This window comes from Roseobacter sp. EG26, from assembly GCF_049830555.1.
In the GTDB taxonomy this organism is placed as follows: Bacteria; Pseudomonadota; Alphaproteobacteria; order Rhodobacterales; family Rhodobacteraceae; genus Roseobacter.
In genome coordinates, this window is the sequence record NZ_JBNBLH010000011.1 from 1 (window position 1) to 115343 (window position 115343).

90 protein-coding genes, 5 pseudogenes and 1 riboswitch (1 of these 96 running past the window's edge) are annotated in these 115343 nt (G+C 56.0%); of the genes and pseudogenes, 43 read left to right on the forward strand and 52 right to left on the reverse strand.

Annotated elements, in window-relative coordinates; translation table 11 throughout:
- From ACOTTU_RS19970 to ACOTTU_RS19985, 4 genes and pseudogenes are all read right to left on the reverse strand, one after another.
- Positions 1-763, reverse strand: a pseudogene (locus ACOTTU_RS19970) (IS3 family transposase); the annotation flags it as partial.
- A gap of 376 nt (positions 764-1139) precedes the next feature.
- On the reverse strand, positions 1140-2477 hold the full coding sequence (locus ACOTTU_RS19975) for a hypothetical protein (RefSeq protein WP_425660503.1): 1338 nt from the start codon (positions 2475-2477) through the stop codon (positions 1140-1142).
- A 194-nt stretch (positions 2478-2671) separates the two neighbouring features.
- A complete protein-coding gene (locus ACOTTU_RS19980; RefSeq protein WP_425660505.1) occupies positions 2672-3049 on the reverse strand; it encodes a tyrosine-type recombinase/integrase in 378 nt (125 codons plus the stop codon).
- Entirely contained in the window at positions 2959-3738 is a 780-nt protein-coding gene (locus tag ACOTTU_RS19985) for a hypothetical protein (RefSeq protein WP_425660684.1), read from the reverse strand. Before ACOTTU_RS19985 ends, ACOTTU_RS19980 begins: the two co-directional genes overlap by 91 nt.
- Between ACOTTU_RS19985 and ACOTTU_RS19990 the strand changes: the two genes are divergently transcribed.
- Positions 3679-3942: an H-NS family nucleoid-associated regulatory protein gene (locus ACOTTU_RS19990; RefSeq protein ID WP_425660678.1), complete on the forward strand. Its 264-nt coding sequence runs from the start codon at positions 3679-3681 to the stop codon at positions 3940-3942. The two genes, ACOTTU_RS19985 and ACOTTU_RS19990, sit on opposite strands and share 60 nt — an antisense overlap.
- A gap of 103 nt (positions 3943-4045) precedes the next feature.
- On the opposite strand, the pseudogene ACOTTU_RS19995 reads toward ACOTTU_RS19990, so the two are convergent.
- Positions 4046-4285, reverse strand: a pseudogene (locus ACOTTU_RS19995) (transposase); the annotation flags it as partial.
- A gap of 386 nt (positions 4286-4671) precedes the next feature.
- Here ACOTTU_RS19995 and ACOTTU_RS20000 point away from each other — a divergent pair.
- From ACOTTU_RS20000 to ACOTTU_RS20015, 4 genes and pseudogenes are all read left to right on the forward strand, one after another.
- Positions 4672-4833, forward strand: a complete 162-nt coding sequence (locus ACOTTU_RS20000; protein WP_425660507.1) for a hypothetical protein — start codon at positions 4672-4674, stop codon at positions 4831-4833.
- A gap of 481 nt (positions 4834-5314) precedes the next feature.
- Positions 5315-5976 (forward strand): annotated as a pseudogene (locus ACOTTU_RS20005) (transposase); the annotation flags it as partial.
- A gap of 270 nt (positions 5977-6246) precedes the next feature.
- On the forward strand, positions 6247-6432 hold the full coding sequence (locus ACOTTU_RS20010; RefSeq protein ID WP_425655737.1) for a hypothetical protein: 186 nt from the start codon (positions 6247-6249) through the stop codon (positions 6430-6432).
- 56 nt (positions 6433-6488) lie between these two features.
- Positions 6489-6692 carry a hypothetical protein gene (locus ACOTTU_RS20015; protein ID WP_425660509.1) on the forward strand — a complete coding sequence of 68 codons (204 nt, stop codon included), beginning with the start codon at positions 6489-6491 and terminating at the stop codon, positions 6690-6692.
- Between the two features lie 1594 nt (positions 6693-8286).
- Here the strand turns inward: ACOTTU_RS20015 and ACOTTU_RS20020 are convergent.
- The 5 genes from ACOTTU_RS20020 to ACOTTU_RS20040 form a co-directional block, all read right to left on the reverse strand.
- On the reverse strand, positions 8287-8973 hold the full coding sequence (locus tag ACOTTU_RS20020; RefSeq protein ID WP_425660511.1) for a hypothetical protein: 687 nt from the start codon (positions 8971-8973) through the stop codon (positions 8287-8289).
- Positions 8974-9035: 62 nt separating this feature from the next.
- Complete coding sequence (locus tag ACOTTU_RS20025) at positions 9036-9233, reverse strand: helix-turn-helix transcriptional regulator (RefSeq protein WP_425660513.1); 198 nt, start codon at positions 9231-9233, stop codon at positions 9036-9038.
- A 387-nt stretch (positions 9234-9620) separates the two neighbouring features.
- Complete coding sequence (locus tag ACOTTU_RS20030; RefSeq protein ID WP_425660515.1) at positions 9621-10235, reverse strand: hypothetical protein; 615 nt, start codon at positions 10233-10235, stop codon at positions 9621-9623.
- 280 nt (positions 10236-10515) lie between these two features.
- Positions 10516-11091, reverse strand: coding sequence for a hypothetical protein (locus ACOTTU_RS20035; RefSeq protein ID WP_425660517.1), 576 nt, complete (start codon positions 11089-11091; stop codon positions 10516-10518).
- Positions 11092-11643: 552 nt separating this feature from the next.
- Positions 11644-12549, reverse strand: coding sequence for a LysR family transcriptional regulator (locus tag ACOTTU_RS20040; RefSeq protein WP_425660519.1), 906 nt, complete (start codon positions 12547-12549; stop codon positions 11644-11646).
- 113 nt (positions 12550-12662) lie between these two features.
- Here ACOTTU_RS20040 and ACOTTU_RS20045 point away from each other — a divergent pair, with 113 nt between their 5' ends.
- The 5 genes and pseudogenes from ACOTTU_RS20045 to ACOTTU_RS20065 all read left to right on the forward strand — a co-directional run.
- Positions 12663-13439, forward strand: a complete 777-nt coding sequence (locus ACOTTU_RS20045; protein WP_425660521.1) for a CmcJ/NvfI family oxidoreductase — start codon at positions 12663-12665, stop codon at positions 13437-13439.
- 10 nt (positions 13440-13449) lie between these two features.
- Entirely contained in the window at positions 13450-14427 is a 978-nt protein-coding gene (locus ACOTTU_RS20050) for an LLM class oxidoreductase (RefSeq protein WP_425660523.1), read from the forward strand.
- A gap of 1 nt (position 14428) precedes the next feature.
- On the forward strand, positions 14429-15217 hold the full coding sequence (locus ACOTTU_RS20055) for an SDR family NAD(P)-dependent oxidoreductase (RefSeq protein ID WP_425660525.1): 789 nt from the start codon (positions 14429-14431) through the stop codon (positions 15215-15217).
- Between the two features lie 68 nt (positions 15218-15285).
- Positions 15286-16131 carry an enoyl-CoA hydratase/isomerase family protein gene (locus ACOTTU_RS20060; protein ID WP_425660527.1) on the forward strand — a complete coding sequence of 282 codons (846 nt, stop codon included), beginning with the start codon at positions 15286-15288 and terminating at the stop codon, positions 16129-16131.
- Positions 16132-17263: 1132 nt separating this feature from the next.
- A pseudogene (locus ACOTTU_RS20065) lies at positions 17264-18254 on the forward strand (IS3 family transposase); the annotation flags it as partial.
- Between the two features lie 477 nt (positions 18255-18731).
- Here the strand turns inward: ACOTTU_RS20065 and ACOTTU_RS20070 are convergent.
- From ACOTTU_RS20070 to ACOTTU_RS20080, 3 genes are all read right to left on the reverse strand, one after another.
- A complete protein-coding gene (locus ACOTTU_RS20070) occupies positions 18732-19346 on the reverse strand; it encodes a hypothetical protein (RefSeq protein ID WP_425660515.1) in 615 nt (204 codons plus the stop codon).
- Between the two features lie 280 nt (positions 19347-19626).
- A complete protein-coding gene (locus ACOTTU_RS20075; protein ID WP_425660517.1) occupies positions 19627-20202 on the reverse strand; it encodes a hypothetical protein in 576 nt (191 codons plus the stop codon).
- 717 nt (positions 20203-20919) lie between these two features.
- Entirely contained in the window at positions 20920-22848 is a 1929-nt protein-coding gene (locus ACOTTU_RS20080; RefSeq protein ID WP_425660529.1) for a PhoX family protein, read from the reverse strand.
- A 471-nt stretch (positions 22849-23319) separates the two neighbouring features.
- Between ACOTTU_RS20080 and ACOTTU_RS20085 the strand changes: the two genes are divergently transcribed.
- The 3 genes from ACOTTU_RS20085 to ACOTTU_RS20095 all read left to right on the forward strand — a co-directional run bounded on the left by ACOTTU_RS20085 (position 23320) and on the right by ACOTTU_RS20095 (position 28291).
- Positions 23320-25179, forward strand: coding sequence for an EAL domain-containing protein (locus ACOTTU_RS20085; protein WP_425660531.1), 1860 nt, complete (start codon positions 23320-23322; stop codon positions 25177-25179).
- Between the two features lie 1123 nt (positions 25180-26302).
- Entirely contained in the window at positions 26303-27091 is a 789-nt protein-coding gene (locus ACOTTU_RS20090) for a hypothetical protein (protein ID WP_425660533.1), read from the forward strand.
- A gap of 114 nt (positions 27092-27205) precedes the next feature.
- Entirely contained in the window at positions 27206-28291 is a 1086-nt protein-coding gene (locus tag ACOTTU_RS20095; RefSeq protein ID WP_425660680.1) for an MFS transporter, read from the forward strand.
- A 428-nt stretch (positions 28292-28719) separates the two neighbouring features.
- On the opposite strand, the gene ACOTTU_RS20100 is transcribed toward ACOTTU_RS20095, so the two are convergent.
- The 11 genes from ACOTTU_RS20100 to ACOTTU_RS20150 all read right to left on the reverse strand — a co-directional run bounded on the left by ACOTTU_RS20100 (position 28720) and on the right by ACOTTU_RS20150 (position 39654).
- Positions 28720-29874, reverse strand: coding sequence for an ABC transporter ATP-binding protein (locus tag ACOTTU_RS20100; RefSeq protein WP_425660535.1), 1155 nt, complete (start codon positions 29872-29874; stop codon positions 28720-28722).
- Between the two features lie 13 nt (positions 29875-29887).
- On the reverse strand, positions 29888-30727 hold the full coding sequence (locus ACOTTU_RS20105; RefSeq protein WP_425660537.1) for a carbohydrate ABC transporter permease: 840 nt from the start codon (positions 30725-30727) through the stop codon (positions 29888-29890).
- 9 nt (positions 30728-30736) lie between these two features.
- The gene (locus ACOTTU_RS20110; protein ID WP_298920006.1) at positions 30737-31645 is read right to left on the reverse strand and encodes a carbohydrate ABC transporter permease; all 909 of its coding nucleotides are present in this window, start codon (positions 31643-31645) and stop codon (positions 30737-30739) included.
- 23 nt (positions 31646-31668) lie between these two features.
- On the reverse strand, positions 31669-32928 hold the full coding sequence (locus tag ACOTTU_RS20115) for an ABC transporter substrate-binding protein (protein WP_425660539.1): 1260 nt from the start codon (positions 32926-32928) through the stop codon (positions 31669-31671).
- 45 nt (positions 32929-32973) lie between these two features.
- Positions 32974-34125 (reverse strand): PLP-dependent transferase, encoded by a 1152-nt coding sequence (locus tag ACOTTU_RS20120; RefSeq protein WP_425660541.1) that lies wholly within the window; start codon positions 34123-34125, stop codon positions 32974-32976.
- Entirely contained in the window at positions 34118-34873 is a 756-nt protein-coding gene (locus tag ACOTTU_RS20125; protein ID WP_425660543.1) for a FadR/GntR family transcriptional regulator, read from the reverse strand. The genes ACOTTU_RS20120 and ACOTTU_RS20125 overlap by 8 nt, the downstream gene beginning before the upstream one ends.
- A gap of 213 nt (positions 34874-35086) precedes the next feature.
- Positions 35087-36571, reverse strand: a complete 1485-nt coding sequence (locus tag ACOTTU_RS20130; RefSeq protein ID WP_425660545.1) for an inorganic phosphate transporter — start codon at positions 36569-36571, stop codon at positions 35087-35089.
- A gap of 87 nt (positions 36572-36658) precedes the next feature.
- Positions 36659-37132, reverse strand: a complete 474-nt coding sequence (locus ACOTTU_RS20135) for an NUDIX hydrolase (protein ID WP_425660547.1) — start codon at positions 37130-37132, stop codon at positions 36659-36661.
- 110 nt (positions 37133-37242) lie between these two features.
- The gene (locus ACOTTU_RS20140; protein ID WP_425660549.1) at positions 37243-38145 is read right to left on the reverse strand and encodes a ribokinase; all 903 of its coding nucleotides are present in this window, start codon (positions 38143-38145) and stop codon (positions 37243-37245) included.
- Positions 38146-38147: 2 nt separating this feature from the next.
- Positions 38148-38594, reverse strand: coding sequence for an RbsD/FucU family protein (locus ACOTTU_RS20145; protein WP_298920021.1), 447 nt, complete (start codon positions 38592-38594; stop codon positions 38148-38150).
- Positions 38595-38619: 25 nt separating this feature from the next.
- On the reverse strand, positions 38620-39654 hold the full coding sequence (locus tag ACOTTU_RS20150) for an ABC transporter ATP-binding protein (protein WP_425660552.1): 1035 nt from the start codon (positions 39652-39654) through the stop codon (positions 38620-38622).
- Between the two features lie 215 nt (positions 39655-39869).
- Here ACOTTU_RS20150 and ACOTTU_RS20155 point away from each other — a divergent pair, with 215 nt between their 5' ends.
- The 4 genes from ACOTTU_RS20155 to ACOTTU_RS20170 all read left to right on the forward strand — a co-directional run bounded on the left by ACOTTU_RS20155 (position 39870) and on the right by ACOTTU_RS20170 (position 44046).
- A complete protein-coding gene (locus tag ACOTTU_RS20155) occupies positions 39870-41498 on the forward strand; it encodes an extracellular solute-binding protein (protein WP_425660554.1) in 1629 nt (542 codons plus the stop codon).
- 124 nt (positions 41499-41622) lie between these two features.
- Positions 41623-42726 (forward strand): carbohydrate ABC transporter permease, encoded by a 1104-nt coding sequence (locus ACOTTU_RS20160; RefSeq protein WP_425660556.1) that lies wholly within the window; start codon positions 41623-41625, stop codon positions 42724-42726.
- A complete protein-coding gene (locus tag ACOTTU_RS20165; RefSeq protein ID WP_425660558.1) occupies positions 42723-43637 on the forward strand; it encodes a carbohydrate ABC transporter permease in 915 nt (304 codons plus the stop codon). The genes ACOTTU_RS20160 and ACOTTU_RS20165 overlap by 4 nt, the downstream gene beginning before the upstream one ends.
- 10 nt (positions 43638-43647) lie before the next feature.
- Positions 43648-44046 (forward strand): hypothetical protein, encoded by a 399-nt coding sequence (locus ACOTTU_RS20170; RefSeq protein ID WP_298920033.1) that lies wholly within the window; start codon positions 43648-43650, stop codon positions 44044-44046.
- Here ACOTTU_RS20170 and ACOTTU_RS20175 read toward each other — a convergent pair.
- The 3 genes from ACOTTU_RS20175 to ACOTTU_RS20185 are packed head-to-tail and all read right to left on the reverse strand — an operon-like array spanning position 44036 to position 47417.
- Positions 44036-45526 (reverse strand): FGGY-family carbohydrate kinase, encoded by a 1491-nt coding sequence (locus ACOTTU_RS20175; RefSeq protein WP_425660561.1) that lies wholly within the window; start codon positions 45524-45526, stop codon positions 44036-44038. The two genes, ACOTTU_RS20170 and ACOTTU_RS20175, sit on opposite strands and share 11 nt — an antisense overlap.
- Positions 45526-46620 carry a M42 family metallopeptidase gene (locus ACOTTU_RS20180; RefSeq protein ID WP_425660563.1) on the reverse strand — a complete coding sequence of 365 codons (1095 nt, stop codon included), beginning with the start codon at positions 46618-46620 and terminating at the stop codon, positions 45526-45528. The genes ACOTTU_RS20175 and ACOTTU_RS20180 overlap by 1 nt, the downstream gene beginning before the upstream one ends.
- Positions 46617-47417 (reverse strand): BtpA/SgcQ family protein, encoded by an 801-nt coding sequence (locus tag ACOTTU_RS20185; RefSeq protein ID WP_425660565.1) that lies wholly within the window; start codon positions 47415-47417, stop codon positions 46617-46619. The genes ACOTTU_RS20180 and ACOTTU_RS20185 overlap by 4 nt, the downstream gene beginning before the upstream one ends.
- A 123-nt stretch (positions 47418-47540) precedes the next feature.
- On the opposite strand from ACOTTU_RS20185, the gene ACOTTU_RS20190 reads away from it, so the two are divergent.
- Positions 47541-48383 (forward strand): amidohydrolase family protein, encoded by an 843-nt coding sequence (locus tag ACOTTU_RS20190; RefSeq protein ID WP_425660567.1) that lies wholly within the window; start codon positions 47541-47543, stop codon positions 48381-48383.
- Here ACOTTU_RS20190 and ACOTTU_RS20195 read toward each other — a convergent pair.
- Positions 48368-49213, reverse strand: coding sequence for a PfkB family carbohydrate kinase (locus tag ACOTTU_RS20195; RefSeq protein WP_425660569.1), 846 nt, complete (start codon positions 49211-49213; stop codon positions 48368-48370). The two genes, ACOTTU_RS20190 and ACOTTU_RS20195, sit on opposite strands and share 16 nt — an antisense overlap.
- Positions 49210-50196, reverse strand: a complete 987-nt coding sequence (locus ACOTTU_RS20200; RefSeq protein ID WP_425660571.1) for a sugar phosphate isomerase/epimerase family protein — start codon at positions 50194-50196, stop codon at positions 49210-49212. Before ACOTTU_RS20200 ends, ACOTTU_RS20195 begins: the two co-directional genes overlap by 4 nt.
- 163 nt (positions 50197-50359) lie before the next feature.
- Here ACOTTU_RS20200 and ACOTTU_RS20205 point away from each other — a divergent pair, with 163 nt between their 5' ends.
- Positions 50360-50737 carry a YbaN family protein gene (locus tag ACOTTU_RS20205; RefSeq protein ID WP_425660573.1) on the forward strand — a complete coding sequence of 126 codons (378 nt, stop codon included), beginning with the start codon at positions 50360-50362 and terminating at the stop codon, positions 50735-50737.
- Positions 50738-50756: 19 nt separating this feature from the next.
- On the opposite strand, the gene ACOTTU_RS20210 is transcribed toward ACOTTU_RS20205, so the two are convergent.
- Complete coding sequence (locus ACOTTU_RS20210; RefSeq protein ID WP_425660575.1) at positions 50757-51746, reverse strand: AraC family transcriptional regulator; 990 nt, start codon at positions 51744-51746, stop codon at positions 50757-50759.
- A gap of 91 nt (positions 51747-51837) precedes the next feature.
- On the opposite strand from ACOTTU_RS20210, the gene ACOTTU_RS20215 reads away from it, so the two are divergent.
- The 8 genes and pseudogenes from ACOTTU_RS20215 to ACOTTU_RS20250 all read left to right on the forward strand — a co-directional run bounded on the left by ACOTTU_RS20215 (position 51838) and on the right by ACOTTU_RS20250 (position 58502).
- The gene (locus tag ACOTTU_RS20215) at positions 51838-52623 is read left to right on the forward strand and encodes a cysteine hydrolase (RefSeq protein WP_425660577.1); all 786 of its coding nucleotides are present in this window, start codon (positions 51838-51840) and stop codon (positions 52621-52623) included.
- Positions 52624-52832: 209 nt separating this feature from the next.
- The gene (locus ACOTTU_RS20220) at positions 52833-53453 is read left to right on the forward strand and encodes a glutathione S-transferase (protein ID WP_425660579.1); all 621 of its coding nucleotides are present in this window, start codon (positions 52833-52835) and stop codon (positions 53451-53453) included.
- Between the two features lie 33 nt (positions 53454-53486).
- The gene (locus tag ACOTTU_RS20225; protein ID WP_425660581.1) at positions 53487-54155 is read left to right on the forward strand and encodes a cupin domain-containing protein; all 669 of its coding nucleotides are present in this window, start codon (positions 53487-53489) and stop codon (positions 54153-54155) included.
- Positions 54133-55251 carry a flavin monoamine oxidase family protein gene (locus tag ACOTTU_RS20230; protein ID WP_425660583.1) on the forward strand — a complete coding sequence of 373 codons (1119 nt, stop codon included), beginning with the start codon at positions 54133-54135 and terminating at the stop codon, positions 55249-55251. Before ACOTTU_RS20225 ends, ACOTTU_RS20230 begins: the two co-directional genes overlap by 23 nt.
- 3 nt (positions 55252-55254) lie before the next feature.
- Entirely contained in the window at positions 55255-55836 is a 582-nt protein-coding gene (locus tag ACOTTU_RS20235) for a TetR/AcrR family transcriptional regulator (protein ID WP_425660585.1), read from the forward strand.
- A 262-nt stretch (positions 55837-56098) separates the two neighbouring features.
- Complete coding sequence (locus tag ACOTTU_RS20240; protein WP_425660587.1) at positions 56099-56719, forward strand: GNAT family N-acetyltransferase; 621 nt, start codon at positions 56099-56101, stop codon at positions 56717-56719.
- A gap of 88 nt (positions 56720-56807) precedes the next feature.
- Positions 56808-57125: pseudogene (locus ACOTTU_RS20245) on the forward strand (adenylyl cyclase); the annotation flags it as partial.
- Between the two features lie 642 nt (positions 57126-57767).
- On the forward strand, positions 57768-58502 hold the full coding sequence (locus ACOTTU_RS20250; RefSeq protein ID WP_425660682.1) for a tetratricopeptide repeat protein: 735 nt from the start codon (positions 57768-57770) through the stop codon (positions 58500-58502).
- 15 nt (positions 58503-58517) lie between these two features.
- Here the strand turns inward: ACOTTU_RS20250 and ACOTTU_RS20255 are convergent, their stop codons facing one another.
- The 4 genes from ACOTTU_RS20255 to ACOTTU_RS20270 all read right to left on the reverse strand — a co-directional run bounded on the left by ACOTTU_RS20255 (position 58518) and on the right by ACOTTU_RS20270 (position 62402).
- Positions 58518-58997 (reverse strand): hypothetical protein, encoded by a 480-nt coding sequence (locus ACOTTU_RS20255; protein ID WP_298920065.1) that lies wholly within the window; start codon positions 58995-58997, stop codon positions 58518-58520.
- Between the two features lie 75 nt (positions 58998-59072).
- Complete coding sequence (locus ACOTTU_RS20260; RefSeq protein WP_425660589.1) at positions 59073-60329, reverse strand: hypothetical protein; 1257 nt, start codon at positions 60327-60329, stop codon at positions 59073-59075.
- Between the two features lie 79 nt (positions 60330-60408).
- Positions 60409-61152: a TfuA-like protein gene (locus ACOTTU_RS20265; protein WP_425660591.1), complete on the reverse strand. Its 744-nt coding sequence runs from the start codon at positions 61150-61152 to the stop codon at positions 60409-60411.
- Positions 61153-61175: 23 nt separating this feature from the next.
- Entirely contained in the window at positions 61176-62402 is a 1227-nt protein-coding gene (locus tag ACOTTU_RS20270; RefSeq protein ID WP_425660593.1) for a YcaO-like family protein, read from the reverse strand.
- A gap of 176 nt (positions 62403-62578) precedes the next feature.
- Positions 62579-62666, forward strand: a riboswitch (glycine riboswitch).
- Between the two features lie 124 nt (positions 62667-62790).
- On the opposite strand from ACOTTU_RS20270, the gene ACOTTU_RS20275 reads away from it, so the two are divergent.
- Positions 62791-64044 (forward strand): D-amino acid dehydrogenase, encoded by a 1254-nt coding sequence (locus tag ACOTTU_RS20275; protein WP_425660595.1) that lies wholly within the window; start codon positions 62791-62793, stop codon positions 64042-64044.
- A gap of 51 nt (positions 64045-64095) precedes the next feature.
- Here the strand turns inward: ACOTTU_RS20275 and ACOTTU_RS20280 are convergent, their stop codons facing one another.
- A complete protein-coding gene (locus ACOTTU_RS20280; RefSeq protein ID WP_425660597.1) occupies positions 64096-65634 on the reverse strand; it encodes an ankyrin repeat domain-containing protein in 1539 nt (512 codons plus the stop codon).
- 332 nt (positions 65635-65966) lie between these two features.
- Here ACOTTU_RS20280 and ACOTTU_RS20285 point away from each other — a divergent pair, with 332 nt between their 5' ends.
- The 6 genes from ACOTTU_RS20285 (at position 65967) to phnE (ACOTTU_RS20310) (ending at position 71175) form a co-directional block, all read left to right on the forward strand.
- Positions 65967-66806 carry an isocitrate lyase/PEP mutase family protein gene (locus ACOTTU_RS20285; RefSeq protein WP_425660599.1) on the forward strand — a complete coding sequence of 280 codons (840 nt, stop codon included), beginning with the start codon at positions 65967-65969 and terminating at the stop codon, positions 66804-66806.
- Positions 66807-66952: 146 nt separating this feature from the next.
- Positions 66953-67609 carry a phosphoglycolate phosphatase gene (gene gph / locus ACOTTU_RS20290; protein WP_425660601.1) on the forward strand — a complete coding sequence of 219 codons (657 nt, stop codon included), beginning with the start codon at positions 66953-66955 and terminating at the stop codon, positions 67607-67609.
- Between the two features lie 93 nt (positions 67610-67702).
- Positions 67703-68677 (forward strand): phosphate/phosphite/phosphonate ABC transporter substrate-binding protein, encoded by a 975-nt coding sequence (phnD, locus tag ACOTTU_RS20295; RefSeq protein ID WP_425660603.1) that lies wholly within the window; start codon positions 67703-67705, stop codon positions 68675-68677.
- A 73-nt stretch (positions 68678-68750) separates the two neighbouring features.
- Positions 68751-69542 (forward strand): phosphonate ABC transporter ATP-binding protein, encoded by a 792-nt coding sequence (gene phnC / locus ACOTTU_RS20300; RefSeq protein WP_298920105.1) that lies wholly within the window; start codon positions 68751-68753, stop codon positions 69540-69542.
- A complete protein-coding gene (gene phnE, locus ACOTTU_RS20305) occupies positions 69539-70360 on the forward strand; it encodes a phosphonate ABC transporter, permease protein PhnE (protein ID WP_425660606.1) in 822 nt (273 codons plus the stop codon). The genes phnC and phnE (ACOTTU_RS20305) overlap by 4 nt, the downstream gene beginning before the upstream one ends.
- On the forward strand, positions 70360-71175 hold the full coding sequence (gene phnE, locus ACOTTU_RS20310; RefSeq protein WP_425660608.1) for a phosphonate ABC transporter, permease protein PhnE: 816 nt from the start codon (positions 70360-70362) through the stop codon (positions 71173-71175). Before phnE (ACOTTU_RS20305) ends, phnE (ACOTTU_RS20310) begins: the two co-directional genes overlap by 1 nt.
- Positions 71176-71288: 113 nt before the next feature.
- On the opposite strand, the gene ACOTTU_RS20315 is transcribed toward phnE (ACOTTU_RS20310), so the two are convergent.
- From ACOTTU_RS20315 to ACOTTU_RS20330, 4 genes are all read right to left on the reverse strand, one after another.
- Positions 71289-72971, reverse strand: coding sequence for a flotillin family protein (locus ACOTTU_RS20315; RefSeq protein WP_425660610.1), 1683 nt, complete (start codon positions 72969-72971; stop codon positions 71289-71291).
- Between the two features lie 44 nt (positions 72972-73015).
- Positions 73016-73675 (reverse strand): YqiJ family protein, encoded by a 660-nt coding sequence (locus tag ACOTTU_RS20320; RefSeq protein WP_425660612.1) that lies wholly within the window; start codon positions 73673-73675, stop codon positions 73016-73018.
- 313 nt (positions 73676-73988) lie between these two features.
- Entirely contained in the window at positions 73989-75086 is a 1098-nt protein-coding gene (locus ACOTTU_RS20325) for a mandelate racemase/muconate lactonizing enzyme family protein (protein ID WP_425660614.1), read from the reverse strand.
- Positions 75087-75329: 243 nt separating this feature from the next.
- Positions 75330-76025 (reverse strand): DUF899 domain-containing protein, encoded by a 696-nt coding sequence (locus ACOTTU_RS20330; protein WP_298920116.1) that lies wholly within the window; start codon positions 76023-76025, stop codon positions 75330-75332.
- A 123-nt stretch (positions 76026-76148) separates the two neighbouring features.
- Between ACOTTU_RS20330 and ACOTTU_RS20335 the strand changes: the two genes are divergently transcribed.
- Together ACOTTU_RS20335 and ACOTTU_RS20340 are read left to right on the forward strand one after the other, a co-directional pair.
- Positions 76149-76472 carry an ArsR/SmtB family transcription factor gene (locus ACOTTU_RS20335; protein WP_425660617.1) on the forward strand — a complete coding sequence of 108 codons (324 nt, stop codon included), beginning with the start codon at positions 76149-76151 and terminating at the stop codon, positions 76470-76472.
- Complete coding sequence (locus tag ACOTTU_RS20340) at positions 76465-76959, forward strand: SRPBCC family protein (protein WP_425660619.1); 495 nt, start codon at positions 76465-76467, stop codon at positions 76957-76959. Before ACOTTU_RS20335 ends, ACOTTU_RS20340 begins: the two co-directional genes overlap by 8 nt.
- Before the next feature lie 14 nt (positions 76960-76973).
- Here ACOTTU_RS20340 and ACOTTU_RS20345 read toward each other — a convergent pair whose 3' ends face one another.
- From ACOTTU_RS20345 to ACOTTU_RS20355, 3 genes are read right to left on the reverse strand one after another with little or no spacing between them, the layout of a single operon-like run.
- Positions 76974-78299, reverse strand: coding sequence for an HlyD family type I secretion periplasmic adaptor subunit (locus tag ACOTTU_RS20345; RefSeq protein ID WP_425660621.1), 1326 nt, complete (start codon positions 78297-78299; stop codon positions 76974-76976).
- Position 78300: 1 nt separating this feature from the next.
- A complete protein-coding gene (locus ACOTTU_RS20350) occupies positions 78301-80397 on the reverse strand; it encodes a peptidase domain-containing ABC transporter (protein ID WP_425660623.1) in 2097 nt (698 codons plus the stop codon).
- Positions 80394-82106, reverse strand: a complete 1713-nt coding sequence (locus ACOTTU_RS20355) for an ABC transporter transmembrane domain-containing protein (RefSeq protein WP_425660625.1) — start codon at positions 82104-82106, stop codon at positions 80394-80396. Before ACOTTU_RS20355 ends, ACOTTU_RS20350 begins: the two co-directional genes overlap by 4 nt.
- A gap of 181 nt (positions 82107-82287) precedes the next feature.
- Between ACOTTU_RS20355 and ACOTTU_RS20360 the strand changes: the two genes are divergently transcribed.
- On the forward strand, positions 82288-85161 hold the full coding sequence (locus ACOTTU_RS20360; RefSeq protein ID WP_425660627.1) for a PA14 domain-containing protein: 2874 nt from the start codon (positions 82288-82290) through the stop codon (positions 85159-85161).
- Positions 85162-85194: 33 nt separating this feature from the next.
- On the opposite strand, the gene ACOTTU_RS20365 is transcribed toward ACOTTU_RS20360, so the two are convergent.
- Complete coding sequence (locus ACOTTU_RS20365) at positions 85195-85647, reverse strand: Lrp/AsnC family transcriptional regulator (protein WP_425660629.1); 453 nt, start codon at positions 85645-85647, stop codon at positions 85195-85197.
- A gap of 117 nt (positions 85648-85764) precedes the next feature.
- On the opposite strand from ACOTTU_RS20365, the gene doeA reads away from it, so the two are divergent.
- The 3 genes from doeA to ACOTTU_RS20380 are packed head-to-tail and all read left to right on the forward strand — an operon-like array spanning position 85765 to position 89339.
- Entirely contained in the window at positions 85765-86940 is a 1176-nt protein-coding gene (gene doeA, locus ACOTTU_RS20370) for an ectoine hydrolase DoeA (protein ID WP_425660631.1), read from the forward strand.
- Between the two features lie 2 nt (positions 86941-86942).
- Positions 86943-87938, forward strand: coding sequence for a N(2)-acetyl-L-2,4-diaminobutanoate deacetylase DoeB (gene doeB, locus ACOTTU_RS20375; RefSeq protein WP_425660633.1), 996 nt, complete (start codon positions 86943-86945; stop codon positions 87936-87938).
- Positions 87939-87968: 30 nt separating this feature from the next.
- Positions 87969-89339, forward strand: a complete 1371-nt coding sequence (locus ACOTTU_RS20380) for an aspartate aminotransferase family protein (RefSeq protein WP_425660635.1) — start codon at positions 87969-87971, stop codon at positions 89337-89339.
- A gap of 90 nt (positions 89340-89429) precedes the next feature.
- Here ACOTTU_RS20380 and ACOTTU_RS20385 read toward each other — a convergent pair whose 3' ends face one another.
- On the reverse strand, positions 89430-90524 hold the full coding sequence (locus tag ACOTTU_RS20385; RefSeq protein ID WP_425660637.1) for an alcohol dehydrogenase family protein: 1095 nt from the start codon (positions 90522-90524) through the stop codon (positions 89430-89432).
- A gap of 290 nt (positions 90525-90814) precedes the next feature.
- Between ACOTTU_RS20385 and ACOTTU_RS20390 the strand changes: the two genes are divergently transcribed.
- Entirely contained in the window at positions 90815-91195 is a 381-nt protein-coding gene (locus ACOTTU_RS20390; protein ID WP_298920143.1) for a carboxymuconolactone decarboxylase family protein, read from the forward strand.
- Between the two features lie 171 nt (positions 91196-91366).
- Here ACOTTU_RS20390 and ACOTTU_RS20395 read toward each other — a convergent pair whose 3' ends face one another.
- The 3 genes from ACOTTU_RS20395 to ACOTTU_RS20405 all read right to left on the reverse strand — a co-directional run bounded on the left by ACOTTU_RS20395 (position 91367) and on the right by ACOTTU_RS20405 (position 93875).
- On the reverse strand, positions 91367-91990 hold the full coding sequence (locus ACOTTU_RS20395; protein ID WP_425660640.1) for a 3-oxoacid CoA-transferase subunit B: 624 nt from the start codon (positions 91988-91990) through the stop codon (positions 91367-91369).
- Positions 91990-92694 (reverse strand): CoA transferase subunit A, encoded by a 705-nt coding sequence (locus ACOTTU_RS20400; protein WP_425660642.1) that lies wholly within the window; start codon positions 92692-92694, stop codon positions 91990-91992. Before ACOTTU_RS20400 ends, ACOTTU_RS20395 begins: the two co-directional genes overlap by 1 nt.
- A 248-nt stretch (positions 92695-92942) precedes the next feature.
- Positions 92943-93875: a VOC family protein gene (locus ACOTTU_RS20405; protein ID WP_425660644.1), complete on the reverse strand. Its 933-nt coding sequence runs from the start codon at positions 93873-93875 to the stop codon at positions 92943-92945.
- A gap of 373 nt (positions 93876-94248) precedes the next feature.
- On the opposite strand from ACOTTU_RS20405, the gene ACOTTU_RS20410 reads away from it, so the two are divergent.
- Positions 94249-95397: a 2Fe-2S iron-sulfur cluster-binding protein gene (locus tag ACOTTU_RS20410; RefSeq protein WP_425660646.1), complete on the forward strand. Its 1149-nt coding sequence runs from the start codon at positions 94249-94251 to the stop codon at positions 95395-95397.
- Positions 95394-97655, forward strand: coding sequence for a mechanosensitive ion channel domain-containing protein (locus ACOTTU_RS20415; protein WP_425660648.1), 2262 nt, complete (start codon positions 95394-95396; stop codon positions 97653-97655). The genes ACOTTU_RS20410 and ACOTTU_RS20415 overlap by 4 nt, the downstream gene beginning before the upstream one ends.
- Here ACOTTU_RS20415 and ACOTTU_RS20420 read toward each other — a convergent pair.
- The 5 genes in view from ACOTTU_RS20420 to ACOTTU_RS20440 are tightly spaced (at most 9 nt apart) and all read right to left on the reverse strand, a layout consistent with a single transcriptional unit that may run on beyond the window.
- Complete coding sequence (locus tag ACOTTU_RS20420) at positions 97652-100999, reverse strand: WD40/YVTN/BNR-like repeat-containing protein (RefSeq protein ID WP_425660650.1); 3348 nt, start codon at positions 100997-100999, stop codon at positions 97652-97654. The genes ACOTTU_RS20415 and ACOTTU_RS20420 overlap by 4 nt on opposite strands.
- The gene (locus ACOTTU_RS20425; RefSeq protein ID WP_425660652.1) at positions 100999-104793 is read right to left on the reverse strand and encodes a hypothetical protein; all 3795 of its coding nucleotides are present in this window, start codon (positions 104791-104793) and stop codon (positions 100999-101001) included. The genes ACOTTU_RS20420 and ACOTTU_RS20425 overlap by 1 nt, the downstream gene beginning before the upstream one ends.
- A 2-nt stretch (positions 104794-104795) precedes the next feature.
- Complete coding sequence (locus ACOTTU_RS20430; protein ID WP_425660654.1) at positions 104796-105800, reverse strand: hypothetical protein; 1005 nt, start codon at positions 105798-105800, stop codon at positions 104796-104798.
- Positions 105801-105802: 2 nt separating this feature from the next.
- Positions 105803-107920 carry a hypothetical protein gene (locus ACOTTU_RS20435; RefSeq protein WP_425660656.1) on the reverse strand — a complete coding sequence of 706 codons (2118 nt, stop codon included), beginning with the start codon at positions 107918-107920 and terminating at the stop codon, positions 105803-105805.
- Between the two features lie 9 nt (positions 107921-107929).
- Positions 107930-115343, reverse strand: the 3' portion of a protein-coding gene (locus ACOTTU_RS20440) for a DUF6603 domain-containing protein (RefSeq protein ID WP_425660658.1). 2426 nt of this gene lie beyond the right edge of the window; 7414 of the gene's 9840 nt are visible here — the last part of the coding sequence; its start codon lies beyond the right edge, outside the window — the gene reads right to left on this strand; its stop codon occupies positions 107930-107932.

Consider the following 115343-nt stretch of genomic DNA (forward strand, 5'->3'; position numbering starts at 1 on the left):
AGAGTTCGGACAACGCGCTCTGACGGCAGTGAGAAGTCGACCTCAATGGCCAATCCCTCCCGATTGAAGTCATCCAGCACGTTCAACGTTCGGAACGACCGGCCATCCGCCAACTGATCGGCCATGAAGTCCATCGACCAAACCTCGTTCGGGGCTTCAGGCACGGCCAGTGGTTCCGGTTTCTCGCGCTGCAACCGTTTCCGCGGTTTGATCCGCATGTTCAGCTCCAGCTCGCGATAGATGCGGTAGACGCGCTTGTGGTTCCAGCCAAAGCCTTTGACGTTGCGCAGATGCAGAAAGCACAGGCCGAAGCCCCAGCTCTTCTTGGCGTTCGTCAGCGCAATAAGCCAATCAGCGATCAACTCATTCTCATCGCTGAGCTTGGGCTGATATCTATAACAGGTCTCGCTGATCGAGAACGCCCGGCAAGCTAGAGCGATGCTGGCGGATCGGTAACGCACCGCCCATTCGGCCATCTCTTTGCGCTGAGATGGCCTCACCACTTTTTTCCAAGCGCTTCCTTGAGCAAATCGTTCTGCATGCTCTTCTCGGCATACATCTTCTTTAGCCGTTTGTTCTCTTCGTCGAGCTCTTTCATCCGCGCCATCAGGCTGGCGTCCATGCCACCGTATTTGGAGCGCCATTTGTAGAAGCTCGCGCTGCTCATACCATGCTCGCGGCACAGATCAGAGACAGGCACACCATTCTCGGCCTGCTTCAGGATCGCCATGATCTGCGCATCGCTGTATTTCGATTTCTTCATCAGAATCTCCTCTTTCATCATTTGAGAAAATTCTACTTCAGCACACCCCTAAATTTCGGGAGGATTACCGATAGACGAGGGGATGGCCTTTCGGGTGCCCGGTTGCGTCTCGAAGACCTGGATCATGAGCGACTTCGAAAGAGGAAAAAGACTCTCAACACCATCATCGGCCTCCTCTGCACAGCAATTGAGACGTCTTGGGAATGGTTCCCATACAGGAAAACCCCGCAAAAGCGGGGCTTTGAGTATTGCTGTTGATGTAATAGTTAAGTAACTAAGCCTTGGTATTGAATCTCAAGCCAGATAGCTGGCATGGGAAAATGCGATACTGAGACACGACTTTCAAAGTTGGCTGAAGTGGAAAACCTCTTGGCTGCTAAGCAGCGTACTCGGATGCTGTATTTAGATTCGATGCGGCTTCCAATATTCCTGCGACGGCCTCTTCTATTCGAGCGATGACACTCGAAAGCTCTTTTTCAGCAACCAGCAGTTGGCTTACTATCTCATCAAGGCTCGTTGAGTCTCCATTGAGCTTGGATTGCTCAATCTTGCACATAATTCGCGTCAGTTCCAATCCTGCCAGCGCGCGCTTAAAATTCTTGCATAAATGTGACAGCTTTTCGGCTCTGGTGCTTGTGCTTGATACAGAGTTTTTTGCCTGCTCTTGATACCGGGCTTTCAGCGCGCCAAGAGAACGTGTGTCGTTTGAACGCCGCTGGTGATCGATTGGTGACTCTGAAAGGAACTGATGTACAACTTCTTCGATAAGAGTTGCGGTCCCGGCAACAAATAGTGATTCCTGAATTGGTCCAGCCCCCATTTGTGCGGCCGATTGGAATTCTTTGACTTGGTTCTCTAGCTGTTGCGTCAAGGTTCGGTGGTTGTTTGAGATCACGCCTATCGGTCCATCGCGACCCTCAAACTTACTAGCCTGTAGACTCATGTTATAGGGAATCTGCTTTGTGCGTTCAAAAAGTTCGGTCACAATTTGTGCGTCATCAGCGACCGCCTTCACAGCGGTCTGAATGATAGATAGTGAATCAAGCGCGGCAATACTTCCACGATCTAAGCCTTGGGATCGAGCCGCCATTTCCTCGACCAAAGCTTCGGTCATGAAACCTTGGTAGTCCTTGCCATCGAGCTCTGCTGTAGCCGCCAGCAACGCTTTTTCACTCTCTTCAACAGAGCGCTCTCCGTTGTCTTCAGCACTGCGCAGTTGCGTGTACAGCGCCTTTACCTTCTCAAGTCTTTCAGATGTAGGCTTCAAGCGAACAGAGAGAAAACCGTCTTCCGTTGGAATAACAACGGCATAAACCCAGTAGCATTTTTTATCTTTCGCCTGATTGACGACATAAGCACCAACTGGCTCACCTGACTGAATACCTGTCCACAACAAGCGAAACACGGCGCGGGGCATAAGTGGGTGACGAACAACCTTGTGGGGCGCACCAATCAACTCGTCCCATTCCATAAACGATACGTGACGAAAAACCTCGTTCGCGGAAAGGATAACTCCCCGTTTGTCTGTACGTGAGAAAAATAGATCTTTAAGTTGAAATCGGTCAGTTTCTACCGCACTCAATAATGACTTAGACAAAACAAAATCTCCAAAATTCGACGCGCGTTCGCTGTTTTCTCGCAAAGGAGCGTCAATGCAGACTTCATCAACGAGAGAGCGAAGGCTAAAGTTATCGAAGAGGCGCACTGGTGACATTGATCTGGATCAAAAAACTGTCTGAAAACTCCCCGCAGCACACCAAAAGCGCTGGGAGGATTCTTGATGTGACTGTCAATGCTCTTGAGGCGCTCTGATTGTGGCGGTATTACAAGTGGACTCGAAGGTCGGCAACGCGGGCGCAGCTGCAGCATCAATGCAAGGGGTCGGATGTCGGCAGCAAAGGGCCGTACCTATCTCAGTTCATCCTCTCGCGCGCGTGACAAATCCACTATCTTACCCGATGCCTTGCTCCTGTTCTTTTTCGGCCAGAGCCAATGGGGCTCCGTCTTGCTTTGTAATGTGTCTCGCAGGCGTTGCAACCTTCCATCATTCCTTGCTTTCTGAATTAGCGCAAATCGACGTGAGATTTCGGTTTCAAGACCATGGCAACAAAGATGGCCATAGTTTCGACTGGCAGTATCGGTGTTGGGATGGCCGAGCTGTTTGGCTATCATGGCTAGCGACGTTCCCGCCTGTACTAGTTGACTTGCACAAGTGTGCCGCAGGCCATGAAACACAAAGCTTTGGGGTAGTCCGGCCCGTCGCACGGCTTTCTTGAACAGATGCATGTGGCAGCCGGATCACGACCGTCGGATGACATTCTGAATACCAGGTCCTCATCATCCAATGTTTCGACTTGGTCCAAAAAGAACGTCATGCCTTCGTTCGGCAATACTACATAGTGTCGGCGATGGCTCTTTATGGGTTCTACGTAGATGCCAAAGACGTGGCCTCCCACATCTCGCGCTCTGAGGCGCGCGAGCTCTGATACCCGACATCCTGAATAGAGTGCGCCTTGGACCAACAACGCTAGGTCGGGGCGGCAGAAGGTGATCAAACGCTTGGCTTGTGCACGGGTCAAAAAGAACTGCCGCGGCGTGTCAGCACGCGGGTCGCGCCGAAGACGCCGCCAAAATAGCTCACTCGCGACATCACCGTTTTGCTTCAGTCGTTTTGCCGTCAGCGTCGATTGCTCACCGCGCAGATAGCGGTGCCGTCGACATAGCGGGAACTGTGTTACTCGTGGAAATTTGCGCACAAATGTAGGTTGAGACGTTGGGGAGTTTCTTCCCGTCGCAGTCTGTGATTTATGAAGGTCGAAAACTTGAGGACAACAACGATGAAATTCGATCTCAAAACCCTGACGCGGAAGCAGCTCGAGAAACTCCGTTCCGATGTTGACACCGCCCTTGAAAAAATGACCGAAAGAGACCGAAAGGCAGCGCTTGTCGCAGTTGAGAAAGCGGCGAAGGCTCATGGCTTCACCCTCGCGGAGATCGCAGCGGATGCAAAGCCCTCCAAAGCCAAGCGTAAGGTTTCAACGAAAGCCAAGGTGGCGTCCGCCCCGAAATACGCCAACCCTGATGACAAATCTCAGACTTGGAGCGGTAGAGGACGCCAGCCGGAATGGTTCAAGACGGCGCTCGCATCAGGGAAAAAAGCCGATCAACTGTTGATCTGAGGATCACGGCCCAGACCAACCATTGATCCAAAGCCCTGTTGCTAGGGCGCGGCTTCACCATATCGGTCATTCGTGCATCGCGTAGTATTTTTGATAGGCGAGTGCCCAGCGTCAGATCAAATACGGCTCTTCTTAACCGCTCGTTCTCTTTCTGAAGACGCTTCAGTTCTTTCAATTGGTCCGTGCCCATTCCGCCGTACTTCTTCTTCCAGCGGTAGAATGTCTGTTCAGTCACGCCAATCTGGCGAACCGCATCCAGACGCGGCATGCCTTGCCCCGTCAGAACCTCAACCTGCCGTAACTTCGTGACAATCTCCTCGGGCTTTGGTCGCTTGTTTGCCATGGTATTCCTCCGTTTTCATAAACATAGCGGAGGACCACTTCAGGGGGGATCAACGCCCCGCCACACGATTGCCTGACAAACGGCAAGGCTATGTGCGAGCGTATAGCGAAGCTGAAGTGCATGCTTTGGCGTGATAGGTCAAGCGGACGGTTCCACCCGCAATGGTCTTGTTTTTTCCGGTGGCTTCTGCCTCATATAGCGATTTATCCGCCTCCCCAAGAAGTTCGGCAAATGAAGGACTAAAACGCCCCAATCGAGCTGCAACGCCAACACTTAAAAGTCGCTAATTTGTGTGAAGCGCTACATCAGGCAACAATGCGCTCGAATCGAACATTGACGATGTTTGATAGCAACGTAATTTTATCCTGAAACAATAGGAGAAACCAATGAACGAACTTGTTGAGGTGAAGCTATCTGCTAGGCAATGGCGCGATGTGCTCCGGGTACTCAAGTCCAACCTGAGGTGGAAAAATCTGAGGGAAGAGGAAACCGTTGGATCTGCAGTTTCCATGATTGAAAGATACATCGAAGTCGCCGCTGAGAGATGACAATCAGAATGGACGAAGTACAGCCCTGATCGGTGGCAAGGCAGCCTTAGTTGCCGTAGCAGCGGTTCACCGCCATCATCAACCGCATCTTAGGAATGTCGGTTGATCCACTCATCAGCCACATCGCCCAAAGTCCGGAAGGGTTTGCTGGGATGCACGCGGATCGGAGGATGTGAGGCAGGCATGACGCCAAATAGAACATAAATAGAACGCCTGAAAAGTAAGGAGACGCAGTTAGTAAGCCGTTCGTCGCATTATCTATTTGTTTACCCTGTTCTCTGATATTCCTTTATAGGCAGTCTGGACCAATAAGTTCCCACCTACGTCTATCTCACCCCCCTGAGACGAGGTTCAGACTGTCTACGAAACCCGCTATTCTCTCTCTTTGTAGTAGTTGTCTGACGTCAGCGCTTATGGGTCTAATTAGGGCAATTTGATAAGAGAGTGTTCTTGGCTCATCGTAACCATTGAGGAGTGGACGATGAGAAAGACAACGAAAAGCCCTGGCGAGACGATCGTCAAAGATATCAAGCGGGCGATGCGCAAACAGTATTCCTCTGAGGAGAAGATCAGGATCGTGTTGGACGGCCTGCGCGGGGAAGACAGTATCGCTGGGCTGTGTCGCCGGGAAGGCATATCGCAGAGCCTCTATTACAAATGGTCGAAAGACTTCATGGAAGCTGGGAAGAAGCGGTTGGCTGGTGATACAGCGCGGGCTGCGAACGCTGATGAGCTCAAAGAGCTGCGTCGGGAAGCAAAAGACCTCAAGGAGGTCGTCTCGGAACAGACGCTTGAGCTGCGGCTTCTCAAAAAAAGCATGCTCGGGGATGGGGGCGACGACGCATGAGGTATCCCGCATCAGAGAAGCTGGAGATCATTCGGCTCGTGGAAGAAAGCCATTTGTCGGCTCGCCGGACACTGGCCAAGCTGGGCATCCCCCGCACCACGTTCTACCTCTGGTATGACCGATATCTGCAGCGCGGGGAGGCTGGCCTAGAGGATGAGCCTCCTAAGCCCAAGCATGTCTGGAACCGGGTTCCCATCGAAGTGAAACGCAAGGTTGTGGATCTCGCGCTGAATGAAACGGAGCTGTCGCCACGCGAGCTGGCTGTCACCTTCACCGATCAAGAACGCTATTTTGTAGTAAGCAGCTGGGCTTTAGCAATACAGCAGAGGCCATGCGGCAGGTGTTGAAGGAAATGACGCCGTACAGTCGGCAAGAGATGGTCAACGTCAAGTTTTCTACTAATTTACGTTGATTGAGCCTGCGTAAACTTATGGCACAACATCTAGCGCCAACAACGAGCAGATGCGCGAAATTTTGCCGATACCGGGAATGCAGTTTACCACTTGTTAACGTTGATTAGTCAAATCTGCCGTTGTCGCCCGGCTGTTAATAAAAGAGGAAAAAAGATGGCAGAAGCAGACCTTTTGAACATCATTGAAGTTGTCGCGCAGGACGCTGAGGCACTCGGGTTCCCGAAAACTGCCATGGCATTGTGGCGGATTGTCCAAGAGAATAATGGCCTGCAAAACGGCCGAATTTGCCCGCTGGGCAACACATCTGCAACACACAAATCAAGCACACTTTTAAATTGACTATTTGTTAATCAATGTCGAATCATGGTGTATTCTCATGAAACGAAAGGCGCGCCATGCAGAAGCAAAGTTGGTTGCTGGATCAGATCAAAGAAATTGAAAAGGCAGCAGAGGAGACGGGGCAGGAAAGCCTGACACTTGGACTTAAGCATGCACTTATTGTGTGTGCACAGGAGGCGGACGCTATCACTGAAGATCCAGCGGTCCGCAACTCCCATTCAACTCTGACAAGCGCGAAAAGTGGCACTCTTGCAAACTGAACTGGCAGCGAATGATAATAGACGCCCCTCACCTTGGAAGGTGTTCGCGTTGAGATTTGTCGTTTGTTTTGGTTGGGCGTTGACCGTTTTTCACATACTCAGGTTTGGCAGCCTAATTTGAAACTCATCTGGATTGTTTCATCGGTCGCAAAAACGGAGTAGCACAGACAAATTGTCGTCCGGCTTAGGCTGGCTGTGGTCATAGATATGTTCAAGACTGGAAGAAATTCAGGCCCCAGCTTGGGGAAGGTGGATGGATGGCCAGGGCCTAAGCTTTCATCTTTGGAGGCTAGAATGACGTGGTGAACAATTCGTTAACCGAACCGGGCAAATCCAGTCTATTTGGCGACGTCATGGACAGTTTCCTTTAGTGCAAGTTCTTCCTGGTCAGCTCGCGGCACCAAACCGATTGCCATAACCGGCACCAGCAAGATGCGCGAGCGAAAGCGCCGCCTTCGGTGAACCTCGCTACCGTTAGTCGGATCGCCGTCGATGGTACGTGGTTCAATTGGTTGGATGTGAGGTCATTTCCGGCTGAGCCGCCGCTGGCGCTGGTGAGTTCGAACTGAGTGATCTAGCCCTAAATTACCAATCAACAAAGGAGAAGAGGCGCGTTTTGATGCCTAGAATGATGTGCAGCGCAGCGTCAAATTTGGACAATATTTTACCATTGGGAAGAACGCTAGTTCGATTTTACCGGGAGAGGGTCAACTCTCACTGGCCTGCGACAACCATCCGTGCAAAGATGAGCAATCATGGCGATTTCAACCAGTACACGAATGCGGGCTTTGGTCACATAACAGATTATGCGGTTATTGCACTGCATGATGATTGAATGTCATTTCTTCGAGCTTCAACTACTGGAAGGGAAGCGCCCTCGATGTGATGGTGGTGGAGAGCGGTAGCTTGCCGCCTTTTGAGCGATGATATGGAGGCGGTTATGCCAAAGAGAGCGGCTTTGTGCGAGCTAGAGTTGACAGCTTCGTGGTTGATGGATCATGCTATCATGCGTGCGCGACAAGGTGAATGCCATCTATCTAATTCACTGCGCATCGCCGCCCACTACCTGAACAATGTCGATTTCCATCGTATGGAAAATTCAGAAGGCTTTAGACCCCAGCATGGGAGTGGAAGGGTGGATAACCAGGGCCTAAGCTTTCGTTCTTAATATATCTGCGAACTTGGTAAACAAATTGTTAACTGCGTGGAGCCGTTCGCAATTCGCCGCTCATCAATATAGTGGCAATGTTTTGGCTTTGATTTTGCATTGCGACACTGTCTCTCTCACGTAAAGCGTAGGGACACTGCGCTCTGCAAGTATCTGCCTAAGCTCTTCGAGCGACCTCAGCTAAGCGCCGGTGTGCCGATGAAATTCAGGGATATCTAAGAGTTTACAAATTCTGAGTTAGCTTCAGCTACCTATTCCTTCACCAGAGTAACAAACGACCTGAGAACTTCGCTACATTCGATAACAACAACCACAACCCAAACCCACAGTATTGGTGGGAGCAACAAGCTTTTCCTCAACGCGGTGCGAATTACCCGCGTGCAGTGGTGGCCTGGGAAGGACCCAATCCATCTCAGAACGACACCATCATGATCCGTCGATCTGAGCCTTGCTTGCCTTCAGGAGCCGCCCAACAGCCTGGGAAAACGTCAACTCATCTGCGATCACTTGCTTGTACGTATGTTCCACTTCTCCGGTTGATAGGTTTATGAGCTTTTCATAGCCAAGGCCTTCTCGTTCAAAAACCTTTGCTACCCGACGCTCAAAATCAGCCAGAGTCACCTGCTTGCCTGAATTGAGCGGTTCTCCTGCAATCCCGATTATGCCGCCTTCACCGCATTTCCCAGTTTCATCATTTTTCTTTATGTTTTCCTTTCTCTTTTTGGGTGCAGCCCGTTGCAGAGTCTGACGGCAGCGCATTGCAGGGATTTCTGCAACTGGCTTCATGGCGGTCCTTTGCCCCGCCCGCATCTTCAGTTCCATCGAACGCCTGTTGTTCCCGAGTTCTTCCACTGAATAGATCAGGAACTGATTGCGTGCGCGTTTTGAAACCCGATACCGTTTGATGGCACCTCTTTCCTCCAGTTCTTTGAATGCTCCCCGGATACTGCGCTCCGAATAACCCGTTTCTTCCATCAGACCGACAACCGACGGATCACAACGACCTGTCTCTGGGTTTTGGCGATGGAGCAACCTGCCCAACACCGCCATACCCACGCGGGTAAGGTGCGGTTGATGAAGCAACCAGTACTGAGAGACCAACCACTTTTGCATAAGGTCAAGCGGGCGCCGCGTTGTCGTTGCTTTAGCGGCAGCGTTGGTTTCCGCGGGCCGCATTATGTTACCTGCCCGGAGACGTTTTGCTCAATCCACGCTCTGATATCGGTGACCCGATACCGGACCAGACGTCCGATACGAACCAATTTGGGGCCTTCCCCGCGCGTTGCAGCCAATTCCAGAAAGCGTTTGGGAATGCCGAAGCGTTGCTCCACTTCTGAACGATCCAAAAGGCAGTCTGTTTCATTTGTGTTCATTTTGATACCTCGGGTTGCTGCTGGTCAGCTGAAGTATCTTTGAGTGTCGTCGAAATTAATATTACGGTGCTTGCGGATTTGCCCCCTGTTCATTCTAAATCCCCGATTTCGCTTATGGAAACTTTCAAATCAGTTTTCTTGTTGCCTGGTTCGGTTGCAATCTCCGGCCAGCGCTTTACCAAGTCTCTTGAACAACGTTCTCGCTCAGTTCGAAGTGTTCAATAGCGGCTGCTTTTAAGTTGACTACAGACGCAAAACGATCCTGCTCCCGAAAATACAGACACGCGTCTTTCATGGATTTGGCGGCATCTTCACGTCTTTTGTGGATGGGCCGCTGCGTTCCGAAAAGAGCGTTCAGCAGATCCAGCGTAAAACAGAATGAATGGCCTACGTTGCGCGCTTCAAACCTGACCCGTGCCGCTTGATTTGGGTGCAGAGAATGCGGCCTTCGAGGAGACCTCGTTTGATCCCAGCGAAAGTTCTTTGTTGTAGCTCTGTCAGGCGCGCGATAGAATTCTCCCATTCAGGACTGTCGCTCTGGTCTCGCGGTCGCCTGTTTTCCATGATCCGTTTCGCCAGGTATTTGACCACGACCTTGTCGGTTTGCGGGTTGTGTTTCCGGTACCGCGTCGGAACATTTTGCGCTGCTGCAACCAGCGAAAATCCATCCGGCGCAGTCAAATCCAGTTTTGTTTCCGCTCCCAAAAGCACCTTCGCTCCACTGGTCACCAAAGGAATCTCTTCTCGCTTCACCATGTTTTGCGACACGCCTGTCGGCGTCAGGGCGGAAGAAATTCTATCCAAATCTGCGCTGCGAGCAGCCCTTTCCCCAAAGCCCTCGACGTTTCCGGTACGTTCGATCAAAGCGTTTACAAATTCGACCGCAGGCATCCTTTGATTCCCGTGCAACCTTGCAGCGCCAGTAAACAACAACTCACTCGCTTCGTTGCTATCGACCTCTTCAATTTTCTCTTCGATCAGAGATTGCAGGCGAATGGTCACATCCCACACCTTTCAACAACCGCGTTGCACACAGTTTCTATCGACGGTCGCAACGCATCAAGCGATGGCCTGACATAGCGCCGACCCGTGATCGACAGCGGAGTGTGATTAAGCAGGCGTCCGACGGTCTCCTCAAGAACGCCCGCTCCCATGGCGACTGTCGCAAAAATTCTGCGGTACACGTGCGGGCTCCAGCCCATCCGCGCTGCATTGGTGATATGCCCGGTCGCGGATTTCGGGGACGGGAACACCCATTTACCGCTGAGCCCGCGCACCGGCGCTAAATTTCGTGATGGAACCGCAGGATTGGCAGGTCAAAGCTGCGCCCGTTTTGGGTCATCGGCAAATGGATATGGTCTTTGCGGATTTTCTTCCATTCCAGCGTGAAGGCTTCTGTCTTGCGCAGACTGATAAACAGAAGCAAGTCAAAAGGTCTGGTGGATGGGATTTTGCAAACCATCCACAGTATCGTCCAAGCGCGCAAATCCTCTATAATCTCGCTCTTTGGTTTTTCGTCATACCACTCGATTGCCTTCTTGGGGATTTCCGGCAGTTCGTGCAACCGGCGCGCATAGTTCCAAACCGATCGAAAGTACTTTAGTACGTGATCAGCACTCGATGGCGTCCCAGTAATTGATCGATGTCGCTTCGCCGCCATGGACTTTGAAATCTGATCAAGTGGTAGCCTCAACAAATCTTTCAGATGCAAATCGAACTGCTGGCGCATACCGGTCTTATGGGTTTCGGTGCGTAACTTTGGGCGGGCCAGATACGCGTCCAGCGCCGCCTGCAGCGTCGGCGCACCGATCTGTATTCTCTTACCGGCGCCCCTGCCCCATTCCAACGCAAATCCCATCGCCGTTTGCGGTGCCGCGTCTGCCGAAATTATGGGATAGCTCCCTATGAGAACGCGCTTGGTTTGGCCACCAACATTATTTTCTGGAAATACCCTGTTTTGGTTTTCTTCCCAACAAATAGAACCAGCTACCTGACTTCGCTGTTCCAGTGCTTCTCGGTACTGGGCTTTGTCTGCGGGATTTTCTTGAAATACGTCTCGTTGAGTTTCGGCATTTTATCTTTTTTGCAGTTAACCGCATGATAGCTGACGATACTTTATTCGATTACATGAAACTACAAACACGCCTGCGACGAAGAGAAACTCACTGCCCCTGCTTGGAAGGCCAAGGTCTTACCACTACACAACGCCCGCCCAGTAGAATGAGGTACTATTTCATCGCTAAATGAGCGTCAAGTCTAGTTAGAACAATGGCTCTCTCGCTCTTTGGACTGAGCTTGGGGCACTTCCGTCTCAGTTACCGTCATCAATGGACGATGCCGCAACGGTCAATAATGAACCCACTTCGAACAAGGCTCCGCGGGCCATCAAGTACTCATGTTCATCAATCGCCTAGTGCTTCCAAGGCGGGTTTTTTCCGATCTCGGCGATGAGGAAGTCCATGAACACCCGCACCTTGGGTGACAGCACGTTGGACTTGGGGTAGATCAGCCACAACACGTTTTCCTCCGCCGCCTCGTAGCTGGGTAAAACGCGGGTGAGTTGGCCCGAGGCCAGCGCGTCATGGACGCTCCAGAGCCCGTTCAGCGAGATGCCCGCCCCAGCGAGGGTTGCACGCTTCTGGCTTAACCCGTCATCCATGATTAACTGGCTGCGCGCCGCTTCCGGGTCGAACATGGCAACAGTACCCTGACTGTTTTTCATAGCGCGCGGGCGGCGGTCACGGAAGGCGATCAGACTGTGGCGTGTCAGGTCCTCCGGCTCTTCAGGCGCGCCGTGTTCGGCGAGATAATCCGGGCTGGCGCAAAGGATGCGCGTATCATCAGCCAGCTTGCGCCCCTTGAGGCTGGTATCAAGCAGAGGCGCGTTGCGCAGGGCGAGATCATAGCTGCCCTCGATCAGGTCGAACTGCAGGTCCGACAGGCGCAGATCCAGCGTCAGTTCAGGGTGCGCATCCAGAAACTTCGGCAGGATCGGCGCGATGTAAAGCTGGGCAAAGGTGCTGGGTGCCGCAAAGCGCAGCGTACCGCTGACATGCGCCGCGCCCTTGCCTAAAGCGGCCAGCGCTGCATCCTCCTGTGCGATCATCTCACGGGCGAAGGGCAGAAAGTCAGCCCCCTCCACCGACAACGACACCTTGCGCGTTGTACGGTGCAGCAGGTCGGCGCCCACATTGTGTTCAAGCTTGGCCAGTTTCGCGCTCGCCACCGCCGGGGCCATGCCCAGACGTCGCCCCGCCGCGCTGATGTTCAATGCCTCGGCAGCGAGCACAAAGAGGCGTAATCCGTCGGTATCCATGCCAATTATATCCATTTCACGAATTATGAATGCGTAAATACGCCATTTATTCCGCGAAAACTACAAGCCATATCTTCCTCAACAGACGAACAGATCCAAAGGAGGCTGCTGAGATGGCACGGACCGCAACAGTCAATTACCACGTTCACAAGAAGACGCGGCAGGCGTTTGAACTGGATGCAGGCGGCATCGCCGGCAACCTGATCTCGCCCAAACTTGCCCCGACCGAGGTCCGGCTGAGCGATGTGCGCCGGGCGGCGAGGCCTGTTCGGTTTGCCGAGGATGCGGTGGAGTTTGCAACCATGCCGAGTGCGGTTAGCACGTTTTCCGGTGACGGCTGGCAAGAGGTATATGACGCCGAATTGTCAGCCTTGCTGACCGGGCGGCTGGGCGCACGCGAAGTCGTGATCTTTGACCACACCGTGCGGGTGGATGATCCTGAGGCCACGCGCAAACCCGCGCGCAATGTACACAGCGATTACAGCGCTGCTGGCGCGCACCAGCGGCTCGTCGATTTGTTGGGGGTCGAAAAGGCCGCAGCATGGAGCGATGGGCATTACGCGTTCGTCAATGTGTGGCGGCCGGTCGACGCACCGATCAACAGCGCGCCGCTGGGTTTTGTCCGCCCGTCGAGTGTGGATCCGGCGGACTGGATCCTGCTCGACCTGATCTATCCGGACCGCAAAGGGCAGATCATGGGGCTGGCAGGGAACCCCGGGCATGACTGGTTGTATCAGTCAAAGATGACCCCGGATGAGGTTGCCTTCTTCAACATCTACGATAATCGCGGTCTGCCCTCTATCGCACACAGCGCGCTCGATATGGTCGAAGACCCGGGCATCACGACGATCCGGAAAAGCATCGAGAGCCGGACGCTGGTACGGTATTGAGGAGGCCATGATGCTGAATCATTCAGACACCGCTGCATTTGCCAAAATCAATGTGGCCTACAATGCTGTGTTCCGACCCGGGCGGTTGAGTATCGGGCTTGTCCTGCCGCTCGAGGCCTATGCGGTTGGTGCAGAACCCACAATGCGCGATCATATCGCGATGGCGCAACTGGCGGAGAGCCTGGGATTTGCGTCGCTGTGGCTGCGGGATGTGCCGTTCAATGTGCCCAGCTTTGGCGATCCCGGCCAGATGTTCGATCCGTTTGTCTATCTGGGCACCTTGGGCGCTGTGACCGAGCATATCGCTCTTGGCACGTCGAGCATCATCTTGCCGCTGCGCCACCCGGCCCATGTGGCCAAGGCGGCGGCGACAGTGGATGTGTTGTCGGGCGGGCGGCTGTTGATGGGGGTAGCGTCCGGTGACCGGCCAGAGGAGTATCCGGCGATGGCGCAGAGCTATCCGGATCGCGGCGCACGGTTCCGTGAGAGCGTGGACTATATCCGTTCGGTTGGGTTGGCGTATCCGCGCCATGAGGGGGCGCAAGGCAGCCTGTCTGGTCAGATCGATATGTTGCCGAAACCGACGGGTACGCGTCTGCCGCTGCTGATCACCGGCGGCAGCCAGCAAACGCCGGATTGGGTGGCCGGGAACGGCGATGGCTGGATGACCTATCCGCGGGAGGCCGGATCACAGGGGCGTGTGATCGCCGAATACCGTGCGCGGCTGGTGGCATCCGGGCAGCCGGATAAGCCGGTGATGCAATCGCTCTATGTCGATCTGCAGGATCAGGCGGATGCGCCCGCACGCCCGATACATCTGGGCTTTCAGTCCGGGACCGACTTTCTGCGACGCTATCTGACCGAGATCGAAACGCTGGGCGTGAACCACGTCGCCCTGAACCTGCGCTTCAACAGCGCGCCTGTGGGCACAACTCTCAAACGGCTGGCGGATGCGCTGCTGACTAACTTTTCCTCAAAGGACCAATGACATGACCAAAACCATTCTCATTACAGGCTCGACTGACGGTATCGGGCTGCTGACAGCCCAGAAACTGGCGGCCGACGGGCACCGCGTTTTGTTGCACGGGCGCAGTGTGACCAAGCTGGAAACAGCGGCTGTGGAAATCCAAGGTGCGGTAGAGACTTATTGTGCCGACCTGTCTGATATGGCCGCTGTAAAGACCCTGGCAACAGAGGTGCGCGCCAAACACGACAGGCTCGATGTGCTGATCAACAATGCGGGCGTGTTGAAAACGCCGCAGCCCGTGCTGGAGAACGGGCAGGACATCCGCTTTGTCGTCAACACCTACGCGCCGTACCTGCTGACAGAGCTGCTGCTGCCAATCATTCCGCAGGAGGGCCGGGTCGTGAACCTGTCGTCAGCGGCGCAGGCACCGGTGAACGTAGCGGCGATGCAGGGCAATGTGGCGATGACGGACATGGACGCCTATGCGCAAAGCAAGCTGGCCATCACCATCTGGACACGCGAATGGGCGAAGCACCTGCCTGATGGCCCCGTGATGGTGGCGGTAAATCCGGGCTCACTGCTTGCCTCCAAGATGGTGAAAGAAGGCTTTGGCGTTGCGGGAAGTGACCTGAGTATCGGCGCAGATATCCTGATTGATGCCGCACTGGGTGCGCGGTTTGCTGACAAGTCGGGTGCCTATTTCGACAATGACAGCGGCGCTTTTACCAACCCTCATTTCGCGGCCCTGGACGCGCCCCATGCGGCTGAGGTGATGGGTACCATCCAAAGCTTCGTGCGCGTCAACAGCTAACCCACCCCCCCTGACCAACCCCAACAGCTTCGCATCCCCGATGACGAGGCCCAAGAGAGGACTGCCTAATGAAATATGAGAACTTTCAGACTTTTGACGTGAGTATCGACGGCGCCGTTGCCACGGTGACCTTCGATTTCGGATCGGTGAACGTGCAAGGCCAGGAAATGTTGGCCGATCTCAACAGCCTGGCTATGCGGCTGGAACGGGATCGCGAGACCAAAGTGGTCATTTTTCAATCGGCCAACCCCGAGATATGGGTTTGCCACTACGACACTGAGTTGCTCAAGGACATGTCGACCGAGGCGGTGTCGCGCGATGAGGCGCAACTTCTGGACCTGCAAGCGGTGTGCGAGCGGATCAGCAAGGTACCGCAAGCAACCATCGCCAAGCTCGAGGGGTTTGCGCGCGGGGGCGGCCACGAACTGGCGCTGGCGCTCGACATGCGCTTTGCCGCGCGCGGCAAGTTCAAATTCATGCAGATGGAGGTTGGCATGGGCATCCTACCATGCGGCGGCGGCGCCTCTCGCATGGCGCGGCAGACAGGTCTTGGCCGTGCGCTTGAGATCATCCTGAGCGCGCAGGATTACGACGCCGATGATGCTGAACGCATGGGCACGATCAATAAGGCACTGGAACCCGATGAAATCAGCCCGTACGTGGATGCGTTGGCGAAACGCATCGCCAAATTCCCGGCCGCGTCGATCAATGCGTGCAAGCAGATGGTCTACGAGTCCATCGATCAGCCCATCGCCGACGCGCTGAAGGCCGAAGCCTACTGGCTCTATCAGGCCACCAGCAAAACGCCCGCCGTCAAACGGTTCACCGTCGCGGATGAGCAAGGGTTGGAGCATGATATCGAAAACCAGCGCAAATGGGGTGAACTGGTGATGCAGGTGCAAGAAATTACCTGATCGGATTGCGCCAAAAAAGCTGGCCGCCCATCACCTCGAGGCGGCCAATCATCGGCTCTATGACTGCGATCGGGCGGTCGGTTTGAAACTGCACTAAAGTGTTTAACCGCGTTGTCCTGCGTCAACTGCGTCACGCGATACCTGACACTGGTGCTTGAGCAGCGTAATGACGTTTTATCCGCGTTGCAGGCCTGATCGCTGAAAGTTGTGGCAGATGTTTGCTGCACTGGCGCTAAACTTTTGAGCGAGCTCGAAAATTGAGTCGTCAACGACTGTTGTAGCCGGTCGATTAAACAAGCAAATAAAACGAAATCTAACAAATGGGAACGGCGACCACCCCTGTTACCTTTTCGCAAACAAGACAATAGCAACCACAACCCAAACCGGAAGTGCTGCTGAGCGCCAAGTTTTCTCTGCAACGCGGTGCGAATTACCGGCGTGCAGTCGCGGCATGGGAAGGAACCAAATCATCGCAGGGCTGCACCATCATCATCTATCGACCTGAGCTTTGCTTGCCTTCAGGAGCAGGCCCACTGTCTGGGAGAACGACAAATCATCCGCCGCCACATGCTTGTAGGCGTCCTCCACTTCTCCGACCTGCAGCGTAGTCAGCCCTTCATATCCAAGACCTTCGCGTTAAAAAGACCTCGACGATCCGCCGTTCAAATTCCCCAAGGCCCATCTGCGTACCTGATTTTGCGATTGTTTTGCATGCCCGACCAAGCCGTATTCATCATTTTTCTTTATGTTATCCTTTCTTTTTTCGGGTGCAGGGTCTGGCGGCAGCCAATTACAGGCTTTTCTGCAACTGGCTTCATGGTGGACCTTTGTCCCGCATGTCTTGTCAGTTCCTTCGAACGCTGGTCCCGCCCCAACTCCTCAACTGAATACATCAGGAACTGATTACGAGCGCGCCCAGAAACCGAATGCTGTTAATGGCACCTCTTTACTCCAGTTCTTTGAATGCTCCCCGGATACTTCGCTCCGAGTAACCCATTTCTTCAATCAGCCTTTGGCCAAGGATCACAACGACCTGTCTTGGGGTTGCTGCGGGTTTCGTGAACGTCCTGACCCAGCCCCCTAAAATCAGTCCACTGAGGTGTTAGTAATCCGTCCCAAGAGAGGATGGACTATGAAACGCAGATTTTCAGACGAACAGATCATTGGAATGATCAAGGAATACGAAGCTGGTGTGAAAGCACAGGATCTGTGCCGCAAGTACGGGATCAGCGATGCGACTTTCTATAAATACAAGGCCAAGTTCGGCGGAATGAACGTCTCGGACGCGAAGAAGTTGCGGGCGCTCGAAGACGAGAATAATCGCCTGAAGCGCATGCTGGCGGACGCGATGCTTGATAATGCTGCGCTGAAGGATCTCGCGACAAAAATACTGTCGCCCGATGTCAAAAGACGGGCTGTGTCGGACGTGATGGATCGGCACGGCTTGTCTGAGCGTCGGGCGTGTGAATTGGCTGATCTTCACAGGTCAGTCTTCCAGTACCAAAAGCAGGATCAAGGCGATGAGGCCCTGCGCAAGCGGCTACGTGAGTTGGCGAATGAGCGTCGGCGGTTCGGATATCGTCGTCTGGGCATCTTACTGGCTAGGGAAGGCTTTGAGGTGAACCACAAGAAGCTGTTCCGGCTGTATCGCCAATCAGCGCTGGTCACTGGACTTCGTGTCTGACGCGTTTGCAGATGGCCAGCGGTTCCGAGTGTTGTGCATCGTGGATGATTGTACGCGCGAGGCGCTGGCAACCGTCGTGGATCGTTCCCTGTCTGGTGCCCGCATGACCCGTGAACTGGATGAGTTGATCCGCAGGCGCGGCCAGCCGGACATGATCGTCTCTGACAATGGAACGGAAATGACATCTCACGCCGTGCTGAAGTGGTGTCAGGATACTGGCGTCGGCTGGCATTACATTGCACCGGGAAAGCCGATGCAGAATGTCTTTGTCGAGTCATTCAACGGCAGGCTGGGGGACGAATGCTTGAATGAGCATATCTTCGGCAACCTCGCTGAGGCGCGGAAGATCATTGGGAATTGGAGGATCGACTACAACACAGAACGACCACACACATCGCTCGGCGGGCTGGCTCCGGCTGTCTATGCCAATCTCAACCGTGCCGCACGGCCTGCCTCGCTTGAGCTCCGCTCAGCAGGCCTTGACCAAAACCAAATCAACAGAAAGAAACAGGAACGGATTCTACACCTAAACGGCCCGGATCAGGGGGCTGGGTCAGCTGAAGTATCTTTGAGTGTCGTCGAAATTAATATTACGGTGCTTGCGGATTTGCCCCCTGTTCATTCTAAATCCCCGATTTCGCTTATGGAAACTTTCAAATCAGTTTTCTTGTTGCCTGGTTCGGTTGCAATCTCCGGCCAGCGCTTTACCAAGTCTCTTGAACAACGTTCTCGCTCAGTTCGAAGTGTTCAATAGCGGCTGCTTTTAAGTTGACTACAGACGCAAAACGATCCTGCTCCCGAAAATACAGACACGCGTCTTTCATGGATTTGGCGGCATCTTCACGTCTTTTGTGGATGGGCCGCTGCGTTCCGAAAAGAGCGTTCAGCAGATCCAGCGTAAAACAGAATGAATGGCCTACGTTGCGCGCTTCAAACCTGACCCGTGCCGCTTGATTTGGGTGCAGAGAATGCGGCCTTCGAGGAGACCTCGTTTGATCCCAGCGAAAGTTCTTTGTTGTAGCTCTGTCAGGCGCGCGATAGAATTCTCCCATTCAGGACTGTCGCTCTGGTCTCGCGGTCGCCTGTTTTCCATGATCCGTTTCGCCAGGTATTTGACCACGACCTTGTCGGTTTGCGGGTTGTGTTTCCGGTACCGCGTCGGAACATTTTGCGCTGCTGCAACCAGCGAAAATCCATCCGGCGCAGTCAAATCCAGTTTTGTTTCCGCTCCCAAAAGCACCTTCGCTCCACTGGTCACCAAAGGAATCTCTTCTCGCTTCACCATGTTTTGCGACACGCCTGTCGGCGTCAGGGCGGAAGAAATTCTATCCAAATCTGCGCTGCGAGCAGCCCTTTCCCCAAAGCCCTCGACGTTTCCGGTACGTTCGATCAAAGCGTTTACAAATTCGACCGCAGGCATCCTTTGATTCCCGTGCAACCTTGCAGCGCCAGTAAACAACAACTCACTCGCTTCGTTGCTATCGACCTCTTCAATTTTCTCTTCGATCAGAGATTGCAGGCGAATGGTCACATCCCACACCTTTCAACAACCGCGTTGCACACAGTTTCTATCGACGGTCGCAACGCATCAAGCGATGGCCTGACATAGCGCCGACCCGTGATCGACAGCGGAGTGTGATTAAGCAGGCGTCCGACGGTCTCCTCAAGAACGCCCGCTCCCATGGCGACTGTCGCAAAAATTCTGCGGTACACGTGCGGGCTCCAGCCCATCCGCGCTGCATTGGTGATATGCCCGGTCGCGGATTTCGGGGACGGGAACACCCATTTACCGCTGAGCCCGCGCACCGGCGCTAAATTTCGTGATGGAACCGCAGGATTGGCAGGTCAAAGCTGCGCCCGTTTTGGGTCATCGGCAAATGGATATGGTCTTTGCGGATTTTCTTCCATTCCAGCGTGAAGGCTTCTGTCTTGCGCAGACTGATAAACAGAAGCAAGTCAAAAGGTCTGGTGGATGGGATTTTGCAAACCATCCACAGTATCGTCCAAGCGCGCAAATCCTCTATAATCTCGCTCTTTGGTTTTTCGTCATACCACTCGATTGCCTTCTTGGGGATTTCCGGCAGTTCGTGCAACCGGCGCGCATAGTTCCAAACCGATCGAAAGTACTTTAGTACGTGATCAGCACTCGATGGCGTCCCAGTAATTGATCGATGTCGCTTCGCCGCCATGGACTTTGAAATCTGATCAAGTGGTAGCCTCAACAAATCTTTCAGATGCAAATCGAACTGCTGGCGCATACCGGTCTTATGGGTTTCGGTGCGTAACTTTGGGCGGGCCAGATACGCGTCCAGCGCCGCCTGCAGCGTCGGCGCACCGATCTGTATTCTCTTACCGGCGCCCCTGCCCCATTCCAACGCAAATCCCATCGCCGTTTGCGGTGCCGCGTCTGCCGAAATTATGGGATAGCTCCCTATGAGAACGCGCTTGGTTTGGCCACCAACATTATTTTCTGGAAATACCCTGTTTTGGTTTTCTTCCCAACAAATAGAACCAGCTACCTGACTTCGCTGTTCCAGTGCTTCTCGGTACTGGGCTTTGTCTGCGGGATTTTCTTGAAATACGTCTCGTTGAGTTTCGGCATTTTATCTTTTTTGCAGTTAACCGCATGATAGCTGACGATACTTTATTCGATTACATGAAACTACAAACACGCCTGCGACGAAGAGAAACTCACTGCCCCTGCTTGGAAGGCCAAGGTCTTATCCTTACACAACGCCCGCTCAACTGAATCGGCGTGTATTTCGTCACTGTGTAAGCACCAAGTGATCGACTTAGGCTCGATCGCAAGGCTTGCTGCTCGCGGCCTCTTTCCGGGACGCAACCGAACGATTACTCACCGTGTTCAGGTTCGGCGAAGCTATCATGCATGCGGGCACGAAGCGCCATCGCAATCCATTCTTCAGCATTTCGAGACGTCTGACCTTTTCGTGATACTTAACCCGACCAAAGCCGTCTGGTCTGGAGCCATCACGATTTTCGCCAACAGGGTCAAAAGGGCGGACCAGAGCAACTCGAATAATTATGTCATGTCCGCCACACAGGCGCGGCACTTCCGAGTGCCCGCGCCTGTGCTGTGTCACCAATCAACCGATAGCTGCGCCATCGTCTCGACGCACGGCCACGATGGATGATCGCGGTGTCTTGTCGCCCCCATCCGGCCAATGCGAGTCGCCGCGCTCGCCAGGATGTTGAACGCCCACGAAGACCGTCCTGCGATCAGCAGACCATGCGACGCCGGTGATCTCGGCTTCTCTCGGTCCAACAAGGAAGCGGCGGATTTCGCCAGTTGCCGGATCGCCGATCAGCATCTGGTTGTTCCCCTGTCCGGCAAAATCCTCCTCGTTGGAGTAATTCCCGTCGGTCTGGATCCAAAGCAGCCCCTTGTTGTCAAAGGCCAAGCCGTCCGGTGAGTTGAACATGTTGCCTTCGTTCACGTTTCTGGAGCCTCCATACGCATCTGTGTGGACAGTTGGGTTGCCCGCCATAACAAAGAGATCCCACCGGAAGGTATCTGCTGTATGATCCCCGTTGCTGGGCCACCAGCGCACGATCTGACCGTAATTGTTGGCCTCCCGCGGATTGGGGCCGCCAACAGGGGTTTCATCGCCACCGGCATTGGTCTTGATGCCGCGATTCTTGTTGTTGGTCAGGGCACAATAGACCTCTGCCTTCAACGGATTGGCCGTGACCCATTCGGGGCGATCCATAGTCGTTGCACCCACCGCAGAGGCGGCCATGCGGGTGTGGATACAGATCATGGCCTTGTCCATGCCAGTGCTGTCAGGCGTTAAGGCCAACCACTCGCCGGTGCCATCTGCATGGAATTTGGCCGCGTAGATCGTGCCATTTTCCATGAGATCGTCAGTGTCGCCACCTTCGGCGTAAAAGCCGTCCGAGACGTAGCGATAGAGGAACTCCCCGCGTTCATCATCACCCATATAGATCGCGATCCGACCATCCGCGTTGACTACAACTTCGGCGTTTTCGTGTTTAAACCGGCCGAGTGCTGTGCGTTTTTTCGGTTTGGAGGTTGGGTCATACGGATCGACTTCGGTGATGTACCCATGACGGTTGGATTCATTGGGGTCCTTGGCCACATCAAAGCGGTCATCGACTTTCCACCAGCCATAGCCACGGTCATTGCCGCTGACCCCGTAACGCTTCTTGGCGTCATCCTGAACATATCCGTCTGCATCCGCCGTGCCAAAATACCCGTTGAAGTTTTCCTCGCAGGCCAGATAGGTGCCCCATGGCGTGCGCCCGTTCCCACAATTGTTGAACGTCCCGAGCGCGGTCACGCCATCCGGATCAGCATTGGTTTTCATCAAATCATGGCCACGCGCAGGACCGGTAATGTCCATCGGTTCGTCAGGTGTGAAACGACGGTTGTAAGGAGAATCCTTGACGATCTGCCACTTGCCATCAACCTCTTTCAGTTCTGCCGCGGTCAGGCCGTGGGCGTTCTTGCCCTTGTTGATATCATCGTCGGTGACAAATTTCCCGTCAGGGTTATTGCCCCACATCACGGACCTGTTGGTGTATTCATTGTTCGCGACAAGGATTTGATGACCGTCTTTGTCGGTGAAGATCGCCATGCCATCGTTGTTGTCCCCGAACGCGCGCGCCTGGCTTGCCGCCGTCCCGCGGGTCGCGTGATCAAATTCTGGGACATCCGAAAATAGCGGATCGCCCCAGCTGGTCGCCACATGCCAGTTATAGCCTTCGGGTACGATAATGGTGTCCTCGACACTCGCGGCAACCGCCTTGAACCCAAAGCGACTATCAGCCGCCTGCGCTGCAATTGGTGTGAGAGATGTGCTGGTAACGCCAAGCGTCGCGACCCCACCCATGGCAAGAACGCCTCCCAGAAAACCGCGCCGCGATATGGCTTCTTCTACAATCGCGTCGAAGTCGCTGTCCTCTGGTTTTGGATTAATAACTTCGTCAAACTCGTCAAAAGATAGATCATTAAGCGCGTCAGCTGATAGTTTGGTTTTGGTCTCAAAGTTCATGACAAATCTCCTGAAAAAGCCGCGCCAACATAGATGGCAGCCAAGACTAGAGCTTGGTCCTGATCGGATGATTCCGTCAAGTCACCTAACCCGCAGGCGAGACACACCCATCAGGTGGTCTGCGACGAAAACCGGGGGGCGTCCGAGACCACAAGCAATCGGCATCCAAACGCCAGGTGCGATGAGATCGTTCGAGCCAGGTTTAAAAATCAAACCGGAACCGTCTATCGCAGATAGTCGCCGCACGCGCCGGGGCAGTAATGCGGCCCTCATGAAGCCGTCGTTCGCAGCGCGACGCAAGATAATCGCGGCCCGATGGTCAGCAAAGCCCTCGTTTGTCGAGAGCAAAGAGAGGGTTTGTTGCGCTTCAATCGTTCCAGTTTTCCCTAAAAAAATATTTCACATTGGCGTGGCTTAAGCGTTCCTAATCGTTTGGGTGGCATAGCAGGGCGGAACTATGAGAATCTGCACGTGATACCTGCTCAGATATTCAATCAAATCAATGACAAGTGCACCGAAGGGCTTGCGCTTGCTTTGGCGTCGAATGATGACGGGGCGGTCATGGAACTTCAGTGGTGTAATAAAGCTTTCACCAAGATTACCGGCTATGAGGCATCCGAGGCTGTGGGTCAGCGCGGAACGATTCTGATCGGTCAGGATCTGGAACAGGGCGTTCACCTCTACATCATCGAGAAATTGATGAATTGGGAGAACTTTTCGACCAAGGCTCTCAACAATCGCAAGAACGGCGAAGTCTATTGGCAGCGCATGAGCTGGGCGCATCTGTCTGATCCCGAGACCGGAAATCGCTGGTGGCTCTGCTCTATCATTGAGCTGGAGGATGAGCGCCCTGAACCTGCCAAGGACGCGATGAAAGAGGCAGCAATATCAGATCAGGAGAGCTTTGAGAGGGTTTTCAAAAAAATTCACCGCCTGGAGAAAGAGAACGCGCGCCTGCACAAGCTTGCAAAGTCGGTGGCCAAGGATGCGAACGAAGATGCGCTGACCGGCCTGTCAAACCGACGTCACTTTGAGGTCGAATTAAAGACCTGGATTGAGAATCTAAAGATGCACCAAACAGAGTTTGCCGTGCTTTACATCGACCTGGATCGCTTCAAATTCGTGAACGACACACTTGGTCATGATGCGGGAGATCGGCTGTTGGTTTCCGTCGCCGATATGTTGCGGGAACTGACCAGTAAATCTGATCTGGTCGCCCGCCTTGGCGGTGATGAATTCGTCATTTTGAAGCCACTGGCGAAGAGCGCTCTTAACATCAGCAGTCTGGCGGATGAAATTGTTCAGCGGATGCAGGCACCATTCACATGCGAAGGGAAGTCGACGGCGTGCAGCGCGAGTGTCGGCGTGGCAATTGCCAAAACGAAAATGGAAGATCCCGACCAGATTGTCGCTGACGCCGATGCCGCGCTTTATCACGCCAAATCGCAGGGAAAAGGGCGGTGGTCATTCTTTACCGAAGAGATGCACGCGAACGCCATTGCAACCAAACAGCTGGCGTCAGACCTCCTGCTTGCATGCGAAAGACGTGAGTTTGTCCCTTATTTTCAGCCTCTGATCGATGCGCAGACCGGTAGAATTGCCTGCGCCGAAATGCTGGTACGGTGGGCGCATCCAACCAAAGGCATTCTCGCGCCAGCGGCATTTCTCGACACCGCTGCAAATATGGGGATTCTCAAGAGGGTCGATGAAATCATTTTTGACAGCCTCAATGGCGCTCTGTTCCATTTAGACGAGTCGGGTGTCGATCTTCCTCGCGTTGCGGTGAACGTCTCGGCAGCTCGGCTGGCTGATCCAACCTTTATCCATGACATCAAGAGCTCAGGTATCGACCCTCAAAGGTTGACGGTCGAAATTCTCGAGTCGGTCTATCTGGACCGAATGGGTGATGTGGTTCGGTGGACCATCGACGAGCTTGACGAATTGGGGGTTACAATCGCGCTTGACGACTTCGGAACAGGGCACGCCTCGGTGCGCGGGCTGCTGGAAATCAGGCCCGCAATCCTAAAGATTGATAGACACTTCATCCAACCCATTGTCGCGGATGCCGCTGCGAGGCCGCTGGTCGCGTCCATCGTCGGTATCGGCAAGAGCCTCGGTATGCGCGTGGTCGCGGAAGGAGTCGAATCCGAAGAGCACGCGCGGCTCGTCAGCGAGATGGGTTGCGACTATCTGCAGGGTTTCTATTTCGGCAAGCCGATGAGTGAGGACGACCTTCGTGACAGGCTTATTGAAACTGGGGGTAAGTTCTGGACCTGCAGGCCGTTGGAACTTGACGGCGAATTGAAGCGCGGGATGGGTCGAGCGGTTTGATTTTCAGCCGACATGAGACACATCGTGACCCGAGCCTCTTCGCTTCCAATTTGGCGGGCGTTGCTTCGACGCGACGTGTCCGATCACATAGCATTATTTCGCCATAGTCAGATGCGGAGGGTCACAATCAGGTTACCTGATGTCCTAAGCGGCCGCCGTCGCAGCGAGTTCGATTGCCCGAGAAAACGCCTCGTCAGCGCAATATATGGGATGGCTGGCAGCGCAAACCTGCCTCCGACCGGGGCCAACTTCATAAACACAGGAAACGTATGCACCATCCGCGATTGAGGAGGCACATGGAATCCATCTCCCTCCAGGGCCTTCGACGGCATTTCCGATGCGCACGTTCACGGAACCCGCCGGGGGGCAGGACACCTGAACAGATTTTTCAAACAACTTGTCGAGACTCATCGCGACCCCTTTCGATATCCGATAATTCAGGTCGGAGTTGGCCAAAGTATGGCTGCACTTGCGGTTCTGCCCTCAGTATGCCGTGTTTTCGTGGATCAAGGAGACAGGCTCAGTCCAGAGGCTCAGATCCGCACCCCGGTCGGTTTCAGAGAGCCCATATATACTTATAAAAACAAAGGATTAGAAGAGTGGCAGGCGGTAGGCGAGCTTCTTTCAATTCTATGTATTTTCCTTCTTTTGGTCACTTTCGTCCACTGCCGGACTGCGACGGGGACGCAATCATTTATATCGGCGGATGCAGCGATGCCCTCCTATCACGCCAAGACAAAGTAGAGCTTGGCCAAGGCCCCAAAGAGAGCTTTGGTCCCCTTCGGCCATCATCTCGGGCGGATTTGTTCCGACAAGGAATTCGACTGGGTTCGCTGTACCAACTACCGCCAAGTCGGCGACCGCTGCCTGAAAAATCAAAACGGAACCTGCCTGCAATAAGGCAAGATAGCGCGCGTGTCTTTGGACCAGCCGCAAAGGCATTCTGAGCTCTCAAAGAAAACCGGCAGATCGAAGCGAAATCTTGCAAACGGAGAAAGCTGGCTAACCCATCATTAACCACTTGATGGGTAAGTCCATGCTTAACTAGGGAAAATTAGCTAACACTTTGTTAGGAATTTGATGGGGATTTGCATGATTAATCAGAAAACGAGAGCCGTATAGAATGGGGATGTCACCTAGCAGATTGTTTGAATTGACAACGCAACTGTCCGGCATCCTCCGCGATCTTGAGGAGACGGGCATTCGCGTTGAGATTGGTGACGATTTCGCCAAGTATCGCGCGTACAGAAGTCAGCAGCCCGATCGTGGACCGATCTATCCGATGTTCGATGTGGCGAGCTCGTTTGTTGATCGAGCCAACGGTTTTTGGGTTTGCGGCTTCAACTCGAACCGCGAGGTGATCCACACGCAAGCAGTGCGTCTTCTCGACCTGTCGGGCATCTCGCTCGCAGCACATCTGAAAGACCACCGCCATAAGTATATCACACCCGATACGACGCCAGACCCTGATCTTACCTTTTATTCAGGCCCGGAAGCGCTCCACACGATCACGGGTAAAGTATGCTATCAAGGCGATTTCTGGCTACGCGCGCGCGGCCTCGGCGGCCCGCGCAGCCAGGGCGCAACTTCACTTTTGTCACGTGTACTGCTCCAGATAATGGTCGAAGCTTGGAACCCTTCTTTCGTTTTTGCGCTGGTGCCCAAACAATTGGCCGCAAAGGGTGCCCATCTTCGGTACGGTTATTGTCATTGTGAACCAGGTCAGTGGCTGGGCCCGGACAAACAGATAACTGAGGAAGATTACCTGATCTGGATGGGCGCCAACGACATGGCCAATCTGCTTGCACGAGCACCACAAAACCTTCAACGCGCGGGCAGCGTTTCTGTGGTCCAACCCTCCACGACCTCTGTCGATGCGGAGAGCTATTCGGAGACAAGAGTGAATGGCTGACCGGCGGCTTTACTCATGAGATCGCACACGCCGGAAATCGACAAGCCTAGTCTTGTGTCCGTCTCACCGCGTACAGCGGTTATCGGGCCGGTCGCGGCAAATATTGCCTTCGTGATGGAGATCACGTTGGTCCCGTTGCTATTGCCAGAGATTCAACGACAATTTGACCTGTCTGTCGGCAATCTGGCCTGGGTCTTCAACGCTTACGGCCTCGCTGTTGCAGTCGGTGTTCTGCTGGGCGGCTTGTGCGGCGACCTCTTCAATACCCGGAAAATCTTCGGCTATGGGGTGGTCTTCTTCGCAGCAGGATCACTCGTGGTTGCCGCGGCAGAGAGCTTTGAAGTCCTCATCATCGGGCGGGCGTTGCAGGGGTTTGGCGGGGGCATCTTTTCACCACTTGTGCCCCTTCTGTTGACGCGCGCTTCGCCAGAGAAACCGGGAAGAATGCTTATCGTCTGGGGCAGCATCGCGGGCTACGTCGCCGCCTTCGCGCCACTTTTCTATGGCGGCTTCCTCGGCGAGCACGGTTGGAACCTCGCGTTTGTTTTGACCGCAATCATCGCATTTTTCGCATTCGTGATCCTCAACAGAACGCAGACGGCTGATGAGCTTGCGCCCGACTCCAACCGAAAGGCAAATTATTTGACGTTGTTTCAAGCCCGCGATCTCTGGGTGACATTTGTCTATGTCTTCTGCACCTACGGATCCATTACCTACTACCTGTTCCGGCTCCCGGTCTGGCTGTCGAGCAACGAGGTTACTGCGGCGAGTGTCGGCCTTGTTCTGTCGATCGTCTGGCTGACTTTTTCCGGCTTCAGTACACTTTTGCGAAACATGGTCGATAAACCCCACGTGCGGATGATCATGCTTGCCGCGCCATTCCTCATCGCGGCCGGATTTCCGCTTTCATACTTTAACGAGAATCTCTTTCTGCTGGTCTTATCATCGTTTTTGGTCGGCTCGGGGCTGGCGTGCAGCAACGCACCGTCAACACAATTGATCCTGAGATTCGCGCCAAAGGGGATGAGCGCCATCTCGACAAGCCTAGACATCACCTTCGCGCGTCTCGGCGGCATTGCGACGGTTGCCATACTCGCAGAGACGGAGTTCGCATATGCCACCCCCGCAATATTCCTTGCGTGCATGATCGCAGCCTGCTGCGCGCTGGTGGCGTGTAGAGGGCTTGCTAATGGCCCATGAGCTTCGGGCGAAGATAAGGGGGTGTGGCCAACATCAACCATGAAGAATCGCTGCATAGGCATTTAACGGCGATGTTTCTTCGCAGTGCCGAGGAGAAGACCCGATGCACAATATTTCCATGCGGCTTTGATAACGTCTTCGCCGCAAGGGTTGGTGAGAAGGTTCTTGCACCCGCTCCAAGCCAGGCCAATTCATAGATTTTCTGATTTCAAGAAGTTAGCATCTGCCAATGCTTGATGACCCGGACTGGTTGACGGGATGTTTGAGGGATGTGCCGCACATTTTGCTTATGGTGACTGAAGCGCCATCGGCAAATGTTTGCGTCTTTTGAACATCAAAATCAGCACTTCACGTGGACTCTCCCGATGGCCAGCACGCATTCCCCGGCCAGCAACCGGGTATTCTTCGTCTTGATGTAAGACCTGACGTCATTGGGGATCTTCTAGCAAGACCGCCAAAGGATCACTATCAAGAGAACGCGTGGGCGCGTATCCGCTCTCAGCCCTGGCGGCAGACCCGGTGGCGCGGCGTAGCGCTGTACCGTCCTCCGCGAATATATGGGCGTTTTCCGTTTGGAATCGCAGCCCCAGACGATCGCCGGATCTGATCGGGATGTTCCCATGTTTGCGGATCATCAACGAGCCAAGCCCGTCGATATTGGCATAGATGTTTGTGTCCGAGCCCAAATGCTCGACCACATCGGCCACACCAACAACCTCGCCTGCTCCCGCTTGTACAACGTCAAGGTGCTCTGGCCGCATGCCCAACTCCACGGCCTGCCGCGTATCCGGCAAATGTGGCAGCGCAATTGTTGTCCCGTCCGCGACGGTGACCCCGTGATCGCCGCCCGTGACCGGAAGCACATTCATCGTAGGCGATCCGATAAACTGTGCCACGAATTTATTCGCAGGCCGCTCATATAGTTCAAGCGGACTGCCCACTTGCTGAATGTCGCCTCCGTTCAGCACGACGATACGGTCTGCCAGGGTCAATGCCTCAACCTGATCGTGGGTCACATAAACCATTGTCGCGCCCAATTTCTGATGCAAGCGGGCGATTTCCAACCTCATTTCCACCCTCAGCGCTGCATCCAGATTAGACAGTGGCTCGTCAAAGAGAAAGGCGCGCGGGTCGCGAATGATTGCGCGGCCCATCGCCACCCTTTGTCGTTGACCGCCCGACAAGGCTTTCGGCAAACGTTTGGTAAGCGCGGACAGGCCCAACGTGTCAGCCGCTCCCCTGACGCGGTCGATACGGTCCTGCACAGGATCTTTGCGTATCTCCATGGAAAAACCCATGTTCCGCGCCACGTCCATATGCGGGTAAAGCGCGTAGGATTGGAACACCATTGCGATATCACGGTCGCGCGGCCGCACATCATTCATGCGTACGCCATCAATGGTAAAATCGCCCTCAGTGATCGGCTCCAGGCCGGCAATCATGCGCAAAAGAGTGGACTTGCCGCACCCCGAAGGACCAACAAGAACGATGAATTCTCCGTCCTGAATATCAAGGTTGATGTCGCGCAGCACCTCCACCGCGCCGTAACGTTTCACGACATCTCTGAGTTCGATCCGTGCCATGGCTGTGGCCCCCCTATCCTTTGACCGCGCCGGACGTGAGCCCTTGCACGAGGTAGCGTTGAATGAAGATGAAGAAGAGACAGCTTGGAATGAGCGCCAGAACGCCTGCCGCCATCATCTGTCCCCAATCGACCGAAAATTTGGACACAAAGGTCAGCAAACCCACGGGAAAGGTCATGGCCTCGTTCTTGGAAATCAGCATCAGCGCGAAGAGCAGCTCTGACCAGGCCGCGGTGAAAACGAACCCAAGCGTCGCACCCAGACCCGGTAGCGTGAGTGGAAAGATCACCTTGCGCAGCGCCTGAAAGCGCGAACATCCATCCATCATCGCGGCCTCTTCGAGGTCTTTGGGAATGCCATCAAAAAACGACTGCATCAGGAAAGTGGCAAAGGGAATGTTGAAGGCGGTGTAGACCACGATCAGCGATGTCAGCGAATTGAGCATGCCGAGTGATGCGACGATCTTGTAAATCGGCGCGATGATCATCAGCAAGGGAAACATCTGAGTGATTAGCATCACAGCGATGATCAGTCTCTTTCCGCCGAAATCAAAACGTGAAAACGCGTATCCTGCACCTGCGGCAATGACCGTTGTCACCGCAGCCGTGCCCAGTGAAACAAAGAGTGAATTTCCAAAATAGGCGAGAAAATCGGTCTGGAAAAGAACCGTGCGAAAGTTGTCGATGGTCAGGGCCGACGGCCATAGATTGGTGCCTTCCGTAAAGATCAGCTGATCCGGTGTGATCGCGATCTTGAAAAGCCAGTAGAGGGGAAAGAGCGCAAAGGTCAGGTAACCCAGCAGTGCTGCATATTTTCCAACCGTCAGAGCAGGATGTGACCGGGCAACCGCCATCTCGGACCCCTAGATCTTGACCAGCTTCTTGCGAAGCCAGAGCAGGATGATGGCATAGATCAGCAAGAGGCCCAGCAAAGCCACGGCGATGGCCGAAGCATAGCCAAAGTCGAGTTTGCGGAACGCCGTTGTGAAAATATAGGAACTGACAATCTGAGTGGAGTTGGCCGGACCGCCACCTGTCATCACATAGATGAGGTCTGCAAAATTGGCGATCCATATGGTGCGCAGCATGACTGTAATCGCAATCATCGGAGCCAGAAAGGGGAGTGTGATTTTGGTGAAACACTGCCAGGGCGTCGCTCCGTCAATCTCGGCGGCCTCGTATAACTCACCCGGAATGGATTGCAGCGCGGCCAGAAGCGTGATCGCAAAAAACGGAACCCCGAACCAGATATTGGCAACGATCGGCCCCCACATTGCAAGGCTCGGATCCCCCATGATGTTATAGGGTTCGGAGAGCAGGCCCAGCGATGCCATCCAATGCGGCAAGGGACCGATAACCGGGTTAAAGAGCCACGCCCATGTCAGCGCAGACAGAAACGTCGGCACAGCCCAAGGCAGAAAGACCAGTGCCTGAAAGAGCCTTTTGCCAAAGAATTGTGTGTTGAGCAGAAGGGCCAATCCGAGGCCCAGAAAAAACTGGAAACTGATCGACCAGAATGTCCACCAGAAGGTGTTTTCCAGAGCGATCCAGAATTTGCGGTCAGACCAGAGCTTAAGGTAGTTCTCGAAACCCACCCAACCGGTGTCAAAAGGGTTGAGCAGCTCGATAGCCTGAAAGGAATAAGAGATGCCGATAATGAGCGGGATCAACATCACAGTGCCGATCAGAAAGATCGCGGGCGATAAGTACAGGAATGGCTCGATCATGTACTGCCAATAGAGCGAGCGCCGTGCCCGGGGTTCCCCGGGCATGACAGTATTTTGGACGCGGGTTGTCACTGTTTGGCCTGCCACTTTTCGTATTCAGCTGTCAGCAGTTCTGCCCATTCATCCGCGACCTCTTGGGCAGTCCGTTGTCCGAGCAATGCTTCCTGGCTTGTCTCCAGCAAGACGGTGCTGCCGAAATATCCCCATTTCTCCAGGTAGGTGGGCATCGTCGTTGGCACGTATTGTTCCCCGTTCAGTTCTTCAAACCACCCGGCGAACTGCTCGGACTGGAAGTAGGGGTCCTGATCCGCGCCTTTGTGAATCGGGATCACGCCGACACGTTTTGCCCAGGCCGCATTGGCCTCAGGCGTCGACAGGGCGGCCACCAGATCAAAGGATGCGTCCTCATGTTCGGTTGAGCTGAAGATCGACCAGCCCGCGAAACCGATTGTCGGGAAAGCCTTGCCCGAGGGGCCAACCGGCATTGGCATCACGGCAAAATCTTCGGCCGGCATCCGTTCGGCAATTGCAATCAGCGCATCTGGGTCCTGATCCAGGAAAGCACAGGTCCCGGAATAAAAGCCTGCCACGATTTCATTGAAACCCCAGTTGACGCTATCACGCGGGGCATGACCGTCTTTATACATGTCGATCATGAACTGGATGCCTTCAACCGAACCCGGCTCGTTGATCCGGCTCTTCCCGTCCTCGGTGAAAAACTCGTTGGTGCCGTTCATCGTCGCTGCGAACATGATCCAGCCGTTGGTCCCACCGGGCCCGCCGCGCAGACAATAGCCCGACTTGCCCTCCAGTTCTGAAACCGCCGCGGACGCGGCTTTAAATTCCTCCATCGTCGACGGAGGCGTCTCGACACCGGCTTCGGCAAGCAGTTTCTTGTTGTAGAACATCGCGCGCAAATAGAACCCGTAAGGGATCATGTAGAAGTCACCAGCCTGACTGCCCATAGCCACCGCCTTGTCGGTCAGCGTGCCGCCATGCTCCCATTCCGCCACGTGATCGGCGAGGCTGACCAATTGACGGGAACCTGCGTAGAGGGCCTGCCATGTATCGGGCATCTCCACGACATCGGGGATGTCACCACCGGCAACCATCGTTGCGAGTTTTTCGAAGGCCTGCCCCCAAGGAAGGCTGACGATCTCGACCGTGATGCCGGGGTTGTCAGCTTCAAATCCATCCACGAGGCCTTGCAGAACTTCGGTCCGCTCCGGGCTCGTAATGACTTCGACAAGCTTGAGTGTGGTATCGGCCCAGGCAGCACTCGCCATCAGCGCGGCGGCGGTGCTGAGGCCGGCAAACATACGTTTCATATCAGTTTTCCTTCCTTGTTGAGGGGGTCAGCGTCTTTCTTGCCATCAGGCTGCGCTTTGGCTCAGGGCAGTCGAAAAATCCGCCCAAAGATCTTCTGCGTCTTCCAATCCAAGGCTCAGTCGCACCAGGTTCGGAGAAACGCCAAACTTCTGCATGGAGTTCTGCTCACCAGCCTGCGCAAGTCCCACGCTCGCCGGCAGAAGCAGGCTTTCAAAACCACCCCAACTGACGCCAAGGCGGAAGTGCTGCAAGGCATCGGCGAATTTCGGAATGTCCACGTTGTCATCGAATTCAACGGACATAAGCCCGCTGCGCCCCTTGAGCCCCGGCACGATATTTGCGCCGGGACTGTTGACCCGGCGCACCTGCGGCAGAGCGGCCAGGCGGTCCACGAAGAGGTTTGCTGTTTCCTGATGCTGCCGCATCCTAAGGCTCAGGGTCCGCAATCCACGGGTCAGCAAGAATGCTTCGAACGGCGCAAGTTTTGCACCCAGCAGGGACAAAGTCAGATCACGGATGCGAGCGATATGGTCGTGGGAGGAAACCACCACGCCTGCAACCGTGTCCGAATGCCCCGAGATGTATTTCGAGGCGGAATGAATGACGATATCGATCCCAAGCGTGAGCGGTTGCTGGAAAACCGGGCTAGCCCAGGAGTTATCAATCATGGTGATTGTGCCGTGCCGTTGCGCATGCTCTGCGACCAGCGGGAGGTTCATTGGGGCAAAAACCACCGAGCTGGGGCTTTCGAGGAAGGCGAATTTCACGCCCTTCAGCAAGTCTGCATCCTCTTCGAATGCGCTGACGGGATGATAGGTGATCTGCACCCCAAAGGGCCGCAGCATACGCTCGAAAAAGCGAAATGTGTCAGGATATACATGTTCGATGCAGGCGATCTGATCGCCCGGTTGAACGTGGGCAAGCAGAGTTGACGAAATAGCCGCAATTCCCGAGGCAAAAGCAACGGCGGCATCGCCCTGCTCGGCTTTTGCCATGAGCCCTTCAAAGGCGGCAACGGTTGGATTTTGGATACGCGTATAGATGGGCTGCGTCGTCCGACCGGCCATGCGATCTTCGAAGGCTTGATAGTTTTCAAAGGAAAACAAAGACGATTGTACGATGGGTGGCGTCACCGCGCCATCAGCATCATCCAGCACCGACGCGAGCAAAGTTGCGAGCTGTGGTCCGTCAGACATCGTATGTCTCCATAACCTGACGCACTTCATGCTCCACCATATCCATGATCCGCGCCATGACCTTGCTGGCCCGCGCCTCATCTCTCGCGGCAATTGCCCGCGCGAGCTCGGGATGGAGTGGGATTGTTACCTGGCCAAGATGGGGCTGCCCAAATGGTGCCTCGTAAATTTCGTTAAACGCGCGCTGAATCTGCTGAATGATCTGCTCAAAGAGCGGGTTCCCGGATGCCGCCTGAATGGCGCGGTGAAACCGATTGTCCGCCTCACGCCAATCCTCACCGGCTTCAAAGATGCTCATCAACTCCGCCACGCGCGCAAGGATGACCCGCGCCTGTTGGTCGGTCACATTCCGCGCGGCCATACGTGCGCTTTCGATCTCCAGCGGCCGCCGGACCGAGTGGGTTCTCAACAAGCTTTCAGCTTCGAGCTTGAGGGTCACAGGTACATGGATCGCGTTCGATGACACTTCCGCTGCCAATCGTGTGCCCGCCTTCTTGTTACGCGTGACGATGCCCATGTTTTGCCAGGCGGTCAGCGCCTCCCGGACCTTGGCACGACCAACGCCCAGCTTCTTGGCAATCTCAACTTCCGGCGGCAGACGGTCCCCAACCTTCATTTCAGCCCGGTCAATCATTTCCGACAATGCATCCAGGACGTCCCGACTGCTGTTGCCTGCTTCAAGCAGCTCCAACGCCGCAGATATCTTTGCAACATTGTTCTTCTCAGCTTGGGGCGGCGGCGCAGTCAAATTTAGAAACTCCAGCAGGGGTTTCTCAAACGTTAGTTTTATTGTCCGACAAAATCAACATTATTGTAGGACAATAAATAGAGGTTATATAACAGCACCTTACCGGCAAACGCCAACGTAATCCCAGGCCAGGTTCATCGTTGAAAGAGTCGATTCGAAAACATGGCTCGACCACGCCGTCATCGCATAATTGCGGTTCTTACTGGGGTCCGCTCAGGACAAAAACGCCCGTAGGCCGAAAAATATCAAGCCCGATATAATCGCCGCTGCCGGCACTGTAATAACCCAGGCCGCGATGATCGTCATGAAATGGGACCGGCGCACCAGTTTACGACGCCGCCGTTCCTCGGGCCCATAGACCGTGCGGTTGGGCACTTCGAGGCGCGCTTTGCGCAAACGTCTTTCTGCATCCCACTCGCGGAAAAACCCGACTCCAAAAACGCCACCGACGGCGATGTGGGTCGAACTTACCGGCAGGCCAAGCCAACTGGCGACAATCACTGTAATCGCCGCTGAGAGCGCAACACAATAGGCTCGCATCGGATTGAGCTTGGTAATCTGACTACCCACCATTCGAATGAGTTTCGGCCCGAACAAAAACAATCCAAAGGAGATTCCGAATGCCCCGATAATCATCACCCAGAACGGGATGCTGATGGCATCGGCAAAATTTCCCGATTGCGCTGCCTGCACAATTGCCGCCAGCGGGCCCACCGCATTGGCAACATCGTTAGCCCCATGTGCAAAACTCAACAAAGCGGCCGAAACCACGAGTGGAATGCCGAAAAGAATCTTGAGCGATTTGTTCCGGTTTTCCAAACCCTGCGACTGCTTCCTGATGGCCGGGATCATCACCAACCAGACCGCGCCACCGATGAGCAAACCGATCATCAGGGCCGTGCCGAGATCAATCTTGATGATGCGTTTGAGCCCCTTGAGGGCCAGATACGTCGCGAATGCGCCCGCCATAATGCCCACGAGCAAGGGCACCCATTTGCGTGCCGCAGCAATCTTGTCATCCTGATAGATTATCCGCGACTTGATAAGCCACAGAAAACCGGCAGCAATCACCCCCCCCAGCACCGGGGAAATCACCCAACTTGCCGCGATTTTTGACATGGTTGACCAACTGACTGCGGCCAGACCAGCGGAGGCGATGCCCGCCCCCATGACGCCACCGACCACAGAATGCGTGGTGGAAACCGGTGCGCCAACCCATGTTGCGAGGTTCACCCACAAAGCCGCCGACAGCAGTGCCGCCATCATCGCCCAGATAAAGGTCTGGGCCGTTTCCATGCTCTCAGGCGCGATGATTCCCTTGGCAATTGTGGAGACAACATCGCCCCCGGCGATCAAAGCCCCCGCGCTCTCAAAAACCACGGCAATGGCAATCGCGCCCCCCATGGACAGCGCATTTGCGCCCACGGCAGGACCCATATTATTGGCGACGTCATTGGCGCCGATATTCAGCGCCATATAGGCGCCAAGACAGGCGGCCGCGACAACGATCAGCGTATTGTTCGCCTGACCAAAGAAAATCGCCGCGGCGAGCCCCGCGAGAATGACGAAGATCAGCGAAACACCGGGGCCCACCATCGGCCGCGACACATAAGCCGTGGCCATCTCAAGATTTGAGAAGCGCGCAAGATCACGATCAAGCGTTTCAAGATGGCGCGCATCATCACGGCTGTCTGCCATAGCTCCCCCCCCGGGTTTTTGATCGTCAACCAATTAACCAAAGGGGATCAGAACGCAACCTTGCAGATCAGCCAACAAGCGCCAAAATCAAAGGTGTTGCAGAATTTGCTTTAGCTCGGGCTCTTGCACCAGATTGGCGGCATCTGCCGCTGACGTCCATTTGCGCTTGCGTTGGTGCGCTTCGGGAAACTGCTCCGAGAGGTCCTCGACATTCAACGGATAGACCATGGTTTCAACCGGAATAGACCAACCGGTCGACAGCTCCTTGTTGTAAGTGTACCGGCCAATGGCCTCGGCTCCCACCTTGCCATTGGAAACACCGGCCTCTTCCCAGGCCTCCTGACGTGCTGCATCCGCCGAGTTCTTGCCCGGAATGGGCCATCCCTTTGGAATGATCCAACGTCCACTGCCCCGACTGGTCACCAGCAAGACTTCCTTGTCAGAACCCTTGCCGCGGTAACACAGTGCGGCGACTTGCACACGTTTTGGTCGTCGTAGCATCGGAAGGAGGAATTCCCCCCAAGCCACGCTCATGAATTTCATCATTTCGAAACCGCTCAAGATTTTTTTATTGGAATTACTTGTACTTGTTTCTTGGCGAAGATGCAATTCACGTCCGCTTTACACGGAAATTCGGCCAGGTTTTCCCTGTGGATAAGGTGAAAACCCTCCTAGAGAAGGCCTTCAACTTCGGCGCGAGACGGCATCGCAGGGGCGGTTCCGGCGCGCGTGACGGAAATACCTGCCGTGGTGCATCCGTATCTGACAGCCTCCAAAGGAAGCTTGCCTTCCGCCAGTGCCGCCGCGAACGCACCGTTGAAGGCATCGCCTGCCCCGGTGGTTTCCACGACATCACCTGCTTTCACGGACGGCACGAGACCATGGCCAAACAGATAGGCCCCCTGCTCGCCCATGGTGATGATCGGCGTTTTCACCCCCAGGTCTCGCAGCGCCACGCATGCTTTCTGCGCCTCTGTTTCATTTGTCACTGCAATTCCCGTCAGGGCTTCGCACTCAGTCTCGTTTGGCGTCAGGTAATCACAAAGCGCCAGCATCCCGTCCGGCAATTCGGCTGCGGGCGCGGGGTTCAGGATCGTTGTCACCCCGGCCTTCCTGGCGATTTCGAGCCCGCGAACCGCCGCATCAATGGACTGCTCCAATTGGGTTACGAACACATCCGCGCTCGCTATCAATTCTGTCTGCGCATCAATGTCTGCCGTGCTGATCAGAGCCGCCGCACCCGGTGCGATGATGATTGCATTGTCGCCACTCGCTTCTTCAATGAAGATATAGGCGGCCCCGGTGTAGCTATCAGTCAATTGCCGCACATGGGGGATCACGCCCGCATCCGCCCAGGTATCGAGCGCAAGTTTGGCAAAATCATCCTGTCCCAACAGAGAGATCATATGGGTCTCGGCCCCGATGCGGGCGCAGGCCACCGCCTGATTGGACCCTTTGCCCCCCGGACCGAGAGAAAAGGCATTCCCCAGGACGGTTTCGCCCATAACCGGCATGCGCGTCGCCCTATAGGCGGTATCGGCGACAAAAACACCCAATATGACAACTGTTCCCATTTTTACGCTCCATCGGGGGGAACGACCCCCTTGCGCAGGGCAAAACAGCCATAAAAGCGCCGTTCGCCTGTTTGGATCACGGCATAGGCCTGTTTGGCCCGGTCATAAAAAGCATAACGTTCTATGCCGAGCATTTTTGGCCCATCAACGGCGCTGACCTCGGCCTGCACCTCTTCCATGACGGGTAGAATGCTATCGGGCTCGCCGACCACCTCCATGCGCGCGGCGGCATCTTCCACAAATGTGTCGATGGGGTAGACCGACAGCACCGCCCGGACCACTTCCGCCGCCGACCGGTCGATCCGCAGGACCTCTCCCAAAACGGTTTCTCGTGCGACGCTGTCCGAGGGAAAATTTGTATCCGCGATGATCAGATCATCTCCATGCCCCATGGCCCGCAATGCATAAAGCACGTCCGCGTTCAGGATCGCGTCAATTCCTTTGAGCATGTCAGCTCTCCTTCACGTGTCATTGTCAAATTCGGGCACCCGTCTGTGCATCAAAGATATGCAGATGTTCTGCATCCGGCTTCAACCGAATGGTCGTGCCGCTCTCAAAGGCATGGCGTTCCCGGAACACAGCCGTTACGTCCTGCCCCCCGAAACGCAGGAAAACCATGGTCTCCGAGCCCGTAGGCTCGACCACCTTAACCTCCATCGGCAAACCATCTTCGGCAAGGATCAGATGTTCGGGCCTGACCCCCAGCCAAACTTTGCCGCTGCCACTCGGTCCGGCAAACAGCTGATCACCGACCCTAACCCCTTCATCCGTTAATGTGCCCTCCAGAAGGTTCATGGAAGGTGCCCCGATGAAGGTCGCGACAAAAGCATTTTCCGGTTTGTCGTAGAGTTCCAGAGGCGTGCCGATCTGTTCAATCCGCCCTCCCTGCATGACGACAATCCGGTCAGCCAAAGTCATCGCTTCGATCTGATCATGCGTAACAAAAACAGTTGTGGTCTTCAGTCGCTGATGCAGTTCCTTGATTTCCGTACGCATCTGTATGCGCAGCTTCGCATCAAGGTTCGACAGCGGCTCATCAAACAGGAATACCTGGGGGTCACGGACGATGGCGCGGCCCATTGCGACCCGTTGGCGCTGCCCGCCTGAAAGATGACGCGGCTTGCGATCCAGATATTCGGTGAGACTCAGAATTTCGGCGGCTTCCCGGACGCGCCGATCAATTTCCGACCGGTCCGCCTTGGCCACTTTGAGCGCGAAACCCATGTTTTCGGCAACGGATTTATGCGGATAAAGAGCGTAGGTCTGAAACACCATGGCGATGTCACGCTCAGCAGGCGGCAGGTTATTTACGACGCGTTCGCCAATGGCAATGGTACCATCATTGATCGGCTCCAACCCCGCAATCATGCGCAACAGGGTCGACTTGCCACAACCCGACGGCCCCACCAAAGCGACAAATTCGCCATCCTCGATATCAACGTTCACACCATGGATGACTTCCGTTGATCCGTAGGATTTCCGGATGTCCTGAATTTTGACGCCTGCCATTCGCAGCATTCCCCCGACTTCGAATTTCGATGCTAGAGAAAGGTATTTACGTTGTCCACGCCCGGCTTACAGCTTTTATTGACTTAACGTAAATCTCGACCATAGTGAGGTTTCGTGGGGGATCGCGCGGCGCCAATGTCAGAAAATAGATAAAAAACACGCGCCTTTTTTCATCCCATCGACAAAATGTATCACCGTGTCCCGGGAGGATAAAAATGAAAGTAGACCTGTATAATTATATAAGAGCGGCGCAGAAAATGAACCGCCGTCAAATGCTCAAAGGCACGGCCGCAATGGGTGCCGTTGCGATGATGCCCAAAGGCGCGGCGCACGCAGATGGCCATGCCAATGTGCGCGCCGAAATTCTCAAGATACCCGGTGTGGGTGCAGGCTCGCCAACAGACAGCGACTGGCAAAAAGTGGGTGAGATGTGCCTTGGTGCGACCAAGGAAAACGTCACCGAGGGAGAGTTTGCCGGGGTTGAACTGACCTTCATGGGCCTGAACAACCAGAACCTGCACAACTTCCTGTTCCGTGGGTTCCTGAAACCCTGGGAAGCCTACACCGGCGCCAAGATCAACTGGATTGACCTCGCGCAGGCCGACTATAACGCACGCCTGCAACAGTCGATTGCAACCGGCACCGTGGATTTTGACATCGTGGAGATGGGCGCACCGTTTGAGGGCGATGTTCTGGGCCGCGGCATGGCATCCGAGATGCCCGACTGGGTCAAAGAGCAGATCGACATGGACGACTATGTGGATTACCTCAAAGCGCCCGTAGGCACATGGGATGGCAAGACCTACCGTGTGTCCATTGATGGTGATTGCCATACGTTTGCGTATCGTAAGGACTACTTTGGCGAAGGGTCCCTGACGGGACGGGATGTGCCCAAGACGTGGCAGGAAATCAACGAGGTCAGCAAGGAACTGGTCGGCAAGGAAGACCCGCTGACCGGTCTGCCCGCCCATGGCTATCTCGATCCGCTGAAAGGCTGGGGTGGCTTTGGCTTCTATTTCCTGGAAAACCGCGCGTCGGCCTATGCCAAACATCCCAACAGCCCTGCATGGCTCTTTGATCCTGAAACCATGAAACCCATGGTCAACAACCCGGCCTGGGTTCAGGCCATTCAGGACGTCATGGATCTGATCGAAGCAGGCGCTTACCCGGCTGACCAGATCAATGCGGACCCTGGCACAACCGCGTTCCAGCAGTTCCTTGCCGGAACCGGTTCGATGCTGATGTGGTGGGGTGATGTGGGATCCAGCGCGCGCACCTCCGATACATCCGTGGTGGGTGATGTTGTGGGCTTTGGCATCAACCCGGCATCCGACCGTGTCTACAACGCAAAAGACGGCGTTTGGGAAGAAACCCTGAACGAAGCGCCCAACATGGCCTACATCGGCTGGGGCGTGTACGTCATGGCCACCGTGGAAGGCGACGAGAAGAAGAAGAAAGCCGCGTGGTCAGCAGCCGCACATCTGGGCGGCAAGGATCTGTCGCTTTGGGCCTCTGCCTATCCGTCGGGTTTCCAGCCCTACCGTCAATCGCACTTCCAGTTCGAGGAATGGGAAGAAGCAGGATACGACCGGGCCTTCGTCGAGGATTATCTCGGCTCAAACGCGGACAGCTACAACCATCCGAACGCAGCGATTGAGCCCCGTATTCCGGGCATCTTCCAATATTATTCCGTTGCCGAAGATGAGTTGGCCAAGGGCTATGCGGGCCAATACGGCTCCGCTCAGGAGACCGCGGATGCCATTGCGGCGGCTTGGGAAAAGATCACCGATCAGATCGGTCGCGACAGCCAGATTGCACTCTACAAGGCCTCACTTGGTCTCTAGACCGAGCACGTCTTACGAACAGTGCCGAGGGCGCGACACCAACATGTCGCGCCCTTAACGCACCACCGATTTGCATTGAAAATTAAGGGTTAACACCCATGACAGCCCTCGCTAAAGTCAACAGATGAGCACCGAAGGCGACCTTCTGCACACTGTCACTGCTGACAATATTTCCGACAGGCGCCGGGCAACCGGTCGCGCGTTGGTCTGGGGTTCAGCGGCCCTGTTTTTCGGCCTGGCCCTTATGCAATTTGCGCATGACACCGACAGGACAACGCTTGGGTTCGACACCTGGCGCCCTGTCCTTTTTGCCTATCTGCTCTGGGCCACAGCTTTATGTGCCGCACAAGTGATCGTGAACGGTGAAAAAGGCAAACGCACCCTCTTTGTGTTGCCTGCCGCGCTTTTCGTGATCAGCCTGGTCGTCTTCCCGCTGCTCTTTGCGCTCTATATTTCTTTCACTGACTGGAATCTGGCTTCCTTGAATGGCCCGCAGCCCAACGGTTGGGACAACATGCGCCAGATGTGGAGCGATGCCTTCTACTGGAACGCCCTGAAAAACATGGTTTACTACGTGCTCGCGGTCACCGTGGAATACGTGATTGCCTTTGGCCTGGCACTGCTGCTCAACGCCCAGATAAGGGCGCGCAAATTCTTTCGGGTGGTTTTTTTGCTGCCCCTGATGTTGAGCCCGGTGGCGGTCAGCTGGATGGTTGGCAAATCCATGCTGGAGGTACGTTTTGGACCAGTCAGCCGAATTGTCCGTGAGATAGGTTTCGAGCCAAGCTTTTTTGGCACGCCCGAAATTGCGCGTTTCATGATCATGGCGATGGACGCCTGGACCTTCATCCCCTTCATGATGATCATGCTGCTGGCGGGTTTGCAGGCCCTGCCCCGCGAAGTGATCGAGGCCAGCAAAGTCGACGGTGCCACCGGTTGGCAAAGCTTCAAGGAAGTCATTTTCCCACTGATGTTGCCGGTATCCGTGACAGCCATCGTGATCCGGATCATCTTCAAGCTAAAGCTCGCCGACATCATCATCAATGTCACCTCCGGCGGTCCCGGCGGCGCTACGGATTCCGTGACAAGTTTCATTTTTCGTGAGTACCGAGACCGATCCAACGTAGGTTACGGCACATTGCTGGCGATGGTCTATCTGGTGCTGATTGTGATATTCATTACCCTGCTGCTCAAATTGGTCAGCCGCTTCATGGAGCGCCCGGCATGAGCGCGGTTTTCAAGGACCACGAAGCCGACCGGAAAGTGCGGGTCAGGTGGTGGACCAGCCGTATCGCGATCTATACCGCGTTGATCACCTGGGCCATCATCTGCTTCTTTCCGATTTTCTGGACGCTGACCACATCCTTCAAACTTGCGCCCGACGTGATGAAAGGCAACATGATCCCCTGGTGGGACTTCACGCCAAAATGGAAAGGCTGGGAAAGCCTCGGGCTTTCGCCGCGCCTGATCGGAGAGGTTTCCACCGTGCGCGAAGAATTCCTGAAACGCTTCTGGAATTCCGCGATCGTTGCGGTTTCCGCCTCCACGCTGGCGGTCATTCTGGGCTCTTTGGCGGCCTACGGGCTGTCACGGTTTAATTACCGTTTCGGGTTCATGCGTAACTCGGACATCTCGTTTTTCTTTCTCAGCCAGATGATCCTGCCGCCTGTCGTGCTGGCGCTGCCCTTTCTGGTGCTCTATAAATCTCTGGATCTGCTCGACAGCCGCATCGGTCTGATCCTGCTTTACACCCTTATGGTACTGCCCATCGTCATTTGGATCATGCGCGACCAGTTTCAGGGCATTCCGGTCGAACTGGAGGAAGCCGCCCTCGTCGATGGCCTCGGCATTTGGGGCGCTTTTATCCAGATCGTTCTGCCCATTGCCCTACCGGGCATGGTTGCCGCTTTCATTCTCAGCCTCGTGCTTTGCTGGAATGAATATTTCTTTGCCGCTCTTCTGACCGCAACGGACGCAAAAACGCTGCCCGTCATGGTGGCGTCTCAAACCGGATCGCAGGGGATCAACTGGTGGTCGATGGCGGCGTTATCGTCAGCGGCCATCATGCCCCTCGTGATCGTCGCCGTTTTCCTGGAAAAATACATCATCAAGGGCATGGCAGCAGGCGCAGTCAAGTAGGGAGGAAAAGATGGCCTCAACATCACTGGCCGATTATCAGGTGCTGATGGACGGGTCCAAAACCGTCGAATACGATCTGACCAATCCAACCTACCCACGCGCAATTGATGATACATTCATATGGCCGTCGGACCTGCATATCTCTTCAGGTGCGCGCCGGCCCATCCTCATGTTCAACATCCGACCCTACACGGATGTTGAATTCGATGTTTTTCTCAACACGCGGTTCATCGCCGTCGATATGGATTTCAATGCGAGCCACACCCGAAGTCATTCAGAAGTGTTCAGCTTCAGCTCTCCCCTTGCGGCCGGAATTCCGAACAACAATCGCGTGGCCTTCCGCATTAACATGAAAAAGGGGCGTGCACGATTTTCCGATATCGTGATCTGGTATCAGATCAACCGCTAAGCTCAGCGGCTATGTCCTTGGTCTGTTCATAGAGCCTGCGGAACAACACGTAGTGTTTTTCGTAAATCGGATCACCTGCCGCCTCTATGGTCTCCGACACCGGGTTCCACGCGGAAATATCTGCGCGTTTCACCACGCCAATTGCCAATGCAGCGAGAAAGGCATCACCGTAACTCGCGCCGGTCGTTTTTTCGCAAACCACCTGATCAAGTCCACAGATGTCCGATGTTGCCTGTAACCAGAGACGGTTTTGCGTCCCCCCGCCGACAGCCAGTAATCGTTTAGGTCGCTGCCCCAGATCTGCAAAGGTATCCGTTACATGGCGCGTGCCATAGGCGATACCTTCGATGAGCGCGCGGTACATGTCTCCGCGCGTGTGTGTCAGGTTCAGACCAAAGAAAGCACCTTTTGCATTAATGTCATGGATCGGCGTGCGTTCTCCCGAGAAATAGGGCAAAAGCAGGAGCCCATTGGCCCCCGGCGGGGAGGCCATCGCCTCTTGTGCGAGGGCTGAAAAGGCGTCCTCCACCTGCAGATCACGCGCGATATGGTCGCGAAACCAATGGGTCAGCGTGCCGGAAGTCGCCAGCCCGGCCATGGAAGCATGCTCTCCTTCAAAAAGCCAGGGCGCATACCAGATTGCCGGATCACTGACCGGCGACGCGGCTCGCAGAATGATAAAGATGGTGGAGCCATACATCATCATCATGTCGCCTGGGCCGTCGACACCGACCGAGAAAGCCTCCGCCGCCGCGTCGATTGTACCGGCAGTGACCGGTGTTCCCGCGGCCAGCCCCGTTGCTTCGGCGGCTTCGGCCGTAATTTCCCCGGCAATCTCGCCCGACCAGAGCAACCGCGGCAGCTTTTCGAGAGGGATAATATCGTCCGCCAGATCACTCACCCAAGCTTGCGTGGTGACGTCATAAAGCGGAGAGAAATTCGCGGCGGTGTAGTGATCAATCACAACCTCGCCGGTCAGATGCTGCACCAGAAAACTGGTGGACGTCAGGATATGGGCCGTTTTTGCATAAATTTCCGGGCACTCCTGTTTCAGCCACAGGATTTTGGGTCCGACGGACTGCGAGGTCAGCGCGTTGCCACAGCGCGCGATGATCGTCTCCTCTCCGATACGGTCCGTCAGCGCCTGCACCTGCTTTTCTGCACGCCCATCCACGCCATAAAGAACCCCGTTCATCAACGGGTTCCCCTCTTTGTCAACCGGGAGCATGCAGGGTCCAATGGCGCTGCATGCGACAGCGTTTATGTCGCGCGGGTCAATATCGCTTTGCGCCAACAATTGCTGAGAGACAAAAACAAAATCTCCCCACCAATCCTCCTCCGGTCGGTGCTCTGCCCAGCCAGGTTGTGGCACCAACATCTGGTGGCCGCGCGCAGCCTGCGCGATAACAGTCCCCGCGTGATCGACAAGAACTCCCTTGGTTTCAAAGGTGCCGACATCAATGCCGATCGTGTAGGCCATCAGGTGTAATCATCCCTGTCCAGTGAGAAATCCGGTACGATGCGGCTCAGTGCCGCCTCCAGAAGCTGCGTCAGCGCAACAAGGTCATTCACATCACAAACCTCACGGGCCGAATGGGAATAGCGCATTGGAAACCCGACATCTATCGACGCAACGCCTTCACCCACAAGCTGCACATAGGACAGATCGGTCAAAACACCCGTTTGCGCAGAGCGTTGCAACGCGATCCCTTCTGCCTCAGCGGTGGTTTCAAAAAGACGCACCATGGCAGGGTGCGGGATCACGCCGTTAAGTGTCCCGCGTCCGTGAAACGAATAGAGACTGATCCCGGGGCCACCACCCAATACAACATCCCCACGCTCCGCCATATCGGGCGTGTCCGTTGCCAGCATCAGGTCAAGCTGGATCGCGATATCGGGCCGAAGCTGTTGCGCAAGCGGCTGCGCGCCACGCAAGTTGAATTCTTCAAGCACGGTAAATGCTAGATCAACTGGAGGGCCATCCGCGCGGTCTTTGAGGCGTCGCGCCACTTCTAGCAGCACGGCACAGCCGGCCCGGTCATCCACGCTTGTCCCGGCGAGGCGCCCGCCCTGCAATTCGGTCACGTGCGGCGCATAAACGACCGGCGTACCGATCCGAATACCCGCTGCGTCGACCTCCGCCGCCGAAGACATCCCGGTGTCGACGAAAAGCTCCGCGTAGGGCACAACCGTGTATTTTTCGTCCGGGCGGGTCGCGTGATGGCTCTTGTTCGCGATGACACCTGGCACATCGCGCCCTTCCCCGACACATACGAGCACTTCCTGCGCGGCCAAGGCCCGTTCGGGCACGCCCCCCAACCGCTCCAACCTGATCAACCCGTCCGGTTCGATTCGTCTGACGATGAAGCCAAGCTGGTCCATATGGGTGAACAGCATCACGCGCGGCCCTGTGCCAGGGAAATGGGCTGTCAGATTTCCCAGTCTGTCAGTATGGCTCTCGACGCCGATCTCCGTCAGTCGGTCACGCAGATGGCGGCGCACGCGATCCTCATGGCCTGAAAGGCCCGGAACACGCATGAACGCTGCGAGATCATCCTTGATCCTCTGCTTCATGCGCGCGCCCGGCGTACGATATCCATGAATTCCTGGGCGCGGTCCGGGTCGATGGCGTTCCAGGTATCGCCATCGACCTTCAGTGAGGATCCAACGATACAGCCATCAGCGATTGCCAATACATCGGCAACCGTCGCATGTTTGACACCGGTATTGGCCATCACGGGCGTCTGGGGCAGCACATTTTTTACGGCTTCCAGATCCGACAAGGCCGCCGCCTCTCCGGTAATCTGACCCGAGACGAGAATGGCGTCGGGGATGGAAGAAAATACGGCACTCCGCGCGCGATCCGCGAGGCTGCGCTGATCAAGAGAATGGGCAAATTCGGCCGAGACATTGTAGAGCATCGCCATGTCAGAGCGCCCCAGCCGATCACGGTAGCGCATCGCCTTGCCTGCGTCAGGTGTCCAGGGGCCCATATCAGAAGCATATGTGCCCGTGAAAATCTCCCGTACAAAGGCGGCTCCGGTTGCGACCCCCAATGCGATGCTCGACATGGGATCCCACAGCACGTTCACGCCGAATGGCACGGTGATCTCGGACTTCAACGCACCAATGAGCGCGGCCATGGTGGCCGTCGATACAGTATCAACTTCGAATTCGTAGGGTCGGTCATTTTCATTACCGAACATGACCGCATCAAAACCCGCGTCTTGAAGCGCATGCAAATCAGCCCGGGCCAACGCCAATAAGTCAACAGAGGGATCAAATAGCGGCGATCCGGGCAAGGCACCAATATGGACCATCCCAATGACCGGCTTTGCCTGCCCAAAAGCTTCTTTGAATTTTTTCGTCATCAAATATCCTCCGCACCCGACAGTAAGAGGGGCAAAGGGTTCACGCAAAGAGAAACTGGAGTAAGCTGCGTACTAGCCAGTCAAGCCCCCTCACCTGGCAGCAAAGAATAGGAAAGCACCTTCATGAAAATCGACGCGCATCAACATTTCTGGAACCCCGCGCGCGGCGACTACGATTGGATGCCCAAGGACAACGCCATTTTGAACAGACCCTATGCCCCCGGTGACCTCGCGCCAAAACTCGCGAAACACGGATTTGACGGTACCGTGCTCGTTCAGGCGGCCGCAACCGTCGAAGAAACCGAATACATGCTGGGCATGGCGGATGCGACACCCTCCATCAAAGGCGTGGTCGGATGGGTCAATTTCGAGGATGACCGTCAGATTTCGCATCTTCGGCGGCTGGCAGCCCACCCGAAATTCCTGGGCGTAAGGCCCATGATCCAGGACATTGCCGATGTTAACTGGATGCGGCGCGAAGATGTTCAATGGGCCTACCGGGCTCTCATTGATCTTGATCTCACCTTCGATGCGCTGGGATTCCCCAGACATCTGCCAAATTTCCTGAAGCTGGTAAAATCCTATCCGAGCATGAGGGTGGTTCTTGATCATTGCATGAAGCCACAAATCCGAGATCAGCAAGCCGGTGATGATGCGTATTCGGACTGGGCGGAAGGGATATCGCGTCTGGCGGATCAAACCGAAGCGTACTGCAAACTTTCGGGCCTCGTCACGGAAACCCGCGACGGGTGGTCCCTGGAAGATTTGCGCCCCTTTGCCCGACACATCCTGAACGCATTTGGGCCCAGACGGGTTATGTGGGGATCCGACTGGCCGGTCTGTCGGCTACAGACGAGCTATGATGACTGGTATGACCTTGCGATGGGGTTCACGTCGCACCTGACCTTCGACGAACAGGCGGCGATCTTCGGTGATAACGCCGCACGGTTCTATGGTCTTCCCTGATCCCGCAGGAAATCACTGACGACATCCCTCGACAGGGCGGCACGCTGCTCCAAACGGCTGGCAACGTGGCAAGCTGCCGCCGCCTGAGCAAAGTCGATGGCCCCTTCGATGGTTTTGCCGCCGTCGACCGCCGCAGCCAAAGCACCCATAAACATATCCCCCGCACCGTGAGAGGACGTCACCTCAACGCTGAAGCCCGGGTAGGTATTCCCTGCGTAGCACACCCCGTCCGGGCCAAGGGTTGTGAGAACTTTTGGACCGTCTTGTAAATGACGGTAGAACGCGGCTTCCACCCGATTGACGACCAGCAGATCAGTTAACTGAAGCAGCTCAATCGGCAGCGGCCTTGCTGGCGCAGCATTCAACCAGACCCGGGCTCCGGCAGCGCGCGCTTTGTGCGCCACACGAATATTGACATCCTCAGGTACTTCGTTTTGCAATAAAACAAGGGATGTCTGCGTCGGGATTTCAATCTTGTCCGCATCAATCAAGAGGTTAGCCGCCGACACAATTACTGCGCCATAATCACCCTTTGCATCCAGAATGGCCACGCTCATGCCACTTGGGCCGCTATCTCGCTGAAGCTGGGATGTATCGACACCGCCGCTGAGCAATGAAGCCCGGAGCTTATCCCCAAAGGTGTCGCTTCCGGCACGCCCGGCAAAGACGACCGAAGCCCCCATGCGCGCCGCCGAAACCGCCTGATTGCCTCCTTTGCCGCCAAAGACGTAGTCTACGGCTGAGCCCGCTACGGTTTCATCCAGCGATGGCAAATGCGGTGCCCGCACCACCACATCCCAATGCAATGATCCGACGACCAGAAGCGTCACGCCAACATCACCGCCTGCACCAAGCGCATGGCCGCTGGCGCATCCTGACGCGCGATTGCTTTTTTAAGCTGGGCATCCGCCACAAGCCGGCTTGCGATGCGCCGCAGTCGTTCCACCACCTCGATATTGGTACGTGCCTCCTCAACCGGATCCAGACCGGAATGGTCCGGGAAAGTGTCAAAATAGAGCGCCCCATCATAGCCTGCACGCTCAAGTTCAACCAGCAATTCAACGGTTTGTACCGGATGAACCGCGCCGACCATCAGGCCGTTATCCCATTTTCCGTACCCGTCATTCAGGTGCACGCCGAGAATGCGCGAGTGGCGCGCAACAAGTACAGCCGCAAATGCGGGCATCTCATCAGCGTAAAGTACGTGTGCAAAATCAAGCGTCACACCTGTGTTAGGGCGGCCAATTTCCTTGATCGCTAAGAGAGTCGTTGCCACATCCGGCATCAACGCAAAAGCACGCGGCTCATTGGGTTTGTATTCAAGTGAAATGTCGATCGCTGGATTGTGGTCACACACCTCGATGATCGCCTCAATGGTGCGCGCCCAGGCCTGCGCATAATCCATCTGAAAGGAGTAATCAAAACCGTCCTGGCCCATCCAGAGCGTCATCAACCGGCCGCCCATGTCCGCCAGTACATCCAGCCCCCGCTTCGTTTCGTCAATGGCGGCACGGCGCACGGCTGCATCGGGGTGCGTGAACGCGCCCAGCTTGTAGCCCGGATCAGTATAATAACGCATGGCCATACCATTCAGCACCATGCCGTTTTCCATCATGACACGGCCAAGATCATTCGGACGGTCGTCAACAAAATGATCGGGGTAGTTCAAATCCGCTGCCGTGAGGCCCGCTGTTGCAGCACGTTCCAGCAGGTCAGCGGTGGTTATTTTGTTCTTCCCAGGCCAGTAGTCAGCCGCCCCGATCTTGAAGGCATTCAGGCGGGCGGCAAAGCGGGGAGAATTATTATTGTTCATATGAAAGACCCTAGCCCGCCGACAGCTCAAAACGCAATTTTGATGTGGCGGGCACCGCAACCAACGAAAGTCGCAACCAACAAAAACTTTTGCAAAAGCTCGAATTCCCGACGCCCAGCAGCTAACGACGAGGAAGACACGCGTCACGGAGACCTCAGAATTCATGTACTCAGGTAGGTTTTTTCGCACGTTTTGGTTTTGCGTCGGTGTGTTGGCCCTGTTTTTTGGTGGAATCGGGGTCGTGCTGCCCGTCTTGCCAACCACTCCGTTCGTGATTCTGGCGGCCTTTGCCTTTGGCAGGAGTTCTCCTCGCCTCGAGGCGCGGCTGAAGCAAAGCCCGACATTTGGCCCGCTCATTGCGCAATGGCGCGAACACGGCGCGATCGCGCCTCGTCACAAACTCATCGCTGTGGTCATGATGGGCGCTGCACTTGCCCTCAGCTTTGCCCTTGGCGTCAAACCGGCTGTGTTGCTTGTCCAGACCGCTTGCTTGGGGTTGGCGGGGGCTTTCGTTCTGACCCGACCCAGCGGCCCGAGATAAAACGTTTTTCTTAGAGGTCTCAATTGTTTCGTAACGCGGCTCGATAAGCTCTTGGCGACTGACCAGTTTTGGCCTCGAACGTGCGTGTGAAAGCGCTTCGAGATGAAAACCCAACCAGTTCTGCGATGCGCTTCACAGGCAAATCGGATTTGCTCAACAACATGGCTGCCCGCCGCATGCGCAAATCCCGCAAAAGCTCCATCGGCCCCGACCCATAGGCTGCCGAGAACCGCTGGGCAAAAGCAGAGCGGCTCATCCTGACGCTTGTTGCAAGGCTTTCGACCGTGTGTGGCTCCCCCGGAGCGTCCAGCATCTGACGCAGTGCATTCCAGACCGACGGGTCCGCAAGAGCCGCCATCCAGTGAAGAGCCGTATCATTGGCTGCCAGACACTTACGCAACATTTCGATCATGCATTGCATCAAAATCACCCGGATCATTGCACGGCTGCCAAGCCCCGGGCTTGATATCTCGTGCAGAAGTGCTTGCATTGCAGGGTGCATCCTGTTTGACGCCGTCACGGTCTCGACCAGGGGCGCGCGCACCAGATCAATGACATCGCTGATCCCCCGCAGTCCGACGCTGATATGCGCACAAAGGGCGATCAGCTGCCCGTCCTGCGGTGTCGCAGATGTCGCCATCAAGCGGGCCAGGTTCAGCGCCGCTGGCTTGCAATCCGGAATAGGCTCATTGACCGTGCCATAGCTATGCAAGGCGTGGCTCTGCAGTGCCGGGATCAAAACGAGAGATCCGGTCGATACGCGAAGGGATGCCTGACCGTTCAGGGTGATCTCGCCCTCACCCGACAGAATATAGTGCAACGTCGGCGCGGCATCTCGACCGAGTCCAAGATCGCAGCTGCCTCGCAACTCGCACAGGGCGAACGGGTTGGAGGCAATTTCAAGCTCATCGAAAATATGTTCATAGCGCATAGCCTGACAATGCGGCGCGATGGACGAAAAGGCACGAGAATTTTCCCAAGGGGTCAAAAACTGGACAAAAAGAGACATCCCTATGGCTAAATTCTCGAGGTGACCCAAACCTCAGGAGAATAAAATGTGCAATTGCGATGATCACAACCCCAGCCGCAAGGATACTGCAATGTCAAGACGCACCGCCCTGAAAGGCGGCATCGTCGCTGCCGCAGCAACAGCCGCTGGCGCGCAAACTGCCTCCGCACAGGCTGCCAGCCCCTATGCCCCGCCGTCAGAACCGGCGCTGCCGCCGTCCGACATGAAGCTCGACCTCAGCCGTGCGGCATTGGTCGTGACAGATCCTCAGATCGACTTTCTGCACCCCGAGGGCGTAACCTGGGGGGTGATTGGTGCCAGTGTGACCGAGCACAACACCGTTGAGAACATCGAGACACTTTTCAAAGCAGCAAAAGCAGCAAACATCACGGTGGCAGTGTCGCCCCACTATTACTATCCGACCGACCATGGATGGAAATTTGAAGGTGCACTGGAGAAGTTGATGCACAAGATTGGCATGTTCGACAGAAAAGGACCTACCAATCTGGATGGTTTTGAGGGGTCTGGCGCGGATTTCATGCCGCAATACAAACCCTATATTGAAGACGGAAAAACCATCGTAACCTCCCCTCACAAGGTCTACGGAAACGACACCAACGATCTGTCTCTGCAATTGCGCAAACAAGGCGTTGATCAAGTAATCCTGGCGGGTATGTCAGCAAACCTATGCACCGAAAGCCACATGCGTGAATTACTCGAAGATGGTTTTGAGGTTGCCGTCGTGCGCGATGCGACCGCAGCAGCAATGTTACCCGAAGGCGATGGTTATCTCGCGGCGTTGATCAATTTTCGCTATATGGCCAACGCGGTCTGGAGCACGGAAGAAGCAGTGCAAATGATCAGTGCCGCCGGATAATCGACGCTGCGACAGACCGCCCCGAACGGAACCCGGGGCGGTCGACCGTTAGTGTCAAAACCAGCCGCAGATGATGGCGGCGAACAGAACCGGTTTACCTTCACAATTCATATCCGACCCGGCCTGAGAAAAATCTCGATTCACATATTGTAAATTTAGCTACCTACTAGTAGGTATTTCACATCAACAGATTCGAACGAGGTTCTCAAATGAAAGTTTACGATATCGAAGGTTTCCCAAACCCAGCGCGGGTTCGCATTGCGTTGGCGGAAAAAAACGCATCCCAACATGTCGAATTCATTGCCGTTGATGTGATGGCTGGCGAGCATCGGTCCGACGCTTTCAAGGCAAAGAACCCCGATGCCGCGGTGCCCTGCCTAGAATTGGATGATGGGTTCTGCATCTCGCAATGTACAGCCATCACCGAATACATCGATGGCACTTTCGATGGGCCTTCACTGACCGGTAAAACTGCGCGGGAACGTGCGCAAATCTCGATGATGAACCGACGCGCGGAATCCGGCCTGCTTGATGCAGTGGGTGCCTACTTCCACCATGCGACGCCCGGTCTTGGCCCGGATCTTGAGACCTATCAAAACGCGGAGTGGGGTCAGAGACAAAAGGGTAAAGCACTGGAGACCATGGCCTACCTCGACGGTGTTTTGGCGAGAAATGACTACATGGCTGGTGAGACCTTCTCAATGGCCGATATCACCGCATTTGCTGGCCTCATCTTTGCCGACTTCGCCAAGATCGAGGTCCCCTCAGACTTGATTCATCTCTCAGCTTGGCGCACCAAAGTTGCAGCCCGCCCCAGCATTGCCGGCTAAGCCGCGCGGCACCCGATCAGAGGAAAACCAAATATGGAACTGAACGCAGATTTCACCCAGCGGGTTGTCGTGCACTCGGATCAAATGCCGTGGCAAGCCTCCCCGATGCCAGGCGTTGACCGACGTATGCTTGATCGCATCGGTGGCGAGGTGGCCCGCGCCACCACGATTGTGCGCTATGCGCCGGAGAGCCAGTTTTCTGCGCATACACACACAGGTGGTGAGGAATTCATCGTGTTGGATGGCGTCTTTCAGGACGAGCATGGGGACTATCCCGCCGGCACGTATGTGCGCAATCCACCAACCACCAGTCACACCCCCGGTTCCGTGTCGGGATGCACAATCTTTGTCAAGCTATGGCAGTTCGACATGGCTGACCGCAATCAATTCCGCAAGGATATGGCAGGGGAATTGACCACCGCGACGAACGGCATCGCGCAGGCGATACTGCATCAGGACGAAAGAGAGACCGTAAGCTACGTTGTCCTGGATACCGGAGCGCATCTTGCTCTTGAAGCAGAAGGTGGAATCGAAGTGCTGATGATCGACGGCACCATGTCAGAGAGTGGTGAGAAGCTTGAGAAAGGATCCTGGCTGAGGCTCCCCGAAGGGGCTGCGCTGTCTGCAATCGCCGGAAGTCAAGGCGCAAAAGTCTGGATCAAATCAGGCCATTTGCCACATGCCAAGGCCCCAAAACTCTGACGGTATCTCTGGTGCATCGAACGACGTGGGCGGCAAGCGTGTGAAGACCGATGTCCTGATCATCGGGGGTGGTTTGGCGGGGTTGAGCCTGGCAGACCGCCTGAGGGCCGCAGGCCGAGATTTCCAGATCGTCGAGGCCCGCAATCGATTTGGCGGACGGATCAAAACGGAAAGCTTCGGCGGCGCCAGATATGACATGGGCCCTGCATGGTATTGGCCCGGTCAACCGCGCATGGCGGCGCTTGTTAAACGCCTGCGGTTGACCCCGTTCGATCAGTTTTGCACGGGCCTGCTAATTGCCGAGGATGAAGCCGGACGTATTCAGCGAGCCCGGGGGCAAGCCCCTATGCAAGGCTCGATCAGACTGCAGGGAGGCATGCGGGCTTTGACCGATGCCCTTGCTGACGCCATCCCGGAGCAACGAAAGTCTCTCGGCGTATCTGTAACCGGCCTTTCAAAAACAAAGGATGGCGCGACGGCTGATCTGTCGAACGGATTTACGATCACGGCGCGTCAGGTGGTGATAGCGCTTCCCCCGCGTCTCGCAGCAAGCACCATCCGCTTTTCCCCTGCGCTCGACCCGACCGTGGCCCGAGCCATGCAGGCCATTCCCACCTGGATGGCCGGGCAAGCAAAGACCCTTGTGATCTACGATTCCGCATTTTGGCGCGACGCGGGCTTCTCTGGCGATGCCATGAGCCGTCGTGGACCAATGGTAGAGATACACGACGCATCCCCTGCGGAAGACGGCCCCTTTGCGTTGTTCGGGTTCATCGGGTTGCCCGTTGACGCGCGTCGCAACGAGGGCAAGCTCAGTGAAGGAGTGGTGTCGCAGTTGGAACGGTTGTTTGGTTCCGAGGCGCGCAAACCGCGCATCGTTTACATCAAGGATTGGGCGCTAGATCATCGAACGGTAACGCAACAGGATCACGCGCCGCTTTTTGCCCATCCCGCCTACGGTCTTCCTGACGCGATGAAGCATTTGTGGGGCAACACGCTCGTCCTCGGCGGTACCGAAGTAGCGCCCCATTTCGGGGGCTTTCTCGAAGGAGCATTGGAAGCCGCTGAAAATGCGTTTAATGACCTGAATACCTAACAGATGGGTGCTCTCGTCATGCCAACCGACACGAAAACGGCTCTACTCGATTCAGCAGAACGCGCCGCGCGCAGCCAGGGTTTTGATGGTTTCAGCTATGCCGATCTGGCTGAGGATGTCGGCATTCGCAAGGCCAGTATCCACCATCATTTTGCCACCAAGGCCGCTCTTTCAGTGGCCATGATGCAGCGATATCGCCTGGGACTAGAGAGCGCCTGTCAACAAATCGACGACACCCATACATCCGGGCGGGATCGGCTGCTGGCGCTTGTTGGCGTCTATCGTGACGCGCTGAGAGGTGGAAAAAGTCTTTGCCTATGCGTCTCCTTCTCTGCCAGCAGGGCAAGTCTTCATCGCGACGTCATCGCGGAGATCAAACTTTTCCGCCTGATGATGCTGAAGTGGATCACTACCGTATTCGAGCTTGGGAAAAGCGATGGCACAATTCGCGGGGTCTCTGACCCGGAGCGCGAAGCCGCCGCGGCCCTGTCCTTGCTGGAAGGCGCGCAACTCGCCGCTCGCGCAGAGGAAGACATGGCCCTTTACGAAAAGGCGCTGAGCCTGCTTTTGGATCGAACGCATTGATCATTGACGGCAGTTCGTCGCCTCACCGACCGGCGAAGAACGCGCCTGTCCGCATTTGACCCCGGCGGCAGCAGGGACCTCTGCCCGCGGCGCATAGGATCAGATTCTCGTTTGCGTTGAGTAATTTCATTGCTTTTCAGACGTGTACGGTAGTAATAATTCCCATTAACCAGTTAGTTGTACTTTTTCGACCACCCCCCATCCCCAGTGAATGCGCATTGGACGATGAGATTTTCAGGGCTTGGTTGTTAGGATATTGGACATGGAAAACGGCACTTCAGGCGCGATTACGTGGCGCCCTCTCGGGCTCGACGATATTTCACGTATCAGCGATTGGTTCTGGAATTTTGCGGACGCTGCCCTTTTCGACAGATCCCTCCCCATGCCGATCAGCGAAGATGCATTGCAGCAAAACTGGCGGAAATCCATGCTTTGCGAGGGCATTCCCTGCGCCTATTGGTTTATCGCCGAAGACGAAAATCAGGAGCCGCTTGGAATTGCCGGCCTGGAATCGGTGAATTACATCCAAGGCGACGCCGTGTTGCCGTTTTTCGTCGCGCGCGATTTCCGACAAAAAGGGCTGGCCACCGCGATGACCATCTCAATCCTGGATCTGGCGTTCAGACAACTGCGGTTGCACCGCGTGACAACCTTTTTTCGGGATGACAACGCAGCGACACAACGCGCGCTCCAAAAGGTAGGGTTTTCCGAAGAAGGTCGTTTCCGCGAGGGCTGGTTTTCGAATGGCGTCAGAAAAGATATCGTTATCGCTGGTATTCTGAGCTCAGAATGGATAGCGAACCGACATCAGGTGGTTGAGAATGTGACCGAATCCTGCAAGCTATCGTTTGTACCGACCTGTTGGAAAGAGGAACGTGAATAACACCGCTCAAAATGCTGGGTCTGAAAAGAATCTAAGGCGGCGCCTTGTGGCGGTCGTCTTTGCCGACGTCGCGAATTTCAGCAGTATGATGAGTGTCGACGAGGTCGGAACAACGATCTCGGTAGCAGGCAGGCTCGAAAAATTCCGCGACGCGATCCGATCCTATTCCGGCGAGTTCAAGGGGTCGGCAGGTGACAACGCCTTCATGGTCTTTGAAAGCGCTGTGGATGCCGTCACCTTTGCAATCGAAATGCAGAAAATCCTTGCCGGTGAAAACGACGGCCTGCCCGAAGAGGAGCAGGTCTGGTTCCGATTTGGGATAAACCTTGGTGAAATTCTCATCAGCGGTGACGAGATCACTGGCGAAAGCATCAATATCGCCGCCCGGATCGAAGCCTTTGCCGCGCCCGGTCAGGTTTGCATTTCCGGTGCGGCCTACGACCATGTCTGCAACAAACTGAAATACGGCTATGAGTACCTTGGCGGTCAGGATTTCAAAAACATCGGCCGGACCATTGACGTTTTTCAGGTTCATGAAAACCCGACGACGGCGGCAATGACACCGGGGCTAAGGCGCAATCTGGAAAATTCAGCGGAGTTCAAAGAACGCCCCGTTGCCAACCAGTCCATCGTCGTTTTGCCTTTTGGCTTTCAGGGCAGCAATCAGGACGACCAGTGGTTTGCAGAGGGCTTGACAGAAGATGTGACGACCAATCTGTCGCGGTTTCAGGAGTTTTTCGTGATTGCCCGCGGATCAGCGAACATGTTTGCTGACCGCTCAAAATCACCCGCGCAGGCGGCGCGCGAATTGGGCGTTCGCTACGCTGTCGATGGCACCGTGCGCAAAGCCGGTTCAAGGATACGCATTACGCTGCAATTGCTGGATGCCCTTCAGGACAGGACGATCTGGGGTGAGCACTACAATCGAGACGTCGAAGATATCTTCGATTTGCAGGACGAGATCACGCAGATCATCGTATCGGCCACCGCTGCCAGAATTGAGGCGACGGAACGCGAGAGGATGCGCCTGCTGCCACCTGCTAATCTCATGGCTTACGGATTTGTGCTCAAGGGGCACCGACATGTTCTGAAATACACGCAGCCGGAAGTGCGTCATGCGCGCGATCTCTACGAGAACGCAATTGGAAGTGATGCGCGCTACGCCCGTGCGTATGCCGCAAAATCCAGAACCTACAATCTGGATTGGCGCTATGACTGGGCCGAAAAACCCGACATTGCTTTAGATGATGCGCTGAGCTTCGCCCGTGAAGCGATTGATCTCGACGAATCCGATGCGCGCGGATTTGGAGAGCTGGGCTTTGCACATCTGTACCGCAAAGAGCACGACGCGGCGATCAACGCCTACGACCGCGCTCTGAAACTCAATCCCAATGATGCCGACTTGATGTCAGACATGGCTGACGCTCTTGCACATACGGGACGCTCGGAAGAAGCCATTGAATTGCTGCACAAGGCGATGCGTCTCAACCCGTTCTACCCTGACCAATACATCTGGCATCTGGGCGGGGCCTATTTCAACCTGAAGCGCTATGAAGACGCGATCAGCACGATCAAGAAGATGCAAAATCCTACCGAAGGCCGGCGCATCCTTGCTGCAAGCTACGGCCATCTTGGCATGACGAAAGAGGCGAACGCCCAAGCAGAGCTTGTACGTCAGGCGCACCCCAACTTCTCCGTTGATCGCTGGGCCGATGTCCAACCCGACAAATTCGAGGAAGATGTGCACCACTTCCTCGATGGGTTAAAACGCGCGGGCCTTTAGAAGCGGAATGCCAGCTTAGTCGCTGGCGTCTCCACGCGCTCCGCTGATACGTGCGCCCGAGACACGGGCTCCGGACACACGGGCGCCTGAGACGCGCGCGCCGGATACACGGGCACCAGAGACGCCACTCGCACCCTCGGACATCATTTCGAGTAAAAGCGTTTCGAACTTGCCTTGGTCGAGGGCAAGACGAACGGTTTCATCCGTCCGCTTCACAGTCCACGCACGCAGTTCCTTGAAGAATTTGACATTCTTCTCGTTCGGTCCGGGAACGGCCACGTCGGCTGCCTTTTCACTATCCCCTTTGACCAAGTAAAGGACGGGTGTCGGAATTTCGTAATAAACCCCGTCGTAGGTGAACCCATAAATACGAGCAAATTGCTCTTCTTTTTTGCTTAAAACATTGTCGCCGCTTGTAACGGATACGACGGCAAGGTCTTCGACTTCGCGTCCGAACAAGACCACCGCCTCGGATGTATAAAGTGTTTCTGACATAGTGTTTTTCCCTTTGGGAGCAAAAACCGCCCCCATTCATTCGCGTGTATACAAGTATTAACCTATTCTTTGTTTTCAGTCCATTGGAACCATCGTACGCACTGAATTCGCATGGCTGTCCTTACCCAGCGGTTTAAGTTGCGGACCCACATCTACATATCCGATGTCCCGAAGCTTGAAGTTGCCGCGGATCAGACGCTCAAAACGCCCGCCGGTGTGTTCCTGATCCACCTCCAGAAAAATCTCGGCAATGTCGACGAAGTTCAGGTCGCGCCTGTTAATTCTCTGCCAGGTATCGGCAAGATAGGTTCCCAAAATGTCACGCGCATCCAGCAAGGCCAGCTTGAATTTATCCGGCTGGGCCGCGTAGGCCTCGTCAAAAAGCTCCTGCATGACCGGTGCGTAATCAGCCGTAGCAAGCAACTGATCCGATAGATCCTCCATTTCTGCAGAAATCGCGCCGTAATCGAGCAGCATTTCGTGAAAAAGGTCTACCAAAATGTCAAAGAAGGCACCCGTAAGAGGCTGTGACAGATGGTGTTCCTTGACCCATCCTTTGGCAAACTCACCAAGACGTTTGTCATTGGCCGCAATCCTGATTTGCTTGTTATCTGAAAGCTCCGCGATCCGGTTCACGGCATTCAACATGTAAAGATTGCCATGGGTATTTTCCAACAGCAGATCAACAAGCGAATTGAAGTGCAGCGATGAAATCAGCGCCACAAGATCAGCAGCACTTTCATGAAAACCGAAATACTCACCGGTGACATTTTCCGGGTCCGGGACGCCCACTTCGGAGTAGATGATCGCATGCCCAAGTTCATGGGCGATGACATCAAAATTCAGACTGAAGGGTTTGTACCCACCGTTCTTCCGGTCCCCGCCCATCTCTATGAAGCCATAGCCGGAATAGGCATTTTCAAGTGATGGCAAAATTGTCAGTTCAACACGGTCGTGGGTCTTGTCACTTTGCCACGGGATGATGCGACCGAAGTATTCCTCCCAAATATCCATGACGAAACGAACAGTGCCGAAGAGATGCGCTGTTTCAAACTGCGGCGTCCCCGGCTCAAGGTAATCGAAATGGCCCTCAGCGTCCGGCATCGCGGGCGCTTCGATAGCCCCCATCCATGGTGGGGCCAGAACATCAGAACCATCGGGCGAAATCCCATAGGGCTGCTTTTTGCCAATCGGAAAAATCGTGTACATGCGATCATCCGATGGACCCGGAGCCAAAGTCCCCGCAATCGAAGAAACAACGACCGTTTCCGGTTCGGAAAAACTGTCCAGAAAATGTGGCTGGGGAAACAGCCGGAAACGTGTTCCTTCCATGACGCAGGCTCCGCAATCCGCTCAGTAACAGCTTAGGGCTACAGCAAAATCTCCCATCCGTCTATTCGCCCCCACATGCTCAATCACCAAAAAGGCGGTATCCCCCTCCTTTCGGTATTGGCGTATTTGCCGCGCGTCTTCGCCAGTTCTTGATGGCGTTGAGCCATAGATCCGTTTCTTCAAAGTGAAAATCGGCGGTCGGCGCGTCAAATCTCATCTCAGACAGTCGCGCCAATAGCTCAGCTGCATCCTGTTGCTTTTGATCGACTTCATGATGACGAACCCAATCGCGCAGTTCCCGGCACTTGTCAGGTGAGAGATTTGCCGAGCCTACAGCCTCAAAAACGCTTTCCCACGTCCGCACCTTGTAGAACTGCGATTTTGCCAGATCAGTTGCATATTGCGCTTGGGTCATCGTGATGACCCCCGCTGTCGCTGCGGCCTCCAGTGTCGCGCGGGCATTGACCATGGCAAGGTTTAGCGCCGGATACCCGACCTCTGCCGGTCCATGCAGCAGGGCGACTTCATCGTCGTCTTCCAACACACCGTCGCGAAACGCCTGGTAGATATTTCCGACGCCCTGCATCCCGAAAACATCCAACTCCGCTGCGCGTAAAGCCCCCATGCTCGCAGCCCCCAAAACCGCGACACCTTGCGACAAGGCCCACAGGATTTCCTTGTGCCAAACCGAAGGAACACCTTCAAAGAAACCGTCTATAATGCCAATGGCTGCGGGGTTTTCCAGACAAGCCAGAAACACATCCCCCTGTTGCACGGGGGGACGCAGGTCAATTTCAGTTTCGATTTGGTCTGCTACGCCCACGATCGATGGTCCGGCAAACACAATCATTCTGCCGGACCTCTGTCTGAAACAGCTTGTACCCGCGGACCCGGAACATAGGCGGAATCGTCATGTGGGGCTTCGAGACCGGGTATGATGATCCGCACGACCGGTATCTGAAACTCGTCACGGGTCAGATCAACCATGCCGATTTCTTCGATACCAACCAACGCCAACCGGTCCTTCAGCCAATCCAAATCCGCTTGCAGGTCAGAATTGGCTGGCCCTGCCAAAGCGTTGAAAGCTCTCATATTGCCCGAAACACCTCTCAGGTGAGAAAACGCCTCTGCTTTCTGTTCGCGCCCGATATCGCTGTATTCATCATGGAAAAGGTCTTCGCGCGCGCCCGTGATATAATTCAGCCGCGTCTGGGCAGCCTCATTGAGCGCTCTGTGCAAGGCGATCTTGGGGTTGGGATGGGTTCCTGAACCCAACCCGAGGTGATCGCCCTGTTTTTCGACGTCATTTATCACGCACAAATAGCTGGGCACGCCGATATCGGAAGTCACATCCCAAACAGCGCACTCCACGCCGGCACCTTCGATTTTCGCCAATGTGTCCAGGAGAGCGCCATCCGTAATTGTTGTTAAATCAAGGCGTGTTGCCTGTTGTTTTTCAATGGTTTGATGGTGCCAGATCGCCAATGCATCCCGTTCGACAACCTCGCAAATGCCATGGCAGATCGCTTCGAGAAGGTGATTGCCCGAGGCCAAACCGTTGGTGCTCGCCGGGAAAATGCCCGCATCCGCGGACACCGGATGGGTGTAGTCGGCATGGACCATCTCTAGCGGCACCAGTTTTTTCTGCCCACTCACCAGATCCTGCGCCGTGATCCAATGCAAACGCATTGTGCGCTTCACAGGGCCCTCAGGCGTTCGCGGTAATCGGCCGAGGTCAATGAACTCGTGGCGCGCCGCCAGATCATCCACGCTTGCAAAATAGACCATCTCAGTGATGTGTTCCGCATGCCAGATCTCAATGGCTTCCATCACGGCAGAGGCTTTCGCATGCGCCAGCGTTCTACCCTTACCTTGTGAAATCGCGATAGATCGGGCGTTTGGGCGCACGGCAACGACAACAGGCAAGGAAAGACTGTCCAATCCAGTCACATTGGCAACGCGGGTAATACCAAACTTGTGCTTCAGAGGCAGAATTCGCGCCAGTGTTTCTTCGGCGGAACAAACGCGTTGCAGTTCCTGTCCGGGATATTTCGTGCTGTTACCGAAATCCATCTGTCATCCGTTGCTGCCGGTCCTGCATCCTTCAAAGCACAATTCGGAACGGACGGGAACGATGTTCTGGTGAGGAGTATCCGCCAATCGTTCAGCTCTGCGGTTGGCTGCGAAAATACGCGCTAATAAATCTGTTGTACGAATCACCGTTCTGCCCTAACTGGCGCATTATAGTGAAGGCTATGCCGGGAGAAGGCGGGCACCCCCGCCGCCGAAGGAGCAACCGCCCCGGAAACTCTCAGGTCCAAGGACCGGTATGGCCTAAACACTCCGGAAAGCGGCCCCCAAAAGGCCCACCGTAGGAGAAAGCCCGCATTTGGGTGAAACTCTCAGGTTCCATGCACGGAGGGGGCAAGCGGCGCAAGCCGCACGTGCAAGGAGCATTGCCATGTCCAAAGTTGCTGTCATCGGGGCCGGTGTCACCGGGCTGACCACCGCCTATGAACTGCTGGATCGCGGTTTCGACGTCACCGTGTTTGACCGTCATCGCTATGCCGCGATGGAAACCAGTTTCGCCAATGGTGGGCAGCTTTCGGCGTCCAATGCCGAAGTCTGGACGCAATGGGGCACCATCCTCAAAGGGCTCAAGTGGATGTTGCATGCCGACGCTCCCCTGCTGGTCAATCCAGCCCCGACCTTGCACAAAATGCGCTGGATGGCCGAGTTCCTCTCCAACATCCCCAACTACAAACGCAACACGGTTGAAACCGTCCGTCTGGCCATCGCAGCCCGCGCGGTCCTTTTTGAGATGGCTGACCGTGAAGGTATCGATTTCGACCTGGAGCGGCGTGGGATCCTGCATTTTTATGACCACGCCAAAGATCTTGCCCATGCCCGCAAAGTCAATTTGCTGTTGGCTGAAGGCGGATTGAGCCGTCGCGAATTATCGCCTGACGAAATCCGCGAAGTTGAACCCGCGCTTCACGGTGACTTCGTTGGCGGTTTCCTGACAGAATCTGACAGCTCCGGCGATATCCATAAATTCACCATGGGTCTGGCGCGCGCCTGCGCCCGACGGGGCGCTATCCTGCGTTTTGGTGCGAAAGTCGAAGACCTGTCAGCCCAAAATGGCGCTGTCCGCGTGACCGAAGGGGGGCATGAGGAGGTTTTTGACGCAGTCATAGTCAGCGCGGGCGTCCAGAGCCGCGATTTTGCCCAGCAACTGGGAGACCGGGTCAACATCTACCCTGTCAAAGGGTATTCGGTCACGGTGTCCCTGGATGATCCTGAAAGCCAGGCGGCAGCACCATGGGTCAGCCTGCTGGATGATCGTGCCAAGATCGTCGCCAGCCGCTTTGGGGCCAATCGGTTCCGCATCGCCGGAACCGCCGAGTTCAACGGTGCAAACCGCGACATCCGCGCAGACCGCATTAAACCCCTGACGGATTGGTGCGAGCGCTACTTCCCTGGGATCTCAACAGAAAACGTTACTCCCTGGGCTGGCTTGCGCCCGATGATGCCGTCAATGTTGCCCCGGGTTGGCCGCGGCAAGGCACCGGGCGTATTCTACAACACCGGACACGGGCACCTGGGCTGGACGCTCTCCGCTGCAACCGCGCGTATCGTGGCGGCATCAGTGGCCGAAAGCCTCGACGCGCCGGCTAAATTGGCCGCAGGAAAACCCTGCGTCGCAGCAGCTTGAGGCGCTGTCGGCAAACATATACGGCAGCCCGTCTCCGGGCTGCCGGCACCGCTAAACCGCACCTCCCTCAACCACCTGTTCGGGGTGTGTTTCGCACCACCCTGCAAGGCATTCGGCCAATTCCTCAACCCCGGCCAACTCCGCCGCGCGACGTGGGATCGGCACACCCGCCTCGAGGGCAAGCCGCAAACACGTCAAATGATCGCGCCCCTGTTGCGGCGGCGCATTTTCCGAACCATGCAGAATAGTCGACAGCAATCCACCACCATACCCATTCTGATGCATCAAATTGGGCCCCAGCGTCAGAAGATATGCCATGACTTCCGGCGCACCTTCCCAACCTGCCACCTGCACGGGCGTCAGGCCCTCGCTGTCGGCAACGTCAAACTCAACGCCCAGCGCGACAAGTCGCCTGATGTGGCCAAGCTTGCCCGGCAAATGCAGGATCGAGCGAATGATCGTTCGGTAGGCCTGCGGCAGATCTTCGGGCACAATCCGCGCTTGGCCCACGTCAAGATCATCAGCGGCTTTGGCGAGCAGACGCTCATCTGATGTCAGTTCGGGGAGGTCACCGCGCGCCTCCAAGGCAGTTGCCAACGCCTGATTGCCAAACACGCGCGCATAACCATAGGCCGTGCAGCCCTGAAACCGAACAGAGGGGTCTGCACCCGCCGACAGCAAAAGCGCGATCATCTTTCGGTCTGACATGCGCCGCGCCGCCTGATGCAGCGCCGGAACCACCCATGGGGTCTCCCCACCAACGTGATTCCCGATGAATTCGTCTGCCTTCGCACCGGCCTCAATCAGCAGCGCAACCGCGTCATGGTCATGAAAGTCCATTGCTCTGAGCAGCGCATTGGTTCCCAAAGGATCGGCCCCATGATCCAGCAGCAGTTTCAGGGCCGTGCGATGCCCAAGTTCCGTTGAATGATAGAGAGACTCGCCGTCATTTGGATTGGCCCCGTTTTCCAGCAGCCACCGCGCCAAGGGCATGTTGTCGGCATGTCCAATAGCACCATAAAGACATGAAAGCTGATGATCGTTGTCCGGTGCCACAGGAATCGACGCGTTGGTATCCGCCCCCAAAGCCAACAGACGATCTGCAATGGTAAGCATATCCGCCTCGAGATCGGGACGATGGCGGATAAACCTTGAAAATGCCAAGTGGCAGATCGGCAGACGCCCTGCAATCATACGTGTTGCGGCGGCCGGGTCTTGGCGCAACGCCTCAAAAACCGCCTCGCGCCGGTAAAGCGCTATCTCCAAACCCAGATGCCCGCTCGCAAGATCGGGCGAGACTGCCAACAACCTGTCCAGCACATGTCTTTGCCCGTTGTAGATCGCTATTTTCAATCGTTGCCGTTTCGCAGCGATATCCAGCCCGTCCAGCTCAACCGCGGTCTTCAGCGCTGGCCAGCTGACAAATGAGTTCTCGCGCGCGATTACATGAAGATAGTCGGCGTGTTTCAAGGCGACGCCATCGGCGCGTGGTCGGTGATTGACAATTCGCTGACCCGCGTAAATGTCGCCCGCTTCATGCGCCCTTTTGAGCCGCTTTGCATCACGACGCAGTTGATCTAGAGATTTCATGTTTGGTTTCCTCATTCTGGCGCCCATCGGTTCGCTTGTCCGGGCATGAGAAACACCAAAAGATGTCTTCATTCTGAGCTGAGGGGTGCCGCCAACGGCTATCCGCGAACCTGGGTGCCGCCCCTGACGGCAGGTTCATAATATCGACCACCAACACAGGTCGCAACGATTTCCGATGTATATCAATTGCCGATCACTGGGGTGTTGGGAAGAAGCCTACATTGCCGCAATATCCAGATCACAGCGTTTGGAGAGCAGGGCGTGACCTACCCGCATTTGACAGTCGATGTTATCGGTTTCAGAATTTCAAAGCCCAAACGCCAGAGGACAGCATGTCAAATAATGACCGCCACGATGCCAAACTGGCAGAATTCAAGCGCCTTCATACCACCAGCGAGATATTCATTGCGCCCAACGCTTGGGATGCCGGTACGGCGCGTATCCTCGAAAGCATCGGGTTCCCCGCGCTTGCCACGACAAGCGCGGGCCTGGCGTTTTCAATGGGCGTGACGGATTCCAGCGGCAGCCTGACCCGCGCGCAAGTGCTGGAGAATGCAAAATCAATTGTCGAGGCAACATCCCTGCCCGTCTCCGCCGATCTCGAAAATGGCTTTGGTGTACAGCCAGATGATTGCGCGCTGACCATTCGGCAGGCTGAAGCCATCGGGCTTTGCGGCGGCGCTCTGGAGGACGCATCAGGCGATCCAGAAAACCCGATTTACGATTTCGAACTCGCCGTGGAACGCATTCGTGTCGCCTGCGCCGCAAAGACAAAGCAGAATTTCCATGTCACCGCACGTGCGGAAAATTTCCTTTATGGTCGACCGGACCTTGAGGACACAATCCGCAGACTGAGAGCATTTGAGCAAGCCGGTGCAGATGTCGTATACGCACCCGGACTACCTGACATAGACGCGGTAAAAGCGGTATGCCAATCCGTCAACATCCCTGTGAATGTCGTCGTCGGCCTTACAGACACGACCTACGACAAGGCGGATCTTGCCGCTGTCGGCGTCAGACGCATATCTACAGGCGGGTCATTGGCGCGAGCCGCACTGGGAGAGATGATCCGAGGTGCCAGCGAATTGAAAACACAAGGGACTTATCGCTATGCGGCAAACGCGATCCCCGATGCCGAGGCTGCCGCCTACATGAAATCGGTGCCAGACTAGCCCTAAACTCGGAGCGGATGGTCCGCTTTCGCACCAATGCGCGAGGGGTAAGGCAAAATACCACGCCAGGATGAATGCTGCGCGCTTCACATTCTCGCACGCGCTGATTATGTCGAAGATCACCGCAGCAGGAACAAATTCACCAAATGTCTCAAACAGCGATTGTATTCGATCTGGATGGCACACTTATCCATAGCGCACCGGACATGCACGTCGCGATCAATCACGCTCTTGAAAGAGTCGGTCGCCCGGCGCTCGAGCTTTCTCAGGTTATCTCGTTCATCGGTAACGGCGTCGAGAAACTTGTCGAGCGCAGCCTTGATGCAACAGGGGGCTGTTCATCTGATGTGACCACGCGGACATTGCGCCACTTCATGACCTATTACAGCCAGAACACCACCACGTTCACCAAACCATATGACGGCGTCATAGATTGCCTGAACCGTCTGAAAGCAGCGGGCATCCCTATGGCTATATGCACCAACAAACCCACCGGGCCCGCACGACAGATTTGCGACGCTTTGGGGATTGGCGGGTATTTTGACATCATTTCCGGGGCCGAAGATGGCCAGCCCAAAAAACCCGACGCCGCGCCGCTGCTGCGCTGCATCACAGCATTGGGCTTCACCGAAAAAGATGTGATCTATGTGGGCGACAGTGCGGTCGATTACCAAACGGCTACGAATGCCGGGGTGGCGTTCAAACTGTTTTCCGGTGGATATCTCAACGCCCCGATACCCGAATTGCCCGTCACAGATCGGTTTGACGACTGGTCACGATATGAGCTGAAAACCTCTCGTTAAAATTGAACTGATACTTCAGGTTAAGAGAACTGCGACTTTCTCTTTGTGTATTTCAATTTTCAAGCTAGCCTCCCGCTATTGGGAGGAAATCAAATGAAAATATTGACGAAATTGCTGTCTGGCGCAGCGCTTACCCTCAGCATGACACTGGCAGCTCCACTGGCTGCTGAGGACTGCCCCAGGGGTGATCTGGATAAGAGATTTTGCGATGTGGACGGTGATCTTGTGGCGGATACGCCAACGGATCCTGCGGATCAGCTTGATCCCGACACATTGATCTTTGCCTACACACCGGTCGAAGACCCAGCGGTTTACAAAGCGGCTTGGTCCGACTTCCTGACCCACCTGGAAGCAGAAACGGGCAAGAAGGTTGTCTTTTTCCCGGTACAGAACAACGCGGCGCAAATCGAAGCGATGCGGTCAGGACGGCTGCACATTGCGGGGTTTAACACCGGGTCAAATCCTTTGGCTGTGAACTGTGCAGGCTTCAATCCTTTCACGATCATGGCGTCAAAAGATGGCAATTTCGGCTATGAGATGGAAATCATCACCTATCCCGGTTCTGGGATCGAAAAAGTCGAAGACATCAAAGGCAAACAGCTGGCCTTTACGTCACCAACGTCAAATTCCGGGTTCAAGGCACCCTCGGCAATCCTGAAGGGTGACTTTGATCTGCTGCCAGAACGTGATTTCGAGCCGGTTTATTCCGGCAAGCATGACAACTCCATTCTGGGCGTTGCGAACAAGGACTATCTTGCCGCCTCGATTGCAAATTCGGTCAAATCCAGGATGATCAGCCGCGATGTGATCAAAGAAGACGACGTTGTAACGATCTACAAGTCTCAGACCTTCCCGACGACTGGCTTTGGCACGGTCTACAATCTCAAGCCTGAACTGAAGGAAAAAATTCGCAGTGCTTTCTTCAACTTCGAATGGGAAGGCACGACATTGCAGGCCGAATTCGAGAAATCGAATGAAGGCCAATTCCTTGAAATGACCTATCAGGAATTCTGGGACGTCATCCGCAAGATCGATGCAGCCAATGGCGTCAGCTACGCCTGCGAATGATATAAAACCTGGTGTCCCCGACGGGGGCACCATTGCCAAAAAACAATTATAAAAACGGGGTGGGGAGGCTTTCATGCTGCGGCTTGAGAAGCTCGTGAAGACGTATAAGACCGGGGATCAGGCGCTTAAGGCGGTGGATTTGGACATCCCGGAAGGTCAGGTGCTTGCCCTGATCGGCCCTTCGGGTGCAGGGAAATCCACGCTGATCCGCTGTATCAACCGGCTCGTGGAGCCAACGTCTGGGAAGGTCTATCTTGCCGGCAACGAATTGACCGAACTCTCCGCCGGAGCGCTGCGAAAGGAGAGACGGCGGATGGGGATGATTTTCCAGGAATATGCGCTGGTGGAGCGCCTGACCGTGATGGAAAACGTTCTCTCGGGGCGCCTTGGCTATGTCGGGTTCTGGCGCAGTTTTTTACGAAAATACCCTCAGACAGACGTCGATGAAGCCTTTCGCCTCCTCGACCGGGTCGGTCTTGCCCATATGGCCGACAAACGCGCCGACGAACTCTCCGGAGGCCAGCGCCAACGTGTGGGCATTTGCCGCGCGCTGATACAAGATCCGGCGCTATTGCTGGTAGACGAACCCACCGCATCACTGGATCCCAAAACCTCTCGCCAGATCATGCGACTGATCTGCGAACTCTGCAAAGAGCGCGGGCTGGCGGCGATCATCAACATTCACGACGTGGCTCTGGCGCAGATGTTTGTGCAGAGGGTCATTGGGCTGCGGTTTGGGGCGATCGAATTCGACGGCCCTCCCGACGCACTGACACCCGACGTGCTGACAACCATCTACGGCGAAGAGGATTGGGAAGCTACGATTGAAAAGATTGATGGCGAAGATGACGAGGCCGCCGAATGAGTGCACGTGACACAGATTTGCAAAGGCTTGTCGGTAAGCCATGGAAGAAACCTCCCTTCATCCAACGCAATTGGCTTAGATGGACGCTGATCCTGGGGTTTTTCGCCTATCTGGTCGCCGCCTTCATGACCATCGAAGTCAATTGGTCCCGGGTCTACGAGGGCTTGGAGCGCGGCAAGCAGTTCGTATTGGCTTTCACCAGCCCGGACTTCACAACCCGGTCAGGTGACATCTACGAGGGAATGGTCGAAAGCATCGTGATGACTGTTGCGGCATCGGTTGTGGGCATTGGTATCTCCATCCCGATTGCCCTGGGCGCTGCGCGCAACGTCGCCCCCCTGCCCGTCTACCTCATTTGCCGCAGTATCATTGCTATAAGTCGCGCGCTGCAGGAAATCATCGTGGCCATACTTTTGGTCGCAATCTTCGGGTTTGGGCCACTCGCGGGCTTTCTGACGCTGAGTTTTGCCACCATCGGCTTTTTGTCCAAACTTCTTGCAGAGGATATCGAAAGCATGGACCGCGTTCAGGCCGAAGCCATCAAGGCATCCGGCGCGCGCTGGTCCCAGTGGATCAACTACGGTGTCCAGCCGCAGGTCATGCCGCGCCTGATTGGCCTGAGCATGTACCGTATCGACATCAATTTCAGGGAAAGCGCGATCTTGGGACTCGTAGGTGCAGGGGGGATCGGAGCAACGCTCAACACCGCGTTCGACCGCTACGAATATGACACCGCCGCCGCTATTCTGCTCATCATCATCGTTATCGTGATGGCGCTGGAATATCTTTCCGGAATTATCCGGGCGCGGGTGCAATAATGCCCGTTCTTGAAACAGAGGGCCTGAAACGATGGCAGCGCCGCACTGGTAGGGAAAGCCTCGGTCATTGGGTGATGTGGCTGATTGGCGTTGCGATCTTTGCCTATTGCTGGCAGCAGATTTCGCAAGCAACAACCTGGTTTTTCGTCTGGGATGCCCCAACGATTGCCGAAGATATCTGGACTCGGGCGACCCCTCCCAAGTGGGAATACATAACGCAGTTGGGCAAGCCGATATGGGATACCCTCAACATAGCGACCCTTGGCACGATCATCGCCTTGATACTGGCCGTGCCCGTGGCATTTCTGGCCGCACGCAACACCACACCGTCCGCATTGATCATTCGCCCGATTGCTCTTTTGATCATCGTGGCCACGCGTTCGATCAACTCGCTGATTTGGGCTCTCTTACTGATCGCGATCATTGGGCCCGGAGTGTTTGCGGGGGTGATTGCCATTGCGATCCGGTCGATCGGGTTTTGTGCCAAGCTCCTCTATGAGGCGATAGAGGAAATAGACGAAACCCAGGTCGAAGCCATCAAGGCAACGGGTGCCACGCGTTGGCAGGTCATGGCGTATGGGATCGTCCCGCAGATACTGCCGGCCTTTGCGGGCATTGCCGTTTTCCGATGGGATATCAACATCCGCGAGTCGACTGTGCTGGGTCTTGTCGGTGCAGGCGGCATCGGCCTGCAACTATCCTCTTCACTCAATGTTCTGGCATGGCCACAGGTCTCTTTGATCTTGTTGGTCATCCTCGCGGCAGTGGTCATCTCAGAGTGGGTCTCGGCCAAAGTCCGAGGCGCAATCATCTGAGGCCCGGAACCCGGTAACTTGAGCAAAACGCGGACATCTTTGATTTGCACAAAAGAACGCGCAGCAGTTTCCTGCTGCGCGCCCTAGTCGGTTTCTGGATATCAGTTGTTGGCTCACGCCACTGGTTTTTCCTCTGCGCCGCCCTTAATGGCTTTGACGCTATCGGCCTCGATTTCGGATTTCTTTTCAGAAAGGTAGGCACCATCAGCCACTTCCGCCAGACCGCTTTCCAGGCTTAGACCAAGCTCCTCGCCAAGCTTCTTCATCGCTGGCATTTGCAAGGCCATCCCCATGATCGAATCCAGCGCCTGGTTGACCGGAGCACCGTCTCCGCGTGGCCCAGCGGACGCGCCATTGCCCATGCCGCTCACCTGATGAATCTTGATCTCACTGATCTTCTCCGCAGGTTTCACCATTTCCGCAATGATGGCGGGCATGGCTTCCAGCCGGGCGATATCCAGCTTCATCTGTACAATCTCTGCGCTCAGAGCATTTTCCGCACCAGCAATCGCATGACGACCTTCGGCCTCAGCCAGCAAATCGGTTTTCTTCGCCTCCGCACGAATGGTCAGAGCTGAGGCATCCGCCTGCGCGGCTTCCAGCACAGCCGCAGCCCGGTCGCTTGCCGCATCCTTCTCAGCTTCCGCAGCAAGCCTGATCGCGGTGGCCTGACGCTCAGCTTCTTTCTGGGCTTCGATCAGCGCGATCTGTTTGGCGCGATCCGCCGACGCCACAGCACGCGCGGTTTCAATCGCCTCCTGTGATTTCATCGCATCTGCTCGCGCGGTGTCCGCGCTGGAGCGGGCCACGCTTTCTTCCTCGGACTTCTTGGCAATGATGATTTGGCGCTCCTGATCGGCCACCTCAAGTTCCCGCTCATTTGCAATTTCTGCTTCGCGGATAACCCGTTCCCGCTCAATCTCCGACTCGCGGATCGCACGTTCTTTGGCAATTCGCGCCTGTTCCTGGGCCTGCTGCGAGATTTCCTGATTACGCTTGATCTCCGCTTCCTGCTGGGCTTGTAGGATTTCGATTTCACGGATTTGCGCAATTTCAGCCTCGCGCTGATCCCGTTCGATCTGGTACTTCAGCTTCTCCGCCTCCATCTCCGAGCGGCGCACCGACACGTCTGCTTCCGCGGTGATCTGTGCGCGTTCTTTCTTGGACGTCGCGATGACCTCCGCCAGTTTGCGCATACCCACAGCGTTAAAGGCATTGTTTTCGTCAAGTGCGTCAAAGGAGGTTTGATCAAGAGCCGTCAACGACACCGCTTCCAGCTCAAGGCCGTTTTTCAAAAGATCTTCGGAAATCGCATTCTGAACCTCCTGAACAAATTCAGACCGGTTTTCGTGCAGTTCATCCATGGTCATGCGCGCTGCAACGGATCGCAGGCCGTCAATCAGCTTGCCTTCAATCATCTCACGGAGTTGTTCCACGTTGAAGGTACGATCGCCTAGTGTCTGGGCTGCCCGGGAAATCCCATCTTCGGTCGCATTGACCGAAACGTAGAATTCGACGCCCACGTCCACGCGCATCCGGTCCTTGGTGATCAGCGAGCCATCGTCCTTGCGGTGAACCTCCAGCCGCAATGTCTTCATATTGACCTGGCTGATCTCATGCAAAAACGGGATCGAAATCGTGCCACCGTCCATGATCACTTTCTTGCCGCCAGAGCCGGTCTTGACCAAGCTCACTTCGCGGGTCGCACGGCGATACAACCGGGCCATGATCAAACCGATGAAAAGGAACAGGACAACGATGATACCTGCAACGATTAGAATATCCGTAAATGGCAAAGGACTCTCCCTCTATTAAGAAATGTTGAGGCGCATTCAGGCGCCTAGCTGGTTTCGACAACCTGGAAAACACCTTCGTGCTTGCGCACCACGTGCACGGACGCACCCTGCGCAATTTCCCCATTGTCTTCTAACGGTTCCACCCGAAGGTAATGGGTGTTGCCGTGACGATCCTTGATCTTTGCTTCCGCAGAGCTTCCGCGCCGTGCAGTGCCTTGACTGATCACCCCTTCGTAGCCGCTCAGCGCGCGTTCGGACAAAGCTGTGCTTTCGGTCCTTGGCATCATGTAGGCCACATGATTTGCCACAAATTTTGTGCCTGCGAGCGATGCTCCAACGGCGACGGGGACCGAGAACGTCCAGTCAAGACCGGTCAAACCGACAAAGATAAGACCTGCCAGACCGAACAACGTCAGAAACGACACAAACCAGATCATGAAAGGAACATCTTTCAGGCCCAGCCACCCAAAAAGACCGGAGGGAGCCATAGCAAGATCGGCGTCGATATCGGTGTCGATGTCCAGATCAAAATCAGCGTCGAGTTCGAAATCCGCATCAAAATCAACGTCCGGCGAATCGGCTCCCAAGGCCAGCAAACTGCCCCCCAACATCAAAGAAAGGATTTCAATCAAAAACAGCCCAAAAACCACGGTCAATGCAATCGAAAAGGGTAGTGCGTTTGCGTCCAGAAAAGTCTCGATCATCTTGCCTCCATATTAATTATATAGGCATCCCAACGGGTTATTTAAAGGTTTGCGCTAACAAATTGGTTCTGCAACGCACTCTTGAGGCGCGTTTTAGAAAGCAAACACGGCATCATTGAGGCGGATTCGCATCCGCGATTTCACCTTTCAGCCATGGCAGTTTCTCTCTGAAATTGCCAGATACTTCGTGCGATATCCGCCACACCTCATGCGGGAAAACTGACAACACCGCACCCGCAAGCGCGCCGCAGATTTGGAAGCCATCTTGCGGATCACAAACACCGCCATCAATAGATGTTGCGATTTCCCAAGGTCAGAGATTCAACATGTTTTCGGCTTCCAATTTTGCCCAGTTAAATTCAACCCCGGTTCCGGGAGCATCGGGCGCAACTGCACGGCAGTTTTCCACGATCAGCGGGCGGGTTGTGTATTGATCGATAGGGAAAGAGTGCACTTCGATCAGGCCGGCGTTTTTTCGGCCTGAAACCAAGCTCACATGCAGTTCCTGCATACCGTGACTGCAAAGGGGCAGACCATGTATCTCGGAAAGCTCCGCCACCTGCAAAAATCCGGTAATCCCACCACAATTGGATGCATCCGGCTGAATGTAGCCCAATTTCGCCTGGTCGAACGCATATTCGAATTCGTGAAGTGTATGCAGGTTCTCCCCCATCGCGAGCGGTATATCCGTTGCTTCAGAGATTTGGGCATAGCCACGATAATTGTCCGGTATTGTTGGCTCCTCGAACCACAAAAGATCGTACTTTTCAAAGGCCTGTGCGGCTGCGATTGCCTGATCCACAGACAAGGAATAATTGGCATCGACCATGAAGGCGATATCCGGACCTATTAACTCACGGACTGCTTCAATGCGAGTAAGATCGTCTGCCAAGGACGGCAGGCCAATCTTGATCTTTACGCCGTCAAATCCCCGATCCAGATATCCCGCCACACTCTCCAGCAGCTTGGGCAGGTCAAATCCCAGATCTATACCGCCGCAGTATGCGCGGCATGTTTGAGCAGCCCCGCCAGCCATCTGCCACAAAGCAGTTTCGGTTCGTTTGCCTCGGGCATCCCAAAGCGCGATATCAATTGCCGAAATTGCAAAGGAGGCGATGCCGCCGCGGCCAACATAGTGGATATGCCATTGCATCGCCTCATACAGCGCCTCTACGTTTTCCCCGTTTTTTCCGACGAGAAAAGGTTTCAGGTCATATTCGATCATTGCGGCGATCGCATGCCCTCCCTTCCCGCCTGTATAAGTGTAACCGGTGCCCAGACTTCCGTCTTGAAAGTGCAGAGTGCAGGCTACCAGCTCAAAAAAATGATGGTCGCCATGTTTTGCGTCTACAAGGACTTCTGCAAGTGGCAAACGGAACAGTCGCGTCGCGACATCGACAATCTTGGGCATTTATCAGAACAACTCGCAAGGTGATCATTGGTTTTCCATCGAAACGTACCGCCAATGCGCTGGGGAGTTAAGAAGGAATATCCGGTCGTGCTGACCGGGCACAAGCGACCGCCAACGAACCGCTGAAATCATATTTTCAATGCCAGCTGGAAGAACGAAACCATGCGGAACCGATCCAGGCCGTTCCTTTGAATCTCGCGCTGGGAATGCTGTGAAGAAAGGCCGGACTAGTAGCTCCGATCTTCAATTTTTGTATTCGTCGTGGCGTTTGACCCAAGCCTGTGGATAGGGGAAGCTGGCTTCATCTCGACCATTCGGTGTCAAATCCAACAAGTGATAAGCGCTGTTCAAAATATCAAGCCCACGTCCGTACGTAGAATAACTGTGCGCGACCCTATTTGCGCCCAAGTCAAAAAACACGCTCAATCCTGGGCTTTCACCGCCATATGGTTTTTTGTCGTAGTTGTATGTTCTGCCATTTTTTTCAGCGCCTTCAGGAAAGGTCACGCCAAAATCTTCACCAAATCCGGTGTTCAGACAGGAAACCCAAGGAATCGTCCACCCCATGCGCGCCGCGTACGCATTGAGCGTTTCCAGCGGCGCATTTGAAGCAAGTATGAATGCTGTGTTGCGCGCTGCGAGGTGGGCTTCATTACCGTTAAAGCTATCAACAAAGAACGAACAACTCGGGCAACCCTCTTCCCAATCGGGGCCGAACATAAAGTGATAGACCACCAGCTGCTTTTTGCCTTCGAACAATTCGGGCAAGCAACGCGTGCCTGAGTTCGTCGAAAAGTGATAGCTTTTTGTGATTTCGACCATTGGAAGATCCCGCCGCGCGTTTGACAGGGCGTCGCGCTCTTTGGTGAAGCTCTTTTCCCGCTCCAGTAGCTTCATGCGTTCTGAAATCCACATCTCTCGATTGACCAGGTTCGGCATCTTTTTGATCTCCCGTTGGAAACTCGAATAACGCTTGGATGGTTGCGCCAAATACTCAACAGATGTATTGAGTAAATCGAGATAAGCAAATAGTCAATACATTTGTTGAGTATTAGAGGATATATGACTGATCTAAACGCTGTATTCTTTGCGCTCGGGGATGATACGCGGCGCAACATATTGATCCAGTTGACCGAGGGGGAACAGCCGCTCTCTCGGTTGGCCGAGCCGTTTGAAATGTCACAAACCGCCGTCAGTCGCCATGTCCGCGTTCTGGAAGATGCGGGTTTGGTCAAAGTTGAAAAAAGAGGCCGTGTTCGGCACTGCGCCTTGACCGCCGGGCCGATGGAGGATGCCGTTTCATGGCTTGAGTCCTATCGACCGTTCTGGGTGGATCGCCTTGAAAGCTTGGCGAAGATGATTGCCGCCGAGAAAAACAATGATTGATCTGCTCACATCACCGGAAGGCGTAAACCCTGTTGTAATAAGTGCTGTGTTTGCGGCATCGCCAGAACGGTTGTTTGACGCCTGGACACGAGCAGAAGATCTCCGAAAGTGGTTTGGCAACGATCCCTCGGACCTCACCACCATCCATCTGGACCTATCGGTCGGTGGCCTGTGGCGTTTTGAGATGAAGGCGAAAAACAATAAGGCCGAGTACCTTGAAGGCCAGTACATCAACATTGATCGACCAAGGTTTCTCTGCTTCAGCTGGGTGCATGTCGTGGTGACGCACGAAGACCATCAACGACAAACTCCGCCCTCACAGGTTTCCGTTCACTTCGAGGCGCTTGGCGCTGCGACCCGAATTACCCTCGAGCACAAAGAAATTGCGTCACCATCGGGACGGATCGGGGTGCGCACCGGCTGGAAAGCGAGTTTTCAGAAGTTGGCGAAATCCCTTGCTTTGGAAGGCGAGCGGCACATCAACTGACCGCGCGACACAACCTATCTTTCTGCGAAGGCCTTTTCCAAGGAGCGTTGCACGGGCTTGGTGAGATAGGCCATCAGAGTTCGTTCGTCGGTCACTATTTCGGCGTTGGTGGCCATACCCACGCGCAGCGGACGCCGCCAAACCCCTTCACCGATGCTGTCCCGGCTCAATCCGACGACACCTCGGAAATAAGTACTCCCGTCCACAGGATCCACGACAAAAGTCGGCGAGAGACTTTCGATTTCCCCTTCAAGTTCGCCGTAACGTCTGGCGTCATATGTCGTTAGTTTAAGAGCCACCGTATCGCCAACCTGAATGTGACCGATATCGTTTGTGTCGATCCGGATTTCCGCCACCAATCGGTCCGAAGTGTTGATCAGTTCGAACATCGCCACCCCTGCCTCAATAACTTCGCCTGCTCGAGGAAACGCAACTGATTGGATTTCACCATCCACCGGAGCACGGACCAGCAGCTCCTTGCGCTGTTGGGCAACAGAGCGCAGTTGAACCTGCAATGCATCTCTTTCCTGATGCAGAGACACAAGCTCGGTGAGCGTTTGTTCTCGCAATGCGAGTTCATTTTCCATCGGGGTTGCCTGGGCTTCAGCGAAACTCGTTCGTGTGGTTGCCAGTTGGATGTCTGTATCAATCAATCGACCGCGCAATTCATCCAAAGTCTGTTGTTCTGCTTCCAGTCTCGCCCGCGTTACATTGCCAGAAGCAAAGAGGTTTTCCAGCCGGTCAACCGCGGCAGTTCTCTGCGCGACACGATCTTCCATAAGCTGCCGAGCCGCTTCGAGACGTTCGATGACGCCTTCGAGATGCGTGACACGTTGATCCGCGATTTCTTGCCTCGCCTTGTGCAAAGAGAGTTTCGTGAAGAGGAAATCTGACGCTTCCCGGGAGAGATTGCCACCCCCCTCAACATCATTGTGAGGTTGTTCCAATTGCTTCAACAGGATTGCCAGAGTGTCGATCCTATCAGTGGCACCGACCAGCCTCTGGCGAATGTTCTGTTCTTCCCTTTTCAGGCCAGGCGAGACCAGAGTGGCAAGAATCTGATCTTTGGCGACGCGCTGCCCCTCGCGCACAAGAACAGATTCTACGACCCCGCTGTTGGGACTCTCGATGCGATGTGCATGCCCGGATGGAACAATCTCGCCCTCTGCGCGCGCAAGTTCCGGTACGATGGTTACGGTTGCCAATAAAATGGCACCCGTCAGGAACCCGGCTAGCGTCAAAAGCACCATTGCGGCAATGCGCGGCTGTCTTCTTGTCTCGCGTGCCATTTTACGCGCAAAGACGCCAGGTTTGGCTTTAGGTGATTTTCCAGCTAGCATTTTAGTTCTCCTTCCCGGCAGCGATGAGCGCTTCCATTTTCTTCCGCCCATTTCTGCCAGTGTCATTCGATACGATGCGCCCGTTCGCCATGAAAATGCATCGATCTGCCAATCTCAAATGATCGGGATCATCAGAGATCAAGATGATCGTGTGCTCACCCTTGAGCCGCTCCAAATGCGCCGTAACCGCGGCTTTTCTCATGTAGTCAAGACCAGTGTAAGGTTCATTCAACAGATAAATCGAGGCTGGGCGGGTGAAACAACGAGCGAGCGCCAGAGCACTGGAGGTAGCCCGCGGAAGGGTTTCTCGATATGCCTCTGACAATCGTGTGTCCAACCCATCCGGAAACTTAGCCACTTCACTGGTCAATCCGACAGCCGCGATCGCATTCTCAATGTCTTCGACACGAGCCGTTGGCGACGCAAGCCTGAAGTTCTGCAATAATGTCCCGTAGAAGATTTCAGGATTTTTCTGAGCGTAGCTGAATGATTGCCTGAGATCATCTGTTGGGATTTGACGTAAATCGATTCCGTCCAGTTGGACAGACCCGATTATCGGCTTGTAAAGCCCGATAATCAGCCCCAACAGCGTCGTCTTGCCACTGCCGTTGTTGCCGGCGATAACTACGAATTCGCGCGCCGGGATCTCCAACGAGATTTGCGACAGAACAGGATCAGTTGCCCCTGGAAAGCGATGCGTCACACCTGAAAAGGAAATCTGCCCGTCAAAAGATTTCTGATGTGTGGAAGCCGCGCCCCTGACAGTTTCTTGCGGCAACGCAAGGACCCTGTCCACCTGTTGTTTGCTTTTTAGGAAACCAACAACCTGAGGCGCATTTGCATATAGTGACTGCAGGGGCGTCAGAACCTTCCAAACCAGCGACATCACGGCAATCAGCGCACCGAAAGTCATGCTGCCACTCATAGCTGACAACGTGCTCAGAACGATTGCGCCGACGCCCGCGATGGCCATCAAGCTTTGAGCAAAGGCCTGGCAAATCAACTGGAATTTTCGCGCCTTGCGCGACGCTTCTGCCGCCTCCAGAGCCAGTGGTGCATAGCGTTCACGCCAAATTTTTCCTAGTCCCAACCGGTAGATGTTTCGCTGCTGGCCAACTGTTTCGAACATGTAGCTTTGTTGGCGTGCCTTTACCTGCGATGCCGACATGTTCAACGATTGCTGCACGGGCAAAGTAACCCAGATCGCAACGATAAAAATTGCGCCCAACCCGACGATCAGGAATCCCACTTGCGGCGCAAGGGCAAACAACAACGCCAGGAAAATCAAGACAAAAGGCAAATCCAGAATAGTCGTCAGAACCTGGCCCGAAAAAATATCCCGCAAACCTTCGAATTGCTTGAAACGAGAAATCTGTTGTTCAACTTCCGACTTTTGAACCTGTTCAAGCGGAAGGGACATCAGTTTCTTGAATAGAGACAGACCCAGTCGATGTTCCACCACGCGACCGACATAAGCGACTGATTTTGAGCGGGCAAAACGGAAACCTGCATCAGCCACGAGCACCAACAAAGCTGCCAAAGAAAGCGACACCACGAGACTAACTGAACCTGTCGGAATAACCCGATCATAAATGACCATGACCAGAAGCGGTGTCGCCAATCCCATGAGATTCGTCATCAGCGAGGCAATGAGCAACCACGGCAGCAATCCGCGAAAGCCACGCGTGATACTACGGAAGCTTTCATAACTAGCGTGTTCATTCGTTTGCCCAAACCGGTCAAGCTTGACCAGTTTTCCAGACTCGCTGCTCGGCTTGACCCACTCTGGTTCTTGATCATTTAGGTCGCATACAAGGATCAGGTCATCTTTCTGATCCAGAATTGCCTGGAGGCGACCGGACGATCCGATGAACATCGAAGGGCAATCTGACTTTGCAACCTCAGTCTGACGGACGTTGGCCGAAGACAAGGGAACGCCGAGGTTCTGTAGCGTTGTGATCAGATCTTCGGAACTCAGGTCTTGGACAAGGTGTGGGGCGGCTTCGAACAACGTCCGTTGATTGCTGTGCCATCCGGCGGCCAGCATGAGTTTCTCCAGCAATGCGAGGCCGGGGTTTATTGACGATTGCATCATCATGCTGTTTCACCCCAGAGCAAAGCAGCCTCAGCGGCATCTTCTTCGGCATCGTCATCCCAAATCTGGGCTCGTCCCGCCAGATCACTCACCAGCAAGACAGATTGGTCGGCAAGCTCTAGAAGCTGTTCTCTTTGCGATGACATCACGATGGTTGTCTGTCCTTTCAGCTCGGCCAGACATGCCGCGAAACGGCTCACAGAACGTTCATCCAGAGCAGAGGTCGCATTGCTAATGAGGAGAAGCTTTGGTTGCAAAGCGAGCGCGCGAACGAGACATATGGTCTGGCACATGGCAAAGCTTGTGTGCAGATGATTCCCTTGCCCAAGCGGAGTTCCATAGCCTAGCGGCAGGCGATGGACAATTTTTTCCAACCCGATCTTTTTCGAGAAATCAAGCGCTCGCTCTACGGAGGCCGCATCCCCAAAGCAGGAGATGTTTTCCAGTAGTGTACCCGTGAAAATCGCGGGAGACTGATCGACATAGACAATGCCCTGATGACCCCGAGCAGATGCAAAGGCAGTAATCGGTTGTCCATCGAGCTCCACTTGTCCCGATGACGGCCGTAGCTCCGCCAGGATCAGCCGAAGAAACGACTGTTTACCCAAATCCTCTTCTCCGACCACCGATAAAACGGTCCCCGCGTCCACCGAAATCGAAACGTTAGAAAAGAGATTATCACTCCCGTCATCCTTGCTGACCGTGACGCCCTCAAAATTGAGATTTCCCTTAATTTCAAAATCTTGCTCTTGGTCTACCTTGCGTTGTTGCAAAGAAGCGACCTCATCAATCTTGCGACTGGCAGCCTGAACGTTTTCTGCTTGTGCCCAATGGCTGAGCATCTTGAGCAAAGGCTGGACAGTGCGACCGTTCAGCAACATACACGCAGCCAGTTCAGCCATCCCAATCTGGCCGATGATGATCAGATAACCACCGAAAAGACCCATCGCTGCAACTGACGCTTGAGAAAAAAGTGCGCCAAAGGACTGCGAAAACCCGGAGAACCGGATGAGTTTGTGGCTGATGTCAACCGATTGTTCTTGCAGCAGTTCATAGCGCCTGAGTAACTGCGGCTCCATGGTTTGAGCCTTTACGGTCACGATCTGCGAAAGGCATTCGATCAGAAATGAATAGCGACGGCCATCAAGTGTCTTTCGGTTCTCGAATATTGGCCCCTGAGCGCGTTGCAGGATTGATTTGAAACCCAGAAGCAAACAAAGACTAATCAGCGGAATGGCAACGAGCCAGCCGCCGATCAGACCAATCATCAGAATGAATATCGTTGTGAAAGGCAAATCGATCGCCAACAGACGGCTTTGACCTGCGTAGTAGTCGCGCAATTGTGCGACCGCGCTCAACCGTTCAAAATGTGCGCCTGTTGTGCTGCGGTTGTAGTCTTCGGGCTCTGCATCGAGCGTCCGATCCAGAAACCGCGATCCCAGTTCAAGCTCAAATTTCTGTCCCTGATAGCCAAGGTAGGTAATACGCGCCCATTTCAGGCAGAAATCCAGGATGGTCGTCCCACAAAGACCGATGAACAAAATCGTCAATGTCGAATAAGACTCGAATGGAATGACCCGGTCAAAAACCTGCAGGATAACCAGCGGCAACGCGAGACCCAACAGATTGATGGCCAAAGACGATACGATAACGGGGAATCCGATTCCCGGCGGGGCAATCAACCCGTTTGCTGGTGTCGTCTGGTCCGACATTCTGGACTGATCTCCCATAGATTCCTCCAAGTCCCACTTGCAGGGTCGGCCACTATTAATTCGTTAAGGTATTGAAATACCTACAGACAATTTCAATAAAATCATCGGGTTAATCTGTGATTCCTTAATCCGACGTTAAACTCGCACCGCAAATAAAGTCGGATTATTCAGGAGCGCGCCCATGTCAGATGAAGACAATCAAGAGCTTGATAATCCCGTCTATCTAGAAGAGGAAAATGAAGCTTCGTTAAAGGAGAAGGTCGCGAACCAAAGCGCCAAAGGCGGGGAGGTGGCACAGGAAGATACCTCTCGAAGCGCACTGCACTATGGCGAGGAACAGGAAGCTGAGCCCGAGCGCCAGATCATTGATGGTGCCGGGTCCGACGAGCCATCGGGCGCATTCACCGGCGATAGCATGTCGGAGAATGGCCAAAGGGAGCCGCGCGCATCGAACGAAGGATCACCCGATGACAGTGGCGCTGCTCCGTCATTTGACGCGCGCGCTCAGACGCAGACTCCGAACGGCGCAACAGGTGATCAGGCGTCTCGTCTCAGAACATCGCGTGTTTCAGATGATGCAAGCAATGAGACTCTTGGTTCTCCTGACAACTCCCAGACCATCGCCGCCACAACGAATGACAGCGCCGAGGCCCGAGATCAGAATTCACCTTTGTCCGCTCCTCAATCCGATAATGAGCAAACGCCTCAGCAAGAGCCCGCGGTTGCGCCAAATGAAGCCCCAACTGAGATTCAGTTGGATCAGACCAGCTTAGATGAGAATGAAGGCGGCGCCGTTGTTGGAAAACTCAGCGTGGTCGATCCGAATGCAAGTGATAACCATGAGATCACCCTATCCGATGAACGCTTTGAGGTTGTGGACGGTGAAGTTCGGTTGAAACCAGGGATCGCATTGGATCACGAGGCAGAGGGTTCAATCTCCCTGGAGATCACGGCGATAGACAGCGATGGCGCCAGCTTTTCCCAGAGCTTTGATATCACCGTCAATGACCTCAATGAGGTCCCTACGGAATTATCGCTTGAAGGCGGATTAGTCGCAAGCAACCAGGCCGGCGCGATTGTGGGCCAGGTGACTGTCACAGACCCGGATCAAGGAGAGGTTCATCAGTTTGCCGTCTCCGACGAAAGGTTTGAAGTCGCGGATGGGTTTTTGAAACTGCGTGACGATGTAACGCTCTCTGACGCGGAGCTTGGGACAATTGATGTGCAGGTGACTGCGGTGGATTCAGGAGGCGCCGAGATCACCGAGAGCTTCGCCTTCCAAGCCGTGGACGCAGCCGATGTGTCGGTATCATCAGGTTTTCGCGCCAGCTATTTTGATGTCAACCACTCGCTTCGCCAGTTGGACGAGATTGATTGGTCCAGCACGCCCACCCACGAAGACGTTGTAAGTGAAATCAACTATCAAAATGGTCGATCTTCGTTCTGGGAGGGAGGTTCGAAAGACACATTTGGCGCAAGGATCACCGGTAACATCGATGTCGAAGAAGGTGGCAGTTTTGAGTTCTTCCTTGGCGGTGATGACGGTGCCGTTTTGTACATAGACGGTGTCGAGGTCATTGAGAACGATGGGCTCCATTCATACCACACCCGAACTGCGGATATTGAGCTGGAACCCGGCACACATACAATCGAAGTGCGGTATTTCGAAAACTACGGCCATGCGGGGCTCAAGCTTGAGTGGGACGGCCCCGGCACCGATGGGCGCGAGTTGGTCGTTGCTCCTGATGTGGATGATCTGCAAACGGTGAATGGGGTTCCATTGACAATTGAATTGGACGTGAGCGCGCCCGAAACCGAAGCCCTGCAAAGTGTGACACAGGCGATCGAAGGGCTTCCCGAAGGCACGGTCGTAAGTGCCGGGACGTTTACCGCAGAGGTCGGTGAAAGTGGCGTTGTGGACATCTCCAATTGGGATACTTCCTTGTTGTCGATACAAACGCCAATTGATTTCATCGGTGACGTATCTGCACAAATTACCACCACGACATCATTCGAAACAGGCGGGGACGTCACGACGACCAGCGATCTGGATTTTTCAGTCAGTCAGGCCGAATTGCCACCTATCTCCTCGCAAATACAAACGGGCTTTCACGCCAGCTACTTTGACGTGGATCATTCCCTGCGCCGTCTTGATCAAATCGATTGGACAGATGAGCCCACGCACGAAGAGATCGTCGGGGAGATCAACTACAAGAATGGTCGCGACTCTTTCTGGGAGGGCGGATCAACCGACACATTTGGCGCGAAAATCACCGGCGAGATCAACGTCGAGGAAGGTGGCAGCTTCGACTTTTACCTTGGTGGAGATGATGGGGCGATCCTATTTGTAAATGGTGTCGAGGTTATTGAAAACGATGGCCTGCATGGGTTCCGGACTCGCAGCGGCGAAATCGAACTGGAGCCGGGGACGCACTCAATCGAAGTGCGGTATTTTGAAAACTACGGCCATGCGGGGTTGAAGCTGGAATGGGACGGCCCTGGAACCGACGGGCGCGAGTTGGTGGTCGCCGATGATGATCTCAGCGTCGCCGAAAATGGCGTGATTCCGGTGAACATCGGGGGCGGAGATCTGTCAGATCAGGCCAGCGTTCAAATATCTGGGCTACCGGCAGATACGATATTGATGAGCGATGACAACGTTTTGGTCTCGGACGGCGGTGAGGTCGATTTGACAGGGTGGGACATGTCCTTGCTTGAAATCGCGCCACCGCCAGGATTTGAAGGCACCATTTCGGGTGAGGTGACCACAACGGATCGCGCGTTTAACGGGCAAGAAGTTACGGGTTCCGACAGTTTTTCCATCAAAGTGGGCGACGCGCCAACTGCAGATGCTCAGCAGGAAAATGATGCAGAGGCGGAGTTTTTGAGTTCCGAAGAAGACAATTCGAATTCCGAAAACTGGGTGGCTGCCTCTGACAATGACGCCTCTTCAGACGACGGCAATGATGAAGTACTGAATGAGGATGTTGAACAGCAGGGTGCCGACGAACAGGGTTATGACACGACCGAGACCTACGAGCGGCAAGACTGGTAAGAGAGGTCGAGGCCCGCTCTGGATAGTCAGGTTCTAAACCGGAACATTCAAGCTGGCCTTTATTCGGTCCATGACGACCGTCGTCTTGAAGCCTTTGATGTCAGGATTGTTATACAAGAAATCTCGAGTGAACGCTTCGTAGTTTTGCATATCCTGAGCCGTGACGATCAGCACAAAATCCGTCTCCCCCGTGACGTAATAGGCGCTCATGACTTCAGCGCAATTTCGAACGGCGCGCTTGAACCTGTCAATAATGTCGGACCGCTCTCGTGCGAGTTCGACCGCCACCAGCATCGTTAATGGCCGCCCGACTGCGGCGGGTGAAACCACAGCGATATCAGCTTCAATAACACCGTCAGCGCGCAACCGATGCAAGCGCCTTTGCACGGAGGTGGCCGACAGCCCGACACGCTCTGACAATTCGCCACTGGTAAGCTGATTGTTGCGTTGGATTTCGTTCAGAAGTTTCCGGTCAATATTGTCCACTAAAGATTTACCCCGCATCTGCTGCCAATTTCACATTTTTTCTGCGGCTGTATACAAATTTCGCAGAAAAAATGCAGGGAGCATCGGTAGGATTGGGCATCAACACGGGATGACCAGATGTCTGAATTAAGTTTTGAACCCGCAGAATATGCCGCACGCCTGTCCGCCGTCAGAGAGACCATGGAGGCGCGAGAGATAGACGCCTTGTTTGTGACCGACCCATCGAACATGGCCTGGTTGACGGGATATGATGGCTGGTCGTTCTATGTGCACCAAGGCGTCTTATTGACCAAGCAAGACGAACCCATTTGGTGGGGCCGCGCTATGGATTCCGTTGGTGCGCAGCGTACCACCTACCTGCACCGTGACAACATCGTCGGATATGAAGACACCTACGTTCAAAATCCCGACAAACACCCGATGGAGAACCTATCAGCGTTGATCAAAGCGCGGGGCCTGGCAAGGGCGACAATTGGCTGCGAGCTGGACAACTACTACTATACGGCGGCTGCGCATCATTCGCTGCAAGCCTGCCTGCCGGAAGCCCACTTCGAGGACACGACAGGATTGGTGAACTGGCATCGCGCGATCAAATCGGCGACCGAACTGGCGTATATGCACCGCGCGGGCCGTATCGTGGAAAAAATGCACAGCGTCATTCGCGAAACGGCCGAACCCGGCATGCCGAAAAACGAATTGATCGCGGAAATTTATCATGCATCGATCCTGGGTGCCGAGGGTCACTGGGGTGACTACCCTGCCATTGTCCCCATGGCGCCGTCAGGCATGGATGCGACCGCCCCCCATCTGACGTGGGACGATCAACTCCTGCGCTCAGGAGAGAGTACATTCTTCGAGATCGCAGGGGCTCACCGCCGTTATCAATGTCCACAGTCGCGGACGTTGTTCCTTGGTCAGCCACCCCAAAAATACCTTGATGCAGAGAAGGCCGTGCTGGAGGCGATTGAAGCCGGGTTGGAGATGGCGCGCCCGGGCAACCGATGCGAAGACATTGCTCTGGCCTTCAACAAAACCCTTAACAAGCTGGGTTTTGAGAAGGACAGCCGCTGTGGCTACGCCATTGGTCTGTCATACCCACCCGATTGGGGCGAGCGGACAATGTCCTTCCGTTCCGGTGATAAATCCGTGCTGAAGCCGGGCATGACTTTTCACTTCATGCCAGCCTTATGGCTGGACGATGGCGGACTTGAAATCACCGAACCTATCGTCATCACCGAAACCGGCGTTGAATGCATCTGCACGACACCGCGCGAATTATTCATCAAGGCCTGAGCATGCGCGATAATCCAATCACCCCAACTATTGATTTTGACCGCCAGGGCGTCCAGCATGGTCATTTGCGTCTGCCTTACAGCCGGGATGACAGCGCTTGGGGGTCCATAATGATCCCCATCACCATGGTCAAAAACGGGGAGGGTCCCTGCGCGCTGTTGACCGGCGGAAACCACGGGGACGAGTACGAAGGCCCCTTGGCACTTACAGCGCTTGCACAGGAGCTTAAAGCGGAACAGGTTTGTGGAACCATCTTGTTGGTTCCCTTCATGAATCAGCCCGCCTTCGCCGCGGGCACAAGAACCTCTCCGATAGATCAAGGCAATATGAACCGTGCGTTCCCCGGTCTGCCGGACGGCACGCCAACGCAGAAAATTGCTGACTTTTTCCAGCGCAGCCTGCTGCCGATGGCTGATGTTGTGCTCGATTTTCACTCAGGCGGCAGAACACTTGATTTTGTGCCCTTCGCTGCATCACATATCTTGGACGACAAATCACAAGAGAGGCGTTGCCGCGCGGCGCGGGACGCTTTCAACGCGCCCTTCAGCATCGATATGCGCGAAATCGACCCTTTAGGCATGTATGACGCGGCAGCCGAGATGCAGGGAAAGACCTTTGTCACCACGGAGTTGGGCGGCGGCGGCACCGCCACGCCCCGCACCATTTCCATTGCCCGCAAAGGCGCGCGAAATTTCCTGAAACACGCAGGCATTCTGGAAGGCCAGATCGACCTGGCACCAACAAGATCGCTGACGCAACCGGATGATGCTTGTTTTCATTTTGCCGAAGACTCCGGGCTCGTAGACTTCAAACTGGCTCTTGGAGATACCGTAGAGGCCGGTCAACTGCTGGCACATATCTGGAACACGGATCATCTGGGCAGACCCCCACAAGAAATCCATGCCCAACGCGACGGCCTTCTGATTGCACGCCATCACCCCGGCCTGATCCAGCCCGGCGATTGCCTCGCGGTGCTGGCTGTCGAAACGACCGCCTGACCAAACTCATTCAAACGCCAAAGGAACGATATGCTTAGGAACGACCAACTGGCGGCATGGGACCGCGACAATTTTTTTCATGCCTCAACCCATCTGGCCCAGCACGCTCGGGGGGAGACCCCAACGCGCATCATTTCGGGCGGCGACGGTGTCTTTATCGAAGATCGGGACGGCACGCGACTTCTGGATGCTTTTGCAGGCCTCTATTGTGTCAATGTCGGGTACGGTCGCCGGGAAATCGCTGACGCGATTGCAGATCAGGCGCGCGAATTGGCTTATTACCATTCATACGTCGGGCACGGCACGGAAGCTTCAGTCACATTGGCCAAAATGATCCTCGACCGTGCGCCGCCCAACATGTCGAAGGTCTATTTTGGGCAATCAGGCTCAGATGCCAACGAAACCAATGTCAAACTGATCTGGTACTACAACAACATCCTCGGTCGCCCGGAAAAGAAGAAGATCATCTCGCGCTGGCGCGGCTACCACGGGTCCGGCCTGATGACCGGGTCCATGACCGGTTTGGTCCTTTTTCACAACAAGTTCGACCTGCCCTTGAATTCGGTTTTGCACACCACCGCCCCCTATTATTACCGACGCGAAAACCCAGACCTGAGCGAAGAGGCATTTTCGGCTCACTGCGCGCAGGAACTCGAGGCGCTGATTGCCCGCGAAGGCGCAGATACAATTGCGGCGTTTATTGCGGAGCCTGTTCTGGGCACCGGGGGCATTGTCCCACCCCCGGAAGGTTATTGGGCGGCTATTCAGGATGTCCTTCGCAGACACGATATCCTGTTGATCGCAGATGAGGTTGTCACCGGTTTCGGTCGGCTCGGTTCGATGTTCGGATCGCTGCACTACGGGCTGAAGCCCGACCTCATCACCATCGCAAAAGGTCTGACATCGGCATATGCGCCGCTATCGGGGTCTATCGTATCAGAACGCATGTGGCAGGTGTTGGAGCAGGGCACGGAGGAGAACGGCCCCATCGGACATGGCTGGACCTACTCAGCCCATCCGATTTGCGCAGCCGCAGGGGTAGCGAACCTCAAACTGATCGACCAGCTCGGGCTGGTGGACAATGCAAAAACTGTCGGTGCCTACTTTAACGCTGCGATGAAAGACGCCCTTGGCAATCACCGCCATGTCGGCGACATCCGAGGCGAAGGGCTGCTTTGCGCAGTTGAACTGGTCAACGATGTCGCGCAGCGCACACCGTTTGACCCCGCGCTCAAGATAGGGCCGCAGGTCGCTGCCGCAATGCTCTCCAAAGGGGTGATTGCCCGTGCAATGCCGCAAGGCGATATCTTGGGTTTTGCCCCGCCGCTTTGCATTACCGAGCGTGAGGTGGATCAGGTCGTGGACACCACCCGGGTCGCAATTTGCGATATCTTTGACTGAATCTCTTACCCGCATGGTCTGAGATGCGGTCATAAGGCTGCAATCAACGTTATTTGCGCTCTTTGAAGCGACCGTGGAATGCAGACCCTGCTATGGCAACACAACAATATTTCCCGTGTGGTTTTTTTCGACGAAACTGGCCTGAGCTTGATGCAATTGCTCAAGCGGGTAGGTCGCGGCCAGCATCGGCTGCACCTCACCTTGTTCAATGTAGCTCACCAAATCTGCAAAGATGTGGGGTGGTAGTACGGTTGAGCCGGCAAAGGTCAGGTCTCGGAGATATAATGTCCGCAAGTCAAGGGACACCATGGGGCCCGCAATAGCCCCTGAGCAGGTATACCGCCCACCCCGTTCCAACACATCAATGACTGAGGCGAAATAATCGCCACCGACAACGTCCGCGACAACGCTGACCGTGTCTCGACCAATCGCATCATTGAGCGCAGACGACAGATCAGTTGGCGCGCGCGGCAAGATTGCTGCGGGATTGAGGGGCGCCACCTCTGCATGCTTACCCTCACTGGCCAGGCAGACAACGCGTGCCCCGCGCCGCTTGGCCAACTGGATCAACGCCGAACCGACCCCCCCAGAGGCACCTGTGACCAGCACGGTGTCGCCATCGCCGACCTGTGCCCGGGACAACATCCCCTCCGCGGTGGAATAAGAGCAGGAGAACGTCGCAAGCTCCGCATCACTCATGGCGCTTTCCACCGGATGCACATTTCGGTAATCGGCAACCGCAAATTCGGCAAATCCGCCATCACATTCCGATCCAAAATAACCGGTCTTGTCCTTGTTGAACGGGTCATCCCAATCCCGTAACCAACAATCGATCATGACCCGTTTGCCCATCAGAGCGGGATCAGTATTTTCGCCCAAGGCCACAACACGGCCCACGGCATCCGCTCCCTGAATGCGCGGAAACGCAATCGCTGCGCCACCCCACGAAGGGTCTTCCTGACCGACTTCACCGTAGGCATCGCCAGTTGTCGCATCGGTCACTGATTTTGAGTACCAGCCTGAACGCGTATTGATGTCTGTATTGTTAAGTCCGCAAGCGCCAACTTTGACCAGTATCTGGTCCGGTAAAGGCTCCGGCGTCGGCCAATCAGCATGATACTGTAGGACTTCGGGGCCGCCGTGCCCGGTCAGTACAAAGGCCTTCATCGTTCTGGGGACTGTCATGGTGTTAGGTCTTTCCGGGAATTCCCTGGGGTGCCAGTATTGCGTGTCTCAGAATTCGGCAGTCTATCAACACAAGGCTTAGCTTCAAGCATCAGCGTTGTCGTGTCCGTACCGATAGCCCATTCTCTTACGAGCTTGCCCAGCGGTTTGCGGGAGTGCTGCAAATTCCACGCAATACCCAATTCCCAATCATTTGGTCTTTCTTTCACGGGGACCCCGACAAATGGTTGACGAATGATCCCCAAACCGAGCATCCAACAGATCGGGTCGCAAAAACGAAAGGCAAGAACATGAGTACATTCGACGAAGATTTGTTTTTGAAGGGGTTGGAGCAGCGCAAGGCGACGCTTGGTGCTGAATATGTGGAAAGAAATCTGGCGGCAGCAGATGATTTCACCCGACCATTTCAGGAGGCGATGACCGCTTGGTGCTGGGGATTTGGCTGGGGGGATGACGTGATTGACGCCAAAACCAGATCAATGATGAATCTGGCGATGATCGGCGCATTGGGCAAGATGTCAGAGTGGGAAATTCACTGCCGGGGCGCCATCACCAATGGCGTCAGCAAAGAGGAGGTTCGGGCGATCATACACGTTGTCGCGATTTACTGCGGTGTCCCGCAGGCCCTTGAATGCTTCCGCGTGGCCCGCCGCGTGTTCGAGAATGATTGACATAACCGAGCATCACTTTCGCTCTTCAATCGTCAATGTGGTCACTACTTGACCCATACGCGATGCAAAGGAACATCCGGTCGTCATGCCTGAGGCCCTAAAACAACCCGCCTGAACAGCGGGTTGTCGGGGTTCGGCTCTACCGGCAAAAGCTGGCGGGTTCAAATGGTCCTATACAATCGTTGCTTCGGTGGCGTCACGAAGCGCTTGCTCGCTGACGCCGTCTGCGCATTCAACAATCCGCAGCCCGCCATCGACAACGTCCAGAACCCCAAGGTTGGTGATGATCCGGTCAACCACGCCCTTGCCTGTCAAAGGCAGGGTGCATTCGCGCAGCAATTTGCTTTCGCCATGTTTGTTGGTGTGGTCCATGACAACAATAACACGCCCCACACCTGCGACCAGATCCATGGCGCCGCCCATGCCCTTGACCAGTTTGCCGGGAATCATCCAATTCGCCAGATCGCCATTTTCGGCCACTTCCATGGCGCCAAGAATAGCTGCAGCGATCTTACCGCCGCGGATCATGCCAAAGCTTTGGGCAGAGTCAAAGTAGGACGTGCGGCGCAGTTCAGTAATTGTCTGCTTGCCCGCGTTGATCAAATCCGGGTCTTCTTCGCCTTCAAAAGGGAACGGCCCCATGCCCAGCATGCCGTTTTCAGACTGCAGGGTAATGTCTTTCTCGCCGACGTAATTCGCCACCAGCGTGGGAATACCAATGCCAAGATTGACATACATGCCGTCTTCGAGTTCTTCGGCCGCCCGCGCAGCCATCTGATTGCGATCCCAAGACATTATGCATCCTCCTTCTGGCGAACGGTTCTCTGTTCGATACGTTTTTCATGCGTGCCCTTGATGAGGCGGTGCACGTAGATGCCCGGCAGGTGGATGCTGTCGGGGTCGAGCGTGCCCAAGGGCACGATTTCCTCGACCTCGGCCACGCAGATGCGTCCGCACATCGCGGCGGGCGGGTTGAAATTACGGGCGGTTTTGCGGAATACCAGATTGCCGGTTTCATCCGCCTTCCAGGCTTTCACGATCGACAGATCGGCGAAAATGCCCTCCTCCAGGATATAGGTCTCGCCGCCGAAATCCTTGTGCTCCTTGCCTTCCGCGATCACCGTGCCGACGCCGGTTTTGGTGTAAAACCCAGGAATGCCGCAGCCCCCCGCGCGCATCCGTTCCGCCAGCGTGCCTTGCGGGTTGAACTCCAGCTCAAGCTCTCCGCTGAGGTATTGACGCATGAATTCCGCGTTCTCTCCCACGTAAGACGAGATCATTTTGCGCACCTGCCGGGTCTGCAACAGGATGCCGATGCCAAAATCGTCAACGCCCGCATTGTTGGAGGCAAAGGTGAGATCCTTCGTGCCCGCGTCCCGGATCGCCGACAACAGCAATTCCGGAATGCCGCAGAGCCCAAACCCCCCGGCCGCGATCAACATCCCGTCGCGCAACACGTCCTCCAGCGCCTCAGACGCCGAGCCGTATATCTTTTTCATAACATGTCCTTTGATCCGAATTCCCTGAGATGCCAGTGTTTCGATCCGCTGCCGCCCTCTCGCATTCGCAACCGATGACACACCGGACGATTCCTTGGCGTTACCTTTCCTATTTAGCCGTCAGTCATGCAACCGGTTTGCCACAAAAACCTGTCTTGCGCGACTTTCCCAATGGAAGGGCATTGCGTGAAGACTAATGGATCGATGGCTTTTCAAGCACAACAGGGGCACTGAAATACTCACCGCGCTCACCCCGGGATCGGTTGCAACGATGTTTCCAAGGCAGCGCGCAAATGTTCATGTTGTGTGGGAAGTTTCAGCGCCTCGCCCAAGTGGGCGGTGTCTTCGTCACGATCAAATCCCGGTTCGTTGGTCGCAATTTCAAAAAGAACGCCGCCGGGAGTGCGAAAGTAGATCGCCCAGAAATAATCGCGATCAATGACCGGTGTCACTGCATATCCCGTGTCCAAAAGCGCCTTGCGGACATCAAGTTGAGCGGCCCGGTTCTCCACTGCGAAAGCGATATGATGTACCGACCCCGCGCCTTGTTGAGAGGGCGCGCCATTCGGGATCGTTTCCAAATCAATGATGCTGGCACCTGCGTCAGCTGCAACCGCAAAACGGGCGACGTCGCCAATTTTGTCAACTTTTTCATACCCCATGAATTGGAGCAGCTCCGCCATGGCACCGTCGTCAACTAACTGCATGCGCGCCGATTGGAACCCACGGATCGCGTGACCTGCCCCGATACCATTGCCGATCCAGGCGGCGCGGGGGTCATCCCTGATCTCAGATAGCGCGAACCCCTCACCGTCGGCGGTACGAAACGAGAGCCGTCTTTCGCCAAAGTGCTCGTGTAGTGCCAGTCCATTGACCCCGTATTCACCAAGGCGTTTTTGCCAGAAGTCCAAAGCCCCTTGCGGCACTGAAAACACGGTTTCGCCGACCTCACCTGTTCCCTTGCGACCTCGGGCCATGTTCGGAAACGGGAAATATGTCATCACCGAGCCGGGGGAGCCAATCTCATCCCCATAGTAAAGATGGTAGACATCGGGTGCATCGAAATTGACGGTTTTTTTGACGCGCCGCAGCCCCAGAACCTGCGTGAAAAAGCGGTTGTTTTCGACCGCATCAACCGCGAGCGATGTAACGTGGTGCAATCCCTTGATCTGATCAAGCATGTCTTTTCCCTTCGGCCCGGCGGCGGCAATTGATGCGTATCACGTGCTGACCAATATAGAGAGAATTTATCAACGCGATAACGAACGAAGGGAATCGACCGAAGTTCTGCTTGACGGGCGCAGGTGGAAAATCTGGCTTGTCGCCGCCATCACTCACCAGAAACTGCGCCCGAGGCGGCTCGGTTCTTGGATGCATGTGAACGTCCCGCACAGGGGTTCGCCTTGTCACAGCACGCCGCACAAACAGGCGGCTTTCTCTGCCGGGTTGCAAATGAGTTCAAGAAAATGGACAGTTTATGAGGAATGGTCACCAAAACGGCAAAAATGCCTGCGGGTGGAGCCATGTGTGAAATGGGGCACGGTGAATCGAACCATGGGCAGACTCTCTGGGCTGGGGCTACGAACGGCGCGCATTGTTACGGGCTTGTTTTTGCTGATCTTCGTCACCAGCCATCTCCTTAATCTCAGTCTTGGGCTGATCTCAATCGAGGCCATGGATGCCGCGCGTCCCTTTCTGTCTGAGATATGGTCCAAACCGCCGCTGGGGCCGCTTTTGTTTCTGGCGCTGGTCATCCATTTCCTGCTGGGCCTATGGGCAGTTTACAAGCGCCCGACGCTGCGCACGAACACGCAGGATATCGTTCAGTTGCTTTCGGGCGTTATCGTCATTCCCCTGCTTGCGGTGCACGCGGTCGGGATCGCGTCGCTAAAGATTGACGGCATCGAATTTGGCTATGCGCAAGCGATCAAGCTCTTCTGGCTGGGGGCACCGCAAATTGGATTGTTGCAGGTGATCCTATTGTCGGTTGTCTGGATACATGGGTGCGCGGGGCTCTTTACCTGGCTGCGCGCCAAAGAAAACATGCGCAACGCGCTGGGTTGGATGTACCCCGTCGCCGTTGCTGTTCCGGTCATTGCGCTCATGGGATATGGCGAAGCGGGACGTGGTGCCCTGATCAAGGCAGAGCAACAAACACAACAGGCAGAGACATCGCGCTATGCAACCCAAGCGCCTTCTGAAACCCCCGCGACACCCATGAAAGAACGCATCCCGTACAAGACGGTCAAAAAAGTTACCAATCAAGTCATCTGGTGGTCACTCGCCCTTGCGGCTCTGACCTTTGCGGCACGGGGGGTACGACTGGCCCTTCAATCGTCCGAGCGGGTGGTTCTGAAGCGCGGCACGGGCCCCGCAATAAACACCACAAGCAAGCTGAGCCTCTTGGATAGTTTCCGGATGCATGATCAACCCCACGCAAGTCTTTGCGAAGGGCGCGGGCGATGCGGCACCTGTGCCGTGCGCATCCTGTCCTCCGAGTTTCCCTTGCCAGAGCCAACGCCGCTGGAAGCAAAAACGCTGATGCGCATTGGCGCGGATGAAAATGTGCGTTTGGCCTGTCAATTGACGCCCAGTGGTGGTCGGGTGGATGTCGAACCGCTGTATCCTGCGGACTATACCTTCAAAGATAATGATCATGAGGAAGATCAGCGCGCAAATGACTTGCTTGAGGCCCAGACATGAAGTGGTTATCGCGGTTTGGATGCGGTTTTTTGGCACTTGCCTTGCTGATTTCGCCCCTGCAAGTCTCCGCCCAGGACACCCCCGCGATTGCAGCGCCATCCACAAATGATTTGCATGAGTTCACCCGTCTTCTTGCTGATGAGCGTATTCAGAACTGGATACAGGAACAGGCCGACAGCGAAGACGCAGCCAGCCCCACGGATATCCCATCAGTCCGCGAGCAGTTTCAGAAAGCCGTGGAACGCGTTGGGAAGCGCGTTAGCGATCTCGGCGCTGCCTGGGCGCGTTTTGAGACCGCGCCCACGGTCATCCTGGAGCGCTGGCGTGATCAGATGACGCCCGACAGACAGGTGCGCAGTCTGACATTTGCGCTGATTTTCCTGTTCTTCGGCGCGGGGTTAGAATGGTTGACGCGGCAATATACCAACCCTGTGTTGCGCCGGATCGAAGTGCAAAAGTTCACCAGCCCCAAAGAACGCGCCATCGCAGCCCTGACGCGCACCGCTCTGGCATTCATCGGCCTGGTGGCCTTCGCCGCTGGGTCCATCGGCGCATTTTCTGCTGTTGGCTGGCCACCGCTGCTCTATACACTGATCCTCTCCACCCTTCTGGCCATCGTTTCTGTGCGCGCCATAAACACCCTGGTCAGGCTGTTTCTGGCACCGCGTGTGCCGCAATTGCGGCTCATCCCGATCACGACACCAATGGCCCGGGCACTAGGACTGACGCTCACGTTTTTCCTTGCGATCCTTGTGTTTGCGATCTCGCTAATTGACGTGTTTGATCAACTCACATCCGCGCGCGCATCCGGCGATACGGCTCCGGAAACGCTGGCGGTATCGGTTCTCTTTGCCGGGGTCCTGCTGATTGTCAGCCTGATTTGCATTTTCTTTTGTTTCATCAAGGCTCAACAGCACACCAGCAGTCTGACGCGCCGGTCTCTCTCCCGCTGGCGTGCCTATCTTTGCCTGCTCAGCACGATGGTTTTTGTCACATGGCTCTTTGGCATGTACCCACTGATGTGGTCGGTCATGGTGATCGGGTTGGCCATACCGGCGCTGAAACTACTGCGGGGATGGACCGACACCAGCTTTGACAATGCGATAACAGACTATCGATCAAAGGCGGAAAGAGCCGCCGCCCAATTGCCCGCGCCGGAGCCCATGGAGGGTATGGATGAGATCGAAAGCGCGCCCGAACCGGCTCTCATTGCGGATCCTTATGAAACCTACCGCCCTATCGCACAACGGCTCATCCGTTTCGGCGTTTTTGTCATCCTGGGGTTAACGCTGGCAATGATCTGGAACGCAGGCATCTTCGAGAATTCCGACAATCCCACTATGGGTCAAAGACTGTTTTCCATCCTGATCGACAGCGCGGCTGCGGTGCTGATCGCCGATCTAGTCTGGACATGGGGAAAGACATCCATCGACCGACGGCTGGCCGCCTACAAGCCCCCCGAAGATGGTCAGGCCCCCGGCCCCGAAGCCCGGATGGCAACCTTGCTGCCATTGCTGCGAGTTGTGCTGATGGTGACCTTGTTGAGCATGGTCATGATGTCGGTTCTGTCGTCGATGGGCGTGAACATCGCTCCGATTCTGGCCGGTGCCAGTGTTCTCGGCATCGCCATTGGATTTGGGGCGCAATCGCTGGTCAAGGACGTTGTTTCCGGAATTTTCTTCCTTGTCGATGACGCCTTCCGCGTCGGCGAATACGTCGAGATTGATCAGTTGCGCGGCACGGTTGAAAAGATTTCGATCCGGTCCTTGCAGATCAGGCACCATCGCGGTGCCGTGCACACCCTGCCCTTCGGCGAGTTGAAATCCATGACCAATTATTCCCGCGATTGGGTCATCATGAAGCTGGAATTCCGCGTGCCCTTCGACACCGATCTGCAACTGGTCAAAAAGATCGTCAAGAAAGTGGGCGCTGAACTCAAAGCCAATGAGCACTACGGGGACGCGATCCTCGATACTTTGAAATCACAAGGCGTGCGCCGCATGGAAGAGTTCAACATGGTGGTGGGCGTCAAATTCATGACCCGCCCGGGCGAGCAATGGCTGGTGCGGCGCGATGCCTACCAGAAAGTGCGTGATGCATTTGACGCCAACGGTATTCGCATGGCCGAGCGCAACGTCAAGGTTGAACTATCCGGCGATGAGCATCTTACGGAAAGCGAACGCAAAGCCGTGACGGCCGCCGCTCAGGAGGCTGTCACGCAGCCAGTTCAACCCGGGGTGATACCGGATGAACCCTAGACCCGCGCAAATTTGCGCACGGCGATCTGATGCGACCGCCGTACCACGGATTTGAGGTTGCCCGGCGCCAGACCCGCCAGCAAGAACGCATTGCCGGGCGAGGTCACAACTGCAATCAGCATCGCGTGATCACGTCTACCCGCGTAGTTGAGATTGACAGAGAGTTTTACCGCGCGTGGCGTGCGGGCATCAACCGGCAAGGCCGGATTAAACCGCCCCAGATGCGACAGACCGGCCACCGGAGGTGGCGCGTTCCCGCGCACCGTTTCATGAACAAAGGTGCGCCACTCCGGCGTAATCGCAAATCCCTGCAAATCCCCCGCCGGGGCGTCTTTCTGGAAAAAGACGTCAATGTTGGCATCCGCCCCGGCCAAAGACGTCGTGTGCCGATGATGCAACATGACAAAGACATCATGCACCCTCTTTCCGTAGCGCCTTTGTTTCGGGGCCGCCAGCAGATCCGCCTCGTTCGGCAACAGCGGATCCCACGTGTGTGACCCTGTGGGCAGAATGACCAGATCGGGACTTTCATGCAGTTCCAGGTTGCTGTCGTCCAATGGGTTTTTCGGTGTGGCGGGCAGTATCGAGCGCCCGGTATCGTGAGGCACTGCCCGAATAAACGTCCGCCCCACCGACACAGGCAAGAGTGAAATATCACGCTCCCAGACCCCGCGTGACACAAGAGCCGCGCGCAGAAAGGTACCCGCCTCCGTGCTGGAGATCGATAAATCCTGAACCATCGTATGCGGCAGCCCTTCCATCGCTGGCCGCCACGTCCAAGTGGGATGCGTGCCGCTCTGGTCAATCACCCCGTGCCAGACGCCGATGCGGTTACCCACATAGACATTGTCAGGCGCTTCCCGGTCGACGATCACACAATGCGCGGCCGCAGGCGACCCACCGGTACCCGCCGCCGCATCCAGCGGCGTGTTGCGCAATCCGGTCGGGTACCAGCGTCCCTGACCATCGTACCACCACAAGGTATCATGGACCGGGTCACTGGTGGCCTCTCCACTTGCACCAACACCCCGTTGACCCGTCGTTGCGACATAGAAACTCTCTTGCCCCGCAACATCGTTTTTGTGAACGGCCACGTCGGTCCAGGCGCTGAGCCAGGGGTCGGGAAGATAGGTGAGAAAGGGATTGGGAATGTCATCCCCCAGCTTGTGACTGCGCGGGCGCGTCGCAGTCGATGGATCACTGACCACGGATTGGGCAATGGCAGTCCAGGCCTGCGCTGCCGCGGGTGCCGGACGAGCAAAACGGAAAATCCGGACCGTGCGTTGGCACAGGACCAAGATCGCCATTCCCTCATAGCCATCAGCGGCATCGCCTTCGCGCAGAACCTCGATGACAAGGACAGCATCGGAATTGCCGTTCTCGGTGAGTTGGTCCTGAAGAGGTGCCCCTCCCGCATGCGCATCGGTCATACTTGGAATGGTGACCCAAGCCATGTTGATCGACGGATCGTTCCAATTGGCGCAGTACCATATCCGGTCGGTACCAAGGAAAATCCGGGCATCGCCCGCATTGGTCGCCGGTGCCGCGGCCCCTTGAGAATAAAATGTTGACCGTCCGTTTTCTGCCGTCTCTGTGGGCAGTGCGGGATTGGACCGCAACACAGGGCCCCAGGGTGAAAAGCTGGCGGGTTCAAATTGCCATGTCGCATTGATGAATTGCATCACCCTCTGGTGGGGTTTGGTCGGATGGAACAGGCAGCCACCACCGTCCCCTTTGCGTTGCAGGCTCCAGACCGTGTCACCAATACGCTGGATCGCGCCGTTGTCCTGTGTGCCCGCCAGAACCGGGCCATCTATCGTGGGGTGCGAGACCAGATATCCCGGCTCAGCCACGCTCAGCCCGGCATTCATCGCCCGCGCGGTGCCGCCGGATCGTCTGAAAACGCCGCCATCGCAGCCTACCCAAAGATTTGCACCCGCCTGCATGAGGACATGAACATCCGGATGAATACCAGCCCCGATAAAGGTCGGGTCGGTAACTGCGGTTGTATGGCGGGTCGGGTCAAAATCAGTGGTTGGGGCAGCTGCTCCGCCGGTGATGGTGAGATCGAATATCGCCGCGTCCCATTCACCATTGTCCTCCAGCGATCCACCGACGGTCACCACATCGTTTGCGCCAACCTGACGCACGCAGATGGCCTGATCGTAGGCGGATTGATCGTCAGTGTTGTTGATCAGGTTGCCTGCGTTATCGGGTGCGACCGATGACACGAACAACCCCATGGGCACATTCTGGACGGGAGGCGCAACCGTCACGCTGTTGGCCAGATCAACCCGCCACAATGCGGCATGCCCCGAGTTGGTACCAGGATTAATGGGATCAGGCACCTTACCCAGCACATACATCCGGTCAGTGTCGTGCGCAGCTTGCCCAAGGCTCAGCCGCGTCCCGGTTTCCAGATTGGTGAGCGTGATGCGCGCAAACGGTCCCGCCAGGCCGGTGGGCGATCGGTAAAGCCCATCGGTCGCCCCCGTCCCCACCAAGGTGACCCACAGGCCTTTGTCATTCCAGATGACATCGGTGCAATGTGGCTGGCCGGACAGATTGGCAAAAGCGGTGCTGGTGAATTCAACGCGCTGCCAATCCGCATCTTCGGAAAAAGCACCGCTGCGGGACCACAGACCGGTCGAAGTTGCCGCAACAAGTGTCGCCGTGCCATCGAGCGCTGCGGCAGCAGCAGGGTCGCGCGCCATGCGAAAGATACCCTCTCCCGTCAGGTTCCGGGCTTCGCGCTTCCAGGGGTTTTGCAGCGGGGCCGCCAGCGCCTCAGGCAACGTGCCATTCAGCCGCAGCACGCCGATACCGCCCATGTTGCTGCCCGGTGTATCCGAAAATTGCGGAAGGCCTTCACCGGTCCCCACGTAGACCACGTCTTTTGCCGGATCATCAACAGCCCCGGTGCTGCCAAACTCCACCCAAAGCGCTCCGATCGTCAGCGACAGATCGGAGCGATTGGCCGAAGCGGCAAGGCTGGCACTGCCCAGCGGCGTCCACGACGCACCGCTGTCCGACGAGTACCAGACGCCGCCGTTTGCACTGCCCACGTAGATACGCTGACCATTGGGGCTGACGGCGATCGCCCGCACCCGACCGGCGACTTGCGGATCACCGGTTGCCTGCCCGTTTGTCATGATCGACGGGCCCAGGGGCATCCACATGCGGTCTTCGTCGAAATTGGTCTGGATCACATCGTCCAACAGGTCCAGATCGCCCATAGCGCCCGGTGGCACGCCGATGTTCCGGTCCCGCAGAGCGCGTTCCATGCGTTGCGCCAGTCGGTCAGCCGATTTGGTGAACTCACGTGGCCAGTCGTAGCGGGACATCAGTCGTCCTCCCCGATCGTCGGATCGCCCTCGGGCGTGATACGGATGTATCCTTCTTCAACGGTCACCCGGCCCGACGGCAGAACGGCAGCCTGGGTTGCGCCCAGGATCGGGTCATCGCGCCATGTGATCGGTGTGTTCCGTCTGGTCCATGTCTGATTGGCCCCGAATGCGGCGATCTTCGGCAGTCTTACCTTGTCAGGATCGATCAGCACCGGGCCAATACGGGCCGAAGGCGCCACATGCCCCAGTCCCGGTGAAACCCAATCATTCAGTAATTCCAGAGACTTACGCGGCAGGAAACCTGTTGTGGCATGGACCCGGGCCGAAGGGTGCATCAGCAATGTCAGACGCAGCTTTTGACCCACGTGAACGCCCAGCGGCTCACCCGCTCCGATGTAAGGGGCATCCAATGGGCTGGGCTCCGGCAGGAAGTTTCCGCCAACCTGTGCAGAAACACCGCCAAGGGCCGCGCGGAAACCGCCGCCCTGACGGCTGACCCGCGCGGCCTGTGTGACCTCTTTTTCGATCAGATGGAAAAGCGCGTAATCATCGCCAATGAAAAATCCATAAAGCCCGTCGTGGCCCTTGGCCAGTTCGCCCAGCCGCACTGTGAATTCCTGTGATTTCACAACATCAAACATAGCCTCGCGGATGAGGTGATCGCGTATATCATCGGCGGTTTCGCCAAAGGCACCGGTTTTGGCGAGATCCTGCGGGATATCCAGCCAGAGTTGCGTCGTCACCACGGCAATCGGACGCCCGACGAGCCCTGCAATGGTCGCACTCGCAGAGGCCAGCGAACTGTCCACACTCCAGCTAGTGGTATCGACTGCGCGCAGGAATGCACTCAGCGGGCTTTCCTTATCGGCGGTCTGTTCCGAATTACGTTGCCGAATGTCGGTCTCGATCATCCCCTGCGCAATCTGCCCGCACAAACGCGCAGTCTCGGGCAGGCCGGTCATCGGCGATCCGGAGGCGGGGCCATCCCGACCTACCCCGCTTTCCCAGATCAGGCCGCCTGTGACGGGATCATGCAGCACCTCGCCGAGAGGCTGACCATCCTGATCAAAAAACTCGACGGATTCGTCGATGAAATCGGGCAATATATATCCCGAGATCGGGTTCACCATATTGCCGGGGTTGGCCTGATCCAGACGCCCCTCAACCGGAGAGGGCGAGGTATCGGCAGGATCAACGAACCGCCACATCAAGCGCGCCGGGAGCGAGAGCCGCGGCGGCATCGCCAGTGTTGGAGCGCCGTTCTCATCCTTTAGCGCCAAGGCCGTTGGCATGATGATCTTGCTGGTGGGCAGATCGCGGAAGCGGCCAAAGCTGTCAACGATGCGGGCCCGTGTCAATCGAAGCGCACCCTCCGCAATCAAGTTGGGCAGACCTGCGGCTGCAAGAGCATCTGCCACACCATCGGGTGCTGCCTTGACCTGACCATCGGGGCCAGCATCAACCGCCAGCCACAAATCATTGATCCGGTCCAGCGTGACAGATCCAAGATCCGCATTCTTCAGGAATGCTGAGAGATCCGCCAATGTCCCTTCATGTCCTTCGTTGATTTCCCCCTGGTCGTCTGTATCGCGCTGATTTTCAGCGATCAGATAAGTGTCGATCACCGCCTGATAGGTCCGCGCCAGTCCCGAGGTGATCGCTGAGCGGCCCTGTAGTTTGACTTTTTTCCCTTGCGGCACCGGGGCGCCTTCGAAATCGATCCTGCCCAGATCCCAGCCGGCAAACCCCTGCCCCGGCACAAGCTCCACTTCCCATTCCAGCCAGACCGGTGACCAGGGCTGAACCCAACTTGTGACGGCAACCGGGCTTGGATCACGTCCCTCTGCCAATGAAAAACGGCGCACGGCGTCACTGACGGCAACCTTCGCGCTGTAAGGGGTAGTCTCATCGCCGCGCGCAATCGGCACGATGCCATCGTAGACGCCATCTTGCGAATAGCGCAGCGCCATCTCTCCGCGCAGCCGATTCTGGGTTGGTCCCACCTGATCGCCGCGCACAACCGCGCGGATCGCCTCAAAAATCCAAGGCATCATGTACAGATCCCCCATGAACGAATTCTGGAGGATGCGATTGGTTATGGCGGGCACAAACCGATTGACCAGAAGGGGCACGTAGGTGCTCGCCTGATATCCCTCACCATACTTCGTGGCCATTTCATCTGACCATCGACAGATCAGCTTGCCTTCATCGTGAAACCGGCCATCTGCCAGAAACCGTTGCGAACGACCGTAGTTGCGCAATCCCAGGACCGGCGAGGTTGCCCGGTGATAGCGCGGCCCCGGTCGCTTGATTCTCCGCGTTTTGGGGGCGTCATCAATCCGCGACCCTTTGCGCCCGTATTTGATATCTTCGGCCCGGCGGCGCAGGCTGTCCTTGTCGGATTTGTGTTTGCCGCGTTTGCGACCATTCCAGATGACATCTGCCAATGGAGCGGCCTTGGTTTTCTGCTTCGCGGCCTTGGTTCGCAGCGGTCGCCCGGCTTTGAATGCGGACTGCTGACGCGAGATGACGACATCTTCATATGTTTCGGGACCCTGGAACGCCTCAAACCCGTCGGCATGTTCCGCCTCATCCAGCTGAACAATGCCATCGCGGCTTGCGATATTCATCAGGGACATGTTTGCGACGCCCGTCAGCAAGCTCTCAAAATATTCCTTTCTGGGGCCCGAACGCACGCCCAGCCCGCTGGCGGCTTGTGCCGCGATCAGTCGCTCCAACGTCGGCGCCATCGACAGTTCAATCTGTGACGCCCGGGGGGCCGCGTCTTTGCCAACACCACCGGTGATCGGGACACCGTAGACAGCCCCGTGCAGCACGGTTTCGTAACGCAAGCGCTGGCGTGCCAGTGTCACCTCATCGAAGCTATACTCTTTAAAACCCGAAAGCAGTCCCATCTGGGAGGTACTGAGTTTCAGAGCGGTCCTCAGGTCAGTTCCTTTGTCATCCGACTCTGAGCTTAACGGTCGTTTTGGCGATTTCCATTCCCCAATGAATGGGGCTGATGACGCGGTCCAGTCCAACCGATCGATTTTGCGCGCGACGGAATAAGGCGAGAAAACCCCACCCAGTGGATCATGTGCCCGGTCCGACCACCAGCCGATCACAACATAACTTGCCTGTCGTGTCAGGACCTGTGTCGGCTGCACCCCATCCAGCGGATCGTGGAAAGCAAACCGATTGAGCGTTGCGTCATAAGATGCGGTCCAGTTAGGCGAACCGCCAATGATCCCGGTCAGTGTTTCCGGTGTCATTTGCTGTGCAAGAGATGCTGTGGGCGCATTGGGGTATTTAGGTAGATCAAAGACGCGTCCCGTATCCGCCTCAATAAGCCAGGACCTCAGATCCACACGGGCGCGGTTGCGCCGCCCTGACATTCGCACGACCAGCCAGCGGTTGGGCAGAACCGGCATCTGCACCGGTTCATCATCGTCATCAACCATCTCGCCGCGCAGCAAACCGTCGGGCATCGCCCAATGAAGATGTACCCCTTTTGCCCGCGCCCGGGGCGTTGAGAAAGGTGCGGTTGTCTTGTCGGCATCTGCGCCATCGCCCAGCTCAAGCGGCAGGCGCACGTATCGTTCACTGTGGGAGGCCGGAACATAAAGCGCCTGCACATCGACGGGCACCAGCAAGGCAGGGTTTGGTGCCTGGAGAGGCTCCGGAAACCGGAACCGCTGATCCACGACGCGGTCGCCGACATTTGTGGCCAGTGACCAGTTACCGCTACCCAGCAGCGCATTCATCAGCTCCGCTTTGATCGCATCCGCCATGTTCAGATCTCCCCGAGTTTCTGTTTGAGAACCTGGGTGTAGCGCTCGGCAACCTTCGCAACTGTTGGCTTGAAGGCGTCGTTCTGAGTGGCGGTTGTTCCCGCATCCTGCGCAAACACCTGTCGAAACGGAAACCGGATCATCTGCAATGCAAACTCGGCCCCATCAACAGGATCACCTGGACCGGCGCTCATGTTTGTCGTGTTTGCAGAGGCAAATGCACGCGCGGTGTTGCTGAGATCAAGAACACCCGCCGCGCCCGGTCGGAAACGTACAGGGATTTGCTGCGCTTGCGTTGGGTCCTTTGGTTCGGCGCCATTTTTGTCAACGTAATTGCCATTTTGAACGTTACGGGCAGGAACTGTTGCAGTAGTGCGCCCGCGTGCCGAGGTTTTGAGGTTGACCCCAAACTGAATGCCCTGACGCGGCTCTTCAATGTGCAGCACTTTGGGAATGCCATCGAACATGGCCAGCAGAACCGCCGGGGAAAGCCTTTCAAGACGCAAGAGCTTGATCCGGCTTGGGTGAGATTCCGGGTGGATATCGGTATCATTCGGTCCCGGCTCATCCTTGTAGGCGCGCACGTGCAACCCCGGCCACCCCGCCACAGCAGCGGAGCGCAGCAAAAAACCGGTTACGACGCCCGCGGTCCCGCGCAGCAGCGGCTCGCCCCCCGGTGCGCGGTATCGGCGCTCTGCATCATCCACTTCACCCTCGATCTGCGGGTAAAATCGTTCCAGCTGGCCGCGTTCAATGGTGTTGGTCGTGGCAACGCTCAACGCACCCTGAACCAACGCATCTGTCCAGGCGCGGTCGAGGTAAAAGAACCGGATGGATTCGTTTGGCAACAGCTCAGTGTCTGGAACCAAATTGTTGAAAGGGACCCCATCAAGCATCCTCAGCTTGGCCAGAAAAGACAGGATTTCAGGAGGCGCAACCGTCGCTTCGGCACCTTCTGTCACGGCGTCGGCAATCAACTGCAATGTCATATTATGAGACAAAGCCATGGTCAGTTCCTCTCAAAACGGTCTTTGACGAAGCTGTCGAACGACGAGAATTCATCCAGGTCCCGTATGGTGTCTTCCCTGATCCGGTCGGTTCCGATCGCCGTTTTCGCGAGATCGAAAACACCCGTCGTCAGAACGTCTCCCAATTGGCCTTCGACCTGGCCGTTGAGGTCAATCTCCGCGCTGCTCACACGGCCCGGTTCAGAAGCCTGCAAAGCGGCAAACGTATCAAGGTTGTCAGGTTGTGCTGCGATCTGATTGACAAGCGCGCGGTCCATGCCGAGCCCATCCGCCAGAAAAGCATTGAAGTCCCCGGCCAGTCCCACCGCTTGGGTCCCGGGATTGACCAATTCGACGGGCGTGGAAATAACCCTTTCACGCCGCAGTTCCATGGCGCGGATAATCCCGCCCTCCATCAACTCAGAGACGAGGCCCTTGTTGATCGCGTCGAGAATCCTGTCTTCATCGAAATCATCCAGCAGACGACCGAGGATATCGCGGCTCTCCAGGAACACAGTCTGTTGGACCAACCGTGCCCGGCTTGCGCCGAATTGCTCCGCGCGCCAGCGCTGCATCGCCGCAACGAAGGACGGTTGCGACATTGCCAGTAAGCGCCCTGTCTCGAAGGCCACAGCCAAAGAGACATCCTCGCGCCCGTCCGGTGTCATCATCCGCAAATGATCACTGACATGCGCCAGCACCGGGAATTGCGCTTCCTGCGCCAAGGGGTTGCGTAACAGCTGATGCGGCGAAAACGGGCCGCGATACCACGCATTGGCGTTCTCGCCCGTACGGGTCAGGTGCGGCAGTCCAACGTGACCGGTTTCAGCCGTTTCAAGGGGCAACTGCGTGACCGGATCGCTGCCCGGATCATCCCCCTGCACGTCGGGCGCACACTTGGGCAAGGCGCGCGCGTATCCCCCTTCCGAGACGGTTCCCAGCAGCCCGACATCAAGCGAGGTCATCAGTTGCCGGAAGCTCCCCGCACCCGAACAGGTGAAACGCCAGGAGGTGAGCACCGGGAAGCGGAAGAACTTCTCCGGGAACAGAATTTCGAGCGGGAAGTTGAAGGCGGAGAAACTTCCCTCGACCCGGCGCACCTCATCATGGGTAGCCGTGCTTGTGGTTGCCCTTACCGCGGAAAAATCACTTTCGAGAAAAGAAATCGAATCCATCCGGCCAAGCACGTTCAACCCGTCAGACGTGGCCCCGGCCCGATCCACAAGGTTGCCATTGTGAAATACAACCTCGCCGCGTCGCACGGCGTCGGCCATGGCATCGCTATCGCCAAGATCCAGCAGGCGCGCATCCGTACTGACCTTTTGCGGCACTGCCGTACCGGAAGAGACCGATGCCGCGTAGCCGGCCAGTTCTTCGTTAAGAAAGAGATCTGACATTTCGAAGAACTTCCGCGGCGGTGCCGGGGGTGGCAAAGCGTCCAACTGCCCTTCGAGATTGATCAGACAAGCCGTGTAGGCCTTCGGTCTGCAATTCTGCGTATCGTATTGCGGCATCCTGTTGCCGATCACCACGGCCAGAAAACCGTCATCATCCCCCATCGCATTTTCGGTATCATCAGGATTGACCTCACGCACATGGGTCAGCAACGTCAGATCATCCACCGTCGGGAAAACTGCCGTGACCGTCGACTGCGGCACCGACAGATAGCTGGCGCGCGGCACATCCTTGTTCCCCTCCAGCGTCTTGCCCGGGGTGACGCACTCCTGCCAAGGCTGATCATGAACAATCTGCCCCTCCCCTTCGGCAATGATAACCAGCGCCAACCAAGGCGTCGTGGTCTGAACCGTCTGGCCATGAAAGACTGCACCGGGGTTCGCTGCACTTCGGTCCCAGGGCAGAGTGCGCTTTTTCAGAACAATCTGTGGCAGGCGCGATTCATATGCGCCTTCGGAATTGGCAGGCGGGAATGTCATCAGCGCCTGATCGGGTGGCAGTTTCAGCCGGGGCGCCGTGACATTGAAATGCGTATTCAGCGGCGCAACCGGCAGGGGTGTGCCGTCGCTGGCCTGCACATCAAGGCCTGAGCTGAGCGTATAGCTGCCCGCTGTCAGCGCCGGTGTGATGCTGTCGTATAAGAAGAATTTTCCTCGGGCGACCATAATCCTATCCTATTCCGGCTGCGTTACGCGCAGGTTGGCGGGCGCTGTCCATTGAGCGGTCACAGGTTTGCTGTTGCCGCCGGACAGGGTTTCCAGATCGAGCCGCACGGCATTGTTCAGAAGGCGCGAAATCAGTTGATCCGCTGTGGTTCGGGCCGCAACAACGCCGTCAAGACGGTCATCCGTGCGCCCGCCAATACCAATTGAGAAGGGTTGAGGTTTACCATCTTGATCGAGGCTGTAGACGATCAGCGTTTTGCCGTCGAAGGGCACCAGTTGAGGGGTCGTTTCTGTGGTCTCGATCCCCTCGAAGCGAACGGCCAAAGCCGCGAGCTCTTCCGTCGAAACCGTGCCTTCAATCAGGATTGCGAGGCTCTGGGCGGGTCGGTCAAACCGAGTCTCCACCAGCGCGGACTGATCGGTGAGATCACGCGCAACCATCCAACCGGAGCCAGACCGCTTGCCTGCGCGCGCCCTGCTGGCACCTTCCGCACGCACGAACCCTCCGGAACAGCGCGCAAGCCCGTGGCCGAGATAGGCAACTTCCGTCGTTTCCAGCCATCCGGCCAGATCACTTGCAGCGTCCTCTTCGCCTGCCAGCACCGCGAAAGACATGCTCTCGGAGGGCAAAGTGACGCGGTTCTGGTTGCGTTCGCTTTGGATGATCTCGCCGCCGGATCCGATCACAACCACACGCGCGTTTCCGGCAACGCGCAGCGTCCCTGCGGTCGGGAATTTCACTGTGCCGGATGATCCCGGCAAATCAAATACCGCAATTTCGCCCGCACTCAGCCCGCGTCCCTGCTTGCGGCGCGCAGCGGAACGCTCTGTCACCATGGCTTCAACGGCTGCCAGAGATTTGCGATCTGGCGCAGACGCCCGGGCACGTCCAGCCGAGGCCGGCGACATTGGCGACAAGGTTTCCGGCACGGCGGCCGGCGCGACAAGTGTCTTGGCGGTCTTGGGAACCCCGATTTGGGCCCTGAGCAGGACCGGTGCTGCCCGCCCAAGCGTCGCATTGGCCGCCACCTGGGGTGGGGCAATCCGTTTGAGCTGGCTCGCGGCCTGCGTCGTTGCGGTAACTTTCGTTTGGGCTGAAAGCCATGCTTTGCGCCCCGCGCGTGTGGGCTGCGCCATCAAGCCGCGTAGTTTTGCCTTGCCAAATCCTACCGTAACGGTTGTCTGACCGGGTCTCGGCATAGGGCGCTTTCGCCCCGGTGCGGCGGTGCCGATGATACGTTCGGACAAAAGACCAACCCGCATCGGAACGGCCCGCTCCCGCGCCCAGGAACGACGCGCCGTGGGCGCACGATCTTTGCCGTGCCAGTCGGTTGCAATCGCGGGCATGTCCCGCGCGTCCATCGTGCTCAGCAGCGCGCGCTGCTTTTGTGCTTCGCGGACCAGACTGGCCCGGATCGTACCCGCCGCACGCAGGGGCAGTGGTTTGCGCACATCATGCTCGACCTGATCGAAGGCGACCCCGCCCGTTGAGGCTTCGGGAATACGCCCGACCATGGCAGCGACGAATTTGAAATCAATGCCTTCGGGCGCCGAAATGACATCGCCCTTGGGGAGTTTCTTGGTCTCGGCAGGCCGCCCCCAAACGCCAATCGGGAATTTCCCGGTACGCCGAGCCGTCGCTTTGATCTGCGCGGGATGGTTCAGCGAAGCAGGGCCGCCAAAATCCCGCGTCAGCCGCATGTTCAACGTCGAGGACGTAACGGTTTTACCTGATGGTGCGATGCCAAGATTGGGCGCTGTCCCCATGGCTGGCAGGAAGCCGTCGCAGTCGATCCGCGTCAGAGGGATCGTGCTGGTAAATGACAACTCAAACTCGCTCATGACGTCAAAGGGATGCGCCGCAGTGCCATCCGCAGTACCGGGTTCATCGCCATCGCTGCCGGCAGGCGGAATCGCCCCCCGCCCGGAAATACCGCTGAGCGCGCGGGCGCGTTCGTTTGATGCCAGTTCCAGATACTTTTCAGCAAAGGCAGACCAGGCGATCAGTTGACCGGGAATCTTCGAGCTGTTGCCAAACCGGACACGGATGTCGATCGGGCCAACTTCGATCCGCGCGGTGCCATGGAACCTCGGACCGCGGACTTCGATATAGGCGCCAAGGGAGAACGACAGCTTGATCGTGCCGAACCATGTCTTGATGCGGATACCGGCAGAGACACGCGCATGGGCGTCAGCCTCGTAGTTGAAAGGGTCGAAATAGACGATGGCGTTACCGCCAAAGCTCACATGGGCGAAAGCCGGTCCAAATTTCGCGCTGGCCTCAAATAGGCCACCCGCCATGATCGCCTCTGATGTGAGCGCGAAATAGGTTTCGGCCTTGATCACAATATTGCTGCTGACCGACCAGTTGAAACCCAGTCGCGGCACGACGGGGTAACCATCGCGGTAGAAATTGGGGTGATAGCCGCCGAGGGTCAGAACGAACTGCCCGGCCTTGTCGCCCTTGAACCAGCTGACATAGGCAAAACCACCGGTCAGGCGCGCGCTTTCATGCAAAAGCCAGGAGTTGTCGGTCAGTTGCGCCTGTATCCAGATCACGCCTTCTTCGGTGGAAAAACGCGCAATCAGACCAAGTTCGATGGACACAAGGGCCGCCTCGGGACGCGGCAATGCCATGCGCGCGAGCCCGAAAATGGACAATTCGAACCCTTGGCCAAATTCCACCGCGATAACGGCCACGCCATCGACCAGGGCAAATGAGGTAAAACTGATCCCTGCTGCGAACCAGAATTTGCCGCGCGTCGGTGGGAAGGCCCCGCGCACTTGCCCCATATATTCCATCAGATTGTCCGGCGTCCCGAAGGCCGGATCAAGCGCGTTGATCATGACGAAGTCGTCGAAATCCCCGGGACTTTCGGGAGGATTGATCCCCCTGTTGATACCAAAACCACCGCCGATGCCCGTCAGGAAAAAGGCCGGCGGGCCGCCAAAGGGCCCAAGAACGGCGCCAAATGCAAAGAACGCCGCATAACGCTCGGGGTTAACAATGGAGGCATAACCGCCATAAATGGACAAGCCATAGGTCGCAAAACGCGCGGTGAGCATGCCAATATACTCTACATTTGCGCCATCCCCGAACTTGCGCAGCCCGCCCGCCAGAGCCACGCCCGACATGTCGGCCGAAATTGCCAGCCCGGCCAGATCGACCGCCCACGATTTGGGATCGAATATGCCGCCTCGATCCAGCCGGTAACGCAATTCCAGATCGTCCACCGCCGCCTGCAAACCGGCGATCGAAACGTTACCGTCAAACAACAGAGAGATGGATTGTAACGTGTCTGCTGAAACCTGCGTACCCAGCCCGATCTGGTCAATGTAGATGGGACCAAACTGGCTACGGACGGGCAGCCACCAGGGTCCTTCGCCGTCGCCGGCGACAAATCTGAAGGCAACCCCGCCGCCATCAGCCGACGGGCGGGTCTGGATCGACAGGGCCGGGCTGAAGGAAGGTGCAAGCGGGGCGTCACCGTCATTGGTTTCGGCCAGCATCCCTTCGGCAACCGGGTTGGCATCTTCATTGGCCTCGTCGCCCGTCTCAGACCCACCGGCATCGCCCACGGCAACGGCAAGCTCGGACAATTGCACCTGAGCCCCGCCCAGCAATTCATCTTCGGTAATGCGCGCAAAGACATGCAAAGCGACCGATCCGATGGCAATCGGGCTGTCCAGAAGCGGCGCATTGGTGCGGCCCACGCGCAAACCAACCCCGTCCACGGAAAGCACCGGTTTGAAATCGAACGATCCGGCAGTTTCCTTCATGATCCCGATGAACATTCCGGCAGCAGGACCGCCGATGATCCAGCGGCTGTCGTTCTCGATCCATAGCGCGATGTCGCCTTCGACGATGGGCAGTCTTCCGGGCAGTTCAAGCTTGAGCCCCAGAACCCCGTCCAGAGACTCAAAACGGATGTTGAGCTCACCACCGATGCTGACGGAAGGACCGGCCACGGCAATGTTATTGATCAGCGTGAGGATGCGGTCTCGCTTACTTTCCAGCAGTTGTGTCGATGTCTCACCAGGGTTCCGGATTACCCGGAAAAGCTCCGGGTCCAACGATCCACCGGGTTTCAGCAACACGCCGGTCAGAACGCCGCGAATGTCGCTGCCACCGATGGTCTCGTCCAGAACGCTTTGCAGCTCGTCCAATTGCAGCAGGAAGGTTCCCAGCAGATCGATTGCGAAATGCATGATCCCGCTGGCAATTTCTGCAGGCGTGTTCGATCCGAACCCCAAATCAAACGTTTCGCTGTTGAAGTCATATCGCATGACCAGCGCATGGGTATTGGCCGCGTCTACGGCAAGACCCGTGGACACGAAGGGAGCGGCAACAGCGCTGCCGACATCCAGCGCGAATACAGGGCGCAGACTGATCCCATCGCTCAAGGGAATGTCGGCAGGGCCTATGCCCATTTGCATCCGGGCAAGCCCGGTTGCGTCAAACCGCAGGGTTGCGGAGGTGACATTGACAAAGGGCACCCCGACAATGTTTGCGCCGAGTTCGACCCAAACCGGGCTGGTGTTGAAGATCACCGAAACGGTCGAGCCGGGGGTGCCCGCGTTGGCGACCTCGACCTGCAAGCCACCGGCAGTGGCGGAGACAGCCACACCAGGCGGCAAGGCTGCCCCCAAACGCACCAGCCCCGATGTCAGCAGCGCAGGCCATCGGGCTTCGAGGGTCCCTGCCGGATCGCTCACCCAGGCACTCAGCGCCGGAGCATCAAAGCTTCCCACCTGTCGCAGCAAGAGCGCATCGCCGACATCTGCCAACAGATCACCGGCAGGCGTGCTGGTCGCGACGATGGCGTCAAGGGCTGCGGGCAACGCCGCCGTGATCCCCGCCGTGGCAAGCTGCGCGATGCCTGCTGGATTGGGGTAGATTTCCAGATCAGAGGCCGCGCTGTCGCGCAGGAAAAGGCGCACGGCCCCGCTTTCAACGGCGAGATGTACCGCCCGTGTGCCGACCGGACCCCCACTCAGGCCAACGGATACCGCGATATGGGGCAGGACCCGGCCGTTGGCATCAATTCTCAGCCCCACTGCGCCGCCAAAATCCACATCCGCCCCGGGCATGAAGAGCGCCGGATCAAAGCCGAAATCCAACACCAGGCCCCCGACATCGCGGGCACGCAGCGACAATCCGGGAGCAATCTCCCAGATGCCAGAAGCACCGGCCAAACCAACCAGCGGTTTGAACGCGTCCATAAGGGCAATCACGCGGTCGGCACGGACAGTTTTGCCGCCTACTGCCCCAAGAACGGTGCCTCGCCGCAACCAGGCTCCGGGATCAATGAACATCAGCGGCGGTATGACGACACGGCCCTCAGGATCGGACAGATCAAGCAGGCCAAGCCCGATCAGCGCCGCATCCACGACCTCGCGCGCGCCGAGATCGGCATGCCTGAGTTCGTCGAGCAGGCGCGCCAGACCCGTTGCGGCAAGCGCCGGAAGTGCAGTTTTTCCGATACGTATCAAATCCGGCGTGGGCCAGAGCGGTACGCTGGGTGGAACGCCGCCCAATGCCTCCGCATGGGTCGTCCCAAGGTTCAGGGACGCGGAAAACGGTGTCAGCGGCACGTTGAGATGCGTGTCCGTTTCAGCACCAAGCCGCAAGGTCGCCCCGGTAACACCTGTTGCTCCGACCGATCCTGAAACAGCCCATTCCGTAAAGACGGGCATTCCTGTCGCCCCTGAGAGGCTCAGCGAGACCTGACGTGCAACCGGGTCGAAATTGACCCCGCTGACAGATGAGGTCGCATCGCCGATAAGGGTCATCAGCTGGTTGCGCATCGCGGGATTTGCGAGGACATCACGCAGGCGCGCGGCGGGGTCATCAAGCCAGTTGGACAAGGATAATGGATCAAAACCATCCCCCGGCCCGAGAATGCCAAGTGCCCGAAGAGCGTCGGCAACTTTGGCCAAGGCCGTGTCAGCGCTGCCCGACAATTGACCAAAGACCTGCGAAAGCAAATCCTGAATTTCGGGTGTGGTTGGCGCGGCCAGCCCGTCCATCCCCAGATCACCGGGTGCCAGATCGGGCGAGAGTACCAGGCGCGGGAAACTTCTGTCGTGAATCCGGACGCCGTGCAAAACAATCTGTGCCCGGTTGAGGTCAGCATCGCCCCCGCCAAGTGTGACACTCAGGTCGATTTCTACGGACCTCAGCTCGAGATCTAGTGGCAGGGGTGCAGCTTGTGGTCCGCCAATCAGCCACCCATCGGAATGGCGCAATTCCATCGCGACGCAGATGGCATGGGCCTGACGCGGTTGGGCGGATGGAATACCGGAGCTGAAATCGAGGTTCACCCCGACGATTTCCGCAAGCGCCTGACCCTCGATGATCAGGCCGGACGCTCCAGGCGCACTGGACAACGGCACCCAGGCCCCCATCGAAGCAGAGGTGATTTTCTGCAGGGCCCGGCGCGCATCTCTTGCTTGCGCATTGAGGCTCAGGCCCGCAGCGACCGTCGCGCTCAATGCGCGTCTGATCGTGGCGCTGTCCAGCACGCCATAGACCAGATGAAGCGAAAGATCGGCGCGCTTCGTGCCGGTCCAGCCCGATGGCAAAGCCATCTCTGCCAAAGGGGCGGCGCGGGCACCCAGATAGATTTCCAGCAGATTTCGGGCGCGGGCCAGATCATCGTCATCCGGTTCTGCTACGTCCGGATCGGGTAAGAATTCGGACAAGCGACGCAGCATCTCGGCTTCGGCAGCTGGCAGGGGCGACGGCACCTGATCTGCGACCACCGGCAGGCCGATTGTCACCAGGCGGTCAAGTCCACTGCCCATTTCGTTCAAGGCCAGCCAGCACGCGTGACCGGCTGCGCGATCCGCAACGACGGTCGCATCCGCCTGGCTTGCGATGAGCGACAAGCCATGGCGCAAACGCGCAACCTGGCCGGCTACGCCATCGGGATCGCCGATAGGCAATCCGGCGTCTGCACGTGGGGCCAGAAGGATGTGCCAGATACCCGATTCCGATGGCAGCGGCGTAAAGGCCAGCGGATCACGTCCCGCCTCACGCATGTCGAGAACGCGGGCCATGTCCAATGCCGAGTCAATCGCGGCACCGGACCGCAGGACACGTACATGAATTTCCGTCGGCGGTGTGGAACCGATGATGGGCGCAAGGTCGATACTCTCAAACAGCGCTTCAGCGGTTTGGTTCTGGATCACATGAACGGTGGAGCCTGGCAGGGCAATGCTGGGAGGGCGCACTTGCCCATCACTCCCTTGCCACAGGCGGGAAAGCCCCAGCAAACCCGCACTGATAGCGTCCTGTGCAAGGCCTGCGCCACTTGGGCCGACAACCTCGGGAAACTCGCTCAGGATGGCCTGTGCCAATTGCCCGGGCTCCAAGCCATCAGCCCCCGGTCGCCAGCGTCGCAACGGCAGTGACTGCAGC

Excerpts from the sequence above, each read along its gene's own strand:
- ACOTTU_RS20435 (WP_425660656.1), bottom strand. The coding sequence starts at position 107,920 with ATGGTCGCCCGAGGAAAATTCTTCTTATACGACAGCATCACACCGGCG.
- ACOTTU_RS20180 (WP_425660563.1), bottom strand. The coding sequence starts at position 46,620 with ATGAAGCAGAGGATCAAGGATGATCTCGCAGCGTTCATGCGTGTTCCG.
- ACOTTU_RS20285 (WP_425660599.1), top strand. The coding sequence starts at position 65,967 with ATGTCAAATAATGACCGCCACGATGCCAAACTGGCAGAATTCAAGCGC.
- ACOTTU_RS20100 (WP_425660535.1), bottom strand. The coding sequence starts at position 29,874 with ATGGCACGGATCGAACTCAGAGATGTCGTGAAACGTTACGGCGCGGTG.
- ACOTTU_RS20025 (WP_425660513.1), bottom strand. The coding sequence starts at position 9,233 with ATGAACACAAATGAAACAGACTGCCTTTTGGATCGTTCAGAAGTGGAG.
- ACOTTU_RS20335 (WP_425660617.1), top strand. The coding sequence starts at position 76,149 with ATGACTGATCTAAACGCTGTATTCTTTGCGCTCGGGGATGATACGCGG.
- ACOTTU_RS20360 (WP_425660627.1), top strand. The coding sequence starts at position 82,288 with ATGTCAGATGAAGACAATCAAGAGCTTGATAATCCCGTCTATCTAGAA.
- ACOTTU_RS19975 (WP_425660503.1), bottom strand. The coding sequence starts at position 2,477 with ATGTCACCAGTGCGCCTCTTCGATAACTTTAGCCTTCGCTCTCTCGTT.
- ACOTTU_RS20045 (WP_425660521.1), top strand. The coding sequence starts at position 12,663 with ATGGCACGGACCGCAACAGTCAATTACCACGTTCACAAGAAGACGCGG.
- ACOTTU_RS20415 (WP_425660648.1), top strand. The coding sequence starts at position 95,394 with ATGAAGTGGTTATCGCGGTTTGGATGCGGTTTTTTGGCACTTGCCTTG.
- ACOTTU_RS20040 (WP_425660519.1), bottom strand. The coding sequence starts at position 12,549 with ATGGATACCGACGGATTACGCCTCTTTGTGCTCGCTGCCGAGGCATTG.
- ACOTTU_RS20020 (WP_425660511.1), bottom strand. The coding sequence starts at position 8,973 with ATGCAAAAGTGGTTGGTCTCTCAGTACTGGTTGCTTCATCAACCGCAC.
- ACOTTU_RS20010 (WP_425655737.1), top strand. The coding sequence starts at position 6,247 with ATGGCAGAAGCAGACCTTTTGAACATCATTGAAGTTGTCGCGCAGGAC.
- ACOTTU_RS20330 (WP_298920116.1), bottom strand. The coding sequence starts at position 76,025 with ATGCCGAACCTGGTCAATCGAGAGATGTGGATTTCAGAACGCATGAAG.
- ACOTTU_RS20015 (WP_425660509.1), top strand. The coding sequence starts at position 6,489 with ATGCAGAAGCAAAGTTGGTTGCTGGATCAGATCAAAGAAATTGAAAAG.
- phnD (WP_425660603.1), top strand. The coding sequence starts at position 67,703 with ATGAAAATATTGACGAAATTGCTGTCTGGCGCAGCGCTTACCCTCAGC.
- ACOTTU_RS20110 (WP_298920006.1), bottom strand. The coding sequence starts at position 31,645 with ATGCCCGGGGAACCCCGGGCACGGCGCTCGCTCTATTGGCAGTACATG.
- ACOTTU_RS19990 (WP_425660678.1), top strand. The coding sequence starts at position 3,679 with ATGACCGAAAGAGACCGAAAGGCAGCGCTTGTCGCAGTTGAGAAAGCG.
- ACOTTU_RS20420 (WP_425660650.1), bottom strand. The coding sequence starts at position 100,999 with ATGTCCCGCTACGACTGGCCACGTGAGTTCACCAAATCGGCTGACCGA.
- ACOTTU_RS20175 (WP_425660561.1), bottom strand. The coding sequence starts at position 45,526 with ATGGCCTACACGATCGGCATTGATGTCGGCACCTTTGAAACCAAGGGA.
- ACOTTU_RS20400 (WP_425660642.1), bottom strand. The coding sequence starts at position 92,694 with ATGAAAAAGATATACGGCTCGGCGTCTGAGGCGCTGGAGGACGTGTTG.
- ACOTTU_RS20345 (WP_425660621.1), bottom strand. The coding sequence starts at position 78,299 with ATGCTAGCTGGAAAATCACCTAAAGCCAAACCTGGCGTCTTTGCGCGT.
- phnE (WP_425660606.1), top strand. The coding sequence starts at position 69,539 with ATGAGTGCACGTGACACAGATTTGCAAAGGCTTGTCGGTAAGCCATGG.
- gph (WP_425660601.1), top strand. The coding sequence starts at position 66,953 with ATGTCTCAAACAGCGATTGTATTCGATCTGGATGGCACACTTATCCAT.
- ACOTTU_RS20425 (WP_425660652.1), bottom strand. The coding sequence starts at position 104,793 with ATGGCGGATGCGATCAAAGCGGAGCTGATGAATGCGCTGCTGGGTAGC.
- ACOTTU_RS20055 (WP_425660525.1), top strand. The coding sequence starts at position 14,429 with ATGACCAAAACCATTCTCATTACAGGCTCGACTGACGGTATCGGGCTG.
- ACOTTU_RS20215 (WP_425660577.1), top strand. The coding sequence starts at position 51,838 with ATGTCAAGACGCACCGCCCTGAAAGGCGGCATCGTCGCTGCCGCAGCA.
- ACOTTU_RS20260 (WP_425660589.1), bottom strand. The coding sequence starts at position 60,329 with ATGGAAGGAACACGTTTCCGGCTGTTTCCCCAGCCACATTTTCTGGAC.
- ACOTTU_RS20275 (WP_425660595.1), top strand. The coding sequence starts at position 62,791 with ATGTCCAAAGTTGCTGTCATCGGGGCCGGTGTCACCGGGCTGACCACC.
- ACOTTU_RS20200 (WP_425660571.1), bottom strand. The coding sequence starts at position 50,196 with ATGAACAATAATAATTCTCCCCGCTTTGCCGCCCGCCTGAATGCCTTC.
- ACOTTU_RS20430 (WP_425660654.1), bottom strand. The coding sequence starts at position 105,800 with ATGGCTTTGTCTCATAATATGACATTGCAGTTGATTGCCGACGCCGTG.
- phnE (WP_425660608.1), top strand. The coding sequence starts at position 70,360 with ATGCCCGTTCTTGAAACAGAGGGCCTGAAACGATGGCAGCGCCGCACT.
- ACOTTU_RS20190 (WP_425660567.1), top strand. The coding sequence starts at position 47,541 with ATGAAAATCGACGCGCATCAACATTTCTGGAACCCCGCGCGCGGCGAC.
- ACOTTU_RS20080 (WP_425660529.1), bottom strand. The coding sequence starts at position 22,848 with ATGAACTTTGAGACCAAAACCAAACTATCAGCTGACGCGCTTAATGAT.
- ACOTTU_RS20160 (WP_425660556.1), top strand. The coding sequence starts at position 41,623 with ATGAGCACCGAAGGCGACCTTCTGCACACTGTCACTGCTGACAATATT.
- ACOTTU_RS20350 (WP_425660623.1), bottom strand. The coding sequence starts at position 80,397 with ATGATGATGCAATCGTCAATAAACCCCGGCCTCGCATTGCTGGAGAAA.
- ACOTTU_RS20340 (WP_425660619.1), top strand. The coding sequence starts at position 76,465 with ATGATTGATCTGCTCACATCACCGGAAGGCGTAAACCCTGTTGTAATA.
- ACOTTU_RS20060 (WP_425660527.1), top strand. The coding sequence starts at position 15,286 with ATGAAATATGAGAACTTTCAGACTTTTGACGTGAGTATCGACGGCGCC.
- ACOTTU_RS20150 (WP_425660552.1), bottom strand. The coding sequence starts at position 39,654 with ATGGCAGGCGTCAAAATTCAGGACATCCGGAAATCCTACGGATCAACG.
- ACOTTU_RS20165 (WP_425660558.1), top strand. The coding sequence starts at position 42,723 with ATGAGCGCGGTTTTCAAGGACCACGAAGCCGACCGGAAAGTGCGGGTC.
- ACOTTU_RS20210 (WP_425660575.1), bottom strand. The coding sequence starts at position 51,746 with ATGTCTCTTTTTGTCCAGTTTTTGACCCCTTGGGAAAATTCTCGTGCC.
- ACOTTU_RS20050 (WP_425660523.1), top strand. The coding sequence starts at position 13,450 with ATGCTGAATCATTCAGACACCGCTGCATTTGCCAAAATCAATGTGGCC.
- ACOTTU_RS20410 (WP_425660646.1), top strand. The coding sequence starts at position 94,249 with ATGGGCAGACTCTCTGGGCTGGGGCTACGAACGGCGCGCATTGTTACG.
- ACOTTU_RS20225 (WP_425660581.1), top strand. The coding sequence starts at position 53,487 with ATGGAACTGAACGCAGATTTCACCCAGCGGGTTGTCGTGCACTCGGAT.
- ACOTTU_RS20385 (WP_425660637.1), bottom strand. The coding sequence starts at position 90,524 with ATGACAGTCCCCAGAACGATGAAGGCCTTTGTACTGACCGGGCACGGC.
- ACOTTU_RS20395 (WP_425660640.1), bottom strand. The coding sequence starts at position 91,990 with ATGTCTTGGGATCGCAATCAGATGGCTGCGCGGGCGGCCGAAGAACTC.
- ACOTTU_RS20405 (WP_425660644.1), bottom strand. The coding sequence starts at position 93,875 with ATGCTTGATCAGATCAAGGGATTGCACCACGTTACATCGCTCGCGGTT.
- ACOTTU_RS20355 (WP_425660625.1), bottom strand. The coding sequence starts at position 82,106 with ATGTCGGACCAGACGACACCAGCAAACGGGTTGATTGCCCCGCCGGGA.
- ACOTTU_RS20075 (WP_425660517.1), bottom strand. The coding sequence starts at position 20,202 with ATGGGATTTGCGTTGGAATGGGGCAGGGGCGCCGGTAAGAGAATACAG.
- ACOTTU_RS20145 (WP_298920021.1), bottom strand. The coding sequence starts at position 38,594 with ATGCTCAAAGGAATTGACGCGATCCTGAACGCGGACGTGCTTTATGCA.
- ACOTTU_RS20235 (WP_425660585.1), top strand. The coding sequence starts at position 55,255 with ATGGGTGCTCTCGTCATGCCAACCGACACGAAAACGGCTCTACTCGAT.
- ACOTTU_RS20130 (WP_425660545.1), bottom strand. The coding sequence starts at position 36,571 with ATGGCAGACAGCCGTGATGATGCGCGCCATCTTGAAACGCTTGATCGT.
- ACOTTU_RS20000 (WP_425660507.1), top strand. The coding sequence starts at position 4,672 with ATGAACGAACTTGTTGAGGTGAAGCTATCTGCTAGGCAATGGCGCGAT.
- phnC (WP_298920105.1), top strand. The coding sequence starts at position 68,751 with ATGCTGCGGCTTGAGAAGCTCGTGAAGACGTATAAGACCGGGGATCAG.
- ACOTTU_RS20270 (WP_425660593.1), bottom strand. The coding sequence starts at position 62,402 with ATGGATTTCGGTAACAGCACGAAATATCCCGGACAGGAACTGCAACGC.
- doeA (WP_425660631.1), top strand. The coding sequence starts at position 85,765 with ATGTCTGAATTAAGTTTTGAACCCGCAGAATATGCCGCACGCCTGTCC.
- ACOTTU_RS20090 (WP_425660533.1), top strand. The coding sequence starts at position 26,303 with ATGGGGATGTCACCTAGCAGATTGTTTGAATTGACAACGCAACTGTCC.
- ACOTTU_RS20120 (WP_425660541.1), bottom strand. The coding sequence starts at position 34,125 with ATGTCTGACGGACCACAGCTCGCAACTTTGCTCGCGTCGGTGCTGGAT.
- ACOTTU_RS20255 (WP_298920065.1), bottom strand. The coding sequence starts at position 58,997 with ATGTCAGAAACACTTTATACATCCGAGGCGGTGGTCTTGTTCGGACGC.
- ACOTTU_RS19985 (WP_425660684.1), bottom strand. The coding sequence starts at position 3,738 with ATGAGCCTTCGCCGCTTTCTCAACTGCGACAAGCGCTGCCTTTCGGTC.
- ACOTTU_RS20220 (WP_425660579.1), top strand. The coding sequence starts at position 52,833 with ATGAAAGTTTACGATATCGAAGGTTTCCCAAACCCAGCGCGGGTTCGC.
- ACOTTU_RS20185 (WP_425660565.1), bottom strand. The coding sequence starts at position 47,417 with ATGACGAAAAAATTCAAAGAAGCTTTTGGGCAGGCAAAGCCGGTCATT.
- ACOTTU_RS20390 (WP_298920143.1), top strand. The coding sequence starts at position 90,815 with ATGAGTACATTCGACGAAGATTTGTTTTTGAAGGGGTTGGAGCAGCGC.
- ACOTTU_RS20230 (WP_425660583.1), top strand. The coding sequence starts at position 54,133 with ATGCCAAGGCCCCAAAACTCTGACGGTATCTCTGGTGCATCGAACGAC.
- ACOTTU_RS20280 (WP_425660597.1), bottom strand. The coding sequence starts at position 65,634 with ATGAAATCTCTAGATCAACTGCGTCGTGATGCAAAGCGGCTCAAAAGG.
- ACOTTU_RS20325 (WP_425660614.1), bottom strand. The coding sequence starts at position 75,086 with ATGCCCAAGATTGTCGATGTCGCGACGCGACTGTTCCGTTTGCCACTT.
- ACOTTU_RS20155 (WP_425660554.1), top strand. The coding sequence starts at position 39,870 with ATGAAAGTAGACCTGTATAATTATATAAGAGCGGCGCAGAAAATGAAC.
- ACOTTU_RS20380 (WP_425660635.1), top strand. The coding sequence starts at position 87,969 with ATGCTTAGGAACGACCAACTGGCGGCATGGGACCGCGACAATTTTTTT.
- ACOTTU_RS20115 (WP_425660539.1), bottom strand. The coding sequence starts at position 32,928 with ATGAAACGTATGTTTGCCGGCCTCAGCACCGCCGCCGCGCTGATGGCG.
- doeB (WP_425660633.1), top strand. The coding sequence starts at position 86,943 with ATGCGCGATAATCCAATCACCCCAACTATTGATTTTGACCGCCAGGGC.
- ACOTTU_RS20105 (WP_425660537.1), bottom strand. The coding sequence starts at position 30,727 with ATGGCGGTTGCCCGGTCACATCCTGCTCTGACGGTTGGAAAATATGCA.
- ACOTTU_RS20095 (WP_425660680.1), top strand. The coding sequence starts at position 27,206 with ATGGAGATCACGTTGGTCCCGTTGCTATTGCCAGAGATTCAACGACAA.
- ACOTTU_RS20250 (WP_425660682.1), top strand. The coding sequence starts at position 57,768 with ATGGCTTACGGATTTGTGCTCAAGGGGCACCGACATGTTCTGAAATAC.
- ACOTTU_RS20240 (WP_425660587.1), top strand. The coding sequence starts at position 56,099 with ATGGAAAACGGCACTTCAGGCGCGATTACGTGGCGCCCTCTCGGGCTC.
- ACOTTU_RS20205 (WP_425660573.1), top strand. The coding sequence starts at position 50,360 with ATGTACTCAGGTAGGTTTTTTCGCACGTTTTGGTTTTGCGTCGGTGTG.
- ACOTTU_RS20170 (WP_298920033.1), top strand. The coding sequence starts at position 43,648 with ATGGCCTCAACATCACTGGCCGATTATCAGGTGCTGATGGACGGGTCC.
- ACOTTU_RS20140 (WP_425660549.1), bottom strand. The coding sequence starts at position 38,145 with ATGGGAACAGTTGTCATATTGGGTGTTTTTGTCGCCGATACCGCCTAT.
- ACOTTU_RS19980 (WP_425660505.1), bottom strand. The coding sequence starts at position 3,049 with ATGCATCTGTTCAAGAAAGCCGTGCGACGGGCCGGACTACCCCAAAGC.
- ACOTTU_RS20035 (WP_425660517.1), bottom strand. The coding sequence starts at position 11,091 with ATGGGATTTGCGTTGGAATGGGGCAGGGGCGCCGGTAAGAGAATACAG.
- ACOTTU_RS20320 (WP_425660612.1), bottom strand. The coding sequence starts at position 73,675 with ATGATCGAGACTTTTCTGGACGCAAACGCACTACCCTTTTCGATTGCA.